Here is a 115,343-nt window from a genome sequence, read left to right on the forward strand (position 1 = left end):
CCGGTGGCCCGACATAGGGCACCGGTTCGAGTCGTTGCGAACCTTCGATCGACGCCTGATCGTGGAACTTGTCGCCGAACGAGTGGACTCGCGAGGACAGTGCGGTGAGCGGACGAACGACCCAGCGCGACAACGCAACAGCGATCACCGCGACCGTTGCGAGAATCAGCATGGCACCGAGGGCGATGACCGCCCAGGTGATCGCGACGTCCCTACGCGCAGAATCGGTGGACGCCTCGAGAACCACTGCGCCGTCCACTTGGGTGCCCCCACCGACCGGTGCGGCAATCAACACCGAGGAATCCGACCACGGCGTCAGACTCGACGGTAGGTCACCACGCTGATTGCGCAACGCTCCTGCCACCGCCTGCTGGACGTCGTCGCGCTGCAGGTCCAGGCCGGACACCGCGCGTGCCTCTCCGGTGCGGTCGACGACCGCAACGCCCTCCTCGTACAGATTGTTATAGCGCTGCACCGATTCTCGGATACGGGCCACGCCGGATTCGTCTTCTCGTGAGCTGAGTTCGGCAAAGAACGATGCTGCCGCGGCCCTGTTCTCGCCGAACCGTTGGGCCCGTTCGCGACCGACCAGGAGCGCGAGAGGAACCGACAGCGCAAGCACGACGACGGTGGAGTAGATCATCAACACCAACAGGACACGCCGTCGCACGTCAGGTGTCCCAGCGGTAGCCGAAGCCGCGGATGGTGACGATGGCACCCGGGCGATCGAGCTTGGAACGCAATGCAGTCATGTGCACATCCAGCGTCCGCGAGATCGCTACGTACGCATCGCCCCAGATGGCGTCCATCAACTGTTCCCGGCTCACCGCTTCGCCGCGACGCGTCACGAGATGCGCCAACAGGTCGAACTCCTTGGTAGTCAGTGCAACAGCGCGTCCACCGACTTCCACGGCACGACCGGAGAGATCGACGACGACGTCCCCGAGCGTCAGCCTGTCCGCCGCGGGTCCCGACGCCGAACTTCGACGATGTGCGGCCACCTCGAGTCTCGCGTGTAGTTCACCCAATCGAGCCGGCTTGACTACGTAGTCGTCTGCGCCGCCGCGAAGGGCCCGTACCACCGAGCGCTCGTCGTCCCGCGCCGTCAGCACCACCACCGGAACCGAACTCAGCGTCCTGAGCTTCCGCAGAACCTCGAGGCCGTCCATGTCGGGCAGCCCGAGATCGAGCAGCACGACGTCCATGTCGTGGTAGCCGAGCAGGGCGTCGGCACCGCGGCGCATACGGACAGGCGTGTGCCCCACCTCGGTCAACGCGTCCACCAACGCGTCGCCGAGTCCGTCGTCGTCTTCCACCACAGCTATTCGCATCGAACTCAAGATAGGCCACCATCGGGGTTGGACGCGGGCATGAGTGTTCACGGTCGGGTGTCATGCGCGGGATGCCGCCGATGGGCGACGGTAGTGAACGCTCAGGTGCGGCCCGTGTGAGCACCGAACCCGTCAGGCAGGGGTGCTCGCGCGAAGGCCCGGTGCCAGTGCGATATCGATGACTTGCTCGAGTGTCAGTACGTCATTGGCGTTCACATCGATTCGGGTGCCATCGGGCGCATGCGCAACAACGCGGTGTGTGTCGGTCCGGTCCACTGTGTCGAGAACGGTGCCGTCTTCTCGCATTGAACGCTCCTTCACGAAGCCGGCGAAGCACGGACCGGCGGCTTCGTCGGACAGTCCGACGGTGACTGTCAGCATGCCGGTCCGGTTGCCGACGGTGACGGTTCCGAGCGCGTCGGCCTCTCCGTTCGGCGACTGCCGTACCGCGACCGCGTCGAAGCCGAAGGTCGGTGCGAACGGTTCGGGTTCGACGGTCGCTCCGGTGGGTAGTGCCGCGATCAGGGCATCGGTCATCGCTTGTGCTTTGGCCTCGAACCTCCACGGCACCTCGGAAATGTCGGCGTCACCCTCGCTGACAAATTCGTAGTTCACTCGCACCAAGTCCTCTGGCTGAACGACCTCCTCGCAACCCGGAATGACCACTGGGTCAGGCTGCGGTTCGTGCAGCAGACCGGCGACAGCTGTGCCGGCAGCAACGATCCCGACGATCACCGCAACCGTCGACCACACCGAGCCCTGTGCGCCTGTCGAATTCATGCAGTCCTTGCCTTCTCGGGATGGGTTGTGTCGTCATTCTGGCATCTCGGGGGTGTAGTTCTGGGCGCAGCGGGGCACACCCATGATGTACATCCATCGGCGACCTGTCGCCCCGACTCCGTGGAGATTTCATGACGATGCCGACCGACGCAAGCGATGCAGTCCCCTCGCAGGGCAGCAACGACGGCCCCCGAGAGCACACCCCCGAGACGGACGCCGTCGAAGGCGCGCACGTGGACGAGGAAAACGTGCCACACCCTCCCGAGAACGGAAACGCACAGAACTGAATCGGGGCTCGACGGCGCGATCGCGCACCCGGCCGTCGAAAACGTCGGCTTCATTGTGGCCTGACCACGTTTCGGTGCTGATTCCTAGGTAATTCGCCGGCCGGCTTGCCCGAGTTCGATTGGTGAACAACGAGTTCGCGCAAACGCACGCGCATTCGTCAGACGCGCGCGAGTTCGTCCACTATTTCGCGAGCATCCGGCGAACGCGCGCGCGTTTGCGGCGGCACTGATGAACGCCGCAGTCGATGTTCGGCGCAGCGGGGATGATGTTCCGGACGCGTTCGCCCCGCAGCCACAGTGAACCGCAGAGGTTTGCCACCGCAGAAGTCACCGGCACGCCCCGGTCAGTAAGGTCTAAGGATGACTGTGCGAGCAGGTGTGGTGGTCACGGGAACCGAGGTTCTGGCCGGTCGGGTCACCGACCGGAACGGCCCGTGGGTGGCTCAACGACTTCTGGAGATGGGCGTAGACGTTGCCCATATCACCGTGTGCGGTGATCGCCCGGACGATCTGACTGCGCAGGTGCGGTTTCTGGCCGATCAACGCGTCGACTTGATCGTCACCACCGGTGGTTTGGGTCCGACCGCGGACGACCTCACCGTACCGACCGTCGCCGCGTTGTACGGCCGCGAATTGGCGCTGGATGCCGAGCTCGAAGATCGCATCCACGCGATCGCGCAACGGTGGCGAAGCCGCATGAGTTCTGCAGCCGACTCCGAGCCGCTACGGGCCGGTATTCGGAAGCAGGCGATGGTTCCCCAAGGCGCGCAGTCCATTTCACCGACCGGAACCGCACCCGGGGTCGCGATACCGGCCGACGAGTCCAGGTCACTGCCCGCCGTCCTCATTCTGCCCGGCCCACCTCGCGAACTGCAGGCGATGTGGCCGGAGGCCCTCGACAGCGCACCCGTCGCCGAGGTCCTCGCCCGCCGCACACAGATGCGCCAGGACACGATTCGCGGCTACCGACTGTCCGAGGCCGACCTCGCCGAAACGCTGCGAACGGCAGAGCGCGAGATCACGAAATTCGACGATCTCGAGATCACCACCTGTCTGAGTCTCGGCGAGCTCGAAATGGTGACCCGCTACGCCGAATCGGCGAGACCTGCGTACATGGAACTCGAACGTCTTGTCGGAAAAATGCATGGTGCACGAGTCTTTTCGACCGACGGGTCCACCATCGACGACATCGTCGCGCACCGTCTGTCCGGGCATCGGATCGCCACGGCAGAATCGTGCACCGGAGGGATGATCACCGCACGCCTGACCGACCGCGCAGGATCGTCGGCGTACGTCATCGGCGCGGTGGTGTCCTACGCCAACGAGGCGAAAACGGGACTGCTCGACGTCCCTGCCGAGGTCATCGACCAGCACGGAGCGGTCAGCGAGCCAGTGGCCGCGCTGATGGCCGAAGGCGCACTGAGTCGACTGAACGTCGACATCGCGGTATCGACCAGCGGCGTCGCGGGCCCGGGTGGTGGCACCGAGGCCAAACCGGTCGGGACCGTCTGCTTCGCTATCGCCGTCACGGGCCGACCTACCGTCACCCACACCCTTCATCTTCCCGGAGACCGGGCAAGTGTCCGCGCGCTGTCGACCACCGCGGCAATGCATCTGCTCGCCGACGCGTTGAAGACTCACTGAAGGTCTTGCCGACAGCGCAGGAGGGACCCGAACATGTCGTCACCGACGGACAACTCTGAGCAGCATTCACAACCACCTGTGGACGGGCAGCCAACGGGTCGCCGACTTGCCGTCGAAAAAGTCCGTTTCATGAGCATCGTCGGCGCATCGACTGCGCTGCTGTTGTCGGCCGTCACCTACATGTGGGCCTTTGCAAAGGGTGTGGACTTCGTCCGTCTGCTCGTCGTCGAGGGCCTCTCCTCCGACAAAGCGCTGGTCAAACTGTTCGAAAGTATCGACTCCATCCTGATCGCGACCGTGCTTCTCATCGTCGGATTCGGTCTGTGGGAATTGTTCGTCCACGACCTCGACCTGCCACCTTCACTGACAACCACCTCGTTCGGTCAGTTGAAGAGGCAGACCGCAGGAACGCTGCTGCTGGTACTCGTCGTGCGATTCCTCGAAGTGTCCATCACCAGGCCGGAACCTGATGAGCTCATCGCACAGAGTGTTTCCACCGCGTTGGTCGGCGGTCTACTGATCGTGTTCGCAACCTGGCATCGCAGTCCGTGAGTCATCGTCGCTATCGGCCTGTGCATGCTGGTATGGCTGTCGTCGATTCCATTCCCCGCGATGCTGAGCCGGGTGGCAGGAGTGCTGGCGAGCGCCTCGCTGTACATCTACCTGACCCATTTCCAGATCTACCTGCCGATACGCGACGACCACCCATGGTCGGCATTTGCCCTGTCGATTCTTGTCGGAATTCTGTACTGGAAGGCGGTCGAATTCGTGCTGTCCCTCCGTAGTCGAATCATGCCGCGATCGAGGGCAGTCCGTTCCGACATCGTCGCACCGTCCGACTTGTCAGACTCCCGACCGCGGGAGGACAATTTGCCACCATGGCATTGATCTCGAAGGGCTTCGTGGGCCGTCGACGCGGCGACGACGGGCGTACTCCCCCCGGTCAGTACCTGACCAAGGATTTTCCCGTCCTCGCGATCGGGCCTGCGCCCGTGGTCGCGACCGACACGTGGTCGTTCTCGATCACCACCGAACGCGGCGAGACTCGCAGCTGGACCTGGGGCGAATTCGCAGATCTTCCGCACGAGACTCCGACCGTCGACATCCACTGCGTCACCAAGTGGTCAAAGCTCGACACCACCTGGAAAGGCGTGAGCCTGGACGTTCTGCTGGACGGTCTCGATACCGATGCCGGCTACGTCGTGGTGCACGGCTTCGACGGCTACACCACCAATCTTCCCCTCGAGGACCTCAGGGATGGGAAGGCCTGGCTGGTCACCGAGTTCGACGGCGCTCCCCTGACTCGCGAACACGGCGGTCCGGCAAGGCTTCTGGTCCCGCATCTGTATTTCTGGAAATCGGCGAAGTGGATCTCACGCATCGAGCTCACCGTGGAGAACGAACAGGGCTTCTGGGAGCGCGGCGGGTACCACGACTACGGAGATCCGTGGCGCGAGCAGCGATACCAGGGCGACTGACGTGACATCGGCGGCCGGGGCGAAACCTTGGCTCGTTGCCACGGTGGCGACCGTGCGGCGTGAGACACCCACCGCGTCCACCCTCGTTCTCGACGTCGACGGGTGGCCCGGCCATCTTGCCGGGCAGCACGTGGACGTCAAGCTCACCGCCGAGGACGGCTACAGCGCACAGCGAAGCTACTCCCTGGCGTCGGCACCCGACGGAACGTCGCGCATCGAGATCACGGTGCAGAACGTCGCGGACGGCGAGGTATCGCCGTACCTGGTCGAGGCCGTCGAGGTCGGCGATCGCATCGAGATCCGCGGGCCGGTGGGTCGATGGTTCGTCTGGCGGCCGTCCCGGCCCTCCGAGACCCCGTCTCCGCCGATCCTGTTGGTGGGCGGCGGTTCCGGCATCGTCCCGCTCCGCGCGATGGTTCGTGCGCAGGCGTCCGCGAACGGCGGTCGGGTGCCGTTCCGGGTGCTGTACTCCGTGCGCGAACCGGCGGAGGTCTACTTCGCGGACGAATGGGCTCGTCCGCCGGCCGGCGTGGACGTCACCATGATCCACACGCGGCGTGCTCCTGCCGGCAACGCACGGCCCCTCGGCCGCATCACGGTCGAGGACCTCGACGCGCACGGATGGCCGGCGGAGTTCGAGCCGCGTTGCTACATCTGCGGCCCCACGAGTTTCGTGGACACCGTGGCCGACATGCTGGTGGAGCGGGGCCACTCGGCAGCGAACATCCGAACGGAGCGTTTCGGACCGAGCTGAGCAGCAGCGGATCAGACGATGTCGCCGAGGAACTCGATCTTGAGTCGGGTGTAGTCGTCGGTCCATTCCGAATCCACCGACATGAACGAATGGTCCAGTCTCGCCTCGTTCTTGCTGTATAGATTCAGGCGGTTGTCGACGCCCACTCGATCCAGCGCAGCGCTCAGTTCGGCTGCCTGGTCGGGGAAGGTACCGGTGTTGCCGTCGGAGATGAAACTCGGTGGAAAGTCGGCCGTGACATTGTCGATGACGTTCGCCTGCGCCAGCAACGCTCGGTCGGTGGTATCGAGGTAGCTTCGGGCGGCGATGTCGAAGAAGAAACCGTTCGACGGGCTCGGTGATTGCGGTGCGCCCGCTCTACCGACATCGAGGGCAGCACTCTCGAATACCAAGGCCTTCACAGCACTTCGATCGATGGTGGGCTCGATACCCAGCGCCCGCGCGTAATCGGAATCGGTCTGCACGGCAGCGTAGTTGCCCACGATGTGGCCACCCGCACTGGTTCCGGCGAGGACGACGCGACTCATGTCGAGTCCGTACCCGTCCGCGTTCGTTTCCAGAAACTGCACGGCCTGGCCCAGTTGGATTGTCTGCGTGGGAAATCGGTAGCTCGGCGCGAACGCGTAGTTTACCGACACCACGTTGTAGCCCGCGTCGAGCATGGGGCCGGCCCACGACGCACCGCCGGAATCTGCGCTGGGAGCACCATCGGTTTTGTCCCCGACAATCCAACCACCACCGTGAATCGCGACGTACGTGGGCCGGCTGACCGATGGATCGTCGTCGGCGATGTAGATGTCGAGGAACGAATTCGGAAGCGTCGAGCCGTATTCGATGTCGTTGGTGAGGCGTGCTCCGTCGACCACCGCCGTCGCCGTCTGCGTGTCGGGCTCGAAGGAATTGCTCTGCCCCAACGCATGAAGCGATCGAATCAGTGGTGCCGGACTGGCCGCAGTGCCGACGACCACGACGGAAATCACCAATGCAATCGCTGCAACGAAGCCGGCCGGGACGGCGGTGGCCACCCCACGAGCGGAGGCCTTCGAACGGCCTGCCCATGCCGACGCGAGCAGATAGAAGCCGAGCGCTATCGACGCAGCCAAGGCCGTAACCCACAGTGCGTGGATATCCGTCACCAACCATGCCACCTGAGTCACGACGGTGACGGACCCGAGCGAAGCCCCCACGCCTACACGCTTTCTGGCATCGGACAAGAAGAGACATGTCGCGACCACTGCCACGGCGATGACCCACAATCCCACCGCAAGCTGCTGACGGATGAGGACGAACTCGAGCCACGCGAGTACGACGCCGGCGCCGCCGGTCACCGCGAGCGCAGTCGTCATCGCTCTCGTACGGTGCCCTGCTCCGACTTCGGTGTCTGCCTGCACCATCACTGCGCAGAAGTGTGACGTTGCCTGTGCAGTTCGCGAACGGCGTCGCTGAACTCGGCGACCGGTCCGTCCACCGCGATGCCGGGCACGATCTGCTCGATGGGCGACGGCGTGATCGCGAGTGGTGCAGCACCGAATTCTTCGAGCCACGTGAGCAATTGAGCCGTCGACGTGGCGTAGACGATGCGGCCGAGTCCGACTATGCCGTGGCTCGCAGAGCACATCACACAATGCTCACCGGAGGTGTAGACCGTAGAGGATCGACGCTGATCGGCGTCCAGGTTGGTCGCAGCCCACCGAGACAGTGCGATCTCGGGGTGCTGGGTGGGATCGTTCAGGTCGCCGACCCTGTTTCTGTCCTCGGCCAACAGCTCGCCGCTGTCCGACACCAGAATCGAGCCGAACGGATCGTTGCCCGTTCGCGCCGCCTCTGCCGCCAAATCCACAGCCCGGGCCAGAAAAGCACGGTCGCTCGAAGAGATGCTCACAGTGCACCGACGATCGAAGTGTTCACGTCTCGACCGTACCGCCTCGAAAATCCCGCCTGCCGGACCGGTAATTCGACACCGATCCTCGGTATGGTCGGCGGGTGAGCTTCTCGGTACGGCCGGCCACGTCGTTCGCGGATCTGCGGACGATTCTCGGCCCGAAGAACCCGACGTCCTCGGTCTGTTGGTGTCTGAGTCATCGAATCGATTCCGCGACCAACAGAGCGCTCGTCGGCCCGGAACGCGCCGCATACGTCGAGAAGCTGACCCGTCGAAAAGTCGCACCGGGCGTATTGGCCTACGACGGGGACGAGGTGGTCGGCTGGGCTGCAGTGGCACCGCGCGCGGAGCTGCCGTTCGCGCGCTCGAACAAGATCCCGCACATCGACGATCTACCGGTGTGGACGGCCTGGTGCTTCCGCGTCAAGGCCGGACACCGCAAGCGCGGGATCGCACACGTGTTGTTGGACGGTGCCGTTCGCTTCGCGGCCGATCACGGTGCTCCGGCGATCGAGGGCTATCCGGTGGACAACAAGGGTGCAAAGGTCGATCTGACGATGGCCTACGTCGGCACCCGCGGACTGTTCGAGTCGGCAGGCTTCGAATTCGCAGCCGAGACGACATCGGTATCGGGCGGAATCCCGCGAGTAATCATGCGAAAAGACCTGCGCACGTGACGTCCGACTCCTGACCCGAGAGGTGCCTGATGCCGATGTAGTGGGAGAACACGCGAATCACGACCTTCACACGTCAGTCTCCGAACAGTGAACTCAGTGCCGGTGCGACGTCGCGGTAGGTCTTGATGGTCCGTATACGACCGTGCCCTGTTCGCGCGAGATCCCGTCCGAGGTCGACGTCATGTTCACCCGACGTGTCCAGTAGTACGTCGAGGCGCGCGATCCTGGCTGCGGTCGGGCGTGGATCGGGACCGGCGTTGTGGACGCAGTCCGAGAGCAGAAGAACCCGTGGGTCGGGAGCGGACGCCCTACGCGCTAGCCCGGCCGCGGTCTCGAGCGCGAACTGCACGTTGGTCAATCCCCGCGCCGGAATGCGGAGAACGGTGTCGAGAATATTCAATGGGGTCCGCGAGTCGCCGAATCGACTGAGTACGGCCGCGTCGGACCAGAAGGCGACGACGGCGAGGTTGTCTCGGTTCATCTCACCGGCCAGAGCGCCGACGGTCGCGGCCGCAGTGCGCACCCGTTCGCCCTTCATCGACCCGGAGATGTCGACCACCAGGACGATGGATCGCTTGGTGTGCAAGCGTTCTCGGACGACGATGTCATCGTCTTCCGGTATCGGATTGGCCGCCAACACATCGAGCATGCGGTCCAGGTCGATCTCGTCACTGCCGCCTCGATAGCGCAGAGACGTCAACTCCCCGACGCCACGCCGTGCGCGTGTGTCGATGCGTGGACGCCGAACTGCCAGACGAGCCGCGATCTTTCGGGCGCGGGCCCGAGTCGCGGCGTCGGCAGTCGACTCGCTTTCGGTCGCGTCGGTCAGCGGAATCACTTCGGCCGATTCCTCGGTGAATCCGGGTGCCGACGGATTGTTCTCGCCGGAAGCCTTACCCGGCTTGCTGCGGCCCTGAGCGATCAGTACCGCACCGCTTCCGCCGCCGGGACGAAACAGCGACGGTGACTCCGTCAGCTGTTTCGGTTTGCGGCGCAACGGCTTCAGAGTTCCTGCCGGCTTACGGGTCCCCGGCCGTGTGATCGGAGATTCGGCCTCGACGGCTCTTCAACCAGGTGCCGCCGCAGCGGGACGCAGCACGAAATGGTCCTGCCATATCGTGTGCAAGACCATTTCTGCTGGTGCGTCGGATGTCTCGTCGATGTGAATGCGCCCGGACAGGGCAACGTACATCGCGTCGAGCATGACCTGCTGGTAGTCCTCGGGCAGGCCTCTCGGTGGATCGATGTCGGTGACGAGCGGAATCGCCACCTCCCGCAGATCTGCCAGTTGCTGTGCGACGAGGGTCAGATCGATTGCCCCGCGCACACTGCTGCCCTGGGTGATGTCCTCGTGCTCACGCGTCAACCGAGTGACGGCCACGGCGTCGGCGATCAGTCGCGCGGAGTCGGATTCGCTACGGAGACCCACGATGCCGCGTTCCGCTTCGGCATCCTGGTAGCCGATGGCAAGACGACACAGACGGTCGTGGACGCTGGTCGACAGGCGGGTCGTACCGACGTTGTCGTAGGGATTCATCGATGCCACTACGCGGAACGTCGGTAACGCGTGCACAGTGCCGACGCGCGGGACGACGATGCGTCGTTCTGCCATCGCGGTGAGCAGCGTGTTCAGGGTGTCCTCGGGTGCGCGATTGAACTCTTCGATGTAGAGGAAACCGCCGGTGCGCATTGCGTCGATCAGCGGTCCCGCTACGAAGTTGTCCTCGCTGTAGTCCTCGCGAAGAACCCGAGCCGGGTTGTGGTGCCCGACAATTCGGGCCGGTGTCAGATCGGCGTTGCCCTCGACGAAGAACAGCGGAATGGACCACTCGGAGGTGATCGCGCCGAGCAGCGTGCTCTTGCTGGTGCCAGGCGGGCCCTCGAGGAGCAGGTCCCGCCCGGCCGCGACCGCTGCCAACAGGAGGTCGAGTTCACGGTCTCGACCCACGAGGTGCGCAGCAATCCGCCGGCGCACCTCACCGATCGACGCGGTAGCAGTCATTTGACCGTGTACCCCGCATCGACAGGAAGCGTTGCACCCGTGATGTATCGCGCATCGTCGGAGACCAGGAACGCTATCGCGTTGGAGATGTCGATTGCCTCGATCCACGGCACCGGCAGCGTGTTCGTGGTCTGGAAGATCGGTGCCGACTTCTCTCGCGACGGGTTCGGATCGTCGGGAGCGAACAACCCCCACGTCTTGGGATTCTGAATCATGACGGTGTCCACACCGGTCGGATGAACGGTGTTGACGCGAATACTGTGCTGTCCGAATTCGTTTGCGAGAGTGCGCATGATGCCGACGACGCCGTGCTTGGTCGCGGTGTAGTGCACCGTGTTCGGTGTGCCCTTGAGGCCCGCCGTCGAACTCGTCAGCACGATGGAACCACCGCGACCGCCGGCGATCAGATGCGGCAGAGCAACTTTGCACGTGTTCCAGACGCCCGTGAGGTTGATGTCGATCATGTTCTGCCATGCGTCGTCGGTGATATCGAGTGCCGGCGCGATCTCGAACACTCCCGCATTGCCCAGGACGATGTCGAGGCGACCGAGCTCTGCGACGCCGTCGTCGACGGCCTTTCTCAGCGCGGCCGAATCACGCACGTCGGCCTTGGTGGCGACGATTCGTCGGTCGAGCGCTTCGACCTGCTTCACCGTTTCCGCCAGATCCGCTTCGGTCGACGGCGGATACATCTCGATGGTGTCGACCGGTCCGCACAGGTCTACAGCGATGATGTCCGCGCCCTCCTGCGCGAGACGTATTGCGTGACTTCGCCCCTGACTGCGAGCAGCCCCGGTGATGAATGCGACTTTGCCTTCCAGCTTGCCCATGTCCGTCTCCTACTTGGCCAGGAAGCCGGCGTCGACGGGCAAGGTGACGCCGGTGACGTACCGCGCATCGTCGGACACCAGCCACGCGATGGCGTTGCTGATATCGATCGCTTCGAGCATCGGCACCGGTAGCAAATTGCCGAGCATGGCTGTGGCGTCGGGGTTTTCGGTGAGGAACTTCTGCATGACGTCGTTGACGACCATCGGCGTGTTCACCCCGGTCGGGTGCACGGTGTTGACGCGTATGGAGTACTGCGCAAGCCAATTGGTGAACGTGCGCATCAACCCCACGACCGCGTGCTTACTGGCCGCGTAGCCGTCTCCGGCACCGGATCCGTTACCGCCCGCACCGGACAGGCCCTGAGTCGAGCTGGTCAACACGATCGACCCGCCCTGGCCCTTGGCGATCATGCTCGGAACCCCGGCCTGAACGGTGTTCCACACACCGAAGAGGTTGACCTCCACCACATCACGGAAGGTCTTCACTTCGTCGGGGTTTTCGGCACCCTGGGGTGCTATTCCGGCATTCGCCAGAATGATGTCGATGGGGCCGAGTTCGGCTACCGCCGAGTCCACTGCCGCTTTCATCGCGTCGTAATCGCGGACATCGGCTTCCGTGGCGACGATGCGCCGATCGAACGCCTCGACTTCTTTCACGGTCTGTGCGAGATCTTCCGATGTGGCCATCGGATAGGCGACCGTATCGATCTGTGCACAGATGTCGACCGCGATGATGTCGGCACCTTCTTGCGCGAGCCGGAGAGCGTGGCTACGCCCCTGTCCGCGTGCGGCACCGGTGATGAAGGCTACTTTTCCGTCGAGCTTTCCCATGATCGAACTTCCTTGATCGTCGGATGAAAACGGTACGAGCGCAGAACGGTTCGCCGAATGGCCGGGTACGCTCGGGCGGTATGTCCGGTTTCGAGGACATGATTCGACGCTATATGACACCCAGTGCAGATGTGGCCGAATTACTTGAATCGTTGTTGATTTACGTTCCGTGGACGCGAGAACAGGACGACCGATTCAGACGTGCACACGCAGTGAAGTATCGAGGTGAATTGCGCGCCGAACCCTCACGAACTCTGTCGCCGCTACAGGTCGTCGCCGTGCTCGAGCGCCTCGCGGATTCGGCCGAGCAGCGCAGTGGCGTCACGGAGGGTGCGTTGCTCGGCCGGCGTCAGGTCGTCGAGGATATTCACGAGAAGCCCCTCTGCCGCAATGTCGTAGATGCGCAATTGCTCTCGAGCAAGATCGGTGAGGCCGACGCGCATGCTTCGAGCATCCGAGTCGTCGGGTCGGCGAGCGACGAGCCCGTCCGATTCCATCGTTCGGACGAGGTTGCTGATCGTGGGGCGAGCCAACCCCAGCTGACGTCCGAGCACTGTGGGGCCCTCCCACTTGTCCGGAAAGAGTCGCCGCAGGATCTCGATCTGCGCGTCGGGCAGGGCTTTGAGCCCCGCGCGCGAGCGGGAGGCGTTGAGTAGCACGCGCCGGAAGGGGCCAATCTCCTCGCTGAGATGGCGGGCGATATCGGCGAGACCGGGCGCGCTGTCGGAATCGTCCACCGCGCCAGACTACTCAGCCTCAATTTAGGTTTGCAACAAACGCATTTCTGGGTGATCATGGAGTCATGAGCATTCACACCAGCGTTGCCGACCCCACTCCCGAACAAGCCCTGGACTCGATCATCGGCCATCGGTTCATCTACACCTACGCCAACGGGTGGCAGTACGAGATGTACGTCAAGAACGCCACCACCATCGACTACCGGATCCACACCGGAATGGTCGGCGGTCGCTGGGTCAAGGGACAAGAAGTCGATCTCGTCGGACTCGGTCGCGGCGTCTACAAGATCTCGTGGAACGAGCCCACCGGCACGAGCGTCGTCGTCAACGTCGTTCCCGAAGACCGCGTTCTGCACGGCACCATCTTCTTCCCGCACTGGGTGGAACTCGACGGGTCCAAAACCGTCCTGTTCCAGAACGACCACCTCGACGAGATGCGTCAGTTCCGCGATCAGGGTCCCACCTATCCGATCTACGTCGTGCCCGAGTTCGCGCACATCACCTTGTTCGAGTACGTCGGTATCGACGACGACACCGTCATCGACACCGCGCCCGCTGACTTACCGGCCGGCTTCGCCGACCGAAGCAACTGAGATGGACCTCCAGAACCCCGGCATGGCCACGCTCACACTTCCCCATCGTGGGCAGGTGATCCGCGGCAACGAGTACCGACCCGAGAACTCCGACAGAACAGCGCCGTCCGTTCTGATCGTGCACGGCTTCAGCGACTCGAGCATCGGACCACAGCGCCTCTTCGTCCAGATCGCTCGACGCCTCGTCGAGGCGGGAGCAGTCGTCCGCGCGTACGACCGACTCGGCCAAGGCATCAGCGACGGCGAGTTCGAGGACATCACCCTGCGCGACGAGGTCGAGCAGGTGTCGACCATGATCCGGGAGTTCGCTGCCGATCGATCTGCACCGGTGCACGTTCTCGCCCACAGCCTCGGCGCAGTGGAAGCGGCAATGGCGGTCACGCTCCTGTCCGACCGTGTCGCCAGCCTCACCCTGTGGTCACCTGCAGGCGTTGTCGTCGACGACATCACCGTCAAGCACGAGATCCAGGGCCAGCCCATCGATTCCGTCGCACAGAACGGCGGCTTCGACTTCGGCGGCATGTGGCTCGGACCGGCATTTTTCGACGACATCCGCAATGGCCTCGATATATACGAGGCTGCGGCCGGATACAACGGTCCCGTCGACATCGTCCACGGCACGGCAGACCAGATCGTGCCACTCGAGTACGGACGCCGTTACGCAGAGTTGTTGCCACACGCGACATTCACCGCAGTCACCGGTGCCGACCACACCTGGTCATCGCGTGCGTGGCGAGGCGAACTTCTCACGCGCCTGCTGACGTTCCTGGGGTTACCGGGCGCTGGGTGAGCAAGGCTCCGGCGCGAGTCCGTCGATCACGATTCCGATCGATCCCGAGCCAGGATGCGTTCGAGGTAATCGAGATCCTCGCGGAGCATCGAGATCGCACGTTCGGGCCCCTCGGGTACGAGAGGAGTTCCGCTGTCCTGGACGACGGTCCGCAATGCCATGTCGGCGAGTTGAGTGGCCACACTCCGATCGGCGTCCGGGTCACCGCTCTGATGCCACCAGGCGACCCAGTTGAGCATGCCGATGATGCCGAGTGCTGCTGTGCGCGGGTCGACAGGCCTGAATTCCCCTGCCCTGACGCCATTTTCGACGACCGTCACGAACTCCTTGAGCACGTGCCTGCGACTCTGCTGGTACGTCCGCGAAATCTCCTCGGGCAGATCGGCTTCCGACCTGATGATGAGCTTGAAGCGGTCGGCGGTTTCGGCCTGGTTCAGGGCGATCGCGGTGGCCATCTTGCGCAACTTCTCGGTAGGGCCGAGATCGGATCGCGCATTGATCTCGTGCAGAACTGCGGCCGGGGTCTCGGTGCTCTCGCTGATCAGGCGCGAGAGTAACTCGTCCTTGTTCGCGACATAGTGATACAGCGCCGGGCGGGTCAGACCGGTCGCGTCCGCGATGTCCTGCAGTGTGGTGCTGGCAAAACCCTTATCGGCGAACAATCGCGTGGCCTGGTCGAGAATCTGCTTCTCGACCAGTTCCCGACGCGGATTGCGCGCCGATCCTCGTGGTGAGTCCTCGCGTGTCATGACCGAAGAATAACCGTCGCTCCCGTCAACGACCGACAGACACGAGGTGGGTGCGCGCACTGACCAGACCTGCCACCGCATCGGACAAACACTCCTCCGGCACGTCGACGACGACGAGCGCGCCGGTGCTGCGCATCATTCGCTCCGCGACATCGAGTCGGGTCAGGACGTGATCACGCTCGCCGGACCCGGTCAGCCACACCGTGGAACTTGCCCTGGACTCGTCGACGATGGCCGTCGCCTTCTCGTTCCACGCAGATTCGACGTCCACGGAGACCACCGTCGTCGTCGGGTCCTCGCGAAGATCGGACGGGGCGAATCGATCGGAAAACGACCGCCCACCGTGTTCGATGGGCCGCGAGAGGATCCAGCGGGACACATCGGCAGGAACCTCCGAGTCCGCGGGGATCTGCGCGTAGCTCGCGATACCCTTCCACGCCACCTCGGGGGCAGATTCGAGAAATCGCTCCAGGCCGACCTTTCCGGCGCGCGTCATGTACGCCACCATCAGTTGGTCCACGGGCAGATCCATGCGCTGCGGAAAGGACTCCCACCATTGTTCACTTCGCATGGCAATCTGCTGAAGGTGTTCGACCGCGGGGCGACGCACCCGTTCGTACTCGGTGAGGGCATCGCCGACGGTCGCAGCCGACGCCAGTGCCGCATCGAGGGCGATGGCGTCCTCCATAGCAAGCTTCGTTCCCGATCCGATCGAGTAGTGCGCTGTGTGGGCGGCGTCCCCGAGAAGAACGACGTTGTCCACGGACCACCTGCGGCACTTGACGGTTCGGAACTGCATCCACCGGGTCCTGTTGCCGATGAGCCTGTGATCCTGGAGGGTGTCGGCAAAAGCAGACTCGAGGTAGCGCAACGATGCCTCGTCACTGTCGGTCGGGTCGGTGGCTGCCGTCGTGACGTCGAAGCCCGCGCGATGCCACGTGTCGAGATCCGTCTCGATCAGGAACGTACTGCGATCCGGCGCATAGGGATACGCGTGCGCGACGAAAGTGCCGTGCTCGGTGGTGACGGGTACGAAGATGGCGCTTGCCAGTGCGAAATCCGTTCCGCACCAGAGGTAGAGGCCGGTCCCGATGGTGATGTCGGTGCCGAAACCCGGGTCTGCCGTTCGCGTTGCGCTGTTGATTCCGTCCGAGGCTATGACGAGGTCGACATCGAGATCACCCGGTTCACGGCGTTCGCCGAATTCGAGCCGGACACCGGCGTCACGCGCTTGCTCCTGCAGGACGGACAGCAGCGAGGTACGGGCCACAGCGAGCAGATCACCGTGGGCCAAGCGGGCGATCGACTCCCCCACCTGCATCGACATCTCGTGTGAATACGCCTGGGCGACAATTGCATCGAGTGATGCAGCGTCGGCCTGACGTAGATTCCGCTGCGTCCGCGAGGCGAGGCCGACTCCGAACCCGAACGTGGTGTCCGGTGAACTCTGTTCGTAGACGGTGATCTCCGCGTTGGGATTGGACAGTTTCAGCAGCCGCGCGGCATAGAGGCCACCGGGGCCCCCGCCGATGACTGCGACGCGGTCGAGTTTCATTGTTGCCTCTCGAGCTTCGCGGCGATGTCCAGCCGCAAACGCTTCTTGTCGATCTTGTTGACGTTGGTTCGGGGAAGCGCGTCGAGCCACTCGAGGCGCTCCGGCCATTTGAACTTGGCCACACCGAGTCCCGTGAGATGGTCCTGCACGTCGGCCATCGTCAACGGGGCCCCGTCGGTGACGAGATACGCGCACGTCTTCTCGCCGAGTCGAGGGTCGGGCATCGCGACGACGGCCGCGCCCACGATGGCCGGATGGTCGAGCAGAAGAAGCTCCACCTCCTCGGCGTTGATCTTCTCGCCGCCGCGGTTGATGAGGTCTTTGATGCGCCCCTCGATCGTGACGTACCGCTCGCCGTCGACGACGGAGATCGACGCCAGATCGCCGGTTCGGTAGAAGCCGTCGGAGGTGAAGGCAGTCCGATTGTGCTCGGGGGCACCGAAATACCCGGTGATCGTGTACGGGCCACGGCAACACAATTCGCCGACTTCCCCGACGGGTAGCTCGATCTCCGTGCCGGGATCGAGAATGCGCACCTCGTCCTCGGCGCAGACAGGAGTGCCGACGGTGGTGATTCGAGCGTCGCGAGGGGCGGCGACCGGGGTGACGGTGAGCAGCCCCTCGGACATCCCGAACAACTGACCCGCCCAATGATCTCCGCCGTCGTCGACGCGGTCCATCAGCGCCGGTGACACTTTGGCACCGGACAGGATCACGTGCCGCAGACGTTCGCGCACCCGATCGAACTCGGGACTCAGCACCGCCTGGTAGTGACCGTGGCCGATCAACACCTCGGTGGCCTCCGCACGTTCCATGAGGTCCAACGCCGATCCGACGTCGGCGGTCGCGAGTACCAGGCACGCGCCGACCGAATGCGAGGCGTGCAGACCGCAGGCTATCCCCGCGTTGTGCACGATGGGGATCAGATGGGCGACGCGGCTGTCCGCGGTCCATTCGAGCCGTTGGGCGTACATGAGCGCGTTGTTCCAGTATTCGGCATGGATCCGCGGAATGACCTTGGGTACTCCCGTAGTCCCGCCGGACAATTGGAATGCAACCACGTCCTCGGGATCCGTCTCGGCCTCGATGGTGTCGACGAGAGCTCGGGCCTCGGTGGCATCGATGTCGCGGCCGAGGTCCTCCAACCGCAGTCCGTCACCCTCGTTCGCCCCGACCGTCACCACGTGGCGAACGGTCTCGCTCCCTTCTGCATGTTCGTAGGCGAACGAGACCAGGTCGAACGACGGCAGACCGGCCTCGACCACATGCGCGACCGCGCCCACCGCGGCACCGATGTGCGCAATCTCGTGCATTCGGTGCGCGGCCAGTGTGGCGACCGGAACCAGTCCGGCCTTGACGCAGCCGTACCAGGCCAGCACCGTCTCGAGCCGGTTCGTCATCTGGAACAGCACAGGGTCCAGGCGCACCAGTCCCAGTCGAATCAATCCGGCGGCGACCGCATCGGTACGACGATCGAGTTCGGCGAACGTCATCGAACCCTCGGCGCTGATGATCGCAAGCCTGTCGGGATACCGAAGAGCGATGTCGCGGAACCGGCGACTCGTGGGAAGTGAGCTCCACGAACCAGTCTCACGGTAACGCTGCGCGCGATCCTCCGGGTATCCCACCAGCCTGCCGTCCCAGTCGGAATGGGTCGTCTCCGTGGTCACCGTCATCGTTCGGCCACCGCAGGAAGCAATCGAGAGATCTCCAACGAATGATCGGGATGATCGGCAGGAACGATTCCCGAGTACACGGCCGTCCAGCATCCCGGGCAGCACAGCTGACGGAACACGATGGGCGTGTCGACGTAGATGGAGGGATCCGATGTCACCTGCGGCCCCGCCGCCGAGGACGGCCCCTCGTAGCGAGCCAGATCCAGTACACCACTCGACTTCTCGTCACCGAGGAGCCGGCCGCACTGTGCACAGGCGATGACCCGAACGTCCCCGACGGTCACCTCGGACAGGTTGTCGTCGAGACGTCTTGCCAGCGAGAGATCCATGATGGGAGCGTCGGAGTGCTGGGTGGAACGCGTGCGCCGTTCGTCGATCATGTCTCGACGTCGTCGCGCAGTTGCTGCCTCGTCCACCTTTCCCGCGTCGATGACCACGCCGTAGACGACGTTCGCCCCCTCTGCGGTGACCTTGCCCTCCCGTAGGTCCACGACCACAGCCGCCGGATCGCGATGCAACGGATCTCCGTAGCCGCCGCCTCCCTGCCAATGCATGTACAGCACCTCACCGGGAGCGACATAGCTTTCGGCGTAGCATGCGCCGAATTCCTTTCCGCCGCCCAGATCTTCGAGGGCTCCGGGAATTTTTCCCGCTGCGAACTGCTCGATGACGTCGGTACTTCGCGCCAGAATTTCGAGTCCGGTGTTGCCGGGGTACCCGCCGGCGAGGCCGTTGTTCTGCGCCACGGCTTTACCCGCCGAGGCGAGGACGAGGCCCATCGGGAGCGAGGTGCCGTACGGCGTCACAGCGAGCGATGCACTGACGCCACCGCGTTGACGACCGGGTCCACCCGAGTCGGGCTCTTCACGACGCCACAGTGTGAGCAGCGGGTAGAGGAACTCGGTCATTTCCGTATCGGGGATGCGCCCCATCGGAATACAGAAGAGGCCTCCGGTGTCCATGCCGTCCGCGGTCGGGCGTGCGCCGTAACCGCCTGCCATCGGTTCCATCATGATGTTGAGGAACGGAACGGGTTGTTCCCCGCGTTCGTCGAGGCCTGCGATCACCGCGGTGTCCCAGGTACCGCAGCACGCAGCCTGCACGCTCTTGCCGAGGTCGACCGATCGGTCGAGCATCTGCGACAGGCATTCCGCGATGAGGGTTCCGGTCAGCCAAGCGGGTCCGATGGGACCACGGCTGACTGCTGCAGGGAAGCGCGCGTTGTTGATGGTGCCCTCCTCGGACACCAGGTCGAAGCATCGCATCAATCCGCCTGCGGACCAGGGAATGTCACCCGCGAGGATCGGAAGCAACGCGAGCATAACGCCGCCGCGCATGCCTGCGTACGTGCAGTTGATGACGCCCGTCTGCTTGTCGGTGCCGGTGAAGTCGAACGTGAGATGGTCGTCGGTCTTGCTCATCGCGACCGTGATCTTGTGAACCTCGCGGTCACCGGTGTGCGACTGGTCCTGGTAGCCGGTGGCCTTCCAGGTCCCGTCGGGGAGCGAGGAGAGCTTGCTGCGCAGTCGCCCTTCGGCGTCCGTCATCATGCGCTTCATGACGGCTTTGACGGTGTCGGCACCGTACTGCTCGATGACGGCGAGCATGCGATTGCGGCCGACGGTGTTCGCGCCGATCTTGGCGCGCAGGTCGAGCCCGACCAGCATGGGAACACGGGAGCGTCGAACCCAGAGATCGGCGACGTCGCGCTGTAGCTCGTAGTCGCGGACCACCTTGACCGGCGGAGTCGGAAGCGATTCGGAGAAAACATCTTTCGCCGACGGGTCGAACGATCCGAGGCCGGAACCACCGAGATCGGGTTCGTGGCAGATCGCGCTGGTCCACGCGAAGAGCTTGCCCTCGTGGAAGATGGGTTGGTAGACGATGACGTCACTCTGGTGCAGTCCCCCGCCGACCCATGGGTCGTTGCAGAGGAACATGTCGCCCTCCACGATCCCCGGGTTGGTGGCGCGGTGTTGCAGGGTCCAGTAGATCGCCAGGTCGACGGCTCCGACGAGCATGGTGTTGTAGAGGCCTACCTGAACCTCCTGTCCCAGTTCGTCACTGATCGCGAAGTCGAAATCGTTCGCGTCGGTGACGATGGGTGAGCCGGACATTCGTTTGAGTGCCTCGCCCATCTCGTCGGTGACAGACCAGAGTCGGTGACGGATGACCTCGTAGGTCAGCGGGTCGAGTTCGTCGATCTGCTGCTGGGTGACGGTGTGCACCGGCAGCGTCGGTGGGAGCGTGCGGGCGAGGGCGTCGGGGTCGACGGGGCGGGACGAGAAGATCTCGGACCCGGGAATCGCTGATGTCATGTTCGGTTCTCCTGTGGTCTCAGCCGGCGACGATGTTGAGGTTGCCGAGGCGGTCGACAGTTCCGGTGGTTCCGTGCGGGACGACGACTGTGGTCGTCGGGACTTCGACGATGGCGGGACCGGCGAGCACGTGCCCGGCGGCGAGCTTGCTGTAGTCGTAGATGTCGGTGTCGACATAGCCGATTCGACCGTCCAGGTTGACCTTTCGGGTGCCGATGCGAGCGACCGAGGCGTCGGCGGAGTCGGCCGACTTGAGCTCGGGGAGGGTAGGCGAGAACGGCAGGACGCCGGTTGCACGCACGCGATAGGTGATCGCCTGAATGCCGGCTTCGCGAAATCCGCTGTCCTTGCCGTACAGATCTGCGTAACGCTGCTCGAAGAGATCGGAGGCGTGTGCGACGCTCGCCGAGTCCAGCGAGCCCTCGGGAATGGTTGTTGCAACTTCTGCCAACTGCATCGTGTACCGCATGTCGATTTCACGTTCGACCTGGACAGACGTGAAATTGAGCCCTTGTCGACCGAGGGCTTCGCGGACGCGCTTCTCGAGACCGTCGAAATTCGCTTCTGCGCGAGCAGGATCGAGCGGCATCGCTGCCGGGTCGGACAGCTCGGCCGCGAGCACGATGTTCGACGACGCAAGACCGTAGGCCGAGAACGCCGATGCCACCTGCCCGAGCGGAACGATGACCTCCTTGACGCCGACTTCGGCTGCATAGGCGGCGCAATGTGATGGGCCGGCTCCGCCGAACGCGTAGAGAACGAAGTTGCGCGGGTCGTGCCCGGCTTCGACGACGGTCTTGCGCAGCAGGTCGCCGGTCTGTGCGTTCTGGACGGCGTAGATCGCGGCGGCTGCGTCCTCGACCGACAGACCGAGCGGTTCCGCGATGCGGCGTCGAATGGCCTCGCGCGCACGCTCTTTGTCGAGTGGTTTGCGTCCTCCCAGCAGGCCGCGCTCGGGGAGAATCCCGAGGACGAGATTGGCGTCGGCATTGGTGGGTTCGGTGCCGCCCTGCCCGTAACAGGCGGGTCCGGGTACCGCCTGGGCGCTGTGCGGACCGATCTGGAGGTTGCCACCCGCATCCACCCACGCTATGGCACCGCCGCCCGAGCCGATGGCGTGCACCTGCAGGGTGGGGACATTGATCGGGTGGTGGTTGATGATGGTGCTCGACGCACGCACCGGCTCACCGTCCACGACGAGGCCGACGAGGAAGGTGGTTCCGCCGACGTCGGTGGCGATGATGTTCTTGTGACCGAGCTGCTTTCCGAGCGACACCGCTCCGACCACGCCGCCGGTCAACACGGACCCGACTGTGCTGATGGCGTTCTTCGGGGCCTCGGCTGCGGCAACGGCACCGCCGTTGCTCTGCATCACCAGCAGTGGGCCCGCGAGATCGAGGGCACGTAGCTTCTTTTCCAACGAGCCGAGGTAATCGCGCAACCCCGGGCCGATCTGGGTACTCATGATCGTGGTTGCATTACGAGCGAACTCGCGGATGCGCGGGCTCACCTCGGAGGACAGCGAGACGAACATGTCGGGGTCGATCTCGTGCACGAGTTCACGAATGCGCTGCTCGTGCAGGGGGTTACGGAACGACCAGAGCAGCGAGACCGCGATGCCGGAGACACCGTCGTCGACGAGGCTTCGGATGGCGATACGTGCGGACTCTTCGTCGAGGGCTACGACGACGTTGCCGTCTCGATCGAGGCGTTCGGTGACCTCCAGCGCATGCCGCTTGGGAACGAGACCGTGGGACTTGCTCTGCCCCAACACGTTCTGCAGTTGCTCGGGCGAGCCACCGAGGTACCGGCCCTCGACGTTCATGATGTAGATCGAATCGCGATGCCCCTTGGTGGTCAGGAACCCGACCGGCGGGACGTTACCCATCACCAGAGCGTTGAGCGAGGACGTGGTGCCGTGCGCGATGTGGTGGGTGTTCGCCAGCATTTCCTGCACCTGGCATCCGAGTTGCTCGGCCAACGCTTCGAGAACGTCGATGACGCCCTGTGAATAGTCGGGTGGAGTCGAGGGCGCTTTTGCAGCGACCACGGTCCCGGAACTGTCGTCGAGTACTGCGTCCGTGAACGTTCCGCCGACGTCCACTCCGATCACATAGGTCATGCCGGTGTGCTCCTTAGGTCCGAGTCGAAGACGTCCTGGCGTGTGAGAGCGAAACACCCTCGAACACTGCTTACGTCTGCGTCGAGTATTCGACGTAGACGACGACATGTCAAGCACGAATGTGAGTGCTGTCACCCTGCTCGATACTGCCCGAACGGACGCATCGATTCGATTTCCCTGGTCCAAGCCGCTTGACGAATCGTCGCATACGTCGAATACTCGTCATCAGCGTCAATTACCGAAAGGCAGTTCATGAGTATTCATCGTGTGGGCTTGGTCGTACCGAGCTCCAACGTCACCGTGGAAACGGAGATGCCCGCATTGTTGGCGCGACATCGACATGCCCGGTTTTCGTTCCACTCCTCGCGCATGCGCATGCAGGCCGTGTCGCCGGAACAATTGCGGGCCATGAATGCCCAGCGCGAACGGTGCATCCTCGAATTGGGCGATGCCGGAATCGACGCTGTTCTCTATGCGTGCCTCGTCGCCCTCATGGTCGCCGGGCCCGGGGAACACCAACGGGTGGAGGGGCTCATAGCGGAACAACTCGCCACGGGCGGGTCCAATGCAGCCGTCAGGTCGAGCGCGGGCGCTCTTGTGGAAGGCCTGCGTGCGCTGGACGCCAAGAACATAGTTCTCGTGACGCCGTACATGCGACCACTCGCGGAGAAGGTCGTCGACTACATCGAGGCCGAGGGCATTCGCGTACTCGATTGGCGTGCGCTGGAGGTGTCCGACAACGCCGAAGTCGGTTGCATCCCAGGCGAACGAGTCATGGACGCGGCACGGTCGTTGGATCTCACCGGTGCCGACGCTCTGGTGATTTCCGCGTGTGTACAGATGCCGTCCCTACCGCTCGTCCAGGCTGCCGAGGACGAATTCGGCATCCCCGTTCTGTCGGCCGCGACGGCAGGTGCCTACAGCCTGCTCCGTGCGCTCGACCTACCCGTCGATCTTCCGGACGCCGGCTCACTTCTTCGGGCAGACGCCGTCGTCACGTCCTAGATCGTCACTTTCGTAGAGAGGAAATCTTCATGTCCGACTTGCCACACAAGGTGCGGGGCGTCGACCACGTCGCCTACCCCACATTCGATCCGGCAGCAACGGTCGAGTTCTACCGTGACGTTCTCGGGTTCCCCGTCGTCCACTCCATCTGCGCAGCAGGATGGGGCCCGGAGAAGCATCCGGACTTCATCCACTTCTTCTTCGACATCGGCAACGACGACCGACTCGCGTTCTTCTACTACTTCGGTCTCGAACCGTTCGACGGAGGACCACAGGGTGATTCGTACTCGCGCTTCGCCGAGAACGTACCGATCTTCTTCATCCGCTCGCGTCATCTCGCGATTCACGTCGACAGCGAAGCGGACCTGATGGAATATCGGCGACGGTTGGACGGCAGTGATTGGCCCGTGGAGATGCAAATCCAACACGAGACGATCGAGTCGATCTACACACACGATCCCAACGGCTACATGATCGAGCTCACCCGCGCGATGCGTCCGGTCACGCCGCAGGAAGATCTCGACGCGAACCTGACGATCGACGCTCTGATCGACATCGTGCGCGGACCCGACCCGAGCATGGCGAACCTGTTGACCCGCAAGGCCGAACTGATCGTCGAACGTGCGGCTGATTGGTCGGCCGAGAACGAGGTGGGAGTGTCGTGACCACGTTGTATGTGCTCGATATACCCGAGAACACCAGTATCGCCTCGGTGGCCGACGTCGACCCAGCCGTACGCGTCGACCACGTCGGCCCGTACTTCCGCATAGTCTCGGACAAGGACATCGTCATCGACCGTCGGGCCACCGGATGCAGGCACGCCGTCTGGTACAGCAGCGTCTCCGGCCTGTCGGAGTCTCGAATCACGCAGTGGGACAAAGACGCCCTGCGCGTCGAGCAGTCATGACTCGGACCCGACTCGGTGCTGGACGCTACCTCGATGCGGCCGAGGCACCGACGAACACTGTCACGTCGACGCACGAGCTGACCACTGCCGATGGCGCCAAGGTCAGTGGAGTGTTGAGAACGGTTCCGGGCGCGGACCTCGTCGTTGCGTTGATGCACCCGCGCCAGGATCTGACGCATCACGTTCTCGTGCCAGAGCTGCTTGCACGCGGATATGCAGTGTGGACCCAGGGCACGCGATCGGTGAACAACGACATCTCGCTGGTGCACGAGCAGGCTTTGCTCGACGCCGCCGCCGGGCAGGTGTTCCTACGCTCCCACTCTTTCGATCACGTTGTCACACTGGGTCACTCGGGCGGTGGCACGCTGTTCGCGTTCTACTGCGAGCAGGCCGGGCTCACGCCCGAGGAGCGGCTGGCGGCAACGCCGGCCGGCCGGCCGATCGACCTCGCATCCGCGGAGATGCCCGTACCGGACGGTGCGATTTTCATGGCTCCACACCCGGGACAGGGCGCGCTGCTGCTGCGACTGATCGATCCGTCCGTGGTCGCCGAATCGGACCCCATGTCCGTCGACCCGGCACTCGATCCTTTCGACAGTGCGAACGGATTCGTCGAGGCACCGGAAAGCTCCAACTATTCCGCCGATTTCGTTCAGAAGTACCGCGCCGCTCAGCTCGAGCGCGTCGCTCGCCTCGACGTGATCGCGCGGTCACGGGTCGCCGAAGCATCCGAGGCCCGACGGCGTTTCAAGACAAACGGCAACGCCCACGACCGTCGAGATGCGTTGGCACCGCGGATATTGACTGTCTATCGCACCGACGCGGACCTGAGATTCACCGACCTGTCGCTCAGTTCCAACGCCCGCCCCTACGGTTCGTTGTTCGGCCGGCGGCCCGATCTGACGAATTACGGGCTTGTCGGTTTCGCCCGTCTGGCCACCCCGGATGCCTGGCTGTCGACGTGGTCCGGTCTGAGCTCCAATGCCGACTTCGTTCGGTGCGCACCGTCGGTCACGGTCCCGTCGTTGTTCGTCGAATTGACCGGCGATCAGGCGTGTTTTCCGGAGGACGCCTCGAGAATGGTCGAGGCCCTGGGCTCAGTGGACAAGTCTCACGTGGCGATCGAGGGCACCCACTTCGGGGGCCCCATTCGCGATGGCGCGCCCACCGGCGCGTCTCTGGCCGCCGCCGATATCGGTGACTGGTTGTCCCAACACTTCATCTGACCCTCTCGCGAGCGGAATATCATGTCACGTAACACTTTTTCTCCCGTCGTTGCGCTGTGCCTGGCGGCCTTGACGCTGGAGGGATACGACCTTCTGATGTACGGAACGGTGGTGCCGTCGCTCCTGGCGTACGAGCCGTGGGACCTTGATCCAGCGACCGTCGGTGTACTCGGATCCGTGGTGGGAGTCGGCATGCTGGTCGGGGCACTGGCCGCGGGCAGCATCGCGGATCGTTGGGGCAGACGACGCGCCTTGATCGCCGCGGTCGCTTTGTTCTCGGCCGCAATGGGATGTTGCGCAATAGCACCTTCGCCCGAAATGTTCGGAGCAGCGCGATTTGTCGTCGGCGTCGGTGCTGGAGTTCTGATGCCGACCGCGGCGTCGATGCTGATCGAATTTTCCCGCCTCGACACCAGAGCGAGAACGGTCGCACTGGGGTTCGTGGGCACCAGCGTCGGCGGTATCGCAGCGGGGATCCTGTCGCTGTGGCTCGTCCCGGCATTCGGCTTCCGAGCGATGTTCGCAGCTGGGATGATCCCGGCGTTGTTGATTCTGCCGATGATGATCGGATACCTCCCTGAGTCGCCCGCCTTCCTCAACGCGCGGGGTAGGACGGATGCAGCACAAAGGATCTCGACTCGTTACGGACTCGAGGACACAGTCGAGGTTTCCGGTGGTGAGCCGACATCGACAGATCGCGGAATCGGTGCGTTGTTCACCGCGAACCGTGCGCGAGTGACGCTGTCCTTCTGGGTGATGACCCTGCTGTGTCTGCTCGTGTTGTTCGGCGTCGCGACCTGGTTGCCTGCAGTGATGCGATCGGCCGGATACCCGCTCGGTGCCGCACTGTCCTTCCTGCTGGTGCTCAACGTCGGCGGTGCAGTAGGCGCACTCGGCGGTGCCTACCTGGCCGATCGGTTCGGCATCAAACCGGTGACCACCCTCGGATTCCTCTGTGCAGCAGTGTCGTTGGCATTGATCGCGACCACTCCCCCGATCGGGATCGTGTACATTCTGGTGCTGATCGCAGGAATGGGAACGACCGGGACGCAGATCCTGCTCAACACCTTCATCGGAAGTTACTACCCCGTGTCCTGCCGGACCACAGGACTGGGCGTCGCACTCGCGGTGGGGCGACTGGGCGCGATCGTGGGGCCCACCTACGGTGGACTGTTCGTCGCCGCGGGTGCGGGAACCAGCACTCAGCTTCTGGCTTTCGCCTTGCCGGCGATCATCGGAGCCGGGGTGACGATTCTGATTCCGGCGGGACGACAGCTGCGTAGCAGCCGAGCATCTACGTCGGAAGGTCTACACCAGGTACCCGAGGCAAAATGAGTGCATTCACGATCGGATTCACTTGCCGGTCCACACCGGATCGCGCTTCTGCATGAAGGCCATGATTCCTTCCACGGTGTCCGCCGATCGGCTCAGTGACTCCAGAGCCTGTTCGCTGAGTTCCCAGCTGCGGGCTTCCGTCTCGATCTCGCCGTCATTGATCCCGCGAGCGACGCGCTTGCTCGCCTGAACAGCGAGAGGTGCGTTCGCGGAGATGACGTCTGCGAGGGCAAGAGCGGTGCTCAGCACTTCGGCCTGAGGAACGACGCGGTTGACCAATCCCCACCGGAGCGCGTCCTGGGCGCTCATGGCGTTCCCGGTCAGCAGTAGCTCCAGCGCGACGGCACGCGGCAGGGCTGTGGTCAATCTGAAGACACCGCCCGCTCCGGCGATGAGACCCCGCTTCACTTCGGGAAGTCCGAAGGTCGAATTCTCCGCGGCTACAACAAGATCACCGGCCAACGCGAGTTCCGTCCCACCACCGAGGGCGCTGCCGTTCACCGCGGATATCACCGGCTTCGCGATATGGTGTTTGACGATTCCGGCGAAACCCCAGTGCGCGGTGTCCGGTGGAGTCACCCCGGCGGGTCCGGCCGTTCCGAGGGCCTTCAGATCTGCTCCGGCACAGAATATTTTGTCGCCTGCGCCCGTCAACACCACGACTCGGATGTCGTCGGTCTCTTGGGCGAGCTCCCAGGCCGCGCCCAAACCTCGATGCACATCGGCGTTGATGCTGTTGGCTGCCTCCGGCCGATCGATGGTGACGACGAGGGTGTGCCCCCGCACTTCGGTCGATACCACTTCGGACACGTCGATCCTCATTTCTTCGGGCCGTGAGACCCCACAACACTAATTCAGACAGTCACTGTCTGCAATGGTCCGATCGATTGTCGACTAGCTCAATGCTCGCAGTACGGTGTCGACGACCAATGTCGAGTGGTTTACGGCGGCGCGACTTCTCGCGCCTGCGTGCGCTTGCGAGAACAGTGCACGCGCCAACACCGCTCCCGTCACGAGTTCGAGAAGTAGCGTCGTAGACGTGCCCTCCGGTAGCTCTCCTCGCGCAATGGCGCGGCGGACGATGCGTCGGGTGGTGACCAAGCGGCTCTGGTTGAGAGTGTCGGTGAGATGCGACAACAGGTCCGGATTCACCCTCGCGTCCAGAGTCACCCGTAGTGAGACCAAGCCGCACAGCTCCCCGTAGCCGACGGCCAATTGCTCCGCCAGTTCGACGAGGTCCCCACGGACCGATCCGGTGTCGATAGGCGTCGACAGCGGCGACCGAGCTTCGAGCGCCTGGACCAGAAGTTCTTCCTTGTCGGCCCAGCGGCGGTAGAGCGCGGCGCGGCCGACCTTGGCCTGCCGCGCGACTGCGTCGAATGTGAATCCGCGCCAACTGGTTTCCCAGTACACCTCGAGCACGGCGGCGTACACGCGGTCCTCCATGTCCGCATCACGAGGCCGTCCTGGTCCGCGCGGAGAATCCTGAGACATGACTGCATCCTCTCACCGGTCTGCCGGCCGAACGCGACGGTTACATGCAGAAATCGACGGCAAGGTTCCCCTCGTTGTCCACCAGGTCTATTCGGCGTCCGACGGCCGACTCGTTCCGCACGGACACGAGGTCGTGAAGCATTGCTGCGAATTCATGTCCAGCTCGGCCCGCTACCCGGGTCCCATCGTCGGTAGCAGCCACGACAAACGCTTGCTCCGGCAGGCCGCTGCGGTCGTAGGTGACTGTAGCCGTCTCGATCGTCGCCCTTCCCGAGTAGCCATGCACGACATGTGCCGGCGTACCCGAGGAATCCACCGGCTCCGGATCGCCGATGTATCCGTCGCGATGAGCACTCGTGGACAGCAGCACCACATGCTGGTACGTCAGGTAGCCGCCGTTCGCATGAACCAACGCGACTCCGGAGTTCTGACGCAGCAGCCGCGTCGACTCTGCGATGGCGTGGAGCGAATAGCTGCTCAACGGCCCACCGAAGAACGAATGTCCGCCCAGGACAGTAGGCGTCGATCGCTCGGCCAGGCCCAGCTCGTCGGCCAATAGCGCCGGCACGATCGGGAAGCAGCTGTACGCGTCGACGAATGCGAGGTTCGCACTGGTGACATCGGCCCTCGACAATGCGCGTTGCACGGCCGCACGCAGAGCCGGGGCGTCGTCGAACACAGCGCGCGCCAACACATCCGGACTGTCGACGGCACCCGCACCACCCCACAGGTACACCATCCGGTCCTCTGCCACACCGGCCTTGCGAGCGGTGGCCAACGAACAGACCATGACTGCAGCTGCTTGATCGACGAACGGCATGGCGTTCATCGACAGTGGATAGCAATCGGACACAGACCGATTCGACGACGTGACAGTGCCGATGTCCTCCGGCGTGCGTGCAACAGGACTCCAGGCAACGGGATGTTCGGCCGCGATTGCCGAGAAGCGGGAGTACATGTCGGCCGATTCGAGCAATGCTTGGTTGGGGGTCAGTCCACGGCTGTGGGCACGGGCGTTCTCGAAGAGCGGGTAGATCTGTACCGGTGCCAGAATTCCTGCTCGCTGCATTTCGGCGCTGCCGAGGTCCTCGGGCGAGAACGACGGAGGGCCTCCCGGTGCGGTGGTCCAACCCGACTCACCGGGGTCCACACCCGCCTTCATCAGGGCGCGGACGGAGGCCTGCGCCTCGCCACCCACCACCAATGCTGCAGTTGTGAGTCCTTCGGCGATATCTCGGCCGACCTGGTCGAGTAGGCGCGCGGGGTGGTGCCCGCCGATCGTGCTGGTGGAACTGGATGTGAGGGTGACGCCCAGCCGCTCGGCAACCAGGGATGGAAGGTCGTCGTAATTCCAGCTCGTGGTGCGAACGGCGTGCACAGCGTCGAGCTTTTCCTTGAGGCCGCGCCCACCCGCGTCGTCGATCGCTGCGTTCACAGCGCGCAGAACGAGCTCGAGAGGCTCGATGGTGCTTCGCTCAGGTCCGGTGCCTTCGAACTTCAGGTCACCCACACCCACGATGACCGGGACTCGTTCCGCGTCGATGGACATCTTCACAGCCTATACAGACAGGAACTATCCGTAATCCGCCCGCCGATCGCCAACGCCACACCCGTTACCGGGGAACTCGATCGGCCCGACGGATCGTTTTCGGCGGCTCGGACCGAGTTCGGACGCTCTGCGTATCAACTCCCCATGCGCCTTACCTGGTGATTGACATCACACGCACCGGCGGCTATCTTTCAAACTGACATCAGTTCAGTTTGATGGAACGTTGCAGCCACCTCGAGCATCCGGGTCGAGTCTGCGATCCGATGTCGACCGACTCCACGTCTTACGACGACTCGCCGAGTCCGCGGGAAGTTATCGACGTGCCCGAAAGGAACGCAGGCATGAACAAGTTCAGGACGACGATGGTCGCCGTGGCAGCGACGGCTGCGCTGGTGAGCCTCACCGCATGCGGGGGATCGTCTTCCTCCGCATCCGCTCCGGTCGAGGGCGATTGGGATGCCGTGATCGCTGCAGCGAAGGAGGAGGGCAGCGTAATGCTCTACTCCAGCCAGAAGCCGGCCAACCTCGACGCTTTGACAGCAGCGTTCGAGGCGACGTACCCAGAGATCGACATGGAGTACGTCCGCGGCACCGACTCCGAAATCAACCCCAGGGTCGAAACGGAGAATCGCACGGGGACCGGCATTGCCGACGTTCATATGACCACCGACGCCGCCTGGATCGAGAACGCCGCCGAATCCGGCCAATTCTCCACCGACCTCATCGGCCCCGACCTGGACGCGCCCGCTTTCGATCCGGCGGACAGCGTCATCAACGACCGGTTCTTCCTCTCCAGCGCAGCGGTGTTCGGACTCGGGTGGAATACCGCAGCGGTGCCGGACGGCGTCAGCGCACCGGAAGACCTGATCGATCCGAAGTTCCAGGGCAAGATCGGCATCGTCAACCCCACCGGAATCGCGTCGTACGTCGATCTCTACAAGTACTACTCCGAGACCTTCGGGGCGGACTACTGGAACCAGATCGCCGAGCTCTCGCCGCGGGTGTACCCCAGTGCACTCGGGGTGGCGCAAGCCCTCACGTCGGGCGAAGTGACAGTCAGTCCCAGTGTTCAGCCTCTCGTCACCGAAGTTGCCTCGGGCGCACCGGTCGACTGGGTCTTGCCCGACAGTCCGTGGGGAACCCCCTGGTACTCAGAGGTTCTCAGTGCCTCGCAACACCCCAACGCAGCGCAGGTGCTGGCCAACTTCATGGTGACGGCCGAGGGCCAACAGGCACTGAACGGCGGATACGCCGCCGTCCTCCCCGATATCGAGGGTGCGGTTGCGCGAGCTCAGGACATTGCAACTCCTGACATCGCCGAACTGACGCCCGAGAAGGTCGAGCAATACTCACAGGAATGGCAGACCCTGTTCCAGGGCTGACCCTCCCCGGTTCCAGACGTCGCCTCGGCGCACGGACCACGACATGCACTGTGACAGCCACGCACACCGATACTCCGAAAGTGAGTACGCAATGACCTCTCGATTCTCGGTCTCCGGACTGACGAAGAAGTACGGTACGAACGTCGTCGTGGACAGCCTCGACCTCGAGATCGAGCAGGGCGAATTTCTGGTCCTGCTCGGTCCGAGCGGTTGCGGCAAGACCACGACGCTGCGGTGCCTCGCCGGACTGGAGACACCCCAGGGCGGCTCCATTTCGTTCGCGGGCCGGACGGTGTTCGATGCGTCGTCGAAACTCCATGTGCCGGCTCACAAGCGGAACATCGGCATGGTGTTCCAGTCGTATGCGCTGTGGCCCCACATGACGGTCGCCGAGAACATCCGGTACCCGTTGACGGTACGCAAACTGAAGAAGGCGATTGCCGACGGCGCTGTCGAGACAGCCGCGAACATGGTCGATTGCGGCGCTCTACTCGACCGGTACCCATCGCAGCTCAGCGGCGGCCAGCAGCAACGTGTCGCGGTGGCCCGTGGGCTGGTGGCCCAACCGGATCTGGTGTTGTTCGACGAGCCGCTGAGCAATCTCGATGCACGCCTGCGCGACCAGGTTCGGTCGCAGATTCACCAGCTACACCAACAGCTCGGTTTCACCGCTGTGTTCGTCACTCACGACCAGTCCGAGGCGTTCGCACTCGGCGACCGTCTCGCGATCATGAAGGCCGGAAAGATCGAACAGTACGACGAGCCCGAGCACGTCTTCGAGAATCCGGCATCGGAATACGTCGCCGCATTCATCGGGATGGGGAATCGACTCGAACTCCGGCGCGGCCACGACGGCTGGGTCACCAGCGGCTCGGACGTCATCGATTTGCAGACAGCGACAGTCCGCGAGCGCGCAGACGAAGGCACCAGTGCTGTCGCCAGGTTCCGACCCGACGATGTGCTGTTGCACGACACCACCGACCAGGTGCCGCCCGGAAACATTGCCCTGCACGCAGAACTCGTGACGTACGAGTACGGCGGTCGGTACTTCGACGTGGCAGTCAAGACCGGCGACGAGCAGTTGACACTGCGCGCCGTGGCCGCCGAACACAGTGCAGCACTGCGGCGTAGCAAACCCGGGCAGCCCGTCGTCGTCAGCTTCGCGCCGTCGTGCCTGAGGGTGTACGCGCTTCCCGACGCGTCCTCCAGGACGAGCTCCGAGCTCGTCGGTTCCGCTGGAAAGACCTCGTGATGGCAACCGCCGTCGACACCGAACGTCCCGCGTCTGCCGAGGCGCCCGGTAAGCGATCGTTGACGATTTCGCCGACCTGGCGCGCGCGAATCGGTTACGCCGCCATCCTGGCCTATCTGGTCGTGCTTCCCATGGTGAAACTGCAGATGCTGGCCTTCGAGGACGGCGCTGCCGGATACCGAAGCCAGTACGGCCGCTTCGACATCGGCGTCACTCTTCGAACCACCGTGGCGTTGGCGCTGGGTTCGTTGGTCATCGCGATGGTGCTGGGAACGTTGCTGGCCTTCGCTGCGAGCAGGCTCCCCGCAAAACTGGGTTGGCTTCGGGTCATTCCCATCCTGCCGATCGTGATGCCGGCGGTGGCGAGCGTGGTCGGATGGGCGTTCCTGCTGTCTCCCGGGCCCGGCTATCTCAACGTGGTCCTGCGACTGTTGCCGTGGTGGAGTGGATCGGACAGCGGACCGATCGACGTGTACACCGTCCCGTGGATCATCGTGCTCACCGGCTTCGGTCTGACGTCGTTCGTATACCTGTTCGTCAGCTCCGGCATGCAGAACATCAGCTCCGAGCACCTCGAAGCGGCCCAGGTCAGCGGATCGTCCACGGTGGGAATCTTTTTCAAGATCGTCCTCCCACTGCTTCGACCGTCCCTCATCTACGGCGGCGGCATCGCGCTGCTCCTCGGACTCGGCCAGTTCACCGGTCCCCTGCTGCTGGGTGCGAACACCGGCGTCAAGGTGCTGACCACCGAGATGTACCGCCGGGTGTCGGAATCCCCGTCGGACTTCGCCGCGGCTGCGGCCGCCGGGTCTCCGCTCGTGATCTTCGGACTCGTGCTGGTGCTGGCGCAGAAGGCGTTGCTGGGCAACCAGACTCGCTTCGTCACGCACGGCGGCAAGGCATTCGCTCCCTCCACCGGTAAAGCCACGTGGGCCACGGTCACCATCGTCGTGTTCGCACTCTTCGCCTTGGTCATCCCGCTGGTCGGTCTGATCATCGTCTCGTTGACGCCGTACTGGTCGGGATCGTTGTCGCTGAGTCTGTTGACGCTGGACAACTTCAGGGCACTGATGGACACGACGGCGGTGGTGGAATCGGTCCTGACCAGTGTGCTGACCTCACTGGGCGCAGTAGCAATCTGTATTCCGCTCGGCTACCTGATGGCAAACCTTCTCGTCCGCGGTCGTCGGTTCAGAATTCTCGCGCTGATCGCGGACCTCATGACCGCACTGCCGCTGGGCATCCCGGCCGTGATCTTCGGCGTCGGATTCCTGCTCACGTACACCGAGCCGCCGCTGATCCTCTACGGAACCAGAACGGTGATCATCCTCGTGTACATCGTGCTGATGCTGCCGTTCTCGACGAGGATGCAGATGACGGCCATGCTGTCGCTGGGCAACACGTACACCGAGGCGTCGGCCACCAGTGGTGCGTCGCCGTTCGTCACCAACATCCGAATCATGTTGCCGCTGATGCGTCCGACGATTCTCAGTGCCGTCGCGCTCATGTTCATTCTGCTGACCCACGAATTCGCCGCGTCACTTCTCGTGCGAGCCTCCACCACCCAGGTGATGGGCACACTCCTGTTCGACATGTGGCAGAACGGCTCCTATCCGCTCGTGGCTGCGATGGCACTGCTGATGACTGCCGTCACCACGATCGGTGTCGCCGCGGCGATGCTCGTCGGCGGCCGCAACGTGCTCAGTAAGCTGTGACGGGCGTGCGGTCCCGGCTCCAGGACAAGGTCGTTCTGGTCACCGGGGCAACCGGAGGGATCGGCACCGCGATCGTCGAGCGTCTGGCCTCGGAAGGCGCTGTGCTCGTGGTGACCGATGTCGACGGTGCCGCGTGCGGCGCACTCGTAGCCGCACAGGACGGGCCCGAACGGCATCTACCGCTCGGCTTGGACATCACCCGAGAAGATCAGTGGCACAGCGCTGTCGAGGCAGTGGCCGCGCAGCACGGCCGGCTCGACGCCGTGGTGAACAACGGTGCCATCGGCAGTCTCGGAACGGTGGTCGACGAGGATCTCGAGCGGTACAACCGAGTCGTCGAAGTCAGTCAGACCGGGACGTGGCTCGGAATGAAACACGCGGGTGCGTACGTCGAGCGATCGGGCGGAGGCTCCATCGTCAACATCTGTTCCATCCTGGGCAGCGTCGGCGGCCTCGGTAACAGCTTCGCGTACGCCGCGGCCAAAGGCGCTGTGCGCACCATGACCAAGAACGCAGCCCTGCACTGGGCCACCAAGGGTGTCCGCGTCAACTCCATCCACCCCGGATTCATCGGCACCACGCAACTGCTCGAAAGGTACGAGGGCTCCGAACGGCACAGCGCCATGATCGCGCACACCCCGATGGGTCGACTGGGAACCGGAGCCGAAGTGGCTGCCGCCGTTGCCTTTCTGGCCGGGGACGACTCCACGTTCGTCACCGGGACCGAGCTGTACGTCGACGGCGGCTGGACCTGCGACTGATCGAGCCGGCGGGGCTGTCGGCAAAGACGCTTCAGCAGTTGGTGAAGAAGTCCACCCCGTTGGAGGTCTGCGCCGACAGTCTGCCGCGCTGGACCAGAACATCGAGGTGCGCAAGCGTCTCGCAGGTCGCCACCATCTGGTTGAAGCTGTCCAGGGTTGCGAAGGATCGATCGTGTCGGGTCCACGTCAGCGCCGACGCCACGTCCAACCCGGTTGCGCGAGGAGCAGATTCGACGACACTCTCGGTAGCGGCGAGGCGGCGATCGTGGTGTTCGAGCAACTGCCGGCAGCGCTCGTGCACAGCGGCACCGGGATGGCCGTGCGACGGCAGCATCGTCCGGTCCGGTTCGTCGAGCATCGCGGTCAGCGACGTCAGGTATTGAGCCAGCGGGAGGTCCCACTCGCCGAGCTCGAACCCGATCGACGGGGTGATCGTGGGCAGCACATGGTCTCCGGTGTAGCACAGGTTCCGGTCGGCGTCGTGAAACACCATGTGGCCCTTGGTATGCCCGGGGGTGTGCGCAGCGACCACCGCATGGCCGGGAATGTCGAGGGGGCCGGGCTGCAACCACGCGTCCGGTAGTTCCCAGTCCGAAGCCTCGAAGGGTTCGGCCTTCCCGCTCTTCAGCGCGATGCGAGCGATGTCGGGCGCGCCCGCGCGCTCGAGCTCCCGAATCGAGCTGACCGGAACGTTGCTGCGCAATCGACCGATCGCCTCGATGCCCGGTGCCTCTGCGGCACCGAGATGCACCCGGGTCCCGTATCGACGACGCAGCTCGACTGCGAACGTGTAGTGATCACGATGGACGTGGGTGACGTACACGTCGTGAATCTCGGACGGTCGACGTCCGATGCGACGCAACGCATCGACCAGTTCGTCGTGAGTGGATGCCCGGTGCCAACCGCCGTCGATCAGCACCAGCCCCGTATCGGTCTCCAGCACATAGACATTGATCGCCCGCAGGCCGTCCTGCGGCATCTGCAGAGGAACACGATGAACGCCGTCTGCTACTGCAAAACAGCCCGGGTCGGCCCACGACGACGTCATCCCGCGTCGCTCGCGAGGGGCACCATCGTCTTCTCGTCGCCGTACCACATCATTCGTCGCCCACCCATGGTCCCGACATGGGCGACGGCAGCTTTCCACTCGTCACTGGCCAGGGCGGCTTCGAGTGCGTCGCGTGACTCGAAGCTGAGCACCGACAATCCGTCCCACCCTTGGGATTTGCTACCGAATGCTTCGACCAGTTCGGTGTGCTGCCAGCGGAGCAATCCGGGCAGGGGGTACGTGACGTCGGCATGTTCACCGCGCCACCAGGCGATGAACTGCTCGTGGGTCCATTCTTCCGGACGGGCGGCGATGAGTACCAGGTTGTACATAACTCTCCTAAGTGAATTCTGTTCAGTTCAAGTGGTCGTACGGGTCCGTCGCAGACACCGCTCTCGGGTGCTACTTGCGGACCACTCGGATGGCGGCGTCGGTGACCAGCGTGGTGATGTCGTCGATCGTCAGACGGCCGTCGGGGCGATACCACCGCCATACGCTGACCACCAGGGCGAGTACCAGCCGCGCGGACATCGTCGGATTCGACTCGGCGAACTGGCCCGCCTCGATTCCCCGACCGACCAGGGCGGTCCAATCTCGCTCGATTCGTTGAACGAGTGCGCGGCACTCGACTCGTTCGGCCTCTTCCTTCGCGGACTGACGTTCGGTCGCCAGAAGGTCCATGTGGTTGTGCAGAATGCGCCGAGCCAAGGCGTCCTGAGGCGAGGCGGCCAACGACGCGGCAATCGCCGACCGAAGCGCATCCTCGGCGTGCGTCACACCGTCGGTGGCCGCGACGAACCGGGCAGCGGAGTCGGTGAGTTCGATGCGCATGATCGTCAGCAGACAATGCGCCTTGGACTCGAAGTAGTGATAGAGAGCAGTCTGACCGATACCGACCTCGTCGGCGATGGATGCCCACTTGGTGTGCTCGTATCCCACCTTGCCGAAGTGGTCGATGGCCGCCGACAGGATCCGCGTCCTCTTGGACCGCGGGCTCTCGCGCCGAACGTCGGTTCCTACGGTCATGATTGCCCCTACTGATAGAACGTATCCAGCCTCGGTGAGAGTTTACCTTTCTCGATGTGAATTCGAGTCAGTTGTGCCCGCGAGCTGCCTGGCCAGTGCGGTCGCGTCGGGCCGCGACAGTTTCCCGACGCGATTCTGCGGTAGATCGGAGACCGTGAAGACGTATTCCGGCCACTTCGACTTGGGAAAGTCACTGTTGGCCAGCTGCGCAGTGACGTCCTCTAGCCCGAGCTCCTCACCGCCGGTCACCACGAGCGCTGCGGCGCGCTCCCCCAGCAGGTCGTCGGGTACGGGAACCACACAGACCTGCACCACGGACTGCAGCGAGGCGATTGCCGACTCGACCTCGTTGATGTCGATGTTGCGCCCGCCGCGAATGATGATCTGTTTCTGCCGACCCATGACGCGAATCGAGCCGTCCGGTGCGACCTCCACCAGGTCACCGGTCGGGAGGAAACCGTCGGGCGTCAACTCGGGCGGAACGGGAGTACCGGCTCGGGCGTACCCGACGAAGAGCGACGGGCCCTTGACCTGGGCGGCACCGATATCGTCCGCGGGTAGCGGATGGCCGTCCGAGTCCACGGCCCGCACAGTGGTGCCGGGAAACGGCCGACCGTCGCGTCCGAGGCGGATCGACACCGGGTCGTCGAGGGCAGGTGTCGTGTGGCCCAAGCACTCGGACATTCCGAACACTCGCAGGAACGTGGCGTGCAACCACTGCTCGGCCTTGGCGAGGGCGCGCTCGTTCATCGGTCCGCCGCCGACCGTCATGGCGCGCATCGTGTCCAATGCGGCCTCCGAGTCCGGTGCGACCGACAGCTGAAGCGCCATGGTCGGAACCAACATCGTCCAGGCGATCCGGTGTTCCTTCGCTGCCCGCAGCGCTGTCTCGGGAGACCACTTGCCGATGGCGACCATCGGACCCCCCAGCAGCGCAGGCAGATACATTCCGAAGCAGAATGCCGCAACCGACGACAGCGGAACGAAGGCACCGATCGCCTCGCCCGGACGGAGGCCGACGGCATCGATGGTGGATCGAGACGCGTATCTGATGGCGTCCTCGGATTGCACCACACATTTCGGTCGGCCGGTCGAACCCGAGGTCATCGCAATCGCATCGCCTCCGTTCCATCGGGCGACGGAGGCGAACGCACCACTCGTCGCTCGCACGCGGTACGAGCCGAAGGCGGGCTTGTCCACGGCGAACTGCTCGTCGGGCACACCCCAATGACGAAGGGCCCCGGGCGTTCCCACGACAACATCCGGTCGAATGTCCTCGAGTGCCAGCGCGAACTCCGACTCCGTTGCGTGCGGGCTGACCACAGCGACCACACCGCCTGCGAGACCGACACCGAGGGCAGCCGCGACGGTGCCCCAGGTGTTGTCGGCCTGAATCACCACGGTCGGCGGGCTGGGGTCGATACCACCGAACACGTCGGCAAGGGATTTCGCGGCCTCGACCACGGTCCGGATCGTGTGGCTGCCGTCCTCGTCGACGACGGCAACGGCATCGGGGTTCTGATCGGCGCGGATGACCATCTCGCGGGCAAGCCGTTTCACTGGTGTGACTCTTTCCTGGTGCGTGATGCACTCATGTCGAGGACTGCACGGCCGGTGACGGATCCGTTCCGCAATCGGTCGTAGGCAGAGATCGCCTCGGTGAAGGGGAAGGTGGTGATTTCGGCGCGCAACAGGCCGTCCTGCGCCTGTGCGACAACGGCTTCGAGGTCGGCTCGCGTGCCCCAGAACGGTGCATCCACCGTCCATCCTGCGGCCAGACCGACATCCTTCCCGGCTGTCAATCGGCCGCCGGCGCTGCCTACCACCACGAGAGAACCCCCGTTCCGAAGCTCGGCGGCGGCCGGCGCGGTTGTGGTCGGCGCGCCGACGAAGTCGAGAACGAGGTCCGTACCGCCCAGTGTCGTGAGCCGTTGCGCCGCAGCGGAAACGGAGTCGTAGAATTCGTGCGCTCCCGAGGACTCGGCCACAGCGGCGGCTTCGGCCTTGGAGTCGATTGCGATGATGTGCGGCACGTCCATGGTGCGCAGAATCTGCAGGGCAAGGTGGCCGAGACCGCCGACTCCGACCACGACTACGACGCTGCGGTTGTCGATCACCGCGGAGTTGGTGCGAATGGCATGGTAGGCAGTCAGTGCCGCATCGGCCAGAGGCGCTGCACTGCACGGATCGAGGGTGCCGGTGGGAACCAGTGCCCGCTCGGACGGCACCAGCATCAGTTCTGCGAGGCCGCCTGGATATCCGAGTCCGTTTCCGATGGGGGCCAGCCGACCGTCCGGACGTCGAACCAGCGACCGACAGTAATTCTCTCTGCCACGCAGGCAGTTGGGGCACGTCCCGCAACTCCAGATTCCGTGTACGACCACGGCCCGGCCGATCCATGAATTGTCGGCCGACGGGCCGGCCGAGACGACCGTGCCCGCTACTTCGTGCCCCAGCGTCATCGGCAGTCGGTAGTCGAAAACCTCCGTGCCCGAATCCATCACGTGCAGATCGGAACGGCAGAGTCCGGCGGCGTCGACGCGAACCAGAAGCTCCTCGCCGGCCGGTATCGGGTTCGGTACCTCCCGAAGCTCCGGTCCGCTGCCCCACTCGCACAGCTGCACGGCCAACATCAGCGCGCCGTCCATCCGCCGTCGACCACCAGGGTCTGGCCGGTCATGTACGAGCTGGCGTCCGAGGCCAGAAACAGCACGGCACCGTCGATCTCACCGTCGACGCCGCCGCGTCCCAGCATGGTGTTTCGCCGCACCCACCCCGCGGACTTGTCGTTGGTGAACAGGCCATCGGTCATCTCCGTATCGAACCATCCGGGCACGACGGCGTTGACGCGAATGCCTCGTCGGCCCCACTGACCGGCGAGTTCGCGAGTGAGGCCGAGTGTGCCTGCCTTGGACGCCGCGTAACTCGCACCCCCGATGGGAGCTGTGGACACCAGGCCGATCACCGAGGAGATGTTGATGATCGAGGCCGCATCACCGCTCGGAATCTTGCTCACCGCGTACGTGGCCAGATGGAAACCGGCGACGAGGTTGACGTCGAGGATGGACTGGAAACCGTCCACCGTCTCGTCCTCGGCGTTGGGAGGGCCGGGCTTTCCGGCATTGTTGATCAAGACATCGAGCCGGCCGGATTCGTCGAAGCAACGGTCGACAAGAGCTCTCCGGTCTCCGTCGTCGGTGACGTCGCACCGAACGGGCACGATGGTCGGCATCTCGGCCGACAGCGCTTCGAGGCGGTCGAGCCGCCGCGCGGCGGCGTACACGGTTGCGCCGGCCCCGGCGAGGGCACGGGCGAAACCGAGGCCGAGACCGGACGAGGCACCGGTGACCACAGCGACGCGACCGGTGAGGGAGAACATGTCCTGAGTCATGTGTCCACTTCCAAACTGATTGTCGGACAATACGAGTGAGCGATCAGTACACGGAGGTGCGGCCGCCGTCGACCGGAATGATCGCACCCGTGGTGTATCCGGCGTCGTCGGAAGCCAGGTGGGTGATCAAGCCGGCGAGTTCGTCGGGCCGCCCCAACCTTCCGGCCGGGAGCCGGTCGACGATCTTGCCGATGAACTCCTCGTCCCAGTTCTCGGACATGTCGGTGGCGAAACCGCCGGGCATCACACAGTTCACGCGCACGGTGGGTGCGTACTCCTGGGCAAACGCCCGGGTCAGCGCGTTGAGCCCGTTCTTCGCCGCTGCATACATCGCCTCGGGCGGGCTGGGCCGCTCGGCTCCGATACTCGAGATGTTGATGATGGATCCACCGCCTGCCGAGACCATGCGGTCCCCCGCCACGGCCATCAGTCGGAACGGACCCTTCAGATTGACCTCGATCGTCTTGTCCCACAGTCCTTCGGTGACCGACACGAGGTTCTCGGCCAGCGGCGCGATCCCGGCGTTGTTGACGACGATGTCCAGGCCACCGAATCGCGTGATGATGTCGTCGACGGCCGGTTCGATGCTGTCCCAGTGCCCGACGTGCAGCGCATACGGATGTGCGCTGCCCGGGCCCGAGTCACCCAGGCTCGCGACTGCACTCTCGCAGGCGTCGAGTTTGCGGCTCGACACGATGACCGTAGCGCCCGCGTCCTTCAGTCCGCGCGCGATCGCCAGACCGAGGCCACGGCTCGCTCCTGTCACCAAGGCGACCTTGCCGCTCAATTTCGGTGTGCTCATGAGTACCTCTTCACCTCGAGTCGGGCGATGGTCCGCAGATGGACCTCGTTGGGGCCGTCGGCAATCTGCAGGGCTCGGGTGATGGCATACAGCCGAGCGAGAATGGTGTCGTTGCTGACTCCAGCAGCGCCGTAGGTCTGCACCGCTCGGTCGACGACCTTGTGGGCCACCTCCATCGCAGCCACCTTGATCGCGGCCACTTCCGAACGAGCCGAGGCGTTCCCGCGAGTGTCCATCAACCAGGCCGACTTCAAAACCAACAACCGGATCTGGTCGATCTCCAGACGGCTGCGGGCAATCCACTCACGCACCACACCTTGATCGGACAACGGTCCGCCGAATGCCTGCCGAGCGAGCGAGCGACGACACATCATTTCCAGAGCGCGCTCGGCCATGCCGATCGCCCGCATGGCGTAGTGCATGCGTCCGGGGCCGAGTCGGCCCTGGGCGATGGTGAATCCGTCGCCCTCCTCTCCCAGCATGTTGGCGGCGGGCACGCGCACGTCGGTGAACTGAACTTCGCCGTGCCCCAGACGATCCTGGAACCCGAACATGGGCAGGTCGCGCACCACCTCTACGCCGGGAGCGTCGGCCGGAACCAGAATCATGCTCTGCCGGCGGTAGGTGGAACTGTCCGGATCCGACTTCCCCATGAAGATCATGAGCTTGCAGTCGGGATCGAGAACGCCGGAGGTGTACCACTTTCGGCCGTTGATGACGTACTCGTCCCCGTCACGGGTGATGGTCGAGGTGATGTTGGTGGCGTCCGAGCTGGCGACATCGGGTTCGGTCATGGCGAAGGCAGAGCGAATGGTGCAGTCCAACAGCGGCTTGAGCCATTGCTCCTTCTGCTCCTCCGTGCCGTACATGGCCAGGATCTCCATGTTTCCGGTGTCGGGTGCAGAGCAATTGATCGCTTCGTTCCCGATGATGGAACGGCCCACGATCTCGGCGAGCGGCGCATATTCGAGATTGGTCAGCCCGGCACCGAGGTCGTCGTGGGTCATGAACAGGTTCCACAGCCCGAGTTCACGAGCGCGCGCCTGCAGATCCCGCATGATCTGCGGTTGCTCGTGCGGATTGTCGTTCGCGGCGATCTGAGCGTCGTAGACACTCTCGGCCGGGTAGACGTGGTCGTTCATGAATGTCTCGAGCGTGGCCGACAATTCGGCCGTCCGCTGTGAGTAGGAAAAGTCCACTTCCGTGTGCTCCTGTCGAGTGAAGGGGGCGTCAGCGCGCGAGCAGTGCGGTGCCGGTGTCGATCAACCTGCGGATGGTCGCGGGCAGCTTTTCCTGATCCGGGTCGACGTGCCGACCCTCGCGGTGCCGACGCAGGTTGTGGCCCATGATCGCCGCCATCTTCAGCCGTCCCAGGGCGTCGAACCAGGTCATGTCCGGCAGCGCCGGGCCGGACCCGGTGTAGCAGGAGATCAGTTCGTCGGTACTGGGCAGACCGGGCACGTCGCGGCCGACCCCGGGAAAGTTGGTGCCGTCGGCGAATACCAGGAACCACCCCAGCTCGACGCGTGGATCACCTGCGCTCCAGATCTCCCAGTCGATCAGAGCCGCCGGCTCGAGACCGTCGGAGATGATGTTTCCCAACCGGTAGTCCCCGTGGACGAGTGTGGGTGTGATCGCGGTCGGAATGTCTCGGCGGAGCAGTCGAACCAGCTCGTCGGCACCCTCGACGAGTTCCACCGGAACCGCAGCGAGCGTCTTGGACCATCGGTCCAATTCGTCTGCCGGCGAGAGAATGTCGCCCGTATCGGGAATGCTTGCGAGCGGCACGGAATGCAATGCCGGCAGCACCTCTGCGGCTCGCCGCATGCGAGCGGCAGCAATGCTCGGTTTCACCTCGGGATCGTCCAGGACGGGTTCGAGTGACTCACCGACGACGAGTTCCATTGCGAACCACGCCGGTTCCTGCTCGTCGACCGCCACGATTGCCGGTACCGGCACCTCGGTGTCGGCCAGCGCGCGCAGGATCGATGCCTGCCGGAGCATGTCGTGCCGCCCGACCGAGCGTTGCCCCTCCGGAACGGCCTTGACAACGAAGTCGCCGTCGGATGTTCCCACTCGATACGTCAATCCGGAATGGCCACCGAGAAGCGGTTCGAATGTGTTGACGGTGACGCCCAGCTCGGTGTGCAGGGCCGCGGTCACGCGTGCGCGCAGTGAGGATTCGGTCATGGTCGCGGCTCTCTCGGCAGACCGAGCACACGCTCGGCGATGATGTTGTGCTGAATCTCGTCGGTGCCGCCGGCAATTCGATAGCCCGGGGCCCCGAGTAGATGCTCGGACCACGCGAACGTGCCCCACCCTCCCGAGTCGGACGTCAGTTCACGCCCGAGCAGTAACCGCGCGACTTCGGAGGTCCTGGCCATCGTGTCGGTGGCCAGCAGCTTTCCCAGTGACGCTTCCGGACCCGGGTCGTTGCCGGCGATGACCGCACCGGCCACTCTCATGTTGCCGATTCGCTGCACGAAACTACGTGTCACCAGATCGGCCACGGCGTCGCGCTCGATCTCGGTCAACTCGCGACCGAGGTTCTGGGCGAGGGCCACAGCGCGATCCGCGTTCGCGAGCCCGAGGTTTCCGCCGTCGAGGCGTTCGGCCGCGAGCACCGTCAGGGCAACCTGCCAGCCCTTCCCGACCGGCCCCAGCCGGTAGTCGTCGCTCAGGTGCACGCCGTCGAGATACACCTCGTTGAAGGAGCTGCCCCCCGTCATCTGGCGAATGGGGCGGACGTCGACCCCCGGCGCGTCCATCGGTACGAGGAACATGGTCAGACCGGCATGCTTGGCGACGGTGGAATCGGTTCGGCACAGGGCGACTCCGTAGTCGGCGACCAGTGCACCCGATGTCCACACCTTGTGACCGTCGATCGTCCATGAGCCGTCGTCGGCCTGCGCCGCTCGTGTCCGTACCGCCGCGAGGTCGGAACCGGCCTCGGTCTCGGAGAACAACTGACATGCAATGACGTCGGCACGAAGCATCGCGCGGACGAACCTCGTCCGCTGCTGTTCGGTTCCCCACTGTGCGATGGTGGGTGCCACCAACTGCTGAGTGACAGAGAACATCTCGGTCCTCTTGGGCACGTCGAACATGTCCTCGACGCGTCGGAATGCCAGTACGTACGACAGTGGCAGATCGCGGCCGCCGTACTCGATCGGTGAGTTCAACGCGCCCCACCCGGCATCGAACTTCGACTGCTCGTACGCAGCGATTTCGTCGGTGTGCGCCTGCTCTTCCTCCGCGGTCCAGTTCTCGAACACGGCTACCGTGTCGGGACCGACGCCCCAGACGGAGTCCGTTCGCGGTGCTGCAACGGTTTTCAGCCACTCGGTTGCCTGGCCGGCGAATTCGCCGATATCCGGAATCGTTCCTTGTGTCACTGTATTGCCTCGGGTTCGTGTCGTGTCAGACTGTCAGCACGGTGCAGGCGCTGATGCCCGGTGCGCCGTATACGTGAGTGAAGCCCACTCGCGGATTGCCGGGCACCTGACGTTCGCCGGCCTCGCCACGTAACTGAGTGACGATCTCGTGCACCTGGCGGAGACCGGAGGCTCCGATGGGTTCTCCGTTCGCGATGCATCCGCCGTCGGTGTTGATCGGCAGTCGCCCGCCGATGTCGGTTTCCCTCGCCGCGATCAGGGCTTCTTGCTCGCCGGGCTCACAGAACCCGCATTCGGCCATGTGCATGATTTCGGCACCGCTCTCGGTGTCCTGAAGCTGCGCGACGTCGACGTCCTGCGGGGTGATACCGGCCTGCTCGAAGGCCGCACGTGCCGCGTCGGCGCTCACACTCGTCGGCTCGCCCTCACCTTGGATGGCCGGACTGAACACCTCGAAGGATCCGAATCGGCGGGTCCTGTGCGTGATGGCGGCGAGCTTGATCGGACGACCGCCCGCACGCTCGACGTATTCCTCGCTGGCAACGACAATCGCCGCTGCCCCCTCACCCGGCGAGCAGAACATGTATCGAGTGAGTGGATCGTTGACCATGTCGGATTCGGCGATCGTCGTGGCGTCCATTGCTTCCCGACGCCAGGCGTTGGGGTTCAGAACCCCGTTACGGTAGGCCTTTTCGGCCACTCGTGCCAATGTCTCGCTCGAGATCGCGTGCTGACGCATGTAGCGGGAGATCTTGGCACCGAAGAATTGGGTGGTCACCATCAAGCCGGCCTCGCCGTAGCCGTCGGGTAGTCCCCATTCGGCCGGTCGTGGGTCGAACGCTCCACGCGGATGTTTGTCGAAACCGACTGCGAGAGCGACATCCGCGGAGCCCGACCGCACGGCATTGACGGCCGAGAACAACGCGCTTCCGCCTGTTGCGCAACCGTTCTTGACGTTGGTGAACGGGATACCGGTGAACCCGAGTTCGGCGACGAGAGTATCGGCGAGACCCGATCCGTCACTGCCACCGAACGCGACCTGGACATCCGGCCAGGCCAGACCGGCATCGCGCAACGCGTTGCCGATCGACGTCACGGCCATCTGACGACCGGACACTCCTGGCTGGCGTCCGAATTTGGACAGACCGGCACCGATGATCGAGACATTCTGTGTCACTGCGTCATTCCTGTCGATTCCGGTCGCGGACCGACTGTGTCGACCGCGAATCGGGGCACCGGCGCGGTGGACGTCAGACGCACCGGTGCCCCATCCAGTTCGTCGAAGCTCTCACAGTCGATGATCGCTTCGATCTTGATGCCCTCGGGCAGTTCCACGTAGCCGACTGCGAAGGGTACGAACCCGCCGACCGGTGGTACGTATGGAGGAGACTTGGGCGCGAAACGCTGAATCGTGTAGGCCCACACGGTGCCTCGTGTACTCAGGGTGATGTTCTCCGCAGTGGGTTTGGCGCACCTGCTGCACATCGCACTCGCGGGGAACGCCACGGTACTGCACACAGTGCACTTGCTGCCTTCGAGTGCGACGGCCGTTGCCTGCTCCATGATGCTGCCTTTCGGGCTCTTCGGTCAGAACGCGGACGTGGTGCGGGTCAGCGCCCGACCCACTTGGGCTCGCGCTTCTCGAGGAATGCGGTGACGCCCTCCTTGCCGTCCTCGGACTGGAGCGCATTGCCGACTGCGAGATGCTCCATGACCATGAGCGACTGAATGTCCGCATCCAGGCCGCGGTCGATGCACATCTTGGTCAGCTTCATCATGAACGGGCTCTTGTCGACCAGCGGCGCAATGAAGTCTGCGACCAGCTGGTCGAGCTCGGCCTCCGGCGCGGTGGCATTGATCAGGTCGAAGTCCACGGCTTCCTGGCCACTGAGGAGCTTGCCGGTGAGCATGAGCTCCTTGGTCTTGCGGATGCCGATCATGCGCGGGAGACGGTAGATGGGTCCCGCGCCACCGAACAGTGCACGACGGATGTGGAAGTCGCCGATCTTGGCTGTGTCTGCGGCGACAGCGAAGTCGCACGAGATCATCAACTCGAAGCCGCCGGCGGTGACGTAGCCCTCGAGCACCGCAACGGAGGGGGTGTTCATGGAGTACAGGCGATCGCACACCTTGGCGGACAGCACTGCGACATCCATGGCGTTGGTCGTACCGACGAAGTCCGACAGCAGCTCGTCGAGGTCGAAGCCGGAGCAGAACTGGTTCTGCACACCGCGCAGGACGAGAACCTTCAGATTGGGGTCGTTGTCCACCTCGACGATGATCTCGTCCAGACGATGCAGCAGCTCCACCGTGACAGCGTTCTTCTTGTGCGGGCGGTTGAGCCAGACGCGAGCGACGTCGCCGTCCTTCTCCAACAGAATGTGGTCGGTGTCGATCATGTGACAGCCTTTCGAGAGTGCAAGTTGAACTGGATTCACTTCAGTATTGATCATCAGGGCGATGGCGTCAATAGCCGATCCCCGCCGATCGCAGCAATCGGTCTACACAGCAAGGAAATCGGCGATCCGCGCCCGATGTGCCCGCGAATCCCCCTGCAGCGCTTCGTTTCCGAGAACTCGGCGGAAGTAGCTGTGCGCCGAGTGCTCCCATGTGAACCCCACTCCCCCGTGCAGTTGCACGGCCTCGTGGGCCACATGCACCGCGGCGTCACCACACACAGCACCCGCGACGGCAATCGCCAGACGCGCCTCGTCGGGATCCTCGTCGTGCACCGCTGCGGCATACCGCGCCGCCGATCGGGCACGTTCGAGTTCGATCAACATGTCGGCCAGGCGGTGTTTGATCGCCTGGAACGACCCGATGGGGCGGCCGAACTGATGACGCGTCTTGACGTGATCGAGCGTCATCTGCAGCAGGGCGTCGGCGATACCGGTGTTCTCGCAGGCAAGCGCCAGAGTCGCCACGTCCTGTATCCGTGCGATCGCATCGACGGCTCGGTCCACCGGCACCAGAAGCGTCGCGGACGCGCGATCGAACGAGATGTCTGCCTGTCGCCTGGTCGAGTCGACGACGCGTCGATCATGCGCCGTGGACGCGTTTTTCGTGGATACCGCGAAGAGTGCGATCCCTTCGGGAGAGCGGGCGCTGACGACTATGACATCGGCACCGCCGCCCCCGACGACAAACCGCACCTGACCGGTGAGAACCCATTCGTCGTCGGCACGGTGAGCGTCGAGATCGTCGGACTCGGCGGTCAGCGCACTCACCGCCGCAACCGTCGTACCGTCGAGGACTTCCTCGAGCAGATCCGAGTTGCCCGCCTCCATCATGGCGCGAACCCCCACAGCTGCGTGCTGATAGACGGGTTCGACCACCAGGGCGCGACCGCACTCCTCGAGGATGATGCCCAGCTCGACCATTCCGTAGCCGAGGCCACCCGTCTCCTCCGGCACGGCAAGACTGGTGACCGACATGTCGGTGACCAGTCGTTTCCACAGGTCGACCGAGTAGCCGGAGGCAGAGTCCGCAGCGGCGCGCACCTGCTCGATCGTCGAGTACTTGGCCAGGACGCCACGGATGGTCTCGCGTATCTCGGCCTGCTCGCTACCGGGTGTCAGCGCGGGCGGCTCCGAACGAGGCCAGGGGACTTGTGCGTCGCGGTGAGATGAGGTCATGTCGCTCCACTCGAGTTGAATTCAATTCTTGAACGAACTCTAACGGGTGAAACCCTCGACAAACAGGGTTTACCTGAACTAAGTTCAATTCATGCCATTGAAGATAGTGGACTACTACGCCACCCTGGACGCCGGCCACCTGGACGAGGCGGTGGAGATGCTGTCCGAGGATGTCGACTTCTCGATGATCCTGCCGAGCGGGGCCAATCGGAAGACCGGGCGAGCCGCCATGCTCGAATACCTCTCCGGCCGGCCTCCCGTCGGTCGACAGCACCGCATTCTCCGGTCTGCGGTCGACGACGACCTGCAATTCGCACACGGCGCGGTGACCGAGGGTGATCGGACCACGGGCTATTTCGTCGGGGTCATGCACGTGCGCTCCGACGGCCTGATCGACCGGTACCAGGTCTCGTTCGATGCCGAATTCGCACTGCTCGATACCGATGCAGGAGATCGACGATGACGACGAACACGAACACGCAACCGACCCCCGCGCTGCTGCGTTGGTTCGAGTACATGGATTCCGACGACCCGGATCGGGTCCTCACCATGATCTCAGCGGACTTTCGTATGTCCGTTCAATTCTCCAAGGGACACGGTGAGGCAGCCGAGTTCGTGGGTGATCGAGACGGACTCGTTGCGTACCTGCAGCAACGCGAGAAGAGCACCCTCGTTCACCATCTCGACCGCGGCGCTTCGGTCGACGGCGTCGAGATGGTGCTGGGACGGACCACCCGCAACGGAGCCTTCGAGGCCTCGTTCAACGCGTCGGCACAACTCGACGACAGCGGACGTGTCCGACGGTTGCTCATCGCCCGCACGCCGGAATTGGCGTTCGACTAGGAGCCGATCGGCTCGCGAAACAGAGAAGAAAAGAGCGAGATGCCTGAGCAAGCACTGATTTTCGAGGCCATCCGTACCCCGCGGGGCAAAGGACGCAACGGCTCACTGCACGGTGTGAAGCCGGTGGACCTCGTCGCGGGGTTGATCACCGAACTCCGCGCCCGTTTCTCGGATCTGGATCCATCCGACATCGACGACGTCATCCTCGGCGTCGTCTCTCCCGTCGGAGAACAGGGTGCTGTGATCTCCCGCGCGGCCGCTCTGGTGGCCGGGCTCCCGGAATCGGTCCCCGGCACCCAGATCAATCGTTTCTGCGCGTCGGGCCTCGAAGCGACGAATCTCGCAGCACAGAAAGTCGCTTCCGGGTGGGACGATCTGGTGATCGCCGGCGGCGTCGAGTCCATGTCCCGGGTTCCGATGGGCAGCGACGGTGGTGCCTTGTTCACCGACCCCGCCACCGCCTACGACCTCTACATCGTTCCGCAGGGAATCGGTGCCGACCTGATTGCGACGGTCGAAGGGTTCTCCCGCCACGACGTGGACACCTACGCCGTGGAGTCCCAACGACGCGCCGAGGCAGCCTGGAATGCAGGTCATTTCAAGAAATCCGTCGTTCCGGTCGAGGACTTCAACGGTGTCACCCTGCTCGATCACGATGAGCACAGACGGCCGGGAACCACGACGGACAGCCTGGGCAGGTTGAAGCCGGCCTTCGCCGCGCTGGGCAAGGTGGCAGGTTTCGACGACGTCGCTCTGCAGAAGTACGTCGACGTCGAACGTATCGATCATGTCCACACCGGCGGTAATTCGTCGGGCATCGTCGACGGTGCCGCGCTGGTTCTCATCGGCAGTGCCGAGGCCGGAACACGTGCCGGTCTGGTACCGCGCGGCCGCATCGTCGCCACGGCACAGGTCGGCAGCGAACCCACGATCATGCTCACCGGCCCCACCCCGGCAACGGTGGCCGTGTTGAAACGAGCGGGTCTGACCGTGGACGACATCGACGTGTTCGAGCTGAACGAGGCCTTCGCCTCCGTCGTGCTGAAGTGGATGAAGGACCTCGACATCCCGCACGAGAAGACGAACGTCAACGGCGGTGCGATCGCGATGGGCCACCCACTCGGTGCGACGGGAGCGATGTTGGTGGGCACCGTACTGGACGAGCTGGAACGAATCGGTGGCCGATACGGCCTGATCACCCTGTGCATCGGTGGCGGAATGGGTGTTGCCACCGTCATAGAACGCCTCTGAACCGCCATCGTCGACACACAGGAGTACGAGAGAACATGAGCGACAACATGATCGGGTGGGAACGCGGCGCGGACGGCATCGTCGTACTGACGATGGACGATGCAGGCAAGAGCGCGAACACGATGAACGATGCGTACATCGCGTCGATGGCCGCAGCGGTCGAGCGACTCGAAGCCGAGAAGGACGACATCACGGGTGTCGTGATCACGTCGGCCAAGAAGTCGTTCTTCGCCGGCGGCGATCTGGGCGACATGACGGCCGACCCCGGCGATGCAGACAAGCGCGACGTCGCACGTGCCTTGACCGAACGGATCGACGGGATCAAGGGCGTTCTGCGACGGCTCGAGACTCTCGGTCGCCCCGTGGTGGCCGCGATCAACGGCGCAGCTCTCGGCGGCGGGTTCGAGATTGCGTTGCACACCCATCACCGCATCGCAGCGGACGTACCGGGCACCCGAATCGGCCTCCCCGAGGCCACACTCGGATTGTTGCCCGGTGGCGGCGGGATCGTCAGAACGGTCCGCCTGATGGGACTCGATGCCGCCCTGTCGAAGGTGTTGACGAAGGGCCAGCAGCACTCGGTGGCCGACGCGAAAAAGCTCGGTCTGATCGACGCCACCGTTACCGGTGTGGACGAGTTGATTCCGGCCGCGAAGGCGTGGATCGCCGAGAACCCGTCGGCTGTGCAGGCGTGGGACGTCAAGGGTTTCGAGATTCCCGGTGGTGGACCGACCGACCCCGCCGTTGCTCAGAATCTCCTCGCCGCAACAGCGTTGCTGCGCAAACAGCTCAAGGGTGCACCCGCCCCCGCACCGAGGGCGATCCTGGCCGCCGCAGCGGAGTGCGCGACCGTCGACGTGGACACTGCGGATCGCATCGAGACCCGCTACTTCGTCTCTCTGATGACCGATCGAGTCGCACAGAACATGATTCGAGCGTTCTACTTCGACATGCAGACCATCCGACGCGGCACATCACGCCCGGCCGGGCACGACACGTTCACCGCCCGTTCGGTGGCGGTCATCGGAGCCGGAATGATGGGCGCCGCTATCGCCTACGTGTGCGCCAAGGCCGGTATCGAGGTCATCTTGAAAGACCTCGACCAGGACGACGCTGACCGCGGAAAGCTGTACGCCGAGAAGCTCGAAGCGAAAGCCCTGGAGCGGGGGTCGACGACAGCCGAGCGATCGGCGGCACTGCTCGACCGGATCCGGCCCACCGCGGACGCGACTGATTGCAGCGCAGTCGATCTCGTGATCGAAGCCGCATTCGAGTCCGTGGACGTCAAGACTCGGATCTTCGGGGAACTCGACGGTATAGTTCCCGCCGATGTCGTCCTCGGCTCCAACACCTCCCAGCTTCCCATTTCGATCCTGGCCGATGGCGTGAGCCGACCCGAGAATTTCATCGGAATCCACTTCTTCTCGCCCGCCGACAAGATGCCCCTGGTCGAAATCGTCCGTGGCCGGGAGACTTCCGAGTCGACAGTGGCGAAGGTCGTCGACTTCGTGTTCCAGATCGGTAAGACCCCCATCGTCGTCAACGACAGTCGGGGCTTCTTCACCTCGCGAGTGATCGGCGCGTTCCTCGACGAAGCGATGGCCGCGGTCGGCGAGGGCGTCAACCCGGTCTTCATCGAACAGGCAGGCGCGCAGGCCGGCTACCCCGTCCCACCGCTGCAATTGATGGACCAGGTGACCTTGTCCCTGTCGCAGAAGATCCGCAAGGAGAACGAACGCGCGCTGGCGAGCGAAGACAAGCCGCCTCGCCGACACGGCTCGGATGCGGTGATGGACAAGATGGTCGGAGAACTCGAGCGCCCCGGGCGTGCCGGCGGCGGCGGTTTCTACAGCTACGACGAATCGGGCACGAGAACCGGGATCTGGCCGGGCGTGCGTGCGTCTTTCGATTCGGGTTCGACTCGAATTCCTTTCGTGGACATGCAGGAACGGATGCTGTTCGCCGAGGCGATCGAGGCGGTCAAGTGCCTCGACGAGGGGGTGTTGACGAGCGTGGCCGATGCGAACATCGGGTCCCTGCTGGGTATCGGATTCCCGTCGTGGACCGGGGGCGTGATCCAGTACATCGACCAATACGACGGCGGGCTGTCCGGTTTCGTCGACCGAGCACGCGAGTTGGCATCGAAGTACGGGGCTCACTTCGAGCCGCCACAGTCGTTGGTGAACAAAGCACTACGCGGAGAACGCGTCCATACACTCGTGTCCTGAACGAAAAGAGAATGCTGTGAACGCAGTACGTCGATCGGTGATGTCCGTCGGGATCGCAGCGGTGACTGTCGTTGCTGCGGCGTGCGGGCAATCCTCGCAGGAAGCCGGATCCGCACCGGTGCAGGGCACGTGGGACGACGTCGTGGCCGCGGCCGACGATGAAGGAACCGTGTACCTGTACTCCAGTCAGCATCCCGAGAACCTCGCGCTACTCGAGACCGCCTTCGAGTCGAAGTATCCCGACATCGATCTCAAGTTCACGCGAGGCAGTGACGTCGAGCTCAACCCGCGCGTGGAAACCGAAGCCCGCACCGGCCGTGGAACTGCCGACGTACACATGTCGACCGATGCCGCGTGGATCACGAATGCGTCCGAATCGGGTACTTACTCGACGCCGGTAGTCGGGCCGGCCTTCGACGACCCGGCGTACGCTCGGTCGACGAGCATGCTGAACGACACGTTCTTCCTCACGAGCGCAGCAATATTCGCACTCGGATGGAACACCGATGCCGTTCCTGCCGGGCTGTCGTCCCCGGAGGATCTGTTGGATCCTGCGTTGAAAGGCCGGCTGGGCGTCGTGAACCCTGCGGGGTTCGCCGCCGTTGTCGACGAGTATCGGTTCTTCGACGAGAACTGGACCGGTGGCGGTTTCCTGGACAAGCTCGCCGCGCAGGAGCCGCGGGTGTATCCGGGCACGTTGGCCGTGGCGCAGGCATTGAGCTCGGGCGAGATCGCCGCGTCGCCGATGGTTCCCCCACTGGTCCGAGAGAAGGACGCAGGCGCACCGGTCGACTGGACACTTCCCGATCCGGCGTGGGGTGCGCCGTACTACTCCCACGTGCTGTCGTCGGCTCCGCATCCCAACGCCGCTCAAGTGCTGGCCGACTTCATGGTGTCGGCCGAGGGGCAACGCGCCCTGTCGAAGGGGTACGGCAGCGCACTGCCAGATGTCGAGAACTCGGTCGGGTCGGCTCAGGACATTTCGCTGCCCGATTCGGATTCGCTGACGCCCGAGAAGGTCTCGCAATTCCAGCAGGAGTGGGAAAGCAAGTTCAACTGAACGTCGGTGGATGTGGCGGCCGGGTGCGCCACTATCGCGGTGCCACATCCACCAGCACTCGCACCTGCGGTTCGGCCGCCAGGTGGGAGGCGATCGCGGTCCTGATGCGGTACTCGGGCACCGTCAGCCTCTCCGTCTCCTGAGCGGCATACTCCGACCAGCTCTCGAAAGTGCACAGCTCGACGAATGTTGCTCTGGTGCTGGACATCTGCGCACAGGACCACCGCAGGGCCCCGAGTCGGAGTCTGGACGAGCGCAGGGGTCCGACGTCGGCGACGAACTGCGTCAGCTTTTCCGGATCGACGACATACGTCGTTTCGACGGTTATCCGGCGGCCGTCGAATTCGGTCGAGAGTACCGGCGGACCTGCCCCTCCCGACAGATCCGGTGCAATCGATTCGCTCGGCAGAATCCCCCGTCTGAGAATCTCTACTGCGGAGACCGACATGACGGTCGCCGAGACGATCACTGCTGCAACGAGACCGACCGCGTCGGCCAGAAACCCCCACAGGAGCGCTCCTATTGCCTGACTGCCCTGAAAGGTCAGCATCACGAATGCGATGACACGCGACTTTATCCACTTCGGCATCACAGCGTGGGTAGCGATCATCCAGGTGCTCTGGATCGCAACCCACGCCGCACCCACGATGACCAGCAGTACGAAGACCACACTCACCGACGGCACGAGCACGATGCCCGCGAGTACCGCCGCGTAAGCAACCGAACCGATCGCTACGAAGGTGTTCCAGCTCAACCGTGCACGGAGGGGCGTCAGTGCGACGGTCCCGGCCACCGCACCGATCCCGATGGCACCCGAGAGGACCCCGAACTGTACCGACGACGCATGTAGTCGTTCGTATGCCACCACCGGTAGCAACGCCCACAGGGCACTCGCCGGAATTCCGAACGAGATGACCCGCAACAACAGTCGCCGTGTCCACCGCGAATGCCGAATGAACCGCAGACTCACCCCAACCGCGTGGTGTACGGATTCGGTCTTGGGCTTCTTTCCGGACTCGGGCGGCACCTGAGTGACGGCCACGACGACGCAGACTGCGAACAGCGCGGCAACGGTCGCAAATGCACCGCTCGAACCCCACCATGCGAGTATCGCGCCCCCGATCACCGGTCCGACTGCGCGCGCCCCGTTGAAAATGGCACCGTCGATGGCGGGGACGACTGCCATCATGTCGGTCGGCACCAGATGAGGAAGCAGCGCCTGCCACACGATTGCCACCGACGCGAGCCCGCACCCGGCGAGAAACACGGAGGTCATCAACGCCGGGGTGGAGGACAGGCCGAGCAGCTGCAGCGCCGTCATGACAACCGACGCCACCAGGAGAGCGATTGCGGTGCCCGCGAGCAGCAGTCGATGACCGGCGAACTCCGCGATGGCACCGATCGGTAAAGCCAGGAGAAAGAACGGCGCACTGGCGGCGAACTGGACCGAGGAGACCACCAGCGCGGACTCCCCCGACTCGGTGAGCGTCCACTGCGCAGCGAGAACCAGGATCCACACGCCGACACTGGCGCTCAGCTCGAAGCCCAACATCCGCCGCAACTTCGGAATACGCATCGGCGCAAAGAAACTGATGTGATTCGACGATTTCACCTGTGCCACCTTTCGGACGCGGCCTACACTTGAACTTAATTCAGTTGCGGAAGGATTGTCGCGTTTTCCGCATTACACGATTCGAAGGGACGTCATCGAAGACCATGATCAGCCGAGCACTCTGCCTCGCCGCCCACCCCAGCGGAAAACTCACGACCGAGCATCTGGAGCTGACGGACATCCCGCTCGCCCCACTGCTCGATGGCGAAGTGCTGGTACGAAATACGTGGCTCTCGATCGATCCGTCGATTCGACTGCGCTTGGGTGAATCGGCACCGTCCGGGTACCTACCACCCCTCGAGATCGGAGATGCCTTGGTGGGGTTGGCGCTCGGCATCGTCGTCGAGTCACGGCACGAGAACTTCAGGCCCGAGGATCTGGTGTCGCACATGCACGGCTACCGCGACTTCGCAGTGGTCTCCGCCGCGGCCGGCGGATTGGGCGGCGCGGGCACCCTCACCAGAATCGACACCCACGACTGGCCCCAACAGTGGTTTCTCGGTCCGCTGGGTAGTTCCGGCCTCACGGCTTATGTCGGCCTCTTCGAGGTCATGGACATTCGCCCGTCCGATACCGTCTGGATCTCGGCCGCGGCAGGAGCAGTCGGAAGTATCGCTACCCAGCTCGCCGCCCACCACGGCTGCACGGTGATCGCGTCCGCAGGCAGCCGACGCAAGGCCGATCACCTGGTCGATGCCCTCGGAGCCTCCCGCTCGTTCGACTACCACGACGGCGACATGGACAACCTTCTCACGCGCACCGCCCCGGACGGGATCGACGCATATTTCGACAACGTCGGCGGCTCCCACTTCATCGCTGCCCTCGACGCCCTTCGCCCCGAAGGACGCGTCGCGATGTGCGGGGCAATTTCCACCTACGAAACATCGAACACGTTGCCGTCGAACCTGTTTCAAATCACTGCGAAGAGCTTGTCGGTACGAGGATTTCGAGCTGGTTCGTTCGGCCATCTGTACGACAGAATGCGATCCACTGTCGGAAGCCGACTGGCCGACGGAACCATGATCTACGAAGAGTCCGTCTACGACGGCCTCGAATACGCCTCCACCGCACTGGTCGATCTACTCAACGGGCGAACGAGCGGAAAGACGCTCTGTCGGTTGTAAATGTCCGACGCACCGGCTCAAAGCGGTGCGGCATTCGACCGCACGACGCGCGGCGGCGTCCATCGCTCGCTCAGGGCATCCTCGGCCGGTTGATAGATCCTCAGGACCAGAAAGAACGGTTGCTGGGGCGCCGGAAGCCAGGCGTGCTCGGGACTGTCGGTCGTGGGCGGCGATGCGCTCACTGTGATGGTCGACGGTCCTGCGACTCCGTCGCCTCCATTGACCGCTGATCCTGCCGAGTGTTTCTTCCCAGGCGCGTCGTACAACCAACCGGTATCTGCGTCGTACAGCGTGATGCTCCAAAAGGCCTGTGCCGGCGGGGACGTGACGAACTCTATTTCGTATCGATCGCCACCTTCGCACGACAGGCGTTGTCCATCGTTGTCGACATAGGTGTTGTAAGAGCAGTTCTCCTCGACCACGTTCGCGCCGAGACCGACGTAATTCATGACCGCACGTGCAAAGAAGTTGTGCCCGTGGGCACCCTTCCCGAGCACCCGCGTCCAACCGGAATCTGTGCGACGCCCCAGCAGCGATCGAGACCGGGACAACATCGTCATCGCTGTCTCGAAGCCCTGCTCCATGCCTTTCTGTGTGGCCTCATCGAGGTCGTCCGGGGAGAAACTGCCCGATCCGATACCGAGCTGACGAAACTGGTGCACGTGGGCTGCGTCGGTGAACGGGACTCCGTTCACCGTCAACGACACATCGAGGGCAGTGAAGAACGCCGCCGACGAGACTTCGACCGAACGAGCATCGACCACCGGCCACGCGTGTGCCGACGCGGTCGGTGCGTCGATCGTGACCGCATCCTGCAGACTGTGCACGGTCGGCAGGTCCGAATCTCCGAACGCCTGTATCCGCATCAGGAGCCACATGATCGGTGTGGCGACTCTGAACACCTCGATACCTTGGGGCGCCGAACCGGTCCAGTCCGAACACGCCAAGAGCAACGCACGCGGCTGTTCGGGGTGCGTACGCCGACTGACATTGCTGGCGTTGCTGTACGCGTCCAGGAAATTCAGTGTGTAGTACCGACTACCGAAATCGGGAAGAACGACGACGATCGGTCCGTCCGAAAGGTCCAGCCAGGCATTGGAATACAGCGTGTCGACGTTGGGGACCCGGAAAGCTTGGAAATCTGCACCGGCAATCGTTCGCTCGTGAACCAGCGAATTGGTTGCCCAACGTTCGCCGTCTGCAGCCGGGGCACACGCATCACACATGCCGGCGTATTGGTACACCGATGGCAGGCCGTAGACCACAGCGTGCATCGCCAGTGATTGTGCCCAGAGCTGCCGGTCCAACGCGTCCGACGGGTGTACATCCGCCGCATCGGTTGCAGCGATCTGATCGGCCGAACTCGGGTCGTAAGTGCGCATCGGTGAAAAGTCCCTTCTCGCAGACGCTGTCGCTGATCCGAACGTCCGTCGCGTCGTTTGTTTGCGGCGTCTCGGCGCGTCGAAGCCGTGGATGGTCACTGGAAAGTGATTGACATCACGCAGCATAGCTGCTGAACTGAGGTCAGTTCAAACAGGAGGACAATACATGCGACATCCGGTCCGGACGAAACACATGATCATCGCGATACTCGTCGCCACATCGACCGTCGCGCTCAGCGCGTGCGGCTCGTCGGGTGGCGACACTGCATCGGTGGAGGGAAACTGGGAAGACGTAGTGTCGGCGGCCGAGGAAGAAGGCTCGGTGACGCTCTATTCGAGCCAGAACACCACCATCCTCGACAGCGTAAAAGCCGCGTGGAATGCGAAGTACCCCAACATCGCTCTCGAATACGTGCGGGGTACCGACGCGGATCTCAACCCACGCGTAGAGGTCGAGAACAAGACCAAGAAGGGGATTGCCGACGTCCATGTCGTGACCGATACCGCGTGGATCGCCTCCGCTGCGGAGTCCGGGAGTTACTCCCAAGAATTACGCGGCCCTGGTTTCGACAACCCCGATTACGACCGGGACTCCAGCATCAAGAACAACCGCCTTTTCCTGAACGTCGCGGCTACCTTCGGAATGGGCTGGAACACCGATGCGGCCCCGAACGGCCTGACCGATCCCCGAGATGTTCTCGACCCCGGGTACAAGGGACGAGTCGGAGTCGTCAGCCCTGTCGGCATCGCATCGTACGTCGATCTGTACAGCTTCTACCGCCAGAATTTCGGCGACGATTTTCAGGAACGCCTTGCCGCACAAGAACCGAGAATCTATCCCAGCGCCCTCGTACTCGCACAGGCATTGACGTCGGGCGAGGTTGTCGTGGCACCGATGGTGCAGCCTTTGGTCCAAGAAGTGGCGGCCGGTGCGCCGGTGAACTGGGCTCTCCCCGAGCCATCGTGGGGTACCCCCTACTACGGGCATGTCACGTCGGTCGCGCCACATCCGAATGCGGCTCAGCTTCTGACCAACTTCCTGGTCAGTACCGAGGGACAGACCGCGCAAGCCATCGGAGTGGCGACAGCACTGCCGAACATTGCCGGGGCAACCGCTGACGCCCATGACATCGAGGCTCCTGACCCCGAGCAATTGACCAAGCAATACGTCGATCAGCAGTCCGCGGAGTGGGAACAGCAGTTCGTGAGGTAGCAAGCAGAACCGAGCGCAGGCCGTGACGGGATCGCACCGTCACGGCTTGCGCATTTTTCACATCAACGTGACGTGACGGACCAGATGACGAAGGTCAGGGACATGAGTCCGAGGGCCGGAATCAGTACTGCAATGGCATGAGCACGCAACGGAAATGTCGGCGGTGCACTAATTTTTCCACCGGCAGTACGTGCGGACCTCATCCGCGCGATCCACCCCGAGACCAGCAGAGCCGCTGCGCCGAAGCTGACCAGCACAGCCAGCGCTACCAACGCGGGCTGGCGAGTGTGCGCGCTCAGGCGGAAACCGATCACTGCACAGACCGCGACCGCCGATTCGGTTCGTGCCCAGGCCAGCTCGGTTCTCTCGACCTGCAGACCTCCGTCCCCGAGTGCGCCCCCAGGCCGCCCGGAGGGGCGCTCATGACGGGCTCGCCACATCATCACAGGACGGACCACAGCACCAGAACGCCGACCGTTGCGAGAACCGCCGCCAGAGGCAGGGCGATACGGGGAGACGGAAGGGCCTCTGAATTGCGCATGGACTTCTCGGTCCGCGCCCAACCCCACCATGCATGTAGCGGAACACCGATGGACGACAAGATCAGCATCACCGAAGCCACCACACTCGGTGTGGACCCACCGCCGATGTCGAAGACCTGCAGAGCCACGCCGGCTGCCATCAACGCCAGCGACGTTCGGATCCACGCGAGATAGGTTCGCTCGTTAGCAAGACTGAAGCGTGGATCGGGCTCGACACCAACGGAATACACCGACCGGGGAAACCTGCGACGCCCGCCGTCTTTCACATCGACCTCTCGAACTCCACTGCGGTCGCAGTATCGCCGTGTCCAAGCTTTCGCGTATCGCGACCGACGATACGTGTTCGATACTACAGTGGAGGTGAATTCAGTTCACCTTAAGGGGGCCATATGCCGATCGAAATCGAGTCGGAACGTCGCGATCTGCGCGACGCCGCGAGCGCACTCCAGGTCTGGGGATTCCCCGTGATCTTTGCCCAACGCCTCCGGTTGCGGTTCACCGATCCGTCGAGTCCCCACGCGCAGCGACCTTCCACGTCCGCTGGTGCCCCACTCAATTGGCTGGGCCACCAACGTGAACTGTCGAATCCCACGCTGACGGCCGGTGTCGCCCCGAATGTCGACACGTTGTACTCGTTGGCGTTCGTCGACCTGGACTCCGGCACCTTCGAGCTACGGCTACCGGACTTCGGAAACCGTTACTACAGCGTGCAGATCGGTGAGGCGGACTCGTCCACCAACACGGTTGTCGGACAGAGGACGCACGGGTCTCGCATCCCTCCGATCACGTTGTTCCGACAGACACCCGCACCGGCCGAGATTACGGACCGACGGATCGCGTGTCGGTCGAGATTCGTGATGATCGCCATCCGGATTCTGGTCGATCCATCCCAGGGCGCAGATATGAACGCGGTCAACGAGTTACAGAACCAGATCGTTCTGACCGGCCCACCTACACCGCCGACTGCGCGTGCAGATCTCGCCCTGAGCGCCGTCGCCCGTTCCGACGAACTGCGGCGGCCTCTCGACTTTCTCGCTGCCCTCGATCACGCCACCGGCAACCTTGCCGACTCGGACGTACCGACCTGGGTCAGGCACGCGCACCGCCGTCTCGTCGATGCACTCGACGACCCCGTCGAGCGTCGTACCGCCGAGCCGGACATCGCAGACGGCCTGGGGGAAGGCCTCGAAGCTATTGCTGCGCAGGTGAAATCGATGGGCCGAATCGTCAACGGCTGGGCGATCAACGATGCAGGTGCAGACTTCGGAGCAGATCATCTTCTGCGAGCCGCCGTTGCCTACTCCCAGATCTACATCAACCCTGCGGCCGAGGCGCTCTATCCTGTGTGCGAACAAGACGACGAGGGCCTGCAGCTCAACGGCTCGAACAACTACGCCATCACTTTTCGGGTCGGCCACTTTCCGCCCGCAGACTATTTCTGGTCGATGACCGTCTACCACGCGCAGGGACTTCTCTACGCGAACGAAATCGACAGGTACGCCATCACCGACCGCACACCGGACTTGAAACACAACGAACACGGGTCCCTCACCGTACTGGTCCGAAATGGCTGCCCGACAACCGTAACCGCGGCCAACTGGCTGCCCTGCCCACCCGGCGACTTCCGGCTGATGCTCAGGATGTACGGACCGACACCGAATTCCTGCTGGTCTCCCCCGCCGGTTGTTCGACAACAGTGATCGGTTTCTGCTCCCCATTCCCGAGCACTCACAGCAGTTCGACTCACCCGGCTGAGCCTGCCTCATTACCGAAACCCGATTTACAATCGACAGATCATTTCGTGACGCTTTCTCTCGAAATCTTCGGCGTACGTACACCGGCGGCTTGACCACCGTCGATGATGAGGTCGGTGCCAGTTATGTAGGCGCTTTCATCGGTGGCGAGGAAGCGGATCGTCTTGGCCACCTCTCCCGCAGAACCTCGTCGCTGCATCGGGATACTGCGCACGTAAGCGGAGATGTCGTCCGCCGCGAAGTCCGGCATCGACGTGATTTCGGTGTCGATGCTCCCGGGACATACTGCGTTGACACGGATACCGCGGTCGGCCAATTCGAGGGCGGCGACCTTGGTCAGCGCCCGAACACCGAACTTCGCGGCACCGTACGCCCCCAGTTCCGCGGTTGCCACAACTCCCCGCAGAGAGGCCAGATTGACGATGGAACCACCGCCGACCATGGCCCTGGCCGCGGCTTTGATGCCCAGGAACGTACCGACCAGGTTGAGGTCGAGCATCTTCCGGAAATCGTCCAGAGATGTGTGGTGAAGTGGAGCCTTGATCGCCGCGCCCGCGCTGTTGACCAGAACCTGGAGCACCTGTCCGTGGGCGGCTATCGCCGATACAGCGGCAGCCCAGTCTTCTTCGCTCGTCACGTCGAGATGGAGATAGTGTGCGTCCGGACCCAGGGCATGTGCACGCGCCTGCCCCGCCGCGTCGTCGACATCGGTGAGATACACCGTTGCACCCTGTGCGGCAAAGAGTTCGGCGCTTGCGCCACCGATACCGCCGGACGCACCGGTCACCAGCACGGTGAGACCACGCAAGGATATCGTCGAGTCTTGCGGTGTTGCGATGGACGCAACTCGAGAAAGGGCATTCATATCTGTATCTCCTCGATTCGTACGTGGGCTCTCAACCATGACAAGACGCAAACCGTGGAAGAAGAACCAAGCCACAGCGGAGATGGGATGTCAGCAGGCTGTGTCGGCGGCGGTCAGACCGAAAACCAGGGCGGACGCGATCCCACCGGCATACGCCCGGTGCCAGAGGCCGCCGGTGTCGGAGCCCGCCGCCAGCAATCCGGCGATCGGAACGCCGTCCTTGTTGAGAACCCGCGCGCGGTCATCGATCCGGATGCCGTGGAACGGAAAGGTGACGGCCGGCGCAGCCTCGATGAAGTAATACGGCCCCGCCGCCAACGACGAGCGATCACGGGCGCGGGCAGGCGAGAGATGTTCACCGGCGTCGGCGGCGCGATTGAATTCCGCGATAGCCGCCGCGATGACCTTGCCCTCGTATCCCCATTCCTCCGGCATGTATTCGAATTCTTCGAGATCTTCGGCCATACCGACGCGGCCACCTCTCTTGTTGCCAAGATCGAACTTGTCGAGTGCGATGGCACCTTCGACGTAGGACGCCAGCATCCAGTCGCGGTGGACTCGCGCGTCCGCGATCAACAGTCCACGACTTTCGGGCTGATCGAGAAGAGCCATGGTGGTCAGATGGTCGCCGAGCGTCTCGTCGACGAAGCGTTCGTTGTTCAAGTTGAACAGCAAAGCGTGTTCGCTGTAGTAGAGCGACATGTCGACGAAGTCGGACGGGTCGGACAACTCGACGCCACTCGGGATCAGGTGCCCGTAGAAGCCCGCGTCTTCTGAGCCGGTCGAAGCACCCACCGCGGAGGCCAGCCGATAGCCGGCACCGCAGCTGGTCGGATTCGACCGAAGTTGCATCTTTCCTGCATCGGGATGGACGTGCTCGGCAAGGAGGTCTTTGTCGCCTTGGAATCCACCGGTTGCGAGCAAGGTGTTAGGCGAGCGGAACTGCCGGATTGCGCCATCGACACGCACCGTCGCGCCCGCGACCGTGCCGTTCTCCAGCAACAGACTTTCGGTGTCTGCTCGGAGCACGAGTTCTCCCCCAGCTTCCGTGACAATCCGTCGGCATGTGTCGATGTAATGATTGGTGTCGAACTTGTGGCCCTGTCCGCCGAAATCGAGGATGCGTTGGGCATTGTCCACGTCGATCCCCACAGAACGGATCCATTCGACCCCGTCAGCGAAGCGATCGACCAAAGCACGCTTGAGTGTTGCGTCTCCACGTGGGTTCTCGGCATTCATGATCTCGTGCGTCGGCGCGGTCCAGGCGTAGCCGGCAAACCGAGCGGATCCACCGATGTCGCCACCGACCTCGACCAAGCACACTTTCTTGCCGTTGCGCGCGGACTTGGCTGCGGCGGTCAACCCAGCCATTCCCGCACCGATCACCAGAAGGTCGAAGACTTCGTCGGACATGGATCTTCCTCACTTCGGCGGCAGCTCGGGCAGCCCGGACGGCCACCGCGGGAGGACCGAAACTCGCAAATTGTGTTTTATCAGAATTGATATCGGTTCAGTCAGATTTGCACGAGCCGAGGATCGTGTCAACAACGGGTCCACCAATGGAAAACCTAGCACCACGCACCCCTTGCAATGTGCGCCAGATCACTCTACGTTGAACTGAATTGACTTCAGGTGACCGCGACAAGGACCGAACATGAAATGCAAGTTCATTCGCGCGACGGTGGCAGTGACAGCTCTGACGCTGCGCCCGCTCCTGACCTGCGTGCTGGCGGCATTTCCGTAATCCGGATCGAACCGAAAGGCAACAGATGACCGACAATCGATTTGCGGGAACGATCGCCGTCGTGACCGGTGCCGGATCCGGCATCGGCGCAGCCACCGCGCGAGCGCTCGCCGATCGCGGTGCCGCTGTCGTCTACTTGTGTGACGTGAACGAGGGTGCCGCCGAGGCTGTAGCGACGACAATCGAAGTCGGACTGGTAATCGGCCTCGACGTCAGCGATTCGGCTGCGGTCGCCAGCGCCTTCGAAACCGTCCTAGCAGCCCAGGGCAGAATCGACGTCGTGGTGCATGCCGCCGGCGTCGACGATCCACACAGCAAACAACGTATGTACGACGCAGCCGAAAAGGGCGAACCCATCGACATCCTCACTCATCTCGAGGACGACGACTGGCGGCGAATCATGTCCATCAATCTCGACGGGACGTTCTTCGTTCTGCGCGAAGCCGTGCGAGCGATGAAACCCAATGGAAGCGGAGCGATAGTGACGATCGGCTCGTCGGCGGGCTTCGACACCCTCATCGGCTACCCGCACTATTCCGCATCCAAAGCCGGGGTTCACGCGCTCAGCCAGTCCGTGGCCAAGGAGGTCGCACCATTCGGGATCCGGGTGAACACCGTAGCTCCCGGTCCGGTCGACACCGGCATGGCCGCCCGTACACCCGCCCATCTACGGGCGACGATGGCGACGAGTGGTGCCCGCGGTTATGCAACACCGCAAGAGCTCGCCGACAACATCCTCTACCTGGCGTCGGACGGTGCAGCCAATGTGATCGGCGCGGTGTTGTTGAGCAACGGTGGCCGCTTCACGGTCTGAGAAGTCGAGCGACAGAAACCCCAGGGCCGTCGAAGACTCTCCGGGTCGACATCTTGTCCGACCTACGAAGTGTGCTCACCGAACAGATCGGAACCGATCCGAATGAATCAACAGTTCCCTCACTTGTTCTCACCGATCCGTGTGGGCGGGATGACCATGAAGAATCGACTGGTCGCTCTCCCTGCTGGAACCAGCATGGCCCACAACGGGATTCCGACCCACGGTGACACAGAGCATTTCGAACGACTCGCCGCCGGTGGCGTGGGGCTGATCATCGGCGGCGCAACCGTCGTGCATCCGACCACGACGCTACGCTCGCGGAAGCTGATCGAGGCATACCGCGACGAGTATGTGCCGGCCGCAGCAGCGAAAGTCGATGTCGTTCATCGTCATGGGTCGCGGTTCGTGGCCCAGCTGTGCCATCTCGGTCGCGAATTCATCGGCGGAGAGTCGGACTCACCGCCCTCTGCTCCATCGTCCATCAAGACCGTCCGCGACGCGTACCCACCGCACGAGTTGACGATCAAAGAAATCGAGGACATCGTCGATGGTTGGCGCACCTCGACGCTGAATGTAATCAGGGCAGGCGCAGACGGAGCAGAAGTGCATGCAGCGCACGGCTACCTACCCGCCCAGTTCATGTCGCCGGCGACCAATCGACGAACCGACAGTTTCGGGGGATCCTTCGAAAACAGAATGCGCTTTCCTCGAATGGTCGTCGAGGCCATGAAATCCGTAATGCCGGTCGGGTTCGTGATCGGCGTACGTCTGAGCGGCGACGAGGAGATACCCGGCGGCATGGACATCGACGATTGTGTGCGTATCGCCGAAAACCTAGCGGACCTGGGAATCGACTACTTCAGCATCACGCACGGCACGCGCGGAAAGTACGTCAAGGACTCGACAGGTGAAGACGCAGTAGCGATTCCCTCCGCAGCCAGGGTTCGTGCCGCGACAGGCGTGGCCACGCTTGTCGGACAACGGATTCGCGATGCCGCCACCGCCGACCACGCCATCAAATCGGGGCACGCCGACATGGTCGGTATGGCCCGAGCTCTGATCGCAGACCCAGATCTGCCGGTCAAATCGCAGACGGGCCGATTGGCAGAGATACGCGGTTGCCTGGGCATCAATCAGGACTGCCGCGCATTCGACCCGCACCTGCACTGTGCGGTCAATGCCGAGGTCGGCCGCGGCCGACATACGGGAGTGGGTGTCAGGACACCCCGCGCGAAGGACGTGTTCGTCATCGGCGGCGGCCCTGCAGGATTGGAGGCGGCACGAGTAGCGGCCGGACGCGGCCACAGGGTAACGGTGTTCGAGAAGACCACATCGCTCGGCGGCGCGATACGCGTTGCGGCCGCTTCCCCTCACCGCGCCACCCTGATCGACGTCATCGACTACCTGGAGCGTGAACTCCGACGACTGCGGGTCGAGGTCAATCTCTCCGCTGGGATCGATGACGAGGACGCGGCCGACATCCTCGACGCGGCCGATCACGTCGTAATCGCCACTGGGGCCCGGACGGCCGAACTCCCCGTCGGGCTCCACGGCAGGCCTGCAGCCTCGGTCGACGATGTCCTGGCCGGCCGCATCCCGGACGTCGGAATCCGCCGCGCGGTCGTGTACGACGAGTCGGACGGCTTTTGGCCTGCCTACAGTGCCGCAGAAGCGCTGGCGCAACAAGGTTGGCGCGTCACATTCGCGACTCCGCTGACTGCGTTGGCTTCGCGAGTACCGGCGGAAAGCGCCGGACCCCTCCTGCACCGGCTCGGCTCGGCCGGCGTCGACTTCCGAATTGGAACCGCGTTGATACTCCCTTCGCGACCGGCGGACCCGCTTGTTCTGCGCCCGGTTTTCGGCACCGGTGACAGTCTGATCGAGGACGCACTGACGGTGTGGCACCAACCGCGCGTTCCGGTGTCCGTACTCGGCTTCGAGCACGGACACAATGTCAGCATGATCGGCGACACCGTGGCTCCTCGTCGACTGAGCCACGCAATAGCAGAGGGCTACAGAACCGGCGCGAGTGTATAGCCATCGCTGCGCCGTCCGACGATATCGGTTCAGACAGGTGAACCCGAGGTCACAACGAGTGCACCGAAGCGCGTGATGGGGCTGGAAGAACAGCGGAAACCGGTTCACCTCGGCATTACAACCCTCGAGTCTTCCCGTCACTTCGACGACCGGTGCCTCCGCCGTAATCGTCCTCGCCCTCTCGAGCCGGGCTCTCCACGATGTGTGAGCGAGCCAGAGCGATGCGGTGCGCGGCGAGACCACAAGTCCATCCGGTAGTCGGCTCTGCTCATGATCCATGCGACGGGAATCGTGCTGATGCACACGGCGTATGTCAGCACGGTACCGAGCCCGTCGGTGGGTCCGTCCTGTGTGAAGGTGGTGCCGATGCCGACGATCCCGAACAGCAAAGTCTGAACGACGACGCCTGTTCGCAGCAGCGGGTCCGGAGATTCGTCGTGCGTCCGAGCGCCCGCCGGAATGTGTTGCGACGCAGTTCTTACCGGCGATTCCCGGTGTCGACCCACAGGAACCGTCTCGCGTCATCTCCGTTCGCCACCGCAGACTGGCTCGGATCGCGTCGCCGACGCTTGCCGTGAAGTCAGAAGCAACCTGAGCCGAATCGGTCTGTGCAGGTTCGACTTCCGTTGTCGGTCGGCGAGCCGGTTCGATCGAACGCCCGGTATTCGGTGATCGGCCATCGATCCCCAACCGAAAGGCACTGGGCGGGGCCATACGGATTGTGGGAAGGCGTTCGGCGTTTCGTGTCACTGCAGAACAATCGATGGTGAGCAGCATTCGATCGTGGCGCATGAACGTCTGCTTGTCTGCAATGACAACGTACAAGCCGTCGTTCGCCTCGGCCCGCGTGGCCAGTCGCGTGAGGACCCGACGAATACGTTGCTGACACTGCGTTCGGTCCGAGGAAACGACCAGCGCGGCGCCTGACACCGAAGATCGCGTGTAGCGGGCCTGCTCCGTCAGGCTCGTCCACGCGGGATCGTCGCCATCACCGAAATATGTTGCCAGCAGCCACAGTTCGGAGTTGTTCGTGCCGTCGGGCATGGTGATCCAATCCGAGAACGACGGGTGCAGCGAACCGCACGATCAGATGGAGGGAACCGTCCGCAATTTCAAGGGCACGTTGTCGGCGAGGAATGCGAGTTGATCACCGATCACCGCGGAAAACAGGGGTTCGACGTACGGATCGAAGTGACCGCCCGAATAGATACGTACCGTGGCTTTGCGAACTTTTGCAGCGGCGCGTTGTGCGACGGCCGCCGGGGTGACGGAATCGTCGGACGCGATCTGCACCAGCGTGGGGCAGTCGATCGCCGACATCGTGCGGCCCGGGGAGTACCGCCAGATCTTCAGCAGTATCCGCGCCGCCACGGTCTCGGGGTAGTCGCCGTCGGTCAGGCCCGACTTGAGGACCAAGCGGTCACGCCCTTTCATCGCGTCGGGTGAGACCATCACAGCTCGGGTGCCAGGAGGCCCGACGCTGTCGACGTAGTGCGGCGATCGTCCGAGGACGGCGCGGACGCTGTCGGTGATGGCAGCCGGTGCCAGCCGCAACGCCTGCCTGAACCCGGTCGCGCGAACGGCGGCGATGCCGTCGATGTGGGGCACCTGGGCGATGACCGCTGCGAGCCGAACGCCGTTGCCCGCCAACGTGAGTACGTGGCCGCCGGCGAACGACGTACCCCATCCGACGATCCGGTTCGCGTCGACGCCGTCGAGTGAGCGAGCGAAGTCGACTGCGCTTCGCCAATCGGCAAGCTGCGAACCCACGTCCAACAGTTGGCGCGGTTCGCCCTCACTGTCACCGAAGTACCGATAGTCGAAGACGCAGACCACGTAGCCGGCCTCGACGAAACGCTCGGCGTACGCGTACAGGCGCATCGCCCTGGGTGAGCCGAATCCGTGTGCCATCACGATTGCCGGCCGTGGCCTGGCGGCGGTTACAGCGGGACGAAAGACCGTTGCCGCGCAACGAACTTCGTCCGACATGAACGATGTTTCGGTACGGGTGAAGCCGGCGTGTTCGTCGGTGGTCATGCGTGTGTCTCTCTGTTCTGCGGCGGGGCAGTGATCGGATCTCACTGCTTGAAAGGGTTGAGGGTTTTGCCGAGGTAGTACCCGATGCGAGTCGGAATCGGCTTCGCTGCAGCGGCTGTCACTTTGTTGACCATCCCGGGTACGCATACCGGCGTGCCGTTGTTCACTGCCCGCCATCCTTCTCGCACGACGTCCTCGGGGGTCTGCCACAGCACAGAGGGCAGCTTGGAGGTCGCTGCATCTCGAGTTCCCATGACGTCGTGGAACTCACTGTGAGTGAAACCGGGGCAGAGCGCAGTGACGTGGATGCCGTGCGGCCGCAACTCCATGTCTAGTGCTTGCGACATGTCGAGCACATAGGACTTGATTCCGGTGTACAGCAGACTTGCGCCAGGTGGCAGCAGTGCCGCCAACGACGACAGATTCACGATTCGGCCGTATCCGCGTTCTTTCATGCCGGGCACCGTGAGATGAGCGAGTTCGGTGACGGCAGTGATCATCACCTGTATCTCCGCGGCGTGTGCGTCGAACGGCGCATCTGCGAACGTGGAGTTCCCCGACATGCCCGCGTTGTTGACGAGGATATCGACGTCGACACCCAGGGATGTCGTTTTTTCGAGAATGTCACGTGGCGCAGACCGATCGGCGAGGTCCGCAGGCACGACGTCGCATCGCACACCGTGCTGGGACGACAGCTCGTCCGCCAGTGCGGTGAGTCGGTCCTCGCGCCGCGCGACGAGAACGAGGTTGTGCCCCTCGGCCGCGAGGTGTCGAGAAAAAGCCGCGCCTATACCCGCTGATGCTCCTGTTATCAGTGCAGTTCTTTCGGTCTTCGACATCGACGGGCCTCCGCTCTTGAACGATATTCAAGGACCGTAGCAGGGTCTTGAGGACCATTCAAGATAAGGTTGGTCGTATGCCCAGGAATCGCGGACTTCACGACCGGGAGAGCAAGCGCGAGGACATCGTGGTCGCCGCCCGCGAGATGTTCGTGTCCGACGGCTTCGATCGCACCTCGATCAGCCGTCTCGCGAAAGCAGCAGGGGTCACCGCGAACACGCTGTACTGGTACTTCGGAGACAAAGACGACATCCTGGTCGCTGTCCTGACGGCCATCGCCGCCGACGATGCCACGGACTATCTCGACATCGTCGACCTACCGCTGACCGACCGGCTTTTCTGGCTGGTGGAGCGGCTGAGAAAAGTAGGCCCGCTGGTCTCCACCGTGCACGATCGGGTGACCGAGTCAGAGGCAATCGATGAGTGGCACAACGGGTTTCATGCTTTCGCGGAATCGCTGTTCGACGCCGATATCGCGGCTGCAGGACTGTCCGGAGAGGCGGCCGATGCCATGCTCCGCATCGGTACGTTCGTCGTCGAGGGATTGCTGACTCACGCGGCGTCGCCAGAAGTCTCCCGAGCAGTCATCGAGCAACTCGTCGACACCATCGCACCCTCATCAGGAAGTAGTCCACCATGAGTATCGAACCCGATGCCGCGTCGACGGGTCGTCCACGATTCGCGGCCGACCACGCCGACTCGGAATCGATCGTCACGATTCCCAGCATGGACCCGTTCTATCGGGCTCCTGCCGGTTTCGAGCGCGCGGAGCCGGGGACAGTGTTGCGGTCCCGCGAGGTGACCCTCGCGTTGTTCGGCGTCATCCGGCAGAAGGTGTCGGCGTGGCAACTCCTGTACCGGACCACCAGCCTCGACGGGACAGCGCGCGTCGCGGTCACGACGGTGGTTCTTCCGGTCGGGGGCCGACAGCGATCACAACGCGCTCTGCTGTCCTACCAGTGCGCGATCGACGCCGTCTCGGATCGGTGTTTCCCGTCGTACGTCCTGCGGGCGGGCGCCCGAGCTGTCGGCTCCGTACCGCAGTTCGAATTCATGATCATCCTGTACGCACTGCGCCGCGGATGGGTGGTGTCCCTTCCCGATCACGAGGGCATGGACGGGCGGTGGGGAGCACCCGTCGAGCCCGGCTACTGCACCCTCGACGGGGTCCGCGCAGCACTGTCTTTCGAGCCGCTCGACCTCTTCGCCACCACCCCTGTTGCGCTGTGGGGGTATTCGGGTGGCGGATTGGCGACGTCGTGGGCCGCCGAGGCTGCGGCCGACTACGCCCCTGAACTCGACATCGTCGGTGCAGCACTCGGATCACCGGTAGGCGATCCCGGGTCGGCATTTTCCCGCCTCAACGGCACGATCTTCGCGGCGCTGCCAGCGATGGTGGTGGAGGGCCTACGCCGCACCTACCCCGTACTCGACCGCCTCGTTCACGAACACGTCGCTGCTGCCGGGCTCGAGACCCTCTCGTCCCTGCACCGCAAGACGACAGTGCACGCCGTCATGTCCATGGTGATGCACGATCTGGAGCGGCACCTCGATATCCCGATGGCAGACCTCCTGGCGACACCCGAGATGGTGCAGATCTTTCAGGATATTCAGCCCGGCAAGTCGGCACCCCAGTTTCCGCTTCTCGTGGTGCAGGCAGTGCATGATCCGATGATCGACGTCGACGACGTGGACGGACAAGTGCACCGGTATCGCGCTGCCGGAGCGAACGTCACGTATATCCGCGATCGCCTCAGTGAACATCTGTCGCTGCACCCGATCGCAACCCCCGCCACTCTGGATTGGCTCTCGGATCGCTTCGCGGGCAAGCCGACCGACGAATCGTCGACGAACACTGTGTGGTCACTGGCCGGATCGTTGCCGGGGTTGCGCGGATTGCTCGGTCTCGCGGTGTCCACCGGACGCGCATTCGCCGGCCGCATCGGTTGATACACGATCGACCCTCCGGGCTGCGCACAGCGCGGCGCGCACCGGTACCGGACCTGTTGCGGGAGCACACAATCCGCGCTTTCACCTGAAGGCGGCAGCAGGAGCCCGAGCGGTCGAGGCGTGTCAAGCGATTCGACCGTCCTCGAGTCGCACCACACGGTCGGCTTCGTCCAACACCGACGGGTCGTGAGACACACAGGCAACGGACACCCCACGCATCGTTTCCTCGCGCATGACGGCTCGGATGCGCTTTCCGCTGTCGACGTCGAGACCTGTCGTGGGCTCGTCGAGCAACAGCAGATCGGCTCGACGGGCCAACCCCTGCGCCAACAGAGTGCGTTGACGCTGCCCTCCGGACAGCGCGGAGAACGGCATGCCGGAAAGGCCGGTGATGTCGAGACGCTCGAGAGCGTCGTCCACCATCACCTGGGCGTCGGAGCTCATCGGACGCCATCGGCCGATACGCCCCCACACACCCACCGACACCACGTCCCGCACGGTCAGCGGGAGCCGATCCGATACGGCAGTGCGCTGCGGCACGAAAGCCACTGCGCGCGTTGAAGTTCGAGTTCCACTCGACAGCGGCCGGGTGCCGGCGACAACTTCGAGCAGCGTCGTCTTGCCCGCACCGTTCGGGCCCGCGATCGTCATGAGCTGCCCGGGCAGAAGGTCGAGATCGACGTCACTGAGTGCTGCACGCCCGGAGAACTCGACGTACACGCCGCGGAGCCTGGCTGTGACGGACGGTGCACTGTTGGCCGACATGGTCATGTTGTCATCATACGATTTTGAATATCGTTATCAATGTCATTAGGGTTCGTTTGTGCCTCTGCCGACCCTCGATGTTCTCGTCGAACCCTTCGCTCTCGGGTTTCTACAACGCGCCTTCTTCGGCGGCGCGCTGGTAGCGGTGCTGTGCGGGGTGGTCGGAACGTGGGTGGTGATCCGCGGGATGGCGTTTTTGGGCGAGGCACTTGCACACGGAATGCTGCCCGGCGTCGCATTGGCGACGGTTCTCGGAGTTCCGGTGTTGATCGGCGGAGCGCTGAGCGCAACCGCGATGAGCCTCGGGATCGCCGCGCTGCAACGGCGCGGAACACTGTCGTACGACACCAGCATCGGGATGTTGTTCGTGTCGATGCTGGCCCTCGGCGTCATCATCATTTCCCACTCCGGCAGCTTCGCCACCGACGCCACGTCCATACTGTTCGGCGACATTCTCGCCATCACAGCGGTGGACCTGTATCTGCTCGCACTAGCAGCGGCCCTCGGAATCACCGTCGCGGTCGCGTTTCACCGACCGCTCGTCGCACTCGCGCTGGATCCTCGAATCGCCGCAGTGCTCGGCCTCGGACCACGTTCGGCACACGCAGTTCTCGTCGCGCTCGTAACGCTGGCGGTCGTCGCGTCGTACCAGGCGGTCGGCTCACTCCTGGTCGTCGGACTGCTTCTCGCCCCCGCCGTCGCAGCCGGTCAATGGACCACCCGCATCCCCACCCGAATGCTGCTGGCCGCCCTCCTCGGCGTGCTCTCCGTGTTCATCGGCCTGCTGATCTCCTGGCACGCAGCCACCGCAGCCGGTGCCTCCGTAGCGGCCACCGCCATCGCTGTCTCAGGCCTGTCGTGGGCACTACGTGCTGCCCTCACAGCCATTCGTCCTCACCGGAATTTCTCTTCCTCATCCGAAAGGAACACGTGCGCCCCCGCATCATGACCACCGCGCTCGCCCTCGGTGCCCTCGTCCTCGCATCGACCGCCTGCACATCCGAACAGCAGGCAACAGAGGCCGAGCAACCCACCGGAGAAGGCCACGGAGCCGTTGCCGGTGCCGCCGAACTCGCCGAACCGCGACTCGGGCTGACGTCCATCGACCCGTCGGGACGTATATCCCATCTCGATCTTCTCACCGAGGCCGTCACCGACCTCGGCACGATCGGAACCCCGACGGCGGTGCATACCGATGGCCGCTATCTGTTCGCGCAGACAGACGCGGGCGTCGAGATCATCGACAGCGGGGTCTGGACCTGGGACCACGTGGATCATTTCCACTACTACCAGGCGGAGCCTCGACTCCTCGGCACGGTCCACGGCTCAGGCCCGGCAACCGTTGCCACGTCCAATCTTTCGACCTCGGGCGGTACCGGGTTGTTCTTCCCGGACTCCGGCGAGGCGGTGTTGCTCGACACCGAGGCCTTGTCCAAAGGCGCTGTCACCGAGCAGTTCCGCACGGTCACCGCTCCCGGTGCGGGAATGGTCGTTCCCGTCGGAACATTCGCGCTCGTCGCGGCGGGCTCCGGGCCGTCGGCCTCCGTCGTCGGGTACACCTCCGACGGAGAACGCACCGGACTGGAAGAACCCTGCCCAGAGGCGCGCGGCACGATCACCACCCGAGTCGGCGCAGTGATCGGTTGCGCCGACGGCGCACTACTCGCCTCCGCCACCGGTGACTCACTGGCGGTCGAGAGAATTCCGTACCCCGCCGGAGCCACCGCTCCGGCCGCGACGTCGTTCGACAACCGCGAAGGACGTCCGACGGTAGCGGGTTCGGCTGGGACAGAGGGTATCTGGATGCTGGACACCCGCGAGCGATCGTGGTCTCTACTTCCAGCTCCAACGTCATTGGTGCATGTCACCGCCGTCGACGATGCGGACGAGCACGTTCTGGCTCTCACCGAAAACGGACGGGTCCTCGTTCTCGACGGCAACGATGGAGCAGTCATCGCCGAGACGGAACCACTCGTGACCGAGAGCGTCGCCACCGGCAAGACTCCGACACTCGTAGCCGACCAGCAACGCGCCTATCTCAGCGGGCCGGCCGAGCGGACGCTGTTCGAGATCGACTTTGCGGACGGTGCACGCGTCGCGCGAACGTTCGACACGGGTACCGAACCCGCCTTCAGCGCCGAGACGGGACGCTGATCGTGCAGTTCACCCGCATCCGCTCGTCAGCGTCCGCGGCAGCAACAGCAGTAGCGACGATCGCGTTGGTCCTCAGCGCCTGCTCGGCATCGACCGGGGACCGTCCGCTCGTGATCGTGTCCACCAATATCCTCGGCGACGTCGTGGAGGAGCTCGTCGGCGACGAGGCCGAAGTGGTCACGCTGATGAAGCCGAACGCCGACCCTCACTCGTTCGAAATCTCCGCGCACGAGGCTGCGCGCCTGCGCTCGGCCGACCTGATCGTCTCCAACGGGCTCGGTCTGGAGGAAGGTCTTCAAAAGCACCTCGACGAAGCATCGGCCGAGGAAGTACCCACCTTCGTCGCGGGCGACGCCATCGACGTACTCGACTACAACGAGGGCGACGCAGATGGGAACCCCGACTCGCACTTCTGGACCGACCCGGCGCGCATGATCTCAGTGGTCGACGCTCTGGAACCGATCCTGGCCGAACTGGACGGCATCGATTCTGCCGTCGTAGCCGAGCACACTACGCAGTACCGCCTGCAGTTGCAGAGCCTCGACGCCGAGATGGCCGCCAGCTTCGCAGCCATCCCGGACCAGCGGCGCGCTCTCGTCACCAATCACCACGTATTCGGCTATCTCGCAGACCGTTTCGATTTCCGAGTCGTCGGAGCGGTCATTCCCGGCGGCACCACCCTGGCCGCACCGTCGGCGTCCGATCTGGCCGAACTCGTCGATGCTGTCGAGAAGACCGGTGTACCTGCGATATTCGCAGAATCTTCCTCACCCGACCGCCTCGTCCAGGCCTTGGCGAGCGAAGCAGACATTCGCGTCGATGTGGTGGAACTGTTCACCGAATCGCTCACCGCGCCCGACGGCGGTGCCCCCGATTATCTGACCATGATGCGCACCAACACCGAGCGCATCTCCGACGGACTCACCGACTGATATCCAACAGCTCACACAGAAAAGGAATCTCCATGCCTTACAACCATGTTCGCCGAGCAAGCATCGCAGCCCTCGCCCTCGGCACCATTGCAGCCTCGGCAGCCTGCTCTTCCGGCACCGACCCTGCCACCGAAACGACAACCTCCTCAGCAGCGATTTCAGCCGGACCACGCGTCGCCGTGTCCTACGAAGGCGGCCTCCGAGTGCTCGACGCCAGCACTTTCGAAACCGTCGCAGACTTCGACTCGGAGGAGTACACGCGACTCAATCTCGCCGGCGACGACCGCAACGTCATGGTCACCACGAGCGAGGGCTTCCGAGTTCTGGACACCGCGGCCGGAACATCCGAAGAGCCGGAACTGACCGACACGGTCTTCGAGGCAGACAAGGCGGGCCACGTCGTACGACATGCGGGCAAGACCGTCCTATACGCCGACGGCACCAGCGACACCACGATCTTCGACACGGCAGCACTCGAACCTGCAGACGGGCTCCCGGAGACCGAGAGCATCCCGGGTGTCGACGCGCATCACGGCGTATCCATCGTGCTCGAAGACGGTACCTTCCTCACCACGGTCGGAAACGCGAACGGCCGCACCGGGATCGAGGTCCGCGACGCGTCCGGCGCTGTCCTCCAAAAAAATGACCAGTGCCCCGGCGTCCACGGCGAGGGAACCGTAGAAGGTGAGATCGTCGTCTTCGGCTGCGAAAACGGTGCTTTGATCTACAACACGGGCGAGATCACCAAGCTCGATGCCCCCGATCAACCGTACGGGCGCATGGGCAACGCGTACGTCAGCGAGACGAGCCCGCTCATCGTCGGCGATTACAAGGACGACGCCGACGCAGAAGGCTACCTGTTCGGTGCCGTGACGGTCATCGACCCCGTAGCCAAGACCCTCGACGTCGTGAACCTGCCGGAAGGTGCCGAATACACCTGGCGCGGTGTCGCACGAGGCCCCGGAGACCTGGCTTACATCATCGCGTCCGACGGCGCGGTCCATGTCTTCGACCCCGAGACGAAAGCCGTAACTGCCTCGTACCCCGTCATCGGTGCCTGGGAGAGCCCGACAGAGAGCCAGGACGCCCATCCCGGCATCTCGATCGCGGGCAACACCGCCTACTTCACCGAACCGGCGACGAACAGCATCCACGCCGTCGACCTGACTTCCGGTGACGTCATCGAAAGCAAGCAACTGGACATCACCCCCAACGAATTCATTGCCGTAATCAGCTGATTCCGGCAGACCCCGGTTCAGGAACGTGGAGCATCTGCCCACGTCCGGTCCGATCGTTCAGCGAGAAACGGCAACCCTGTACGCCACAGTCGATGCCATCCCGCGGAAGCAGAGCTGAGACGGTCGTCGACTGCGGATCCGACTCTTGCTCGTCTTCGTTTGCACACCTGCCGTACGGGTAATCGTTGACAGGTCGAGAATATGGCCTTTCACAGCGATCGCACCGCCTGACGCGTGCGAGTCCCGCGATTCCCAGCGAGCCACGGCCGGCGTGCTGTCACAACGAATACATTTCGAGGAGGGCCAGATGTCTCACCGCGAGGTATCGGCGTCCAACGCCACCCTGTCCAGCGCTGAACGATCCGACACGGCAGTACAGGTTCGCGAACTTGCAAGCCACCGAATTCGGTATGTGGACCGAGGCCACGGGCCCGTTCTGGTCTTGGTGCACGGCCTGATGGGGAGCTTGCACGATTGGGACCCCCACATCGAAGGCCTGTCCGACGACTTCCGCGTCATCGCCGTGGATCTGCCCGGGCACGGGGAGTCCGACAAAGTCCCTGGTGATTACTCGCTGAGCGCACACGCAGCGACCATCCGAGACCTTCTGGATTCCCTCGGGATCGAGTCCGTCACCATGGTCGGTCACTCGTACGGGGGCGGCGTTGCGATGCAGATGCTGTACCTGTTCCCCCAGATGGTCGACGGAATCTGCCTGATCGCCAGTGGCGGATTCGGTCAGGAGGTGAACCCGGTGTTACGCGCAGCGGCGGTGCCGGGAAGTGGCCTTGCCATCCCCGTCGCCGCGTCCATGGTCAGTAGGGCAGTCGTCGGTGGTGCCCTCGGTGTGTTGAAGCGACTGAGGCTGTTTCGACTCGGCCCGGGCGATCGTCGAGCGTGGGGAAACTTCGCCTCGATGGCGGATCCCGCGACCAGACGCGCTTTCCTTTCCACTGCACGGTCGGTCATCGACTTGCGCGGCCAAACTGTGAGTGCAACAAGACTTCTGGCGAATTTCACCGACGTGCGTGCATTGTTGATCTGGGGCGAACGCGACGCGATCATTCCGATCTCGCATGCCCATGCGGTTCGCGAACACATGCCAGACGGGACCACCCTCGAAGTAGTACCCGGGGCCGGTCACTTCCCGCACCTGGACGAGCCAAGGCGATTCGACTCGGTGATTCGCGACTTCATGTCGACATTCACCGCGCCGAGCACTTCGCGCCGATCGTCTGCTGCGTGACCAACGAGCCCCGCGTGCGGCCCGGCCTGCACTGGTGACTGCCGGGCCGCACTCTTCGAGCTCGGTGGTCAGGTCTCGTCGGGGTCCAGCGCATCCTTGATCTTGCCCATGACACCCTTTTCGGTGCCGAACGCCGCAGATCCCGGGTCGCCCTTGGCCCCGTCGTAGGTGGCATACAGCTTCGGATCGGGAGCAGGTGCGGAAGCTTTGCCTCCCAGCGGTTGTGGATCTTCCAGGAAGCCCATCTGTCGCTTTCCGTCGGGAGCCAGCCGGTTCGCCCACCCACCGGTCGAAGAGAACTCACCGTCCGAGAGATGCCACAGGTCGGTCGCATGTTCCGATGCTTCCTCGTCGAGAAGCGCATTCGGGGCAACGACGTCCTCGAGACCGTCAGCTTGCAATTCTTCGATCGCCGCCAGCCACAGGTTCTGATGGTGAGTGTCGCGGGCAAGATTGAACTGCAACATCGCCTTCACGCCCGGATCGTCGGTCATGTTGTACAAACGAGCTGTCTGCAACCGACCCTGCGCCTCGGCGGCCACATTGGCACGGAAATCGGCGAGCAGATTACCACTGGCGACGATGTAGCGACCATTCCACGGGTAGCCGTTGGAGTCGGCTGGTAGCGCTCCTCCCCCGGATACGATTGCTTGCTGTGGATCCATCCCACCCATGACGGCAGCGACGACGGGATCTGCAGCCGCATTCTTGGTCGATTCCGTGGCCGGGGCACCTTCGAGCAGTCGAGCCACCATCGTGGCAAGCATTTCGACATGGCCCATCTCCTCGGTGGCGATGTCCATGATCAAATCCTTGTATTTGCCTTCCATGCGACAGTTCCATCCCTGGAACAAGTACTGCATGGTCACCGTCATCTCGCCGTACGCACCGCCGATCAGCTCTTGAAGTTTGTGCGCATACACCGGGTCCGGCTTTTCCGGCTTGGCGTCGAACTGCAGGTAGTCGGTATGACGAAACATGTAGTCTCCACTTCGATTCGTGGTTCCAGCAAGGACTACATTCGGCTACCCGGCCGATATCGGCACAAACACTTTGTGCGAAAGAGTTTGAATTCGTAAAGCATTGCGTACCAGAGGCTTTTGCAAAGATTGCGCCGCGCGAGATATCACAGGTAAGTGCCCTGCAGGGCATCCACGGCGACGGTCCGCGTGCCCGATCGCGTCATTCCCTCAGGTCGCTCGTCGGCCCACTCGATGTGCACATGTTCTCCGAGTACCCGCATCCCCCGATCGTCGACCGACCTCGGCGGTACGACGGAGAGGCGAAAACCTCTGCACGACAATCGACGTGCTGCATCGACGATCAGATTCACGGCGGCACTCCCGATCTCCGACACCTCACCGAGATCGACGGTCAACGGACGGTCGGAAGCGGCCACAGCGACGAGGCAGTCCGCCAAAAGTCGGGAATTCCCTGGAACCGTGAGTGCTCCCCGCACTGAGACCACGATAGATCCGTTGTCTGGCCGATCGACCGACAGGGAGAAAGAAGCCGCTTCGGACGTCATCGACATCCACCTCCACGAGCGAGAGACTCCAGGCCCGCGAAGCGTGGACACCGCAGTCGATTCTACGGGCGTAGTCTCCACCCAAACTCATTGAACCATACCACGACTCGCGCCTCGACGCGACTGTCCCTTCGCGCCCACCATCTCCAACGGGTAGCTCCGGACTCCGGTGATCCGAGTCTTCGGGTGCCGTATATTATCGGTTCGTTCGGTCGAGTCGGGGCCGGGAGTTCCACGAGCGCCTGCCTGCTGATGATGCGGAGGCCCGACCGAAACGAGCCCTCCACATGATCGACCGCTCTGTCGAAGACGGCAACTGCCGACTCCGATCGTCGCGCGACACCACCGTCCCGGTATTCGGTCGGGCCGCCGACTGCACGCACGCTCTGCGCCGCGTCAGAGACAAAATCTTGTCGGGTAAGGACGTCGACGCCGTCCTTCAGGCAGTGTGCGCAGAGGTGGCCGCGGTGCTTCCCGGTTCCAACCTGGTCGGAATCACCATCGTCGACGATGCCGGTCGCCCCCGTACCGTGGCCTCCACAGATGCAACTGTGAACGTCGTCGATTCCGATCAGTACCGCACCGGCGAGGGTCCCTGCCTCGAAGCGGCGCGCAGCAGAAGTGTGGTTCGTGCGAGCGTCGACGAGGCCGAGAGTCGGTGGCCCCGATTCTCGGCTGCAGTAGCGGATCTGGGAATCGACGGCTATCTGGCCGCACCCCTGGCTCTCGACGGGGGGCGTTTCGGATCACTCAATGTCTACGGAGTCGGAGCAGACAATTTCACGACTATCAACAAGGACTTTGTGGAACTGCTCGCCACTTCGATCGAGACAGTAGTGGCACTGTTGCAACGCCTTCGTTCGGCCGAAGAAGAAGTCACCGGTCTTCGCACCGCAATGAAGACCCGCGGTGAGATCGACCAAGCGAAAGGGATGGTCATGGCGTTGCGAGGAATATCGGGCGACGCGGCATTCGCCCTCCTGTCCGAGCAGTCACAGAACAGGAACATCAAGGTCAGCGATATCGCTGCCTCGATGATCGATTCGATTGCGCAACAGTCCGGTACCGGGCTCACGCAGCGTCGTGGAGATCGGCCGGAACCCACCCACTCCCGAGATTGATCGAGGCGACCATCACTGTCACACCCTGGTCTCGAGGTACCATTTCATCAGCGCGGTGTAGCCATTGCCCGCAGTCGACGGCGTACCTCCCGCGTCATCCACCATTCCCGGTCCGGTAAGAACCCCTGCACGCGAGTGCATACCCGTCGACGACACAGCCACAGCTCAGGGTTAGGACGGTGAGACCGCCATGAACGAACACGAACTGCTCGGACTCGACGTCACCAGCGAAAAGCGCGGTGACACAGTTGTTCTCTCGGTCGAGGGCGAGGTGGATCTGGCGACCGCTTCCGATCTGGCCGACCACATCGAGAGAGCAATGCGAACCACACCGACAGCCATGATTGTGGACCTGACGGCGGTCTCCTTCCTTGCGTCAGTCGGGATGAGCGTTCTCATTGCTGCGCGCCGGAAAGCATGCTGCACAACACCGTTGGTCGTGGTCGCGGCCGGACCGACCACGGGCCGCCCGATGCACCTGGTGGGACTCGACGCCGCGATTCCGATCTTCACCGATGTCGAGTCGGCTCTGGAGTCGACCCGTGCGTCGGAGCCGACGCGGCTCCCTGTGTCCGCTGACCAGGCCGACCCGACTTCGACGTGCTCGGAATGCTCTTCGGGCGAGTCGACGGACAGCGCGTTCTCGGCCTGATGCCGGAGGGTGGCAGATCGCCTACGAGCCGTCGTCGACGGCGGTCCGCCACCACCGGTCGTCAGGTCCCACCGGTGTGGTGCGCTTGTGGCGGGTCTTGTAGAACCATCTCTCGATTGTTCGCGCGGATTCGTCATCGACCGGTTCGCTCTGCAGATACGCGTCTATCTGTGCGTAGGTCACCCCGAGGGCCTGCTCGTCGGGAAGCGCAGGTCGGTCGTCCTCGAGATCGGCAGTCGGCACCTTGCTCCACGTCGACTCCGGAGCATTCAGATAACGTAAGAGCTGTGCCCCTTGACTTTTGGTGAGACCGCTCAATGGAGTGACGTCGGCACCGCCGTCTCCGTACTTGGTGAAGAATCCGGTCACCGCTTCGGCAGCGTGGTCGGTCCCGATCACCAGAAGATTGTTCTGGCCGGCTATCGCATACTGCGCGATCATGCGCTGCCTGGCCTTGATGTTTCCGCGCACGAAATCATCGATGCGTTCGACGCCGAGTGCGGACGCCACCGATCGCGCGGAGGCATCGACCGCGTCTCGAATGTCGACTGTGACGGTCCGGTCGGGCTCGATGAAGTCCAGCGCAATGGTCGCATCAGCTTCATCGGCTTGAGTGCCGTAGGGCAACCGCACCGCGACGAACGACGCACAACTTCCCAACAGGGTGGCTTCGTTGGTAGCCATCTGGGCGAGTTTTCCTGCGAGTGTGCTGTCCTGGCCGCCACTGATCCCCAGAACGAATCCCTTTGCGCCGCTGACCTTCAGATAATCGGTGAGAAAGTCGACTCGTTGTCGAATTTCTTGGGCGGGATCTATCGCCGGTTTCACTCTCAGCTCGTGCTGAATCCTCTGGCGTTCAATAAATTCGGTGCTCATGGAAGTTACTCCGATCGTATCGAGTAGCAACGCCGTAGGGCGGTGAGCCCATTACTGGTGGGCCCATCGTCTGACGTGACGCAAGAGGGTGTCGAGGGAAAACGCAAGCGTTCGAGCCAGAATTTCCTCGGGTTCGCCGTCGAAATGCTTGCATTCGGCGCTCACCTCACCACGGTCGAACACGGCGGCCCACACGGTTCCCGGTGGTTGGTTTTCTTGCGCGTCCGGGCCCGCTTCTCCGGTCACGGCAATGGTCAGTTCCGCACCGATCAATGACGCGGTGGACCTGGCCATCGCGACCGCAGCTCGTTCACTGACCACGGGGCCGTCTGGAACTTCGAGCAACGTGTGCTTGACGCTTTCGTGGTACGCAACGATTCCGCCGCGGTACCAGTTACCCGAGGACGGAGCCTTGCCGAGCATTGCCGCGAGGTTCCCTGCTGTCAGGGATTCGGCGGTACCGATGGGTACGTCGTACGTTTCGGCCAATTCGGCGATTTTTCCGCAGATCGCCGAGACCTCGGCCTCGGTCGGCAGACGTTGTTCTGGATCGACATTCATGGCAATCTCCGCACTGTGCGTGCAGACGAGGACCGACTGAGGGCCTCGCCGAGAGTTGGTTCGCCGTATTGCTTCAGCGATTCGATGTGCGGTCGCGGGACCGGAGGCTGCAGGGTTCGAACCTCCGGTCCCTGACTCGACCGCAATGCCCGAGCGATCACGTTCGAGCTTCACAACGCATTCCACCGCCGTCGGCGCTCAAACCCTCGACTCGAAACTACCTGTGCTGCAGCGGCCGAGACCGTGGCTGCCGAAGATCGAATCGGTCGTTGTCGGCAACCTTTGCCCACGCTGCCACGAAGTCGTCGATGAATTTTCCGTTGTTGTCGGACTGCGCATAGACCTCCGACAACGCACGCAACTGCGAATGGGAACCGAAGACCAAGTCGATCGGCGTCGCAGTCCACTGCTGTGCACCGGACGCACGGTCGTGACCGGAATAGATCCCGTCCTCCCCCGACGACCATTCCGTCTCGGAATCGAGCAGGTTGACGAAGAAATCGTTGCTCAGCACGCCGGGCCGTTCGGTGAACACACCGTGAGTCGTGCCGCCGTGGTTGGCCCCAAGAGCACGCAGGCCGCCGATCAACACCGTCATCTCCGGCGCGGTCACGTTCAACATGTAAGCGCGATCGAGGAACAGCACCTGCTGCAGCGTCTGCTCCCCCGCCGCAACGTAATTGCGAAACCCATCTGCGCGAGGTTCGAGCACCTCGAACGATTCGACATCGGTTCGGTCCTGCGTAGCGTCGGTGCGGCCGGGTCGGAACGGCACCGCCACCTCGTGGCCGCCGTCCCGTGCCGCCTTTTCGACGGCAGCATTCCCGGCCAGAACGATGATGTCGGCCAATGAGACTCTCTTGCCACCCGCAGCAGTGTTCTCGAAGTTCGACCTGATGCCATCGAGAACGGGAATTACCTCATCGAGCACCGCGGGTTCGTTTGCTTCCCAACTTCTTTGCGGCTCGAGGCGTACCCGCGCACCGTTGGCACCGCCACGGAAGTCGGTAACTCGAAAGCTGCTCATGGACGACCAGGCGACGCCGACGAGCTGCGGAATTGTCAGGCCCGAGTCGAGTATCGCGGACTTCAACGCCGAGGCATCAGCGTCGTCGATCAGTTCGCCTTCCACTGCCGGAACCGGATCCTGCCACAGCTGTGCCTCCGGAACCCACGGACCGAGGAGACGCGAAACCGGGCCCATGTCACGATGCAGCAATTTGTACCAGGCCTTGGCGAACGCCTCGGAAAGTTCCTCCGGGTGCTCGAGCCATCGACGAGTGATCCTCTCGTAGGCCGGGTCCGCGCGCATCGAGATATCGGTGACGAGCATCGTCGGGGCGCGGCCCGGACCTCCGAACGGATCCGGAATCGTGCCGGCACCGCCGCCGTCTTTTGCCGTGAATTGCCATGCGCCGGCGGGACTCTTGATGAGCTCCCATTCGTAGCCGTACAGGTTCTCGAGGTACCCGTTACCCCACTGGGTAGGAGTCTGGGTCCAGACCACCTCGAGGCCACTGGTGATCTGATCCTCGGCTTTGCCCTTGCCGTAGCCGTTCTTCCACCCGAGACCCTGCTGTTCGATGGGCGCGCCCTCGGGCTCGGGCCCGATCTTGTCCGCCGGGCCGGCTCCATGGGTCTTGCCGAAGCTGTGGCCACCGACTATCAGTGCGGCAGTTTCCTCGTCGTTCATGGCCATCCGCGCGAACGTCTCCCGGATATCGTGCGCTGCCGCAACGGGATCGGGCTCTCCTTCCGGCCCCTCTGGATTGACGTAGATCAAGCCCATGGTCGTGGCACCGAGCGGCTTGGCCAATTCACGCTCGCCCTCGTACCGCTTGTCGGTGCCGAGCCATTGGTCCTCCGGCCCCCAGAAGACTTCCTCCGGTTCCCAGATGTCCTCGCGACCGAATGCGAATCCGAATGTCTCGAAACCCATGGACTCGAGTGCGGCATTTCCTGCGAACACCAACAGATCGGCCCACGAGATCGCATTGCCGTACTTTTGCTTCACCGGCCATAACAACCGACGCGCTTTGTCGAGATTGGCGTTGTCCGGCCAGCTGTTGAGTGGGGCGAATCGTTGCGCCCCCTGGCCTCCGCCGCCGCGTCCGTCGAAGGTGCGATACGTCCCTGCCGCATGCCAACTCATCCGGATGAACAGGCCACCGTAGTGCCCATAATCGGCCGGCCACCAGTCCTTGGATGTCGTCATGACAGAGATGAGATCGGCCTTCAATGCGTCCACGTCGAGCTTCGAGAATTCGCTTTTGTAATCGAAATTCTCGCCGAACGGATTGGACTTGGAGGTATGCGCATGCAGAATCGACAGATCGATCTGTTCCGGCCACCAATCCTTGTTGGTCAGCGGTGCGTGCGCTTTGGGTTTCGGCGATTCGATAACCGGGTTTTCGCTCTCGCTGGTACTGCTGGTCTTGACGTCGGAGTGGAGTGGGCGAGCGTCGGAGGTCACGCATTGTCCTTTCCGATGGAGGTGTTGTCCGGTGTCACACCGTTCGTGAACGGCAGCGCAGGTGCACAACTGGGGCAGACACCCCAGTACGTCACCTCGGCCTCGTCGAAGACGAAACCGTGATCGTGGGCAGGCTGTATGCAGGGTGGCTCGCCGATCGAGCAGTCTGCGTCGACGATGAGACCGCAGGTGCGGCAGACAATGTGATGGTGGTTGTCGCCCACCCTGGTTTCGTAGCGCGCAGCATGGCCGGCAAGGCGGATACGACGCAGAAGCCGTGCGGCAGTCAGCGCCTCGAGAACGTCGTACACGCCTTGTTTGGACAAGGATGGCAACGCGGCGCGCGCGTGGCCCAGGATTGTTTCGGTATCGGAATGAGGCTGTGCAGCAACTATGTTCAGCACCGCAACGCGTGGTCTGGTCACCCGAAGCCCGACATCTCGCACACGATCTGCGGCCGAACTCTCGGCCGAACGGTCAGGTGCCGGCATCGTTCGACTCCGTTTCACCCGATTGCGGATCTGCCTTCGAGTATTCCCGGGCCCGGCCTGCCTCGACGGCCGCGCACACGGCCGCAGCTACCGTGTCGAAATACTCCACCCGAAGCCAAGCGCACTCGCTTCGGAGTTGGCGTTGCAATCCGGCGGTGCAGACCACCATTGCGCGACATCGGTGTGAGGACAACCGCGCTGCTGCGGCTTCCAGTACGGACACCCCAGCGGGATGAACGTAGTCGACGTCCAGCAGGTCCACGACCAACGATCGTCCGCAGACGATTGCTTCGGCGACACACTCGCCGAAGACCGATACCGCCGACTGATCGATATCGCCTGTGACCCGGATGACGACGGGTCCGCCCAGCGGTTCGTCGACGGACAGGGCAAATGCGCTGTCCTCGAGATGGGATGGCCCGCAGAACGACGAACGTACCGATTCCGGGCCACTGTGTACCGAGCGTAGAAAAACCATTGTCGCCTCCATTGCCAGTCGGCTGGAGGGGCTCGCTGTCACGGAGAACGCGGTCTGCCCGACTCGCAGCCGAGGAATTTCTCGACCACGGGGCTACTCTTCAACCACGTAGGTCGGAGTCTATCCATAAGCGCCGAGAACGAAACACCCTATCTAGAGCCGATTTTGGTTGGCTTGGACGAGAATCGGCCGCAAGTCGAATTGCATCGGGCGTACATCGACTCGATCCCCGGACTCGATCGCACAGTTGTGACAAAGGTCGGTTTCCCACCACCATCCGGGGAGCGAGTTCGCCAGCACTCACTCACCAGTGTGGGATCGACTGTCGCCGTGATCGAATCGACTGTGAAATCCACAGGCAGGTGCGGCACGGGGTTTCCCCAACGCCACAACAGGCAATAAGGTGAGTGGAAGCGCGACGCTTCGATTGCATCGAGCGTCGCAGCACGCTGACTCCAGGATCGGGTCGGAATATCCGCGAACAGCTTGTCGCTGGGTATGCGGCCGAACGGGCCCGTGCAGTCGCAGTGGGGATCGAACAACCATGCATGTTGCGCTGGTCCACGAACATGTGAGCCCGATTCTCGGGTCGACGGGCGCGGCGTCGGAACAGCCCGCCGCCCAGCTCCACGAACTGGCGTCGTCGCTGGCACGCGCTGGTCACCAGGTCGATGTATACACAAGGAAACATGATCCGCACCTGGACGACGAGATCCGAACTACCGCTGGTTACCGCGTGGTGAATGTCGACGCGGGCCCCGCACGCAGTACCACGGGGGCCGATCCGACCCGCTACACCAGTGCATTCACCTCGGCCGTCAGGGACCATTGGTCACTGTGCAAACCTGATGTAGCTCATGGACATTCGTGGGTTTCGTGCCTCGCCACCGGACTTGCGGCCGACGCGGTCGGCATACCCGCCGTCGTGTCCTTCCACGGTCTCGCCGACATCGAAGATCACGGACGCGTCAACTCTGCGTCACCGCGGGCTGCGATGGAACGCACGATCGCGCGATCAGCAGACCGCATCATTGCGTCGTGCGCCGCGGAGGCCGACATGCTGACGCGGATGGGGGTTGCCCGGGCCAAGGTTGCCATCGTTCCCACGGGTGTCGATCTGGACGACTTCGACCCGGCAGGCCCCGCTGCACCCATCGGGAAGGCGAAGTACCGAGTGGCCACCGTCGGTTCCGATGCAGAGGTGGTGACAACCATCGAGACCGTCGCCAGAATCAAAGATATCGAGTTGATCGTCGTCGACGGTGACCCGCCGACGAGCAACACTGTGAAGAGTCTTCGCAAGGCAGCTGCAGCCAAGGACATGAGCGATCGGATCATCTTCACCGGCCCGGTGCGACACCGACACATGTCCGCCGTCCTGAGATCGGCAGACATGATCGTGTGTCTGTCTCCGAGTGAGTCGGCGGGCGTCGTCACGCTGGAAGCGATGGCGTGCGGGCTCCCCGTCGTGGCGTTCGACAAAGGATATGCAGCAGACCTCGTAGTCGACGGAGTTACCGGACGGTTGATCGATCCCAGAAATCGAAGAGTGCTCGCCCGGGAGATCGATCTACTGGTGCGCAACGAATCTCGACGGCTCGAGTTGGGAGTTTCCGGCGCAGACCGTGCCCAATCCCGCTTCTCCTGGAATCGAATTGCGGAGGATACTGCGCGCATATACGAATCCGCCCTCGAAGTTCATACACGAAGGGAACCGATCGGTCTCTCTCGCAGCAGAACTGGGTGAACAGGCCCCTACAGCCCCCGACGTCGGAACTCGTTGAGCAGTCGGCGACGCGAATCCTCCAGTGCGGCGAGGTCGATATTCGAGTGAGCCTCGTTCCGAGCCGACATCAGCCGTCTCTCGGTATCGGCAAGGGCCGCATCCAGATCGGCGACGCTGAGGTCCCGTACGTTCGTATCGACGATCATCTTCGATGGACTAACTCGAGATCCAGATGCGACGACGCGCGACGGCAGCAATGCGAGCAGCGAGTACCGAGCTCACACCCAGCGTCTCACGCTGGGATGCCGTGCTACGCTCGAGTCTCGCCAAGACGTTCCGGTAGAACACTCGCCCCGGCACGCCGAAGTGGGCGCAGATCTCGGTTTCCGGTCCACCGCCGGAATTGACCCATCGGATTGCGTGATCGATCATTTCGCGGTCGTCGCACTCGACTCCCGCACAAGCGGGCGGATTGCCGGTCGCTACCGGCTTGTCTGAGATTGTGGTCATTGCGCACCATCCTTCCGGCTGCAACTCAGCCAATCAATATGTGCTGATATCGAATTCGGCCGTACGGCGCGAATCGCGGCTGGCGCTGGCTCGACCAGAGGTATCACGATGATACGCAATTTCGGGTCATAAAACTACAGGCGACGAAAGGTCTGGATGGCACCGACTGCAGCGCCCCGTCAGCCTTGTTCGGATGCCACCGACCCGATCAGTCGCCGCGCGACGTCGGCAACTTTCACATTCGTGTTCTGCGATTGTTCCGACAGGACAGCAAACGCATCTTCTGCAGAGATCCCTCTGGCGGCCATGATGATTCCCTTGGCCTGCTCGATGTAAGCGCGGGTCTTCATTGCCTCCTGCAGCCCGTCCACTTCGGTTTGAGCGACCTCGGCGCGTCGTGAATTCCACACTGCTGCTTCGACGGCCGTGACGAACACCCGGACGACCAATTCATCGACGTCGTCGAAACCGTGATCGCCGAGACCGTAGATGTTGAGTGCGCCCAGATGCCGGTCATCGATCGAGAGCGGAGCCGACAAGTAGCTTTCCACTCCCAAACCTGCCACCTTCGCCGCGAAGTCAGGCCACCTGGTAGCGACTTCGCGCACCCGCACTCTGACCATGGATCGGGTACGTGCGGCCTCGAGACATGGCCCCTCGTTCGCACGGTACTGATCGAGATCCACATCGAATACACGAACATCCGTCAGCGCTGCCGTCTCGGGATGATCTATACCATCGCGCAACAGCGTCACACCCGCCATATCGGCACCGGGGATGGTCTCGGTGACCTGCTCGCAGACACGCTGGAGAATGACGTCCACATCGCATTGCGAGCGCAGGAGTTCTCGAAAGTGATCCAGTGAATCGGCGGGCTCGAAATAATCTGATTGGGGCGGCTGGTCCTGAACCCGGCGAGAGTCATCTCGAACGTCGTCGATCATCCTCTTCGTTCCTTCCCGGCGTCCAACAGCCGATCGGATAGCTCGAAAGCGCTGAGCCGGACGGTCGACGTCGGCCTACGTTTCGGCGAGGTACATACGGAGGTACGAATTCCATACTCGCACGACGTCCGTCGGTACGTCCATGTCGTTGTATCGACGCCGAGTCTCGGCCGCCTCGATCTAGCAGGTCACAGTGCAGATGCGCCCCGCCGACGAAGCAGCAGAGGATGAATGACCCAGATGGCGACGAAGGACGCTACCGCCAAGATTCCCACTACGACCGCGGCCGCTGGTCCGACGACGACATCGGTGATGAGAACGACCACTCCAGTCAGTGCCACGCCCAGCAACAACAGTCCCGCCAATGCGGCTCGGTGGGCGGCCGTCACGAGGTCCAACAATGCTCGACGCCGGAACAACAATCGGTGCATGGCGACTGGCGACGTGACCAGAATCGTTGCACTGATCGAGGCGACCATTGTGACCATGTAGATCGCCTTGTCGTATGCGGGGAGCTGGAGGAATTTGTCCTGAAACGGAAGGATGAGCAGAAACCCGGTGAGCAACTGTAGACCGGTTTGGACGACTCGCAGTTCCTGCAACAAACTCGTCCAGTTGCGGTCGAGCGACTGCATCGGACTTTCCCCGCGATGAAGCGAATTGAACTCTTCGTTGAGTGCCAAACGGTCCGGAGCGCTTCGGCGAGAATCGGCTTGCCGGTTCATCTCGCCTCCTCCAACCGTTCGGGGTTCATCTACTCGAACGGTGTTCGACCCTTGCACCGCTCGAATTACTGTCAAGAGGTACCCGCACCGCACGAGAACAATCATCGCGATCCGGATCAGGAAGTCTCAATGGTCTCCGGTTCGGATGGTGGCGTCGGCGAGGAAGGACACCACCGTCGAAACGCCACCACCCGCCGCATGCACCCGCCGCTGCCGGACTGCCCCGTTACCGAGCCGAAACAGCGAGCTCAGTGAACTGCGGACCATGCGGTGTTCGTCGAGTCCCTCGAGCGCCTCTGCGGTATGACGAAGTAGGAGTTCTACGGCATGCTCGGCGGGAACGGTGTGTGTACCGCCAGGGTCGACCAACCGGTCGCTGATACCGTCGCGGGCCGCTCGCCAGTAGGCAGTGCGCAGAGCACCCTCCGAGACCGTGGGGGCCCCGTCACCGCGATCGATCGCTGCCAGCGCCGTCATCACCAGCGCCCGAACGAGCGTTGCGAGGACGACGGTCTCCCCCACTGTGGACGGGACGTCGCACACTCGAACTTCCACGGTGGGATAGCGAACGGAAGGGCGCACGTCCCAATAGATCTGGCCTTCGTCGATGATCGCGCCGCAGTGGAGCATGGCCGCCATGACGTTGTCGTAGTGCTCGGCGGATGTCAGGAAAGGGGGCGGTCCGGCGCTGGGCCAGCGAGACCACATGATGGAGCGCCAGCTCGCGTATCCGGTGTCCAAGCCACCGCTGATGGGAGAGTTCGCACTGATGGCCAACAGCGTCGGTAGCCACGGCCGCAAGTGATTGCACACCTCGATCGCTGTGGCGCGATCAGGGACACCGACGTGAACGTGGCACCCGCAGATTGCTTGTTCGTCGGCGATGTGTCGGAAATTGGCGGCGATACGTCGATACCGGTCGGTATCGGTGATCGGATGCTCGCTTGCTGCGAGTGGCGGGACACCCACCGCGAGCAGCCGGGCACCGTGTTCACGGGCAGCCTGGGCGGCGGTCGAACGCATTGCGACCAGGTTTGCTCTCAATTGCCGGGCTGAATCGAGAATCGGAGTGGCCGTCTCGACTTGGCACGGTGTCAACTCCGAACCCAATTGCAGACCTGCGCGCTCGGCGGTGCGGATCACGTCGCTGTTGTTCATGACCGGTGTTCCGGTGGCGGGATCGACGAGCAGAAATTCTTCTTCGACGCCCAGCGTCGGATGGACGGTTTCCCGTTGTGCCGCAGTATTTGTCGACTCCATCATCCCGACCTTCCTCGTCGCAATTCGAGATGCAACGTCCGATCGAGGTACGCGGAACAACAATGAGCGTGCTCTCGCGGATTTGTGAGCGGCCCCGCCCTCTGACTGTTCAACTGACGAGGCCTGACCTGGCCACCGCGCCCGGGCGGCAACAACCAAGCTGAGATCTGGATGCCCGGTTGGATTCCGGCCAAACATTATTTCTCGTTCGTCTGCCCGTCCTGCTTCCTCGCATGGTCGAGGTTGGACAAACCGAACTCTGAAAAACTAAAGTCGGTTGCTTACCCGGTCCAGACTGCGGCCCGCTCGAACACGCGTGGCGAATGCCTGCGAGAGTCGCTTTGCAGCATCTGCATACGGCTCGTCCCACCGAAACAGGTGATGCAATGACAAATACTTTCGAGAGCCCCAATTCCGTTGAGTCGGCCGCCGCAAAGACGGACCTGAACGCGTTTCGCACGCTGGTGCTGTCTCCTCAACAGCAGCCATTCACCAGCCTGCTGCAACACCTCTGTATCCAGATTGTGGAACAGATACAGGTCGCGGATATGGCCGGTGTGGTGTTGGTCGATCCCGATGCCCTCGAACCCACGACAGCGGCGTGTACCGACCCGAAAGTTATCGACGTCGACCTCGACCAGTACCGCGCCGGCCATGGCCCCTACTTCGAGGCGGTGCAGCGCAGGACGGCCGTCCGCGCCCGAGGAACGGACACCGATGCAATTCGTCGGTGGCCCACCTTCATCGCCCGCAGCACTGCCATGGGAATCGGAAGCTACCTGTCGGCACCGTTGTCGATCGACGATCGACACGTCGGTGCGCTCAACGTCTACAGCCACAGCCAGGATGGATTCGATGATTTCGACGAAAAATTCGTCACTGTGTTCGTCACGGCCGCCGAGAGCGCCATCTGGAACGCGCGTCGGGTCGCCCAGGCCCACACCCAGCTCGACGAGCTGCAGCAAGGAATTCAGTCCCGTGGGGTCATCGAGCAGGCCAAGGGAATGATCATGGCTGATCGCGGAATCTCCGCGGATGCGGCTTTCGCGGTTCTGGTCGAGCAATCGCAGCGTCAGAACGTCAAGCTCGCGGTGGTGGCCCAGGCACTGACCGAATCGGCGCACACTACGGAACGGGCCCGCTCACGACTCGTTCCACGGCGTGGTGAATCGCAATGGGGCGACGAAGTAACGGGCCGACCACCATGGCGGTCCTGAGCGCACAGTCTGGATTCCTACCGCTCGCCCACGCACGGTGGGTTTCACATACCGAATTTGTATCTGTTTCTGCGGAAACAGTTCTGATCGATGCGGTGGCAAGCTTCGACCCGGGCGGGTCTCAGCGTTCACAGAGCAGTGCCACCGGCGTCGATGTCTCGATCTGTTTCCGCGACAGAGTATTTGGGCAGGACTCGACGCATGATGGAACGTGCAGCAGCGACGACGGTCAACCGGTCGTGCGTCAGTAGGAACGCAAACCGACGGTCGTGATCGAGAACGTCGTCGCCGAGGTCGCGGGCGATGAGGGCTGCGCAGTAGTGGGATCCGACGATAGTGATGGTCCACTCGCCTACGAAACGCTCATCGGGGTGAAGTTCCGCACCACGCACACCTGCTGCGGGTTCGGTATCCATCCCGACTCCCAAGGCCGCCACGAACGGGTTGACAGCGGCAAGCCTCGCGTAGCGGTCGGCCACCGACGGTGTGAACCATGCCGAGTCTTGAAATGCAGCCTGAATGGTGAGCGGATCGGGCATGTGACGCGCGTGATCTTCGAGTTGCCGGGTCAACGCCAGTAGCAACGATTTACTACCCACCTGTGCCGATGAAGTTGTCAGAAGGTCCGACGGAACCGAGGGCACCGCTGTGTCCGCTCGCGCGTGCGCACCTGATTTCACGGACAGGATGGGTCGGGCAGAGATGGCACCCGCCTGCTGCCGGTTTCCGAGGGTCGGAAGCGGCGCGGGACGGCCGAGCATCCAGCCTTGTCCGAAAGCGGCTCCGAGCGCGGTCGCACGGTCGAGGTGGGCGACTGTTTCGATGCCTTCCGCAACTATCCGCGCCCCACTCGACTCCACGTACGCAGCGACGGCGAGAACGACAGCAGCCTGCTGCGGCGATGGATCCGACTGCGAGAGAGTGTAATCGAGCTTGATGATGTCCGGGGCGACGAATTCCAGCAGAGCGAGCGAGTCGGGATGTGATCCGACATCGTCCAGGGCAATCAGACAACCGCTCTTTCGAGCACGCCGCACCGTTTCGAGAAGCTCGGCGGGGTCGGCCAACAGTGAGCGCTCGGTGAGCTCGACTACGACATTCAACCGGGTCGCAGCCCTACCGATGATCTCGCGCGCGTACGCGGGAACGATGCGCGAGGAGAGCGGCTCGATATTGATGAACAGCGAAACATCCGATGGCATACCGGCATCGAGTGCGCCGGTCATCGCAGCGCACCGGCAAGCCCAATCGACCTCGTCGATCACTCCGCATTCGGCGGCACTCGAAAACAGAGCACCGGGGTCGACCGACGGATGGCCGGGCCACCGTGCGAGGGCTTCGTAGCCGACTACCTTGCCACTGCCGAGTTCGACGATCGGTTGGTAGTGCGGACGAACGGACCGAGGATCCGCGAGGATGCTGCGAACGGCGCTGGAAGTCAAGGTTTCCTCGTGCTCCTCTTCATCATGGTCGGGCCGGTCGGTGACCAGGAATCGCGTCTGCGGCCGTAGGCGCAGCAACTGTGGCCCGGGAGGCACGGCGCTGGCGGTACAGGTCCCTGTCTGCATTTTCGATCACATCGGCGACTGTGTCCCTCTCGCGCGCGAACGCGATGCCACATGTGATCGCTATGTCATCGCTTTCTCGAAGTCTGGCTTCGATTGCATCGGTGGTGTCGTCGATGTCGAGAGCAGCCGGACCGAGCACGGAGAAGATGAACTCGTCGCCCCCGTACCGCAACAGGGTGTCGTCGCAGTCCAAATGATCATCGATGACCTCGGCGACCCGTCGGAGTATGCGATCACCGGCCGGATGTCCGTCGGTGTCGTTGATGGTCTTGAGGCCGTCCACATCGACAAAACAAATGACCATGGCGGTACCCGAGTCGCGGGCGATACCGAGGCTGCGTTCGAGTTGACCGATCCCCGCGTCCCGGCGGTATGCAGAGGTCAGGTCATCGGTGGCCGAAGTACGGCGATCATGCGCTGCTGCGATCCGATCCTGGCGCGACGCGGACCTGTCCGCGCCGGCCCGGGCACGGTCACCGGCCGCCGTGAGCCGATGCGCTCGGCCCCGCCCGTGGCACTGATCGTGGGATCGGTCGCCACAATCCAAGCTCAGGGCCACCGCATCACGGGCATCAGCAGCACGGTCGGCTCGATCCGCTACGGCGTCGCGAGCCGCTGCCGCGACGTCACGATCGTCACCGGCATCCGGCACGGGCCGAACACACGGGGGCGAATGGCTGCATATCCGAGGCACAAGCAACTCCTGACAGTTCGAAACCTCGCACGCAGTGAACGACTGTCGCGGAAGTAGGCGCGCACGGGCCCCCGAGCCGGTTACTGAAGCCTACGGCGAGAAACTACGCCGCGCTGACCGACAGCCTAGTTCAGGGTCGAAGCCGTCGGGCCGAATCGGTCCCGTGCACTGTGCGGACACCGACCTCGCCGACAAGATCCAGACCGGCGAGAGATATCCCCTCGATGGCACGTGGGCGCGAGATGCAGTGCATCGGTGCCGTCGCCCCTGCGAGCATCGCGAGGGTATGTTTTGGTGTATGAGCTCGCCGTGTCGCGTGAGACCAACGGGCATCGAGTCGCTGCATCAGGACCGCGAAGAGGGAGGCGGCATGGCCGAGGAACATTCCACACGGCCGCTTTTTCGCAACGGCGCCGGCAGCGCCGCACTGATCCTGGGCATCATCGCTCTGGTCTGCGCGTTCGTACCCTTCATCGGGGATTTCGTCGCTATCCCCACAGGTGTCGCCGCGGTGGTGTGCGGGTGGGTCGGCGTCGGTCGGGACGAACAGGGCCTGGCGACCAATGGCCGCGAGGCCATGATCGGCGCAGCTCTCGGCGGCGCGGCCATGTTCGTGGTGTTCGTGGCGTACGCGGCCACCGTCGTGTGAGCGATGAGCAGTAATACGAAAACCTCTGTTATCGGTTGCTGTGCAATACCTCTCGCACGATTGCGCAGAAGCGGCACCTCGCGGCTCAGCCGAACTCGGATCGGACTATTCCCTTCGCCTCAACACGACCAGAGCCGCACCCGCCACCAGAACCGACACCACAGAGATGCCCGTCGACATCCACACCCACGTGCTCGGCGAGAACGTGGGCTCGAGCTCGACCAGCGGAGAGTAAGCGGTCCAACCGAATTCGGCGACGACGGGAACCGATACCACGATGGGCGTCGTCACCGACATCACCGCAACAGGGGCGGTTGTCGGCAACAACGACGCATACGCCACGCCCACCCCGAGCGGCAGAACCACGAGGGTCGCAACGATATTGACGGTGTCCAAGGGTGGGCCGGTGAACACTCCCGTAGCTGCGACGACGGCCAGTACTACGAACCCCACCATCGGAGACGGCCGACGATGGCCGACCACCCCGCCCAGCACCAACATCGCGACGAACACCAAAGCTGTCCCCCACGTCAGGGATCCCACTGTCGGGGCCGATAGGAAGGCAAGTGCCGCAAGCAGGATCGCTCCTGTCACCGCGGGCAGCACAAACGCCGCACCGACAAGTAGCGGTATGACCGCGAGACCCAAGAACCACCGGTTCTGCATTGCACCGCCCGGACCGAGCGAGTTCACCGACCGCTCGAACAGCCAGTACAAGACCAGACCCACGAGAGGAATGACGATCCCCACCGCGAGCACTCGACCGCGCGACTGCACCGGCGATACTTCCTGGAACACTTTCGCCCACGACGACACCGCCAGCAGCGCCGCGAAGACGACCAGGGCGAGCAGCACTGGCGTCTGCGGTGTCTGCTGGAAGGCGGAACAAGCGTAGTCCACATACCGGCTGGGAACGTTCTGCAACACACTCGATGCCGCAACACCGGCGATAGCGCCGAACAGCAACGCGTGCTGCAGGATTCGACTGAGGGCGGTCACCGCCGCGGCACCACCCAGGATCAAACCGGCTGCGATCGCCCGAAGCTGCAGTTCTGCAGGAATCGGCACCGACAGTAGAACCGACAGGGCCGCGACGCCAACGGCAGCCACAGTGAGAGCTGACTGCTTCCGCGTCGCGAATACAGCGGTGACGACGGCAACGATCGCGCCGAGCGACCAGGCGGACGCGCTACTGTCGAGCAGGATATCGAGCCTGTCGCCGCCAGCAACGAACGCAAAATTGCGCGGTACCGGCGTCGTCAAAGCCAGGACCGCCGCGAACGCACCGACGAGAACGGTGACGGTCGGAAGTAGTCGTCGTGCAGCGGTATTCATCGCGTCACCCGAGTGATCACCGCTGCCGTCGACACCCACAGGTTTCTCACGCGTCCACCCTGTCACATCGTGACCGTTCTCAACGTGTGTAACGCAGCGCTGGGCGAACGCGACCTACCGACCATCGCCGCCGAAGGTTGCGTTCGCAGTGTCCGAGCGCTCGCTCAGCACCGCAGCGGACCACTGCGTGCAGTCGTTCGAAGGCGGACTGTTGAACTCCATCGGCCTGGCACACTTCCCCGACGGCGCACCGTATATCGGTGAGCCCCAGCACGCGGGCGACATCGGGTACGAGGAGTTCGACGGCGACTGGTACCAGTTCGAGCAACTGTTCTGATGATTCAGTTGCCCTGGCCCGCAGAGAGGCCGGGGGTCATTGCGATGTCGGTCAGCTGTGAACCGTGCGCGGATCGGATAGGCATGACCGGTATCTTGACGCGGTGAGCAGACTTGGTCCTCAGCGTGCCGGGGTGTGGGCCGATGCGCTCACGATCGTGTCCATCGTCGCCATCGGGGTGTGCGTGGCGGCCCTCGTCGAGCGCGGCGCACCACCAGAGCAGCCCGAGAACCGCGCCGAGTCAGTAGCCACGACCACCACACACTCCGTCACCGCCGGCCCTTCCGCACCCGTCGACACCACCTACAGAACGCCCGAGGTGATATTCCCGACGGCTATCTCCGGATGCGACGTCGTCGAACCTCCGGACGGGACGTCATCGGTGTGGGGACGGATCACCACCAGCGAGGATGCATACGACAACCCTCAGGCCTCGTGGTACTCGGGACCCAGGTCGGTGATGATGACCGATGCTGTCGCCGAAGCCCTTCCGCATGGTGTCGAGGTTCTGTTCGCAAGCCTGCGCGAGTCATTGGTGTTTCAGCCGATCCCCCAAACCTCCAGCGAACCAGGCCAGCCTCAGGAACCCGGTTGGGCAACGGCATCGGCCGAGCTCGGACGCGGCAACACACTAGGCCTGCTGGCAGTATCCGTGGCGCAGGACAACACGGGTGTGCCACCGTGCAGGGCCGGATCAGTGCAGGAACGCAAGACATCGGCGGACGGCACCGTGGTCGACACCAACGTATCGTGGTCCGAATTCGGCGGTACGAGAACCAATTACCGCACGGTCACCGCCTACGCACCCGACGGCACGCACATCACCGCAACCGCATCGGACGCTGAGGGATTTCAGTCGACCAACACCGGAGACCGCGACATCGTTCTCACCATCGATGAGCTGAAAGCTCTTGTGACACTACCGGAGCTGCGGATATCGGCACCTGTCCCCGCCGACACACCCGAACCTCGCGAAAGATGCGACGACTCCTTCGGCCTCTTCTCCGGCGACACAGCGATCGACGCGGAACTCGCCACCACCATGAACACCGCGTTGGAGCGCGTCGATGCAGGTGAGCGGTTCGATCCCGGATTGAACACGCTCAGGCTCGCCGACTTCGAGACCGGTGTGGTGTATACGCACGTCGATGCCGTCGGCACCGGTGCCGACCTGACCATATCCATACGAGGCGGACAGGAACTCCCCGTGATGCCGGACATTTACGACCCCGCCTACCAGAATCGGCCGACCGACTTCGAGACGCTCGACGGCGGTGCGGTGCTGCGGATCGAAGAGGCACCCTATTCGTACTCGCCTGCACTGCCCGAGGGACCGAACGGCGGGATGCGCCGTACCGTGACCGTCACCTACCCGTCGGGAACCGAGGTCGAAGTCCGATCGCACGCCGAGCGTCCGGACGAACCACTGAGCGCAAACACATTGCGCACCATTGCCACCGCCGACGGATTGGATGTGCTGTGAACCCGTACCGACGGCTTGCCGTCACCGCTGCGGTGGCTTTCGTAAGCGTCGGCGCGGCCGTCGCGCTGGTGGCAACGGGCCCCCATGACGCCGAACCCTTTGCAGCACAGACTCCGACGTCGCCCGGCGCTGTGTGGACGCTCGACGCCGCCGACGTGCTCGGCAATCCGTTCGCCACCTTCGATGATCCCGTGGGTGGACGATTCGGCGAGGTCGAGGGCGGCGTCATAGACGCCGACGACATTCTTGTCGCCAAGGCAGGGTTGATCAATCAGGAGACGGACGAGTTCGAGCAGTCCCAACTGATCGGGTTCGATGCGGCAACCGGTCTGGTGCGGTGGAAAACACCCGCCGACGGGATCGAAAGTTGTTCGTCCCACGTACTCGACACACTGCTGCTGTGCCGGAGCACCGATCAGATCGTGACGATCGACAGTGCAACCGGAACCGCCACCCGACACGATACCGACTGGAACATATTCTCAGTCGGCACCGACGGCGAAGACCTCTACGTGGTCGAGGGCGAGAATGACGGGTACACCGTCCGGATCCATCGAGGAACGATCGACGACCCCGACGCGTCGTGGTCCCTCACCCTCGACGACACCTGGGTCGACCCGTACAACTCACGAGAAATCCTCGCGTTCGCAGGCAATGCGGGAGTGGCCCGGTTCTCCTCGGGCACAGCACTGTTCGACTCCAGATCCGGTGACATCACCGACAACATCTCGTCCCCCGACTGCGCGCGCGACCAGTTCGATCGAGGCGATCAGATCTACGTTCTTGCCGGCCGCCGATGCTCTGACCTGTTCGAGTTTCGCACCGACCTGGTCGATTCCACCGGACGAGTTGTCGCGACCACCGACGAAGAGGTCTACCAGCGCACGACGGTCGACGCAGCGAACGACCCCGACGATCCGGTTGTGTTGGGCAGCAGCGCCTTCGACCCTACGACGGGGCAGAAACTGTGGACCTCGGACGACGCCGGCACCTGGGGGGACATCGCGATTGTCGGTGATGTCGTCTTGGGTATCGGTCCACTCGCACGCAACCTGTTCACCGGGGATCCGGCGTGGGGTCCCGACGTCGAATCTCTACCTTTCATGCCTACCGCTGTGCGCGAGGGCCTGGCCTATGTAGCCGATTCTCGGGAGATCCTCGCGATCGAGCCCGAAACCGGCGCTCGCCTCGAAACAATCGCGATCGAGGATTTGCTCGGCAATACCGGTGGACGGTCCGAGAGGGTTGCACTGCTTGCCACTGGCGGCGGCGTTGTGGCAGTCAACGAGAAGCGAATGAACTTGCTTCGTTGAGCCTCGACTCGAGTCGATCTGCTTCGGCCGAACCGCGATCCTTACGACATCCGATCCGGCGCTGGGAAACCAGTCGATTTTACGAACTACGCCTCCTTGCTGCGGAACTGGACCGCGTCGAACGACGCCCGCAAGCTGTGAAAATCTTTGCCGTAGAACGATGTTTGCCCGCTCGTTGGGGAATTGGTCCCGCGGTTGATACTGAACGCAATCGCACATCGTCCACGCCACCTGGGGTTGGCCCGTGAACGGTAACGTGTACCAACGCACCGTGTTTCCTTGAGCATTCGGTACGCGGGCGCCTTGGAATGAGAGGAGTTGGCGGTGACCTTTCCGAGCGGGACGAGGTGGGTCTTCTTCTGGTCGGGGCTGGCGTTGCTGTGGGCCGTTGTTTCGCTGACTCGAACTCAGGACGGTGAGTTTTCGGTCTGGTCATGGGTGGCTACTTGTTTGTTTGCTGCCGCCGCAATCCTGACCGGACTTCGTACATTTCGCCGCAGGCAATGACGACGAGCACGGACCGCAAACAGGTAGGGAGTTCACTGCTGCATCGCGGGGCGGTCAATTCGATACCCTCGTCGACAAGAGTCCCGGCACAGTCGTTCCTCGGATGGCCTGAGCTGCCCGTTCTCGGTGTGACGCGTCGAGTGGTGGACGTTGTAGGGCGGGAATGACGAATTTTTCGAAAAGGTCTTCGGTTCAACCACAGTGGGGGTGGCCCGCGGGGAGGTCTCCATTTTTGCGTTCACCACCCGCCTCGCGCTGTATGGTGACCGCGGGGATCGGTATGGCTCGGGAAGAATGTCGGGGGATCATGACTCTGTTCGGTGTGCTCGATCGCGTATTGACTCGACAACTACCGCTAGAGCCTCCGGACGATCCCCATGCCGCGATCCTTCCGACCCCGATCGACAACGACGCCTTCTTCCTCACCCCTCCCGGCATCGAGGACCTCGCACCCGGTGTGGTGATCCGGCAGCGCACGACCCGCGGTCTGGTGCCCCGGCCGCGAACCGCCCTCCATCAGTTCATGGTGCGGTCGACCGACGCGCGGGGTCTCCCCGCCGGCGTCACCGCCTCGCTGCTGATCCCGAAGCGGCCGTGGACCGGGCGCGGACCGCGGCCCGTCGTCGCCCACAACGTGGCCATCGATTCCCTCGGAGCCAAGAGCACGCCGTCGTACCGGCTCGTGCACGGTGTCGGGGCCGACCTCCCACCGGTGATGCCGCTCTGGCTCGCCCGCGGATACGCCGTTCTCGTCGCCGATCACCAAGGCCCACGGATGTCGTACTCCGAAGGCACGATGGCCGGGCATGCCGTGCTGGACTCGCTACGCGGGATGACGGTCGTCGCCCCCGAGCTCGCCGACAGCCCAGTCGTGGCCTACGGCTACAGCGGCGGCGCGATCGCCACCACGTGGACGGCGCAACTGCAGCCGAGGTACGCGCCGGACGTGAGGTTGGTGGGTGCCGTCGCCGGTGGAACGCCCACCGACTTCTGGATGCTGCTGGACACCATGAACGGCACCGTCGCGGCCGGCCTGCTGGGTGCGGCGAGCATGGGTCTCGCGCGTGAGCACCCAGAGATGGTGGAGTTGTTCGGCCCGAAGGCGCTGCTGTTGGCGTCCTGGGTGAAGGACATGTCCGTCCTCCCCCTGGCCTTGGGCGGGTTGGCACGCATGCGAATCGAGGACTTGGCGTCCGAGCCCCACCCGTTCGACTCCGACATCGCGCGGCGGGTGATCGCCGCGAACCGTCCTGGCGCCGACGCGCCGTCGGCGCCGGTCGCGTTCTTCCACGGTTCCGCGAGCAAGTGGGTCGGCGATCGCTTCATCCCCGAGGCCGGCGTGACTGCCCTGATCGAGCAGTGGCGCAGCAAGGGTGCAAATGTGCACTACGAGCCCGTGGCAGGCGACCACTTCATCGGTGCCATGACTGGGCTTCCGTTCGTGTTGCGCTGGACCGCAAAGCAATTCGCGATCAACGGTTCGGGTTAGCTCGCAGAAGCGACGTAGCGCTGTGACCAGGAGAAATATGGTGCCCCCAGTCGGACTCGAACCGACACTGTGCGGATTTTAAGTCCCTAGAAATGGATTCACCTGAACGTATCTGGACTCGATATTTGTTTATTTGCAACGCTTTTCGTACATCAACGTCCGAACCGGTCCAGCACGCACGTACCGACTTGTGACACTCTCGTGACACCGAACTGCCGCCGATCCTGCGACACAGGACAGTCCTGATCGGTGTCGGACAGCCACGGTATCGGGTGGACGGAGAGCGTCCTGGCGATCGACGCTCTGTGAGGACTCGAGACAACGAGACTCATTCGTCGCGAACCCATATGGCCCTCGAGTCAGTAGGACCGTGCACTGCGGGCTCCACCGCGACGACTTTGCATCAGCGCACTTCAGCGTCGAACGGGCAGGTTTAGTCGCTGCCCTTGTGCGGCGGCGTTTTGCTAACCGGCATCCTGCTCCATCTGCCTTGGAGTTGCTGAGCCGTCAGAGCCGCGGTACGCCTGGAGTGCTCTGGCGGTTCAGCAAGAAACTGCCACGCTCTGTGCCGCAGTCAACGCTGCTCTCGAGGCACCGACCTGGTCGTCACACTGCCGCGACATGACATCTGTCATGTCCCGCCGGTGATGTTGTCACCAGATCCGCTGTGTGTGTGCACTGTTGTGTGCCGGTCGCCGAGACGACAGTAGGGGATGCACAGAGCGAACCGAAGCATCGACGAGGAGGGCACCATGAACAGGCCGGAATCGACATCGGACGACAACAACGAGACGCAGACAGTTCCCGTTGGCAAGGCCACGGAAAAGATCAATGCCACACAGCTTCTGCTCGACAGCCTCGGCGGAACCAGTGGAATGATCTACACCGCGATTCCGGTCGTGGCATTCGTCACCGCCAATGCTCTCGTGTCCCTTCCTATCTCCGTCGGCGTCGCGATCGCCATCGCATTGGTGATCACTGTTCTTCGCGTCAAGCGAGGCGAGCCGATAGCGCAAGCCAGTGGCGGACTACTGGGTGTCGTCGTCGCAGGCGGTATCGCCGCCTGGACGGGGTCGGCAGGCGGCTACTTCCTCATCGGCATTTGGCTGAGCCTGGCCGGAGCTGCACTGATGCTGGCCTCGATACTCGCGCGACGACCGTTGACCGGACTGCTGTGGAATGCGCTGCACGGCAACGAGTACACCTGGCGATCCAATCGCTCGGTCACCCGCGCCCACTACATCGCGACGTCGACATTCGCCGTGTTGTTCGGCGCCCGCTACGTCGTTCAGGACTGGTTGTACGACACCGACGCCACCGGTTGGCTCGCGTTTGCCCGGATCGCAATGGGCACCCCGTTGCTCGCACTGGCAGTGCTCGTCACCGTCTGGGCCTTCCGCCGCTCCACAGCACAATTGGTTCACTCGAACCGCGCGTAATCCCTGCTCGTCGAGTCGACCCTTGACTATGCCGTCAGGTCACAGTCGACACTGATTCCGACCTGATCGAACCGGAGGAGAGCGACATGGGCTGGAGCACTCGGCAGATCGCCGATCTCGCCGGCACCACCCTGAAGTCGGTGCGGCACTACCACGATGTCGGACTACTCGATGAGCCCGAGCGTGCCTCGAACGGCTACAAGCAGTACGGCGTCACGCATCTCGTACGGCTGATGCAGATCAAACGCCTCACCGAACTGGGATTCTCGTTGGCCGACATCGCCGCTCAGGGTGATGGGCGCGACCATCCCGAACAAGCACTGCGCACCCTGGATGCAGAACTCGGCGCAACGATCGAGCGCCTGCAGCGAGCACGGTTGGAGATCGCGATGCTTCTCCACGAATCCCTTCCGACCGATCTCCCACCCGAACTCGGATTTGCTGCAGCACATCTGACGACAGCAGACCGGCAGTTCATCACCTTCGCCAGCACTGTACTGAGCCCGACGGCCCTCGACGCCTACTGCGACCTACTGCGGTCCACTCCGCCGCTGCCCACAGACCCGGAGTTCGACGACCTGCCGGCCGACGCCGACAGCGCCACCACCAGCAATCTGGCCGAACGAATGGCCCCGCATGTTCGTCAGCTGGCGCTTCGTTTCCCGGCCTTGTTCGCCGACACCGACACCGACGGCGACAGACAACGGGTGACTCGCGCACTCGCAGTCGCCGTGGAAGACCTGTACAACCCCGCCCAACGCGACGTACTGCGACAGGTTGCGGCACTCAACACCACCGATCCCGAATAGAACATCAACACACTGCAATCAGATAGGAGTCGACCGACCATGCCCTTATTCGACAACAGGAGAGCGAGATGTCTCGCTGCAGCGTCGGCGTCGATACTGCTGCTCGGTGCCTGCAGCCAATCGCCGTCGGAACCGGACGCCGACTCCGAGCTGTCAGCCGATCTGCAGCAGTTCTACGACCAGAGCGTGGCATTCGAGCCGTGTGAAGGCTACGGCACCACCACAACCGACGAGCAACTGTTCGCCAGCGATCCCAGGTTCGAATGCGCCCGCGTGGACGTGCCACTCGACTACCAGAACCCGGACGGGCGCACGGCGCAGATCGCGCTGCTGAAAGCACCCGCCCGAGGCGAGAAAGTGGGCTCGCTCCTGCTCAACTCCGGCGGACCCGGCGGTGCCGGAATGAGCATGGCGGCATCAGGTGCGACGTCCACCTGGGCGCAGAGCCCTCTCACCGAACGATTCGACCTCATTGGATTCGATCCCCGCGGCGTCGGTGCGTCCACCCCGGCCATCGACTGCTTCACCGACGAGGAACACGAGGAAGGGCAGGCGTACACCACGGTCCTCACAGGCTCGAGAACCCTCACCGAGGACGGTGCACGGCAGCTGGTGAGCCAATGCTCCGAACGATCCGGCGGCGACGACGTCCTCGAACACGTCGGCACCCGCGACGCTGCCCGCGACATGGACATTCTCCGGGCCGTGCTCGGCGACGACACCCTGAGCTACTTCGGCCAGAGCTACGGAACACGACTCGGTGCGGTTTACGCGGAGATGTTCCCGGAGAACTTGCGCGCGATGGTTTTGGACGGCGGAATCGATCCGGGCCAGGGCACCGCAGAGCGCCGGATCTACCAATACACCAACTTCCAAAAAGCTTTCGACGACATGGCCGCGGCATGCACGAGCGCCCCTGACTGCCCGCTGGGCACCGACCCGAGCAAGGCTGTCGACAACTTCCAACAGATCGTCAGACCGCTGATCGACAACCCGATCGTCACCCCCGATGGCCGCGTCATGGACTTCGACGCCGCATACGGCGCCGTAATCGCAGGGCTCTACGACTCCTCGGCATGGCCTGTCATCACCAAGGGCATCGCCGAACTCCAAGCAGGACAGGCCGATACCCTTCTCAAGATCAACGACATCTTCGGCGGACGCGACGCCGACGGCACCGTCCCGAACTTCTCCGAAGCGCTGTACGCGATCAACTGCATGGATGAACAGCGCAACACCCCGGAACAAGAAGTCGATCTCAAGCGGCAGATTCAAGAGATAGCACCGTTCACCGACGCAGGCCTCGGACCGGACGGCGCACGCGACCCCTGCCAATTCTGGCCTGCGGAACCGACTCTCGACATCCCCTACGCCACCGACATCGACGGACTACCCGACACACTGACCATCTCCGTGACCGGCGACCCGTCCACACCGTACGAGGGAGGCGTCAACTTGGCGAACACCCTGGGCGGCTCGCTACTCCCCGTCGACGGCGACCAACACACCGTGGCGTTCGGCGCAACGAGCACCTGCGTCAACGACATCGTCGCCAACTACCTCGTCGACCTCGAATCCCCACCGGCCGACGCCCGCTGCGCCCTGTAACAGCCGAACGAAAGGACAAATCATGACTGCACCCCCACTGATCTCGGTCGAGGACTTCTTCGGCCCACCCATTCGCTCAGGTGCCACGATCTCACCGGACGGCAACACGATGGCGTTCCTCGCGCCGTGGAAGAACCGTCTGAACGTGTGGATCGAAGACCTCGCGCCCGGTAGTGAGCCACGCTGCGTCACCGCGGACGAGACGCGCAGTGTGCACGATTTTCAGTGGACGGACGACCCCCGCTGGCTGCTGTATATGCAGGACACCGGCGGTGACGAGAACAACCACGTGTTCCGAGTCGACCTGAAGGATCCCGATGCCGCGGCAGTCGATCTGACGCCGTTCCCCGGCTCCCGCGCGGTGGCCATCGAACCCGTGCGCGGCAAGGCAGGGGTCTACACCGTCCTGATCAACTCGCGGAACATCGCCGAGTTCGACCTCTACGAAATCGACATCGCCACAGGTGAATTGACGATGATCGGGCAGAGCCCGGGCGTCGGCCGGTATCCGATGCTCGGTTCCGACGGCGAGGTGTTCGTCTTCGCGATGACCACGGCCGGCACCATCGAGATCACGCGGTTGGAGGAGTCCGGCGCAGAAACCACGGTGGCGTCGTTCGACGCCACCGACTATCCGATGGGCATCAGTCCGATGCAGATCACCGCGGACGGTACAGGCATGTGGCTCGGTTCCAACCGCGGGCGCGACTTGGCCCAGCTGATCCGCCTCGACCTCGTAACCGGCAAGGAGACGGTCGTCGACAGTCACCCGACCCTCGAACTCGACGGTGTGCGACGAGCCGTCGAGCAGACCACGCCACCGCTGATCTGCGACAGCGCGACCGGCGAGCTCATAGGCGTTCGCTACCTCGGCGAACGCCAGGTGATCCACGCAGTGGAACCGGGTTTCGCAGAGATACTGAAGAATCTGGAGCAACTGTTCGACGGTGACATCGGAGCATTGTCCTCCGACGAGAGCGGACAGAAATGGATCGTCAGCTTCGTCCACGACCGCGATCCGTCCGTCACCTACTACTACGATCACAACACCGGATCGAGTCGCCGGCTGTTCCGCCCCTACCCACACCTGGATCCCGGAGACATGGCCCCGATGGTGCCGGTGAACATCCAGTCGCGTGACGGTCTTACCCTGCCGTCGTATCTGACGCTTCCGGTCGGCGTGGAACCCGAGAATCTGCCGATGGTTCTGGTGGTGCACGGCGGCCCCTGGTATCGGGATTCGTGGACCTTCGATCCCATCGCGCAAATGCTGGCGAACCGCGGATATGCAGTGTTGCAGGTCAACTTTCGCGGGTCGGTCGGATACGGCACAGCGCACATGAACGCCGGGGTCGGCGAATTTGCGGGCGCGATGCACGACGATCTGATCGATGCAGTGAACTGGGCAGTCGAGGCTGGGTACGCCGATCGCGAGCGAGTGGCCATCATGGGTGGTTCCTACGGCGGCTATGCGGCGCTGCTGGGTGCATCGTTCACTCCCGACACGTTTGCCGCAGCGATCGACTGTGTCGGCGTCTCGGACCTGTCGAACTTCATGCGAACCCAACCGGCCTTCATCGGTCCGGGAATCATCAACAGCTGGTACCGCTTCGTCGGCGATCCCGCTGATCCCGATCAGCTGGCCGACATGCTGGCACGGTCACCGATCTCCAAGCTCGACGCGATACGCGCGCCGCTCCTGATTGCGCAGGGTGCCAACGATCCTCGGGTTGTCAAGGCAGAATCGGACAATGTCGTCGAGCACCTGCGGTCGCGTGGCGTCGACGTCGACTACCTCGTGTTCGACGACGAGGGTCACGGATTCGTCAACCCGGAGAACAGTATTCGCTACTACCGTGAGGTGGAGAAATTTCTCGCCAAGCACCTCGGCGGCCGCAGTCTGCACTGATCGGAAGCACAGTGGAGGTGGATCGGAAGCTCGTCGTCGAAGTCAGTCCGAGTCGCCCTTCGGCATGGGTGCAGCGGTGCGAAAAAGCATCGAAATGGCGTGCTGCAGAACGTCTGTTTCCGAGCGAAGTCGAGCAGCGTCGGTCGGGAGGGCTCGTGCTACGGAGAGCCCGTCCAGTACCACGTTGAGATAGGCGGCGCGCTGGGCGTTGTCACCCGGCGGCAGGGCACCTTCTTTGTCGAGGACCTCCAGCCAGTGTTCTATGTGCCGGAGTCCGGCCGCGCTGAAAGCGAGATACGTGTCGATGGCGTCAGCGTTGAGCTCCGCGCTGAGGTAGGTACCGAACGTCCGTCTCCACGTATCGCGGGCTTGCTCACCGGTCCCGGTGGCCGACAACACCTGCTGCATACACGCCAACAGTCGCTCCTCGGCAGGCACAGTGGCGTCTTCGATGACATTTTTGTTCGCCACCAGTCCGGTGATTCCCGCGGCGACTTCGTCCATCAACGCTCGCTGCGTGGGAAAGAAATGACGCAGTGATCCGGTACTGACCCCTGCTCGCGCGGCGACCGCTCGGACGCTGATCCGGGTACCCGGATCCTCGGACACCATCGTCGCGGCCGCGATCAGAATCCGGTCCTTGGTGCTGGGTTCGCTTTTTCGAGTCTCCACATTGTCCGACACCTTCCCGACCCTAGTACAGCGTGATATCTTCAGCCTACTATCACGCTGTACTAGTCGCGCCGTTGGAAGAGAACCACACAGCGCTCGCACCTACGCCGCCGAGCCTCTGAGAGAGGAATTACGATGCTCCACAGTCGATCCCACCGGAATCGGATGGATCACGGCCGCCGGACGGTAGTGCTCGTCACCGCCGCAGTGACGATGGCCGGATTGTGGGCTCTCACCTCATGCAGCGCACCGCCCTCGGTTCAGCCGCAGCCTTCGCCTGCACCGACACGTTACGAACAACAAACGCTCGACTTCTCTGCGTGCGACCCTGCTGTCACAGGCATTGCCGACGACAGGGTCGAATGCACAACGCTCGAAGTACCGCTCGACTACGCGACTGTCGACGGGCCCACCATCGAGCTCGGGATTTCCCGCATTCGAGCCACCGGGAACGATCGCGTCGGATCGGTCGTGGTCAACCCCGGCGGCCCGGGAGCCCCGAGCCTCGGATTCGTGACCGCGGTTGCAGACTCTTGGGGGAACGGTCCCGCTCGCGAGCACTTCGACATCGTATCGATGGATCCACGTGGAGTCGGGAGCTCGCAACCGGCCATCGACTGCTACACCGACCAGGAACGAGACGATGACGCCATCGTGTCCGGAGTTCCCGCTGGGGCGTTGGCCTGGAGCGCGGAATCGACCCGCTCGGTTCTCGATCAGTGCGCTCGACGCAGCGGCGGTATGAATGTCCTGGGCCAGATGGGTACCCAGAACGTGGCCCGAGATCTCGATGTCCTGCGCGCTGCGCTCGGGGACGAGCAGCTGACGTTCCTCGGTGCCAGCTACGGAACACGTTTGGGCACGATCTATGCGCAACAGTTTCCGCACCATGTCCGTGCGATGGTTCTCGACGGCGCAGTCGACCCGCGCAAGAATGTTCTCGAACGCCAGATCCAGACGTTTTCCGGCGTGCAGCGCTCCTTCGACGAACTGGCTCGCTACTGCATCGAACGAGGCAATTGCCCCTTGGGAAGCGATCCGGCCCGAGCGACCGATGCGGCCCAGGACTTGCTTCGACCACTTGTCGACAATCCGGTCCGAACTGCTGACGGTCGTAGGCTGACCTACTACTCGGCGATCGAAGCCATCACCCTCGGTCTTTACTCGAACCAGGCCTGGGACAGCGTCATCCGCGGTTTGGCCGAGCTACGGGCGGGACGCGGTGAAGAACTGCTCGCACTGCGAGATCTCTCGGCTCAGCGCGGACCCGACGGAACGTACACCAACTCTTCCGAAGCTACTCTTGCCATCAACTGCCTCGACGAAATACGGCCGACGCCGGAGCACACGACATCCACCGTCGCCGAGATCAATTCCGCGGCACCGTACATGGACCCAGGTTTCGACGTGGACACACATTACGGATGCGAGGGCTGGCCTGACGAACACGTACTCGACTATCCCTACGGCGAGAACATCACCGGCCTCCCGCAGACACTCGTGGTATCGGTCACCGGCGACGGACTGACACCACACGAAGGCGGTGTGGCACTGGCAGACAACCTCGGCGGGCGACTCCTCACCGTAGACGGCGAACAGCACGGTGCTACCACCGCAGCGAACCCATGCGTCAACTCGATCGTCGAACGCTATCTCGTCGATCTCACCATTCCCGACGGCGACTTGCGTTGCACTCTGTAGAGACACGACCGGCACAACGCTTGGCACCCAGCATCGCTGCGGCCCTGCGGATCTGGGCACGCGTCTGGTTGCTTCTACTCACCATTCGCGTCTGCTTTTCCGTGACCATTTTCCATCACAGCGTGCTAGCGTCATCAGCGACTATCACGCTGTACTAGCAGAGGGCGAGGATCGAGCAGATGGGCATCAAGCAGTGGCGCTACCGCCGCATTCGCGCCGGATCGGGTGAACCGCTCCGCCGGTACCGCTGGTGGCAAATGTTCGGCAGATCGCTCCGGTCGATCACGCTGTACGCACCCGACGGCACGACGTCGATCTACGCAATCGATGTTCGGCACATGGGCGACGCGAAGGACGGTGAGGTGCGCGCTCGCCTCTACGTCGACGGCGCGCTGAAGTCGTACGCCAAGATGCCGACCCGCTTCCCCGTGCCCGGTGGGCACATCGAGGTCGCGGCTACCGGATTCGGGCTCGAGCGCTGCCATTACGTGCGTGAGGACGGCACCGAACAGCAGCTCTCTCCCGATCCCGCATCCGCAGAGGGACGCCGCGCTCGGCTGCACCACCGGCACCCCGGTCCGAGTCGCGTCATCGGTCTCATCTCGATCCTGCTCGTCATCGGCGGCCTCTGCGTGGAGGTGCCGCAGATCATCGCAACCCTCTCTCTCATTCCGCCCATCGCCGACTCGATCGGAACATTCACCTCACCCATCCGACTGCCGCTCCACGTCAACCTGCTCATCGGATTTGCCGCTGTCATCGGGAGCACTGAACGAGCTCTACGGATGAAAACGAGCTGGATCGACGAACTCGCCAGCTGAACCCACCCAAGGAAGTACCACCATGACCCACACGACTCCCCCAGATATCAGACCGAAGAACGACGAACGACGGCGATGGCCGAAGCCGGTGATGACGGCCGCCGCTGCCTCAGTGCTCCTGCTCACCGGATGCTCCGGTGTGGCACCCAACGTTGACGACAGCACGAACGAGGTGGGCCTCGATCGGTTCATGGCGCAGGAGCTCGACTTCGGGGCGTGCGACGCCAGCATCGTGGACTCCCAGCCGCCCGTTCCCGAAGTGATCGAGGTGGCAGAGAAGACGGAATGCGCGATGCTCACCGTGCCGATGGACTACGAGAACCTCGACGGCACGACCATCGAGATCGCCGTGTCGCGCATTTCCGCCACCGGCGACAACCCGATCGGCTCCCTCCTGCTCAACCCGGGCGGTCCCGGAGCATCGGGGACGACGCTCGCCCCGCTCGTCAATGCCCTGTGGACGGGAGGTCCTATCCCCGAGCGCTTCGACATCGTCGGCTTCGATCCCCGCGGAGTCGGTCTCAGCACACCGGCAATCGACTGCTACTCCGATGAGGAGCGCGACGCCGACGCACCCCTGTCGGCTCTCGGTAAGTGGACCGAAGAATCCGCGCGCGCCATCGTCGACAAATGCGCCGACGGCTCCGGAAGCACAGAGGTACTCGCCCACCTCGGGACACGGGATGTCGCTCGCGACATGGACGTGCTCCGCTCCGCACTCGGCGACGACAAACTGACTTATGCGGGAGTCAGCTACGGCACTCGACTCGGTTCGGTGTACGCCGAGATGTTCCCCGAGAATGTCCGCGCTCTCGTTCTCGACGGCGCGGTGGATCCGCTCATGGACACCGCGGACCGCAGGATCCAGCTCAGTGAAGGACTGCAGGCTTCGTTCCAGCGTTTCGCAGACTTCTGCGCGACGCAGGCCGCGTGCCCGCTCGGCACCGACCCGGCGCGGGCGACCGCTGCAGTGCAGGAGCTCCTCCAACCTCTCGAAGGAGAGCCGCTGATGTCCGCTGACGGACGAGAGGTCGGCTTCCTTGCCGCCGGTGAAGGCATCGTCTCCGGCCTGTACTCCGAAGCCAGCTGGCCCGCCATCATCGCGGGACTGACGGAGCTGAAAGCCGGACGACCCGACGCTCTGCTCGCGATTCGCGACGGGTACTACGGCCGGTCCGACGGTGGGGAGTACAGCAATTCGTTCGAAGCTCTCTTCGCCATCAACTGCCTCGACGAGGAAAGGTTCACCGAGGAAGAGATGGCCCAGCTCGGCCGCGATCTGAACGAGGCGGTGCCGTTCCTCGACCCCGGATCCACTCCCCCTACGCAGGACGGGTGCGAGTTCTGGCCGGCTGAGCCCACGCTTGGATACCCCTACGCCACCGACATCGACGGGCTTCCCGAGGTGCTCGTGGTCTCGGCCACCGGAGACCCCGTAACACCTCACGAAGGAGGCATCAGCCTGGCCGACACCCTCGGGGCGCGGTTGCTCACGGTCGAGGCCAACCAGCACGGAACGATCATCTCCGCCAACGCCTGTGTCGACGGGGCGGTCGCCGACTACCTGATCGACCTCGAACTGCCGGATGAAGGTACACGCTGCACCATGTGACCCTGCTGAGCCATCGAGCGGCCCCTGATCCGCTCGATGGCTCAGCCGTCCCGCCGCTCAATCACGAGCTGCCGCAATCGCATCGGTGTGCAGCGCATGGGCGTGGAACGCCGCGCGCCTCTGTGCGAATCATGGATCATCCTCGCCGGGTTCGTGCTTACCGTGGCGGGAGTAGTCGCAAGTTCTTCGATGAGTGAAGATGAGAGGCCGCGGGAGTCGAGCAGGTTGAACAGGTCAGCCAGTTCCAGTTGTGACAGCCTCGTGACACCGAGCTTCCCGCCCATCGGCGGACCGGCCTGGACGACAAGGGACTTTGGTATCGCGAATCGGGTGTGGAACTTTCCGCGACCGCGCGTAACACCGTGGCGACCCGAGATCCAGCCGATCAGCAGCGGCGCTTGGCCACGGGGACCGATCGGGCCGAAAAGGACGATTACCGCACTGTCAGCAGATTTTGGCGGTGTGCCGCGTCAATAAATCGCTTAATGTCCGGCACGCTCCACGTGCTTGAATGCGATACCGGGAACCAATCAGTCGGTAGTGATCACGCCGAGGTCTCACGTAGCTCGTGCTCTCGGTCCTCCAGTGCATCGATGGCGGCCGCCGTCAGACTCTTCACGATGTGCTGACGCATGAGATCTGCAGCCCCCTGCGAGTCTTGCGCGACAACGAGTTCGAGTATTCGGAAGTGTTCCTGGTGGTCGACGGTGCGCGGTTCTGCACCGGGTGGCAGCTCGAGACCGATCCGTCGATATCGGTCGGATTTGTCCCACAGGTCATCGAGCAGACGGATCAGGACGCCATTGTGCGACGCCAGATACAGCGCGCGGTGAAAATCTCGGTGTGCACGCAACGCGTCCTCGCCCCACTTCTGCGTGACCGGCAGTAGCCGTCCCGCGGCCGCACGCATGTCGGCGATGTCTGTGTCTGTTCGCCGATCGGCAGCCAACTCGACCGCTGTTGGATCCAGCGACAGACGAACCTCGAACAGCTGACGCGCTTCTGCTGCGCTCATCGGGGCGATTCGCACGTTCTTGTGATTGTCGAGCTCGATGAGCCCCTCGCTGCTGAGTCTTCGCACCGCTTCGCGGATCGGGGTGATGCTCATGTGCAGCCGGTCGGCGAGCTCGTATTGCGCCAGTTTCGATCCTGCGTCGAGGGTCCCCATCAGGATCATGGCGCGAAGCTCGGCGTAGGCGACTTCACCTTTGCTGGAGAAAACATTGGTAGGAGCGGTCACTGCTGGACCCGCCTCTCCGCTATGGGCACAGCCTGTCGGGGCTGCTCCTGGTCCGGTTCTCGACTACTGATTCTACACCCGCATTTCGGGCTTCTTATAAGATACCTAGTTTCGTTTCGCGAGATCTTATAAGAAGGGGTTGTGTTCGCCGTCACTCTACGTTAACGTCACTTACACCTTATAAGATATGCGAAAGGCAAAGAATGAAGATCATCTCCGTACACGAGGGCATCGTCCCGATCAGCTCCTCGATCCGAAACGCGTGGATCGACTTCTCCAAGATGGACTGCTCGATCGTGGCAGTCGTCAGCGACGTCATGCGCGACGGCGAACCGGTGGTTGGCTACGGCTTCAACTCGAACGGGCGCTACAGCGCCGGCGAGATCCTCCGCCGTCGTGTCATCCCCCGCCTGCTCGACGCTGCGCCAGACGCGTTGCTCGACGCCGAAGGCGAGCTGGACCCCACCCTCGCGTGGGACTTCATGATGAGCAACGAGAAACCCGGCGGACACGGAGAACGTTCCGTCGCAGTGGGTGTCGTCGACATGGCCCTGTTCGACCTGGCTTCCAAGATCGCCGAAAAGCCGCTCTACCGGTGGCTCTCGGACAAGCACGGTGACGGACAACCCGACGACTCGGTGTTCGTCTACGCCGCCGGTGGCTACTACGCACCCGGTAAGACCCTCGCCGACCTGCAGGACGAGATGCGCGGTTTCCTCGACCAGGGTTACAACGTGGTGAAGATGAAGATCGGCGGTGCCGATCTCGCCGAGGACCTCGAGCGCATCGAAGCCGTGCTCGAAGTCCTCGGTGGCGACGGGCAGCGCCTCGCGGTCGATGTGAACGGAAAGTTCGATCTGGCCACCGCCCTCGAATACGGCGCAGCCATCGAGCAGTACAACTTGTTCTGGTACGAGGAGGTCGGCGATCCCCTTGACTACCGTCTCAATGCCGTTCTGTCCGAAAGCTATTCCGGACGTATCGCCACCGGCGAGAACCTGTTCT

General features: G+C 63.4%; 110 protein-coding genes and 1 pseudogene (2 of these 111 running past the window's edge). 52 read left to right on the forward strand and 59 right to left on the reverse strand.

The genetic code is table 11. From position 1 onward, the window contains the following. From R3P95_RS05505 to R3P95_RS05515, 3 genes are all read right to left on the reverse strand, one after another. Nucleotides 1-670, reverse strand: the 5' end (the start) of a protein-coding gene (locus tag R3P95_RS05505; RefSeq protein ID WP_317547549.1) for a sensor histidine kinase. It extends 731 nt beyond the left edge of the window; 670 of the gene's 1,401 nt are visible here — the first part of the coding sequence; the start codon lies at nt 668-670; the stop codon falls past the left edge of the window. 1 nt (nt 671) lies between these two features. Next, on the reverse strand, nt 672-1,331 hold the full coding sequence (locus R3P95_RS05510; protein WP_094639756.1) for a response regulator transcription factor: 660 nt from the start codon (nt 1,329-1,331) through the stop codon (nt 672-674). 132 nt (nt 1,332-1,463) lie between these two features. Next, on the reverse strand, nt 1,464-2,111 hold the full coding sequence (locus R3P95_RS05515) for a hypothetical protein (protein WP_317547550.1): 648 nt from the start codon (nt 2,109-2,111) through the stop codon (nt 1,464-1,466). A 131-nt stretch (nt 2,112-2,242) separates the two neighbouring features. Here R3P95_RS05515 and R3P95_RS05520 point away from each other — a divergent pair, with 131 nt between their 5' ends. The 6 genes from R3P95_RS05520 to R3P95_RS05545 all read left to right on the forward strand — a co-directional run bounded on the left by R3P95_RS05520 (nt 2,243) and on the right by R3P95_RS05545 (nt 6,274). After that, complete coding sequence (locus tag R3P95_RS05520; protein WP_179276423.1) at nt 2,243-2,398, forward strand: hypothetical protein; 156 nt, start codon at nt 2,243-2,245, stop codon at nt 2,396-2,398. Nucleotides 2,399-2,758: 360 nt separating this feature from the next. Beyond that, nucleotides 2,759-4,042, forward strand: coding sequence for a competence/damage-inducible protein A (locus tag R3P95_RS05525; protein WP_317547553.1), 1,284 nt, complete (start codon nt 2,759-2,761; stop codon nt 4,040-4,042). Between the two features lie 129 nt (nt 4,043-4,171). Then, nucleotides 4,172-4,594 carry a YqhA family protein gene (locus R3P95_RS05530; RefSeq protein ID WP_317547555.1) on the forward strand — a complete coding sequence of 141 codons (423 nt, stop codon included), beginning with the start codon at nt 4,172-4,174 and terminating at the stop codon, nt 4,592-4,594. A gap of 24 nt (nt 4,595-4,618) precedes the next feature. Next, the gene (locus R3P95_RS05535) at nt 4,619-4,930 is read left to right on the forward strand and encodes a hypothetical protein (RefSeq protein WP_317547556.1); all 312 of its coding nucleotides are present in this window, start codon (nt 4,619-4,621) and stop codon (nt 4,928-4,930) included. Continuing rightward, nucleotides 4,921-5,520: a sulfite oxidase-like oxidoreductase gene (locus tag R3P95_RS05540; RefSeq protein WP_317547557.1), complete on the forward strand. Its 600-nt coding sequence runs from the start codon at nt 4,921-4,923 to the stop codon at nt 5,518-5,520. Before R3P95_RS05535 ends, R3P95_RS05540 begins: the two co-directional genes overlap by 10 nt. Before the next feature lies 1 nt (nt 5,521). Continuing rightward, nucleotides 5,522-6,274: a ferredoxin reductase gene (locus tag R3P95_RS05545; protein ID WP_317547559.1), complete on the forward strand. Its 753-nt coding sequence runs from the start codon at nt 5,522-5,524 to the stop codon at nt 6,272-6,274. Nucleotides 6,275-6,285: 11 nt separating this feature from the next. On the opposite strand, the gene R3P95_RS05550 is transcribed toward R3P95_RS05545, so the two are convergent. Both R3P95_RS05550 and R3P95_RS05555 read right to left on the reverse strand, forming a co-directional pair. Then, nucleotides 6,286-7,620 (reverse strand): alpha/beta hydrolase, encoded by a 1,335-nt coding sequence (locus R3P95_RS05550; protein ID WP_317547560.1) that lies wholly within the window; start codon nt 7,618-7,620, stop codon nt 6,286-6,288. Between the two features lie 47 nt (nt 7,621-7,667). Next, nucleotides 7,668-8,156, reverse strand: coding sequence for a nucleoside deaminase (locus R3P95_RS05555; protein ID WP_317547561.1), 489 nt, complete (start codon nt 8,154-8,156; stop codon nt 7,668-7,670). A 101-nt stretch (nt 8,157-8,257) separates the two neighbouring features. Here R3P95_RS05555 and R3P95_RS05560 point away from each other — a divergent pair, with 101 nt between their 5' ends. Further along, a complete protein-coding gene (locus R3P95_RS05560) occupies nt 8,258-8,833 on the forward strand; it encodes a GNAT family N-acetyltransferase (protein ID WP_317547562.1) in 576 nt (191 codons plus the stop codon). Nucleotides 8,834-8,906: 73 nt separating this feature from the next. Here the strand turns inward: R3P95_RS05560 and R3P95_RS05565 are convergent, their stop codons facing one another. The 5 genes from R3P95_RS05565 to R3P95_RS05585 all read right to left on the reverse strand — a co-directional run bounded on the left by R3P95_RS05565 (nt 8,907) and on the right by R3P95_RS05585 (nt 13,233). Next, nucleotides 8,907-9,830, reverse strand: a complete 924-nt coding sequence (locus R3P95_RS05565) for a vWA domain-containing protein (protein ID WP_317547563.1) — start codon at nt 9,828-9,830, stop codon at nt 8,907-8,909. A gap of 69 nt (nt 9,831-9,899) precedes the next feature. Further along, nucleotides 9,900-10,835, reverse strand: coding sequence for an AAA family ATPase (locus R3P95_RS05570; protein ID WP_149405211.1), 936 nt, complete (start codon nt 10,833-10,835; stop codon nt 9,900-9,902). Further along, nucleotides 10,832-11,665 carry a mycofactocin-coupled SDR family oxidoreductase gene (locus tag R3P95_RS05575; protein WP_317547564.1) on the reverse strand — a complete coding sequence of 278 codons (834 nt, stop codon included), beginning with the start codon at nt 11,663-11,665 and terminating at the stop codon, nt 10,832-10,834. Before R3P95_RS05575 ends, R3P95_RS05570 begins: the two co-directional genes overlap by 4 nt. Nucleotides 11,666-11,674: 9 nt before the next feature. After that, on the reverse strand, nt 11,675-12,496 hold the full coding sequence (locus R3P95_RS05580; protein ID WP_317547565.1) for a mycofactocin-coupled SDR family oxidoreductase: 822 nt from the start codon (nt 12,494-12,496) through the stop codon (nt 11,675-11,677). Nucleotides 12,497-12,759: 263 nt separating this feature from the next. Then, nucleotides 12,760-13,233 (reverse strand): MarR family winged helix-turn-helix transcriptional regulator, encoded by a 474-nt coding sequence (locus tag R3P95_RS05585; RefSeq protein ID WP_149405209.1) that lies wholly within the window; start codon nt 13,231-13,233, stop codon nt 12,760-12,762. 65 nt (nt 13,234-13,298) lie between these two features. Between R3P95_RS05585 and R3P95_RS05590 the strand changes: the two genes are divergently transcribed. Continuing rightward, nucleotides 13,299-13,826 (forward strand): phenolic acid decarboxylase, encoded by a 528-nt coding sequence (locus R3P95_RS05590; protein ID WP_149405208.1) that lies wholly within the window; start codon nt 13,299-13,301, stop codon nt 13,824-13,826. Between the two features lies 1 nt (nt 13,827). Next, entirely contained in the window at nt 13,828-14,616 is a 789-nt protein-coding gene (locus tag R3P95_RS05595; RefSeq protein WP_317547567.1) for an alpha/beta hydrolase, read from the forward strand. Nucleotides 14,617-14,642: 26 nt separating this feature from the next. Here the strand turns inward: R3P95_RS05595 and R3P95_RS05600 are convergent, their stop codons facing one another. From R3P95_RS05600 to R3P95_RS05620, 5 genes are read right to left on the reverse strand one after another with little or no spacing between them, the layout of a single operon-like run. Further along, the gene (locus R3P95_RS05600; RefSeq protein ID WP_317547569.1) at nt 14,643-15,365 is read right to left on the reverse strand and encodes a TetR/AcrR family transcriptional regulator; all 723 of its coding nucleotides are present in this window, start codon (nt 15,363-15,365) and stop codon (nt 14,643-14,645) included. A 25-nt stretch (nt 15,366-15,390) separates the two neighbouring features. Further along, on the reverse strand, nt 15,391-16,920 hold the full coding sequence (locus R3P95_RS05605; RefSeq protein WP_317547571.1) for an FAD-dependent monooxygenase: 1,530 nt from the start codon (nt 16,918-16,920) through the stop codon (nt 15,391-15,393). Continuing rightward, nucleotides 16,917-18,596 carry a (2,3-dihydroxybenzoyl)adenylate synthase gene (locus R3P95_RS05610; protein WP_317547572.1) on the reverse strand — a complete coding sequence of 560 codons (1,680 nt, stop codon included), beginning with the start codon at nt 18,594-18,596 and terminating at the stop codon, nt 16,917-16,919. The genes R3P95_RS05605 and R3P95_RS05610 overlap by 4 nt, the downstream gene beginning before the upstream one ends. Continuing rightward, complete coding sequence (locus R3P95_RS05615; protein ID WP_317547573.1) at nt 18,593-20,914, reverse strand: hydantoinase B/oxoprolinase family protein; 2,322 nt, start codon at nt 20,912-20,914, stop codon at nt 18,593-18,595. The genes R3P95_RS05610 and R3P95_RS05615 overlap by 4 nt, the downstream gene beginning before the upstream one ends. A gap of 19 nt (nt 20,915-20,933) precedes the next feature. Then, nucleotides 20,934-23,036: a hydantoinase/oxoprolinase family protein gene (locus tag R3P95_RS05620; protein ID WP_317547574.1), complete on the reverse strand. Its 2,103-nt coding sequence runs from the start codon at nt 23,034-23,036 to the stop codon at nt 20,934-20,936. A gap of 252 nt (nt 23,037-23,288) precedes the next feature. Between R3P95_RS05620 and R3P95_RS05625 the strand changes: the two genes are divergently transcribed. Genes R3P95_RS05625 through R3P95_RS05645 form a run of 5 tightly spaced genes read left to right on the forward strand, consistent with a single transcriptional unit; the run spans nt 23,289 to nt 27,509 of the window. Next, nucleotides 23,289-24,041 (forward strand): maleate cis-trans isomerase family protein, encoded by a 753-nt coding sequence (locus R3P95_RS05625; protein ID WP_317547575.1) that lies wholly within the window; start codon nt 23,289-23,291, stop codon nt 24,039-24,041. Nucleotides 24,042-24,070: 29 nt separating this feature from the next. Continuing rightward, nucleotides 24,071-24,706, forward strand: a complete 636-nt coding sequence (locus R3P95_RS05630) for a VOC family protein (protein WP_317547576.1) — start codon at nt 24,071-24,073, stop codon at nt 24,704-24,706. Then, on the forward strand, nt 24,703-24,948 hold the full coding sequence (locus R3P95_RS05635; RefSeq protein ID WP_068046732.1) for a hypothetical protein: 246 nt from the start codon (nt 24,703-24,705) through the stop codon (nt 24,946-24,948). Before R3P95_RS05630 ends, R3P95_RS05635 begins: the two co-directional genes overlap by 4 nt. Next, the gene (locus R3P95_RS05640; RefSeq protein ID WP_317547577.1) at nt 24,945-26,174 is read left to right on the forward strand and encodes an alpha/beta hydrolase; all 1,230 of its coding nucleotides are present in this window, start codon (nt 24,945-24,947) and stop codon (nt 26,172-26,174) included. Before R3P95_RS05635 ends, R3P95_RS05640 begins: the two co-directional genes overlap by 4 nt. 21 nt (nt 26,175-26,195) lie before the next feature. Further along, entirely contained in the window at nt 26,196-27,509 is a 1,314-nt protein-coding gene (locus R3P95_RS05645; RefSeq protein WP_317547578.1) for an MFS transporter, read from the forward strand. Nucleotides 27,510-27,527: 18 nt separating this feature from the next. Here R3P95_RS05645 and R3P95_RS05650 read toward each other — a convergent pair whose 3' ends face one another. The 3 genes from R3P95_RS05650 to R3P95_RS05660 all read right to left on the reverse strand — a co-directional run bounded on the left by R3P95_RS05650 (nt 27,528) and on the right by R3P95_RS05660 (nt 30,552). Then, nucleotides 27,528-28,319 carry an enoyl-CoA hydratase-related protein gene (locus tag R3P95_RS05650; protein WP_317547579.1) on the reverse strand — a complete coding sequence of 264 codons (792 nt, stop codon included), beginning with the start codon at nt 28,317-28,319 and terminating at the stop codon, nt 27,528-27,530. Nucleotides 28,320-28,403: 84 nt separating this feature from the next. Beyond that, complete coding sequence (locus R3P95_RS05655) at nt 28,404-29,003, reverse strand: TetR/AcrR family transcriptional regulator (protein WP_317547580.1); 600 nt, start codon at nt 29,001-29,003, stop codon at nt 28,404-28,406. Between the two features lie 40 nt (nt 29,004-29,043). Continuing rightward, a complete protein-coding gene (locus tag R3P95_RS05660) occupies nt 29,044-30,552 on the reverse strand; it encodes an acetyl-CoA acetyltransferase (RefSeq protein ID WP_317547581.1) in 1,509 nt (502 codons plus the stop codon). Nucleotides 30,553-30,893: 341 nt separating this feature from the next. On the opposite strand from R3P95_RS05660, the gene R3P95_RS05665 reads away from it, so the two are divergent. The 4 genes from R3P95_RS05665 (at nt 30,894) to R3P95_RS05680 (ending at nt 35,662) form a co-directional block, all read left to right on the forward strand. Continuing rightward, entirely contained in the window at nt 30,894-31,934 is a 1,041-nt protein-coding gene (locus R3P95_RS05665; protein ID WP_317547582.1) for an ABC transporter substrate-binding protein, read from the forward strand. A gap of 91 nt (nt 31,935-32,025) precedes the next feature. Beyond that, nucleotides 32,026-33,186 (forward strand): ABC transporter ATP-binding protein, encoded by a 1,161-nt coding sequence (locus R3P95_RS05670; protein ID WP_317547583.1) that lies wholly within the window; start codon nt 32,026-32,028, stop codon nt 33,184-33,186. Beyond that, on the forward strand, nt 33,186-34,901 hold the full coding sequence (locus R3P95_RS05675; protein ID WP_317547584.1) for an ABC transporter permease: 1,716 nt from the start codon (nt 33,186-33,188) through the stop codon (nt 34,899-34,901). The genes R3P95_RS05670 and R3P95_RS05675 overlap by 1 nt, the downstream gene beginning before the upstream one ends. Then, nucleotides 34,898-35,662 carry an SDR family NAD(P)-dependent oxidoreductase gene (locus tag R3P95_RS05680; protein ID WP_317547586.1) on the forward strand — a complete coding sequence of 255 codons (765 nt, stop codon included), beginning with the start codon at nt 34,898-34,900 and terminating at the stop codon, nt 35,660-35,662. Before R3P95_RS05675 ends, R3P95_RS05680 begins: the two co-directional genes overlap by 4 nt. Nucleotides 35,663-35,693: 31 nt before the next feature. Here the strand turns inward: R3P95_RS05680 and R3P95_RS05685 are convergent, their stop codons facing one another. The 14 genes from R3P95_RS05685 to R3P95_RS05750 all read right to left on the reverse strand — a co-directional run bounded on the left by R3P95_RS05685 (nt 35,694) and on the right by R3P95_RS05750 (nt 48,959). Beyond that, a complete protein-coding gene (locus R3P95_RS05685; RefSeq protein WP_317547587.1) occupies nt 35,694-36,710 on the reverse strand; it encodes an MBL fold metallo-hydrolase in 1,017 nt (338 codons plus the stop codon). Then, nucleotides 36,707-37,042 (reverse strand): EthD family reductase, encoded by a 336-nt coding sequence (locus tag R3P95_RS05690; RefSeq protein WP_317547588.1) that lies wholly within the window; start codon nt 37,040-37,042, stop codon nt 36,707-36,709. Before R3P95_RS05690 ends, R3P95_RS05685 begins: the two co-directional genes overlap by 4 nt. A gap of 70 nt (nt 37,043-37,112) precedes the next feature. Then, nucleotides 37,113-37,736: a TetR family transcriptional regulator gene (locus tag R3P95_RS05695; protein ID WP_317547589.1), complete on the reverse strand. Its 624-nt coding sequence runs from the start codon at nt 37,734-37,736 to the stop codon at nt 37,113-37,115. Between the two features lie 42 nt (nt 37,737-37,778). Next, nucleotides 37,779-39,296: a class I adenylate-forming enzyme family protein gene (locus tag R3P95_RS05700; protein WP_317547590.1), complete on the reverse strand. Its 1,518-nt coding sequence runs from the start codon at nt 39,294-39,296 to the stop codon at nt 37,779-37,781. Then, the gene (locus R3P95_RS05705) at nt 39,293-40,384 is read right to left on the reverse strand and encodes an alcohol dehydrogenase catalytic domain-containing protein (RefSeq protein WP_317547591.1); all 1,092 of its coding nucleotides are present in this window, start codon (nt 40,382-40,384) and stop codon (nt 39,293-39,295) included. The genes R3P95_RS05700 and R3P95_RS05705 overlap by 4 nt, the downstream gene beginning before the upstream one ends. Then, nucleotides 40,369-41,127: an SDR family NAD(P)-dependent oxidoreductase gene (locus R3P95_RS05710; RefSeq protein WP_317547592.1), complete on the reverse strand. Its 759-nt coding sequence runs from the start codon at nt 41,125-41,127 to the stop codon at nt 40,369-40,371. The genes R3P95_RS05705 and R3P95_RS05710 overlap by 16 nt, the downstream gene beginning before the upstream one ends. A gap of 43 nt (nt 41,128-41,170) precedes the next feature. Next, on the reverse strand, nt 41,171-41,929 hold the full coding sequence (locus R3P95_RS05715) for an SDR family NAD(P)-dependent oxidoreductase (RefSeq protein ID WP_317547594.1): 759 nt from the start codon (nt 41,927-41,929) through the stop codon (nt 41,171-41,173). After that, the gene (locus tag R3P95_RS05720; RefSeq protein WP_317547595.1) at nt 41,926-43,128 is read right to left on the reverse strand and encodes an acyl-CoA dehydrogenase family protein; all 1,203 of its coding nucleotides are present in this window, start codon (nt 43,126-43,128) and stop codon (nt 41,926-41,928) included. The genes R3P95_RS05715 and R3P95_RS05720 overlap by 4 nt, the downstream gene beginning before the upstream one ends. Before the next feature lie 31 nt (nt 43,129-43,159). Then, nucleotides 43,160-44,119 (reverse strand): phosphotransferase family protein, encoded by a 960-nt coding sequence (locus tag R3P95_RS05725; RefSeq protein ID WP_317547596.1) that lies wholly within the window; start codon nt 44,117-44,119, stop codon nt 43,160-43,162. Further along, the gene (locus tag R3P95_RS05730) at nt 44,116-45,324 is read right to left on the reverse strand and encodes an acyl-CoA dehydrogenase family protein (RefSeq protein ID WP_317547597.1); all 1,209 of its coding nucleotides are present in this window, start codon (nt 45,322-45,324) and stop codon (nt 44,116-44,118) included. Before R3P95_RS05730 ends, R3P95_RS05725 begins: the two co-directional genes overlap by 4 nt. A gap of 25 nt (nt 45,325-45,349) precedes the next feature. Then, a complete protein-coding gene (locus R3P95_RS05735; RefSeq protein ID WP_317547598.1) occupies nt 45,350-46,501 on the reverse strand; it encodes a thiolase family protein in 1,152 nt (383 codons plus the stop codon). Continuing rightward, a complete protein-coding gene (locus R3P95_RS05740) occupies nt 46,498-46,887 on the reverse strand; it encodes a Zn-ribbon domain-containing OB-fold protein (RefSeq protein ID WP_317547599.1) in 390 nt (129 codons plus the stop codon). Before R3P95_RS05740 ends, R3P95_RS05735 begins: the two co-directional genes overlap by 4 nt. Nucleotides 46,888-46,934: 47 nt before the next feature. Next, nucleotides 46,935-47,723 (reverse strand): enoyl-CoA hydratase/isomerase family protein, encoded by a 789-nt coding sequence (locus tag R3P95_RS05745; RefSeq protein WP_317547600.1) that lies wholly within the window; start codon nt 47,721-47,723, stop codon nt 46,935-46,937. 102 nt (nt 47,724-47,825) lie between these two features. Beyond that, nucleotides 47,826-48,959, reverse strand: a complete 1,134-nt coding sequence (locus tag R3P95_RS05750; protein WP_317547602.1) for an acyl-CoA dehydrogenase family protein — start codon at nt 48,957-48,959, stop codon at nt 47,826-47,828. 91 nt (nt 48,960-49,050) lie between these two features. Here R3P95_RS05750 and R3P95_RS05755 point away from each other — a divergent pair, with 91 nt between their 5' ends. Genes R3P95_RS05755 through R3P95_RS05775 form a run of 5 tightly spaced genes read left to right on the forward strand, consistent with a single transcriptional unit; the run spans nt 49,051 to nt 54,341 of the window. Continuing rightward, the gene (locus tag R3P95_RS05755) at nt 49,051-49,422 is read left to right on the forward strand and encodes a nuclear transport factor 2 family protein (protein ID WP_317547603.1); all 372 of its coding nucleotides are present in this window, start codon (nt 49,051-49,053) and stop codon (nt 49,420-49,422) included. Beyond that, a complete protein-coding gene (locus tag R3P95_RS05760; RefSeq protein WP_317547604.1) occupies nt 49,419-49,802 on the forward strand; it encodes a hypothetical protein in 384 nt (127 codons plus the stop codon). The genes R3P95_RS05755 and R3P95_RS05760 overlap by 4 nt, the downstream gene beginning before the upstream one ends. A gap of 39 nt (nt 49,803-49,841) precedes the next feature. Further along, the gene (locus tag R3P95_RS05765) at nt 49,842-51,053 is read left to right on the forward strand and encodes an acetyl-CoA C-acetyltransferase (RefSeq protein ID WP_317547605.1); all 1,212 of its coding nucleotides are present in this window, start codon (nt 49,842-49,844) and stop codon (nt 51,051-51,053) included. Between the two features lie 35 nt (nt 51,054-51,088). Then, nucleotides 51,089-53,281: a 3-hydroxyacyl-CoA dehydrogenase NAD-binding domain-containing protein gene (locus R3P95_RS05770; protein ID WP_317547606.1), complete on the forward strand. Its 2,193-nt coding sequence runs from the start codon at nt 51,089-51,091 to the stop codon at nt 53,279-53,281. A 40-nt stretch (nt 53,282-53,321) separates the two neighbouring features. Then, on the forward strand, nt 53,322-54,341 hold the full coding sequence (locus R3P95_RS05775) for an ABC transporter substrate-binding protein (RefSeq protein ID WP_317547806.1): 1,020 nt from the start codon (nt 53,322-53,324) through the stop codon (nt 54,339-54,341). Nucleotides 54,342-54,372: 31 nt separating this feature from the next. Here R3P95_RS05775 and R3P95_RS05780 read toward each other — a convergent pair whose 3' ends face one another. Further along, nucleotides 54,373-55,962: an MFS transporter gene (locus tag R3P95_RS05780; protein WP_317547608.1), complete on the reverse strand. Its 1,590-nt coding sequence runs from the start codon at nt 55,960-55,962 to the stop codon at nt 54,373-54,375. Nucleotides 55,963-56,057: 95 nt separating this feature from the next. Between R3P95_RS05780 and R3P95_RS05785 the strand changes: the two genes are divergently transcribed. After that, a complete protein-coding gene (locus R3P95_RS05785; RefSeq protein ID WP_317547609.1) occupies nt 56,058-57,077 on the forward strand; it encodes an NADP-dependent oxidoreductase in 1,020 nt (339 codons plus the stop codon). 17 nt (nt 57,078-57,094) lie between these two features. Here the strand turns inward: R3P95_RS05785 and R3P95_RS05790 are convergent, their stop codons facing one another. Beyond that, nucleotides 57,095-58,459, reverse strand: coding sequence for a DUF1254 domain-containing protein (locus R3P95_RS05790; protein ID WP_317547610.1), 1,365 nt, complete (start codon nt 58,457-58,459; stop codon nt 57,095-57,097). A gap of 166 nt (nt 58,460-58,625) precedes the next feature. On the opposite strand from R3P95_RS05790, the gene R3P95_RS05795 reads away from it, so the two are divergent. Beyond that, a complete protein-coding gene (locus R3P95_RS05795; protein WP_317547611.1) occupies nt 58,626-59,672 on the forward strand; it encodes an ABC transporter substrate-binding protein in 1,047 nt (348 codons plus the stop codon). Between the two features lie 62 nt (nt 59,673-59,734). Here R3P95_RS05795 and R3P95_RS05800 read toward each other — a convergent pair whose 3' ends face one another. Both R3P95_RS05800 and R3P95_RS05805 read right to left on the reverse strand, forming a co-directional pair. Next, nucleotides 59,735-60,115, reverse strand: coding sequence for a DUF202 domain-containing protein (locus R3P95_RS05800; protein ID WP_317547612.1), 381 nt, complete (start codon nt 60,113-60,115; stop codon nt 59,735-59,737). Further along, nucleotides 60,115-60,444 carry a YidH family protein gene (locus tag R3P95_RS05805; RefSeq protein ID WP_243596286.1) on the reverse strand — a complete coding sequence of 110 codons (330 nt, stop codon included), beginning with the start codon at nt 60,442-60,444 and terminating at the stop codon, nt 60,115-60,117. The genes R3P95_RS05800 and R3P95_RS05805 overlap by 1 nt, the downstream gene beginning before the upstream one ends. A gap of 159 nt (nt 60,445-60,603) precedes the next feature. On the opposite strand from R3P95_RS05805, the gene R3P95_RS05810 reads away from it, so the two are divergent. Then, the gene (locus R3P95_RS05810; protein ID WP_317547613.1) at nt 60,604-61,914 is read left to right on the forward strand and encodes a DUF1214 domain-containing protein; all 1,311 of its coding nucleotides are present in this window, start codon (nt 60,604-60,606) and stop codon (nt 61,912-61,914) included. 94 nt (nt 61,915-62,008) lie between these two features. Here the strand turns inward: R3P95_RS05810 and R3P95_RS05815 are convergent, their stop codons facing one another. Beyond that, complete coding sequence (locus R3P95_RS05815) at nt 62,009-62,833, reverse strand: SDR family NAD(P)-dependent oxidoreductase (protein ID WP_317547615.1); 825 nt, start codon at nt 62,831-62,833, stop codon at nt 62,009-62,011. A gap of 90 nt (nt 62,834-62,923) precedes the next feature. Further along, nucleotides 62,924-64,246: an FAD-dependent oxidoreductase gene (locus tag R3P95_RS05820; protein ID WP_317547616.1), complete on the reverse strand. Its 1,323-nt coding sequence runs from the start codon at nt 64,244-64,246 to the stop codon at nt 62,924-62,926. 356 nt (nt 64,247-64,602) lie between these two features. Between R3P95_RS05820 and R3P95_RS05825 the strand changes: the two genes are divergently transcribed. Then, nucleotides 64,603-65,391 (forward strand): SDR family NAD(P)-dependent oxidoreductase, encoded by a 789-nt coding sequence (locus tag R3P95_RS05825; protein ID WP_317547617.1) that lies wholly within the window; start codon nt 64,603-64,605, stop codon nt 65,389-65,391. Between the two features lie 156 nt (nt 65,392-65,547). Beyond that, entirely contained in the window at nt 65,548-67,428 is a 1,881-nt protein-coding gene (locus tag R3P95_RS05830) for an oxidoreductase (RefSeq protein ID WP_394855389.1), read from the forward strand. 714 nt (nt 67,429-68,142) lie between these two features. Here R3P95_RS05830 and R3P95_RS26110 read toward each other — a convergent pair. The 3 genes and pseudogenes from R3P95_RS26110 to R3P95_RS05840 form a co-directional block, all read right to left on the reverse strand. Beyond that, a pseudogene (locus R3P95_RS26110) lies at nt 68,143-68,472 on the reverse strand (DUF6924 domain-containing protein); the annotation flags it as partial. A gap of 42 nt (nt 68,473-68,514) precedes the next feature. Next, complete coding sequence (locus R3P95_RS05835; protein ID WP_317547619.1) at nt 68,515-69,465, reverse strand: alpha/beta hydrolase; 951 nt, start codon at nt 69,463-69,465, stop codon at nt 68,515-68,517. 41 nt (nt 69,466-69,506) lie between these two features. After that, entirely contained in the window at nt 69,507-70,304 is a 798-nt protein-coding gene (locus R3P95_RS05840; RefSeq protein WP_317547621.1) for an SDR family NAD(P)-dependent oxidoreductase, read from the reverse strand. A 77-nt stretch (nt 70,305-70,381) separates the two neighbouring features. Here R3P95_RS05840 and R3P95_RS05845 point away from each other — a divergent pair, with 77 nt between their 5' ends. Together R3P95_RS05845 and R3P95_RS05850 are read left to right on the forward strand one after the other, a co-directional pair. Then, complete coding sequence (locus R3P95_RS05845; RefSeq protein WP_317547622.1) at nt 70,382-70,945, forward strand: TetR/AcrR family transcriptional regulator; 564 nt, start codon at nt 70,382-70,384, stop codon at nt 70,943-70,945. Further along, on the forward strand, nt 70,942-72,255 hold the full coding sequence (locus R3P95_RS05850) for a lipase family protein (RefSeq protein WP_317547623.1): 1,314 nt from the start codon (nt 70,942-70,944) through the stop codon (nt 72,253-72,255). The genes R3P95_RS05845 and R3P95_RS05850 overlap by 4 nt, the downstream gene beginning before the upstream one ends. Nucleotides 72,256-72,378: 123 nt before the next feature. Here the strand turns inward: R3P95_RS05850 and aztA are convergent, their stop codons facing one another. After that, nucleotides 72,379-73,026 carry a zinc ABC transporter ATP-binding protein AztA gene (aztA, locus tag R3P95_RS05855; protein WP_317547624.1) on the reverse strand — a complete coding sequence of 216 codons (648 nt, stop codon included), beginning with the start codon at nt 73,024-73,026 and terminating at the stop codon, nt 72,379-72,381. 52 nt (nt 73,027-73,078) lie between these two features. Here aztA and aztB point away from each other — a divergent pair, with 52 nt between their 5' ends. The 5 genes from aztB to R3P95_RS05880 all read left to right on the forward strand — a co-directional run bounded on the left by aztB (nt 73,079) and on the right by R3P95_RS05880 (nt 78,590). Then, nucleotides 73,079-73,969 (forward strand): zinc ABC transporter permease AztB, encoded by an 891-nt coding sequence (gene aztB, locus R3P95_RS05860; protein WP_317547625.1) that lies wholly within the window; start codon nt 73,079-73,081, stop codon nt 73,967-73,969. Then, entirely contained in the window at nt 73,951-75,174 is a 1,224-nt protein-coding gene (locus R3P95_RS05865) for an ABC transporter (protein WP_317547627.1), read from the forward strand. The genes aztB and R3P95_RS05865 overlap by 19 nt, the downstream gene beginning before the upstream one ends. Before the next feature lie 2 nt (nt 75,175-75,176). Beyond that, nucleotides 75,177-76,106 (forward strand): zinc ABC transporter substrate-binding protein AztC, encoded by a 930-nt coding sequence (gene aztC, locus R3P95_RS05870; protein WP_317547629.1) that lies wholly within the window; start codon nt 75,177-75,179, stop codon nt 76,104-76,106. Between the two features lie 32 nt (nt 76,107-76,138). Further along, nucleotides 76,139-77,344 carry a zinc metallochaperone AztD gene (gene aztD / locus R3P95_RS05875; protein WP_317547631.1) on the forward strand — a complete coding sequence of 402 codons (1,206 nt, stop codon included), beginning with the start codon at nt 76,139-76,141 and terminating at the stop codon, nt 77,342-77,344. 307 nt (nt 77,345-77,651) lie between these two features. Next, the gene (locus tag R3P95_RS05880) at nt 77,652-78,590 is read left to right on the forward strand and encodes an alpha/beta fold hydrolase (protein WP_317547633.1); all 939 of its coding nucleotides are present in this window, start codon (nt 77,652-77,654) and stop codon (nt 78,588-78,590) included. Nucleotides 78,591-78,658: 68 nt separating this feature from the next. On the opposite strand, the gene R3P95_RS05885 is transcribed toward R3P95_RS05880, so the two are convergent. Next, nucleotides 78,659-79,570 (reverse strand): manganese catalase family protein, encoded by a 912-nt coding sequence (locus tag R3P95_RS05885; protein WP_317547634.1) that lies wholly within the window; start codon nt 79,568-79,570, stop codon nt 78,659-78,661. A gap of 146 nt (nt 79,571-79,716) precedes the next feature. Next, the gene (locus R3P95_RS05890; protein ID WP_317547807.1) at nt 79,717-80,124 is read right to left on the reverse strand and encodes an STAS domain-containing protein; all 408 of its coding nucleotides are present in this window, start codon (nt 80,122-80,124) and stop codon (nt 79,717-79,719) included. 281 nt (nt 80,125-80,405) lie between these two features. Between R3P95_RS05890 and R3P95_RS05895 the strand changes: the two genes are divergently transcribed. Together R3P95_RS05895 and R3P95_RS05900 are read left to right on the forward strand one after the other, a co-directional pair. Then, nucleotides 80,406-81,239, forward strand: a complete 834-nt coding sequence (locus R3P95_RS05895; protein WP_317547636.1) for a GAF and ANTAR domain-containing protein — start codon at nt 80,406-80,408, stop codon at nt 81,237-81,239. 190 nt (nt 81,240-81,429) lie between these two features. Beyond that, entirely contained in the window at nt 81,430-81,891 is a 462-nt protein-coding gene (locus tag R3P95_RS05900; protein ID WP_317547638.1) for an STAS domain-containing protein, read from the forward strand. 21 nt (nt 81,892-81,912) lie between these two features. Here R3P95_RS05900 and nadE read toward each other — a convergent pair whose 3' ends face one another. The 5 genes from nadE to R3P95_RS05925 form a co-directional block, all read right to left on the reverse strand. Beyond that, the gene (nadE, locus tag R3P95_RS05905) at nt 81,913-82,767 is read right to left on the reverse strand and encodes an ammonia-dependent NAD(+) synthetase (RefSeq protein ID WP_317547639.1); all 855 of its coding nucleotides are present in this window, start codon (nt 82,765-82,767) and stop codon (nt 81,913-81,915) included. A 51-nt stretch (nt 82,768-82,818) separates the two neighbouring features. Further along, nucleotides 82,819-83,328 (reverse strand): CinA family protein, encoded by a 510-nt coding sequence (locus R3P95_RS05910; RefSeq protein WP_317547641.1) that lies wholly within the window; start codon nt 83,326-83,328, stop codon nt 82,819-82,821. A gap of 217 nt (nt 83,329-83,545) precedes the next feature. Beyond that, a complete protein-coding gene (gene katG, locus R3P95_RS05915; protein WP_317547642.1) occupies nt 83,546-85,801 on the reverse strand; it encodes a catalase/peroxidase HPI in 2,256 nt (751 codons plus the stop codon). Further along, entirely contained in the window at nt 85,798-86,292 is a 495-nt protein-coding gene (locus tag R3P95_RS05920; RefSeq protein WP_317547643.1) for a Fur family transcriptional regulator, read from the reverse strand. The genes katG and R3P95_RS05920 overlap by 4 nt, the downstream gene beginning before the upstream one ends. Continuing rightward, nucleotides 86,279-86,770 (reverse strand): STAS domain-containing protein, encoded by a 492-nt coding sequence (locus R3P95_RS05925; protein ID WP_300515619.1) that lies wholly within the window; start codon nt 86,768-86,770, stop codon nt 86,279-86,281. Before R3P95_RS05925 ends, R3P95_RS05920 begins: the two co-directional genes overlap by 14 nt. 544 nt (nt 86,771-87,314) lie before the next feature. Between R3P95_RS05925 and R3P95_RS05930 the strand changes: the two genes are divergently transcribed. Next, nucleotides 87,315-88,517: a glycosyltransferase gene (locus tag R3P95_RS05930; protein ID WP_317547648.1), complete on the forward strand. Its 1,203-nt coding sequence runs from the start codon at nt 87,315-87,317 to the stop codon at nt 88,515-88,517. Between the two features lie 8 nt (nt 88,518-88,525). On the opposite strand, the gene R3P95_RS05935 is transcribed toward R3P95_RS05930, so the two are convergent. From R3P95_RS05935 to R3P95_RS05955, 5 genes are all read right to left on the reverse strand, one after another. After that, entirely contained in the window at nt 88,526-88,702 is a 177-nt protein-coding gene (locus R3P95_RS05935) for a hypothetical protein (RefSeq protein WP_317547650.1), read from the reverse strand. A 10-nt stretch (nt 88,703-88,712) separates the two neighbouring features. Beyond that, nucleotides 88,713-89,006 (reverse strand): hypothetical protein, encoded by a 294-nt coding sequence (locus R3P95_RS05940; RefSeq protein ID WP_317547651.1) that lies wholly within the window; start codon nt 89,004-89,006, stop codon nt 88,713-88,715. Nucleotides 89,007-89,185: 179 nt separating this feature from the next. Then, a complete protein-coding gene (locus R3P95_RS05945; RefSeq protein ID WP_317547652.1) occupies nt 89,186-89,830 on the reverse strand; it encodes a GAF and ANTAR domain-containing protein in 645 nt (214 codons plus the stop codon). A gap of 308 nt (nt 89,831-90,138) precedes the next feature. Further along, nucleotides 90,139-90,675 carry a DUF6328 family protein gene (locus R3P95_RS05950; protein WP_317547653.1) on the reverse strand — a complete coding sequence of 179 codons (537 nt, stop codon included), beginning with the start codon at nt 90,673-90,675 and terminating at the stop codon, nt 90,139-90,141. A 126-nt stretch (nt 90,676-90,801) separates the two neighbouring features. After that, on the reverse strand, nt 90,802-91,938 hold the full coding sequence (locus R3P95_RS05955; RefSeq protein ID WP_317547654.1) for a carboxylate-amine ligase: 1,137 nt from the start codon (nt 91,936-91,938) through the stop codon (nt 90,802-90,804). Nucleotides 91,939-92,321: 383 nt separating this feature from the next. Here R3P95_RS05955 and R3P95_RS05960 point away from each other — a divergent pair, with 383 nt between their 5' ends. Further along, nucleotides 92,322-93,152: a GAF and ANTAR domain-containing protein gene (locus tag R3P95_RS05960; RefSeq protein ID WP_269595941.1), complete on the forward strand. Its 831-nt coding sequence runs from the start codon at nt 92,322-92,324 to the stop codon at nt 93,150-93,152. A gap of 128 nt (nt 93,153-93,280) precedes the next feature. Here the strand turns inward: R3P95_RS05960 and R3P95_RS05965 are convergent, their stop codons facing one another. Both R3P95_RS05965 and R3P95_RS26115 read right to left on the reverse strand, forming a co-directional pair. Continuing rightward, nucleotides 93,281-94,594 (reverse strand): sensor domain-containing phosphodiesterase, encoded by a 1,314-nt coding sequence (locus tag R3P95_RS05965; protein WP_317547656.1) that lies wholly within the window; start codon nt 94,592-94,594, stop codon nt 93,281-93,283. Nucleotides 94,595-94,616: 22 nt separating this feature from the next. After that, on the reverse strand, nt 94,617-95,414 hold the full coding sequence (locus tag R3P95_RS26115; protein WP_394855390.1) for a GGDEF domain-containing protein: 798 nt from the start codon (nt 95,412-95,414) through the stop codon (nt 94,617-94,619). A gap of 370 nt (nt 95,415-95,784) precedes the next feature. Here R3P95_RS26115 and R3P95_RS05975 point away from each other — a divergent pair, with 370 nt between their 5' ends. Further along, a complete protein-coding gene (locus R3P95_RS05975; RefSeq protein WP_317547659.1) occupies nt 95,785-96,063 on the forward strand; it encodes a hypothetical protein in 279 nt (92 codons plus the stop codon). A gap of 105 nt (nt 96,064-96,168) precedes the next feature. On the opposite strand, the gene R3P95_RS05980 is transcribed toward R3P95_RS05975, so the two are convergent. Next, entirely contained in the window at nt 96,169-97,398 is a 1,230-nt protein-coding gene (locus R3P95_RS05980) for a hypothetical protein (protein ID WP_317547660.1), read from the reverse strand. Between the two features lie 148 nt (nt 97,399-97,546). On the opposite strand from R3P95_RS05980, the gene R3P95_RS05985 reads away from it, so the two are divergent. The 8 genes from R3P95_RS05985 (at nt 97,547) to R3P95_RS06020 (ending at nt 108,292) form a co-directional block, all read left to right on the forward strand. Further along, entirely contained in the window at nt 97,547-97,735 is a 189-nt protein-coding gene (locus R3P95_RS05985) for a hypothetical protein (RefSeq protein ID WP_317547662.1), read from the forward strand. 103 nt (nt 97,736-97,838) lie between these two features. After that, nucleotides 97,839-99,218 carry a hypothetical protein gene (locus R3P95_RS05990; protein WP_317547663.1) on the forward strand — a complete coding sequence of 460 codons (1,380 nt, stop codon included), beginning with the start codon at nt 97,839-97,841 and terminating at the stop codon, nt 99,216-99,218. Further along, the gene (locus R3P95_RS05995) at nt 99,215-100,531 is read left to right on the forward strand and encodes a PQQ-binding-like beta-propeller repeat protein (protein ID WP_317547664.1); all 1,317 of its coding nucleotides are present in this window, start codon (nt 99,215-99,217) and stop codon (nt 100,529-100,531) included. The genes R3P95_RS05990 and R3P95_RS05995 overlap by 4 nt, the downstream gene beginning before the upstream one ends. An 814-nt stretch (nt 100,532-101,345) precedes the next feature. After that, nucleotides 101,346-102,527 carry a lipase family protein gene (locus tag R3P95_RS06000; protein ID WP_317547666.1) on the forward strand — a complete coding sequence of 394 codons (1,182 nt, stop codon included), beginning with the start codon at nt 101,346-101,348 and terminating at the stop codon, nt 102,525-102,527. A gap of 752 nt (nt 102,528-103,279) precedes the next feature. Continuing rightward, complete coding sequence (locus tag R3P95_RS06005) at nt 103,280-103,966, forward strand: DUF3159 domain-containing protein (RefSeq protein ID WP_317547667.1); 687 nt, start codon at nt 103,280-103,282, stop codon at nt 103,964-103,966. An 86-nt stretch (nt 103,967-104,052) separates the two neighbouring features. Then, a complete protein-coding gene (locus tag R3P95_RS06010) occupies nt 104,053-104,775 on the forward strand; it encodes a MerR family transcriptional regulator (protein ID WP_317547668.1) in 723 nt (240 codons plus the stop codon). Between the two features lie 39 nt (nt 104,776-104,814). Beyond that, nucleotides 104,815-106,383, forward strand: a complete 1,569-nt coding sequence (locus R3P95_RS06015; protein WP_317547669.1) for an alpha/beta hydrolase — start codon at nt 104,815-104,817, stop codon at nt 106,381-106,383. Between the two features lie 22 nt (nt 106,384-106,405). Then, on the forward strand, nt 106,406-108,292 hold the full coding sequence (locus R3P95_RS06020) for a S9 family peptidase (protein ID WP_317547671.1): 1,887 nt from the start codon (nt 106,406-106,408) through the stop codon (nt 108,290-108,292). Nucleotides 108,293-108,334: 42 nt separating this feature from the next. Here the strand turns inward: R3P95_RS06020 and R3P95_RS06025 are convergent, their stop codons facing one another. After that, the gene (locus R3P95_RS06025) at nt 108,335-108,976 is read right to left on the reverse strand and encodes a TetR/AcrR family transcriptional regulator (RefSeq protein WP_317547673.1); all 642 of its coding nucleotides are present in this window, start codon (nt 108,974-108,976) and stop codon (nt 108,335-108,337) included. A 153-nt stretch (nt 108,977-109,129) separates the two neighbouring features. Here R3P95_RS06025 and R3P95_RS06030 point away from each other — a divergent pair, with 153 nt between their 5' ends. The 3 genes from R3P95_RS06030 (at nt 109,130) to R3P95_RS06040 (ending at nt 113,098) form a co-directional block, all read left to right on the forward strand. Then, a complete protein-coding gene (locus tag R3P95_RS06030) occupies nt 109,130-110,665 on the forward strand; it encodes an alpha/beta hydrolase (RefSeq protein WP_317547674.1) in 1,536 nt (511 codons plus the stop codon). A gap of 179 nt (nt 110,666-110,844) precedes the next feature. Beyond that, nucleotides 110,845-111,486, forward strand: a complete 642-nt coding sequence (locus R3P95_RS06035; protein WP_317547675.1) for a hypothetical protein — start codon at nt 110,845-110,847, stop codon at nt 111,484-111,486. A 22-nt stretch (nt 111,487-111,508) separates the two neighbouring features. After that, nucleotides 111,509-113,098, forward strand: a complete 1,590-nt coding sequence (locus tag R3P95_RS06040; protein WP_317547676.1) for an alpha/beta hydrolase — start codon at nt 111,509-111,511, stop codon at nt 113,096-113,098. Nucleotides 113,099-113,642: 544 nt separating this feature from the next. Here the strand turns inward: R3P95_RS06040 and R3P95_RS06045 are convergent. Beyond that, nucleotides 113,643-114,338, reverse strand: coding sequence for a GntR family transcriptional regulator (locus R3P95_RS06045; protein ID WP_317547677.1), 696 nt, complete (start codon nt 114,336-114,338; stop codon nt 113,643-113,645). A gap of 203 nt (nt 114,339-114,541) precedes the next feature. Here R3P95_RS06045 and R3P95_RS06050 point away from each other — a divergent pair, with 203 nt between their 5' ends. After that, a protein-coding gene (locus R3P95_RS06050; protein WP_317547678.1) for a mandelate racemase/muconate lactonizing enzyme family protein crosses the window boundary here: on the forward strand, nt 114,542-115,343 show its 5' portion. 362 nt of this gene lie beyond the right edge of the window; the window shows 802 of its 1,164 coding nt (coding positions 1-802); it begins with the start codon at nt 114,542-114,544; the stop codon falls past the right edge of the window.

This window comes from Rhodococcus cercidiphylli (genome assembly GCF_033042225.1).
GTDB lineage: Bacteria > Actinomycetota > Actinomycetes > Mycobacteriales > Mycobacteriaceae > Rhodococcoides.

Coding starts and splice junctions, on each gene's coding strand:
- R3P95_RS06005 (WP_317547667.1), top strand. CDS start 103,280: ATGAACAGGCCGGAATCGACATCGGACGACAACAACGAGACGCAGACA.
- R3P95_RS06020 (WP_317547671.1), top strand. CDS start 106,406: ATGACTGCACCCCCACTGATCTCGGTCGAGGACTTCTTCGGCCCACCC.
- R3P95_RS05900 (WP_317547638.1), top strand. CDS start 81,430: ATGAACGAACACGAACTGCTCGGACTCGACGTCACCAGCGAAAAGCGC.
- R3P95_RS06015 (WP_317547669.1), top strand. CDS start 104,815: ATGCCCTTATTCGACAACAGGAGAGCGAGATGTCTCGCTGCAGCGTCG.
- R3P95_RS06000 (WP_317547666.1), top strand. CDS start 101,346: ATGACTCTGTTCGGTGTGCTCGATCGCGTATTGACTCGACAACTACCG.
- R3P95_RS05695 (WP_317547589.1), bottom strand. CDS start 37,736: ATGACCGTAGGAACCGACGTTCGGCGCGAGAGCCCGCGGTCCAAGAGG.
- R3P95_RS05625 (WP_317547575.1), top strand. CDS start 23,289: ATGAGTATTCATCGTGTGGGCTTGGTCGTACCGAGCTCCAACGTCACC.
- R3P95_RS05530 (WP_317547555.1), top strand. CDS start 4,172: ATGAGCATCGTCGGCGCATCGACTGCGCTGCTGTTGTCGGCCGTCACC.
- R3P95_RS05960 (WP_269595941.1), top strand. CDS start 92,322: ATGACAAATACTTTCGAGAGCCCCAATTCCGTTGAGTCGGCCGCCGCA.
- R3P95_RS05775 (WP_317547806.1), top strand. CDS start 53,322: ATGTCCGTCGGGATCGCAGCGGTGACTGTCGTTGCTGCGGCGTGCGGG.
- R3P95_RS05510 (WP_094639756.1), bottom strand. CDS start 1,331: ATGCGAATAGCTGTGGTGGAAGACGACGACGGACTCGGCGACGCGTTG.
- R3P95_RS05770 (WP_317547606.1), top strand. CDS start 51,089: ATGAGCGACAACATGATCGGGTGGGAACGCGGCGCGGACGGCATCGTC.
- R3P95_RS05600 (WP_317547569.1), bottom strand. CDS start 15,365: ATGACACGCGAGGACTCACCACGAGGATCGGCGCGCAATCCGCGTCGG.
- R3P95_RS05890 (WP_317547807.1), bottom strand. CDS start 80,124: ATGTCGATGACGTCCGAAGCGGCTTCTTTCTCCCTGTCGGTCGATCGG.
- R3P95_RS05740 (WP_317547599.1), bottom strand. CDS start 46,887: ATGGAGCAGGCAACGGCCGTCGCACTCGAAGGCAGCAAGTGCACTGTG.
- R3P95_RS05835 (WP_317547619.1), bottom strand. CDS start 69,465: ATGACCACCGACGAACACGCCGGCTTCACCCGTACCGAAACATCGTTC.
- R3P95_RS05955 (WP_317547654.1), bottom strand. CDS start 91,938: ATGATGGAGTCGACAAATACTGCGGCACAACGGGAAACCGTCCATCCG.
- R3P95_RS05640 (WP_317547577.1), top strand. CDS start 24,945: ATGACTCGGACCCGACTCGGTGCTGGACGCTACCTCGATGCGGCCGAG.
- R3P95_RS05885 (WP_317547634.1), bottom strand. CDS start 79,570: ATGTTTCGTCATACCGACTACCTGCAGTTCGACGCCAAGCCGGAAAAG.
- R3P95_RS05645 (WP_317547578.1), top strand. CDS start 26,196: ATGTCACGTAACACTTTTTCTCCCGTCGTTGCGCTGTGCCTGGCGGCC.
- R3P95_RS05580 (WP_317547565.1), bottom strand. CDS start 12,496: ATGGGAAAGCTCGACGGAAAAGTAGCCTTCATCACCGGTGCCGCACGC.
- R3P95_RS05925 (WP_300515619.1), bottom strand. CDS start 86,770: ATGGTTTTTCTACGCTCGGTACACAGTGGCCCGGAATCGGTACGTTCG.
- R3P95_RS05520 (WP_179276423.1), top strand. CDS start 2,243: ATGACGATGCCGACCGACGCAAGCGATGCAGTCCCCTCGCAGGGCAGC.
- aztA (WP_317547624.1), bottom strand. CDS start 73,026: ATGACCATGTCGGCCAACAGTGCACCGTCCGTCACAGCCAGGCTCCGC.
- R3P95_RS05790 (WP_317547610.1), bottom strand. CDS start 58,459: ATGCGCACTTACGACCCGAGTTCGGCCGATCAGATCGCTGCAACCGAT.
- R3P95_RS05705 (WP_317547591.1), bottom strand. CDS start 40,384: ATGGACGGCGCGCTGATGTTGGCCGTGCAGCTGTGCGAGTGGGGCAGC.
- R3P95_RS05690 (WP_317547588.1), bottom strand. CDS start 37,042: ATGTACAACCTGGTACTCATCGCCGCCCGTCCGGAAGAATGGACCCAC.
- R3P95_RS05610 (WP_317547572.1), bottom strand. CDS start 18,596: ATGACGGTGACCACGGAGACGACCCATTCCGACTGGGACGGCAGGCTG.
- R3P95_RS05810 (WP_317547613.1), top strand. CDS start 60,604: ATGCCGATCGAAATCGAGTCGGAACGTCGCGATCTGCGCGACGCCGCG.
- R3P95_RS05590 (WP_149405208.1), top strand. CDS start 13,299: ATGAGCATTCACACCAGCGTTGCCGACCCCACTCCCGAACAAGCCCTG.
- R3P95_RS05760 (WP_317547604.1), top strand. CDS start 49,419: ATGACGACGAACACGAACACGCAACCGACCCCCGCGCTGCTGCGTTGG.
- R3P95_RS05795 (WP_317547611.1), top strand. CDS start 58,626: ATGCGACATCCGGTCCGGACGAAACACATGATCATCGCGATACTCGTC.
- R3P95_RS05550 (WP_317547560.1), bottom strand. CDS start 7,620: ATGACGACTGCGCTCGCGGTGACCGGCGGCGCCGGCGTCGTACTCGCG.
- R3P95_RS05665 (WP_317547582.1), top strand. CDS start 30,894: ATGAACAAGTTCAGGACGACGATGGTCGCCGTGGCAGCGACGGCTGCG.
- R3P95_RS05800 (WP_317547612.1), bottom strand. CDS start 60,115: ATGATGTGGCGAGCCCGTCATGAGCGCCCCTCCGGGCGGCCTGGGGGC.
- R3P95_RS05630 (WP_317547576.1), top strand. CDS start 24,071: ATGTCCGACTTGCCACACAAGGTGCGGGGCGTCGACCACGTCGCCTAC.
- R3P95_RS05850 (WP_317547623.1), top strand. CDS start 70,942: ATGAGTATCGAACCCGATGCCGCGTCGACGGGTCGTCCACGATTCGCG.
- R3P95_RS06040 (WP_317547676.1), top strand. CDS start 111,509: ATGACCCACACGACTCCCCCAGATATCAGACCGAAGAACGACGAACGA.
- R3P95_RS05910 (WP_317547641.1), bottom strand. CDS start 83,328: ATGAATGTCGATCCAGAACAACGTCTGCCGACCGAGGCCGAGGTCTCG.
- R3P95_RS05595 (WP_317547567.1), top strand. CDS start 13,828: ATGGACCTCCAGAACCCCGGCATGGCCACGCTCACACTTCCCCATCGT.
- nadE (WP_317547639.1), bottom strand. CDS start 82,767: ATGAGCACCGAATTTATTGAACGCCAGAGGATTCAGCACGAGCTGAGA.
- R3P95_RS05815 (WP_317547615.1), bottom strand. CDS start 62,833: ATGAATGCCCTTTCTCGAGTTGCGTCCATCGCAACACCGCAAGACTCG.
- R3P95_RS06010 (WP_317547668.1), top strand. CDS start 104,053: ATGGGCTGGAGCACTCGGCAGATCGCCGATCTCGCCGGCACCACCCTG.
- R3P95_RS05540 (WP_317547557.1), top strand. CDS start 4,921: ATGGCATTGATCTCGAAGGGCTTCGTGGGCCGTCGACGCGGCGACGAC.
- R3P95_RS05525 (WP_317547553.1), top strand. CDS start 2,759: ATGACTGTGCGAGCAGGTGTGGTGGTCACGGGAACCGAGGTTCTGGCC.
- R3P95_RS05745 (WP_317547600.1), bottom strand. CDS start 47,723: ATGATCGACACCGACCACATTCTGTTGGAGAAGGACGGCGACGTCGCT.
- R3P95_RS05655 (WP_317547580.1), bottom strand. CDS start 29,003: ATGTCTCAGGATTCTCCGCGCGGACCAGGACGGCCTCGTGATGCGGAC.
- R3P95_RS05575 (WP_317547564.1), bottom strand. CDS start 11,665: ATGGGCAAGCTGGAAGGCAAAGTCGCATTCATCACCGGGGCTGCTCGC.
- R3P95_RS05675 (WP_317547584.1), top strand. CDS start 33,186: ATGGCAACCGCCGTCGACACCGAACGTCCCGCGTCTGCCGAGGCGCCC.
- R3P95_RS05825 (WP_317547617.1), top strand. CDS start 64,603: ATGACCGACAATCGATTTGCGGGAACGATCGCCGTCGTGACCGGTGCC.
- R3P95_RS05615 (WP_317547573.1), bottom strand. CDS start 20,914: ATGACATCAGCGATTCCCGGGTCCGAGATCTTCTCGTCCCGCCCCGTC.
- R3P95_RS05570 (WP_149405211.1), bottom strand. CDS start 10,835: ATGACTGCTACCGCGTCGATCGGTGAGGTGCGCCGGCGGATTGCTGCG.
- R3P95_RS05620 (WP_317547574.1), bottom strand. CDS start 23,036: ATGACCTATGTGATCGGAGTGGACGTCGGCGGAACGTTCACGGACGCA.
- R3P95_RS06035 (WP_317547675.1), top strand. CDS start 110,845: ATGGGCATCAAGCAGTGGCGCTACCGCCGCATTCGCGCCGGATCGGGT.
- R3P95_RS05920 (WP_317547643.1), bottom strand. CDS start 86,292: ATGCCGGCACCTGACCGTTCGGCCGAGAGTTCGGCCGCAGATCGTGTG.
- R3P95_RS05515 (WP_317547550.1), bottom strand. CDS start 2,111: ATGAATTCGACAGGCGCACAGGGCTCGGTGTGGTCGACGGTTGCGGTG.
- R3P95_RS06030 (WP_317547674.1), top strand. CDS start 109,130: ATGGATCACGGCCGCCGGACGGTAGTGCTCGTCACCGCCGCAGTGACG.
- R3P95_RS05710 (WP_317547592.1), bottom strand. CDS start 41,127: ATGACTCAGGACATGTTCTCCCTCACCGGTCGCGTCGCTGTGGTCACC.
- R3P95_RS05725 (WP_317547596.1), bottom strand. CDS start 44,119: ATGACCGAATCCTCACTGCGCGCACGCGTGACCGCGGCCCTGCACACC.
- R3P95_RS05975 (WP_317547659.1), top strand. CDS start 95,785: ATGGCCGAGGAACATTCCACACGGCCGCTTTTTCGCAACGGCGCCGGC.
- R3P95_RS05840 (WP_317547621.1), bottom strand. CDS start 70,304: ATGTCGAAGACCGAAAGAACTGCACTGATAACAGGAGCATCAGCGGGT.
- R3P95_RS05750 (WP_317547602.1), bottom strand. CDS start 48,959: ATGACCTCATCTCACCGCGACGCACAAGTCCCCTGGCCTCGTTCGGAG.
- R3P95_RS05820 (WP_317547616.1), bottom strand. CDS start 64,246: ATGTCCGACGAAGTCTTCGACCTTCTGGTGATCGGTGCGGGAATGGCT.
- R3P95_RS05765 (WP_317547605.1), top strand. CDS start 49,842: ATGCCTGAGCAAGCACTGATTTTCGAGGCCATCCGTACCCCGCGGGGC.
- R3P95_RS05845 (WP_317547622.1), top strand. CDS start 70,382: ATGCCCAGGAATCGCGGACTTCACGACCGGGAGAGCAAGCGCGAGGAC.
- R3P95_RS05605 (WP_317547571.1), bottom strand. CDS start 16,920: ATGAAACTCGACCGCGTCGCAGTCATCGGCGGGGGCCCCGGTGGCCTC.
- R3P95_RS05940 (WP_317547651.1), bottom strand. CDS start 89,006: ATGACCACAATCTCAGACAAGCCGGTAGCGACCGGCAATCCGCCCGCT.
- R3P95_RS05950 (WP_317547653.1), bottom strand. CDS start 90,675: ATGAACCGGCAAGCCGATTCTCGCCGAAGCGCTCCGGACCGTTTGGCA.
- R3P95_RS05535 (WP_317547556.1), top strand. CDS start 4,619: ATGCTGGTATGGCTGTCGTCGATTCCATTCCCCGCGATGCTGAGCCGG.
- R3P95_RS05660 (WP_317547581.1), bottom strand. CDS start 30,552: ATGTCCATCGACGCGGAACGAGTCCCGGTCATCGTGGGTGTGGGTGAC.
- R3P95_RS05930 (WP_317547648.1), top strand. CDS start 87,315: ATGCATGTTGCGCTGGTCCACGAACATGTGAGCCCGATTCTCGGGTCG.
- R3P95_RS05755 (WP_317547603.1), top strand. CDS start 49,051: ATGCCATTGAAGATAGTGGACTACTACGCCACCCTGGACGCCGGCCAC.
- R3P95_RS05830 (WP_394855389.1), top strand. CDS start 65,548: ATGAAGAATCGACTGGTCGCTCTCCCTGCTGGAACCAGCATGGCCCAC.
- R3P95_RS05880 (WP_317547633.1), top strand. CDS start 77,652: ATGTCTCACCGCGAGGTATCGGCGTCCAACGCCACCCTGTCCAGCGCT.
- aztD (WP_317547631.1), top strand. CDS start 76,139: ATGCCTTACAACCATGTTCGCCGAGCAAGCATCGCAGCCCTCGCCCTC.
- R3P95_RS05785 (WP_317547609.1), top strand. CDS start 56,058: ATGATCAGCCGAGCACTCTGCCTCGCCGCCCACCCCAGCGGAAAACTC.
- R3P95_RS05980 (WP_317547660.1), bottom strand. CDS start 97,398: ATGAATACCGCTGCACGACGACTACTTCCGACCGTCACCGTTCTCGTC.
- R3P95_RS05715 (WP_317547594.1), bottom strand. CDS start 41,929: ATGAGCACACCGAAATTGAGCGGCAAGGTCGCCTTGGTGACAGGAGCG.
- R3P95_RS05895 (WP_317547636.1), top strand. CDS start 80,406: ATGATCGACCGCTCTGTCGAAGACGGCAACTGCCGACTCCGATCGTCG.
- R3P95_RS05935 (WP_317547650.1), bottom strand. CDS start 88,702: ATGATCGTCGATACGAACGTACGGGACCTCAGCGTCGCCGATCTGGAT.
- R3P95_RS05670 (WP_317547583.1), top strand. CDS start 32,026: ATGACCTCTCGATTCTCGGTCTCCGGACTGACGAAGAAGTACGGTACG.
- R3P95_RS05685 (WP_317547587.1), bottom strand. CDS start 36,710: ATGACGTCGTCGTGGGCCGACCCGGGCTGTTTTGCAGTAGCAGACGGC.